The organism is Ornithinibacillus halotolerans (assembly GCF_014637405.1).
In the GTDB taxonomy this organism is placed as follows: Bacteria; Bacillota; Bacilli; order Bacillales; family Amphibacillaceae; genus Ornithinibacillus; species Ornithinibacillus halotolerans.
Map to the genome: position 1 here is coordinate 1 of NZ_BMEY01000010.1, position 115343 is coordinate 115343.

Genomic DNA, 115343 nt, shown 5'->3' on the forward strand with positions numbered 1-115343 from the left:
AGCTTATATCCAAGAGGTCCTTCCAGATATTCAGTCACAACTTCTTCCCTAAATTCCTCACTATACGTTGCCATAAAAAATCACCCCAAAAGTTATTTTTTACTCTAACTTTTGGGGTGCAGGTCCAATTTCCGGGGCTAGTGTGGTGATTGTTCGTAATTTGCCGCCTATAATCAAGTTATGTCCCAGTCTCTTTCCATTAATTATTACTTAAGATTGTATTAACACAAATAGAACTTAACCGAAACGTAATCACAACACAATCTAGAGGATTAAATTCACCATTAAAATATATTTAATACTAATCTAGAAATCGTTCTTTCAGCTCAGGTGTAGGAATCATACATGAGTCACGTTTCCCAAACCACTTATAACGATTTCGAGCAATAAAATTATAAATAGGATTTCTTAACTGACTTGGAATAATAATAAAGACATATAACAATTTAATGAATCCTGACAAATTTCGACATACTTTAAGTGCAGCAGTTGATTTTGTATATACCTTTTCTCCTTCTATTAAAATGAAACTATCCCAATCATTGGGAATCTTTTTTTCTTTTAATAACCCCTCACCCACTCTACTTTGAAGTGCAGTGAATTTAAAGATTCCTTTTGGATCCCTCTTAATGACAAATTGAACGGTATTATTACATAGATTACATTCCCCATCAAACAGAATAATTCGTTCCATTTCTTCTCCCCCTCGGAAATCAAAAAAGTTAATACAACTTCATCAAACAAATTTTTTCCTTGTCAAATAGCTCACTAAAATATAAGCGAAAAAAGATACGATTACTGGCATAACAACTGCATGCATACCAAATGGTTTAAAAAAATTATTAAATATTTCAAGGTAGTTTGGCAATATTGATACTAGGTATTCTGATTTGGAATATACCATTGGTAGTAGATCTGATAATGTATATAAGCCAACTCCAGTTATAATAGATGCAATTGCACCATACTTATTTCCTGTTCTCCAATATAAACCTAATACAATCGGCCAAATAAATGCAGCTTCTAATCCACCAAACGCAAATAAGTTCAGCCATATAATTAAATCAGGTGGATCAAGCGCCATTATAAATACAATTATACCAAGTATCCCAGTAACGCCAAGGCTCATTCTTTTAATTACTTGATGGGAGGCATCTGGACGAATGTAGTTGATATATACATCCTTAATTATAGTTGAACTTACTAAGATAAGAAGCGAATCAACTGTAGACATAATTGCTGCCATTGGAGCTGCTAAAACAATTCCAGCTAGCCAAGCAGGCATTGTTTCTAAAGCAATTAATGGCATTACTTTATCTCCAATTTCAATTCCTGGTAAAATTGGTCGAGCAAATACGCCTATTAAGTGCATGTTTAACATAATAAATCCTACGACGATTGTTCCAATAATTAATGCTCGGTGCATAGATTTAGCATTTTTATAGGACATGGCACGAACGGCAATTTGGGGTAGCGCAACTACTCCAACACCAACTAATATCCAAAAAGAGGAGACATATGCTGGTGTAAGTGTTCCTTCCGCACCAAATGGGGTAATTAAATTTGGATTCTCAGCATGCAAATCAGCAATGATATTGGGAATGCCCCCTCCTGCAATGATTACTGCTATGAGTAATACAAGTGTGCCTACAAACATTATTATCCCTTGTACTGCATCTGTTAATGCAACCGCCCGAAATCCCCCAATAGTAACATAAACTAAGACGGAGATTGCAAAAATAAATAAAGCCGATGTATAGGATATACCTGTTAGTGATTCTATCAACCTTGCCCCACCGATCCACTGGGCTGCCATGGCAGAAAATAAAAAGATAATAATACTTAATGCGGAAAGAATGACAACTACAGAAGAATTGTAACGACTTTTTAAATAGTCAACAATTGTTATCGCTTTATACTTCCTCGTAACAATCGCAAACTTTTTTCCTAAGATCATTAATACAAAATAACCTGTTGCTACTTGTGACATAGCAAGTAAAACCCAACCTAAACCCATCGTATAAGCTGTACCTGGTCCACCAATAAAACTACTAGCACTACCATATGTAGCTGTCATCGTCATCGCTAGTACAAATCCGCCTAAACTACGCTCTCCAAGAAAATACTCTTGCATAAATGATGTCGATGATTGCACATATTTACTCGCGTATAAGCCGATAAGAAAAATAATTACTAGAAATATTATTAGTGGAATGATTGCAAACCAATTCATTACTTTTCCTCGCCCTCTTCATCCTCTTCAAAAGGAATCTCAACAAAAAAGAATTTCACAACAACAATAACTAAGATAACCATAACGATAAATCCTAACACACAGCTATAGAAAAACCAGTCTGGTAATCCAAGTATATATGTATATTCTTCAGGTTCCCTACTACCTAAGCCATAAGCAAAAACATACCACCAAACAAAATTAATGAGAACTAATGCAATTCCAATGATTGCTTCTCGGTTAGCAATTTTGTTCCAGTCCTTTTTATCCCGCATAGTGTACCCTCCGTATTTTGTATACAACTCCTAATACTTCTATAGTAGTATTTAGATAATTACATTTTCATATTAAGCCTTTCCATCATTATAACAATGGAATAAATATTAATAAAATAGATATTTTTTCAGAAAAAATGCAATTACATAATTATTATTACGTCTAATTTTATGACTACCAGGGGGTGATGTATTATGTCACATAATGAGATTGTAGCTGATTGGTTTGAACGCTATGGAAATGATATTTACCATTTTCTTATATATAGAGTTGGACCAAATGAAGCAGAAGACTTACTGCAGGAAGTCTTCATTAAAGCTTTAAAAGGGTTTCATGGATTTAAGAAAGATTCCTCTCCAAAAACATGGCTATTTACAATTGCGCGCAACTTAGCCATTGATGAATCCAGAAAGCGGATGTCTAAAAAAAGAGCAGATACCGTACCACTTGATATAACTAATGAACCTAAAACAGATACATCCCCTGAAACTATCCTGGATTTTAATGAAGATACTAAACAAATTTACGAATGTATTCAATTATTAAAACCTAAATATCAAGAAGTCATTATTTTAAGGGGAATCAAAGAACTTTCTGTTCAAGAAACTGCAAGTATTTTGAAGTGGAGTGAAAGCAAAGTGAAATCAACCCATCACCGCGCTAAAAAAGCTCTACAGGAAGAATTAAGGAGGTGTTTCCCTTATGAAGAGAAGAGAGCATCAAGATCCGCTAGATAATCATTTGCGTAATATGCCAAAGCCAACATTAAGTAAAAATAAGGAATTACAAATAAAGCAAACCATTATGAACACTAGGGCGAGTAAACAGAAACCGAAAAGAAAAATGAATATTAAAGGGATTACAGCAACATTTGGAGCACTTGCAGCCGCATTTTTATTTGTTGTATTGATATATGGAAATCTTGATCAACCATTTCAACCTACCACTTTAGCTTTTTCTGACTTTGTAGAGGATGAGGTGACTAAGATTTCGGGAGTAACAATGGATACCACGCATCCACAAGAGGACATGGAGATAATGAAGGATGCATATCTATCAGAAGATAAAGAGATAATTGAATTGTTTTATGAAACAATAGGTACAATGGAAATTAGAGAGAGTGAGGAAGAATTGGAAGAGGATTCCTCATTTACAGAAGTGCTCAATATCTACAATAAAGATGGTGATGTGATTGGGGTTCTTGAATTTAGTCAGACCGACCTTGTTCGGATAAATGGTGAGCAATATGAAATGGAAACAGTTAAATGGGAACAGTTTAAGGATGGCTTCTTCACAGAAAGATATTTAGTTACCGAGGAAGAGGATGAAGAAGAAAAGCCTGAGGATCAACCTGAAGAAACTGAGGATGTTCAAGAACTAATGGAGAAGGAACTTGCCAAAGCGCCAAGCCAAAGAGATTGGGAAAAGATTGTTAATCATGTCCGTGAAGGAGCAAATCCAGATAAAGCTCTTTTACTTGCTGCAAAAGAAAACAATGAATCCGTTGTTGCACAATTACTAAATTTAGAGGCAAATCCGAATACAGTCGATAATAACAATGATACTCCACTTACTTTAACGACAAGTACTCAAGTAGCTGCATTACTTCTAGATAGTGGAGCAACAATTGAACATCGTAATGGTCGAAACTATACTGCCTTAGTTAAAGCTGTATATGGACACCAAACTGAAATGGTTAAGCTACTTTTAGAACATGGGGCAGATCCGAATACTCTGGTAACACCTTCCAGTGATAAAACGGTACTATGGATGGCTGCAAAGTATAATTTCATGCCGATTGATGACTTACTCCTGGAACATGGAGCAACACCAGTTCAAGGTTATGAGTTTTCAGACTGGATGGCTTCTGAAGTAATGTTCTTAGAAGAGAGATTGGATCAAGATTTCTTATCCTATGCCGCTATCGGAAAACTACCTGATATCATGACAGTTCAGTTACCAGCTGACCCATCCGTATTCGAAAATCAGTATGGTTTACCATTTGAGTCCTATGAAGTAGATGGTGGAACAGCTGATGTTTATGGCGATCATATTTTCATACAACTTGACGGGCAAGATATGTATTCCATTTATCGCTATGAACTTAATCCTGGGGATAATGTGACAGCAGCTGATATTGAAAGTATTCTAGGTTCTCCAAGTGATATATTTAGTAATTACGACATGGATAGAGAGATTATGTTATATAGGTTGGACCATTATGAATTACGCTTTATCTATGATGGAACTGTCAATTATCCAAAAGAAGAAACAGCTATTCTAGCACTGGAACTTCATTTTAATCAACCTGGCGTCATGGAACCTGCTAGAAAGGTAAGGGATTTATTAGCTGAAAGGGATATGACTGAACTTGCAAATTTTGTGCACCCTGAAAAAGGCGTATTGTTCGCACCTTTCTTGCAATTATACACATCACCAGTAACCGGTGACGAACATGAACCAATCATATTTTCTGCAAATGAGATTCCAAAATTACTAGACGATCAAACTGTATATCACTGGGGTGACCATGGTGCAAGTGGGTTGCCAATTGAAATGACACCATTAGAATTCCTTGATGAATATATTTACACAGCAAAAGAACCAGATGCCTTTTATGTAAACCAGCAAAACCTAATGGGACCAGAGTTTTTCACTAACCATGTTAGAGAGCTTTATCCAGAAGCCCATATGGTACAATATAGCTTCGATGAGACTGTTGAAGGATATGATTTAAGTTGGATGCAATTAACATTAATATTCGAGGAATATAATGAGGAATGGAAGCTTATAGGAATCTTGCATAACGAGTGGACTCCTTAACATTTCAAGTTGGATAGGAAAGCTAGTTGGCTTTCCTATCTTTTTTTGTGATGACCGATAGAATTAATTGCTATTGATTTTGTTAGAGTTCTTTTGTATATCGGAGCGTCATCAAAATCATTTTGGCTAAAACCTCTGATAAAATAAACTTGAGTGTTGTTCTCAGCATCATCCCAGCTTTAATTCTGGCCAAAATAAACTCGAGAACCTATCTCAACATCATTTCGGCTTAGATTTTAACTAAAATGAACTCGAGAATCATCCTCAACATCATTTCAGCTTAAATTCCCGTTAAAATGAACTCGAGACTCACCCTCAACGTCATTTCAGCATAAATTCCCGTTAAAATGAACTCGAGAATGAATCTGTGAGATTTTAAAATACAATAAGGGTACCTCTTCATAAGAGATACCCTTGATTCTAACTCTAATTTTCTAAACTAACTTTCAATACCTTATCTTTCACGTGAACCATTTCAAATGTCTTCGATGTTGTACCATTCGTGACAATAAGTGTAACTTCTTTCTCTTTCAATATATCCACTTGCTTTTTATTCAATAATAGCTTGCGAGGTTTCTTTTCATTGTAAATATTAATTAAAACATGAGCATCTTTTTCTATTCCTTCTAAATCTTTCGTATGAACTGTTGCTGTTCCATTGTTTTTCTTCACTGGGACTTCCACAAATTGTGGTTCATCCGAATCTTCACCTGGAACCTTATCAGTAGTCGCAATTCTGCCCTCTGAACCATAAACAATTGGATTTTCTTCCGAGCTATTTAAATGCTTAACATATGCTACCATTCCATCGACATCAACAGGACCCATTTCTGCATTTTGACCTAAATCCTTAATTGGCCCATCAGATGTGCCCATGTAATTGTTAACAGTTAAAGTATACACAGCATCCATATCAATTGGTGACCCATCAGGAAGGGTTATATCCACAACCTGTTGCAGTTCAGGATTAAATGTGTAATGGAATCCTGCAATACTATAGTCAGCTCCATAACCTGATAGTTGCTTATTTAGAATTGGGTATAGGTCGGCACCTTTAATTTCGACTGTCATTAGTGTATTTCCAAATGGCAAGATATTGTATAACTCACCCCAAGTAACCGGTCCAGCTAATAATACATCCCGGATGCCACCACCATTTTGCATTGCAAAATCACTATCCATTGTCCATTTCATTCCATCTGCAATGAGGTTGCCAAGACCATGGTCACTATCATTGGCATAGCTTCCCGTTAAATCTTGTGCATTATAGCCTACTTCTTCATTGATAATTGGAGCAATCGCATCTGCATAGAATGCTAAAGTTTCTGCTACAACTGGGTCAGGAGTATATTCACTTTGCTTAACAAATACAATCTCCGCCTCTTTAGAAATAATATCTCCTGTTGTGCGATTGATTTGTACATCAACATCCGCAAAAGCTTTTCCGTATTCATTCGCTTGAACGATAAGCTTGTTATCTACTACAGCATTGTTTACTACGTGGTTATGTGCTGCAAAAATAATATCTACTTCATCATCCACAGTATTCGCTAAATCAGCAGCAGCCCCCGTTGCACTTGCTCCAGATTGATAAGCTGGCATATGTGCCAAGACAACAATTGCTCGAATATCTTGTTCTTTCAATTCAGCTACTGCTTCATTAACTGCATCAGTCTCATCAGTAAATGCTACACCTTCTAAAGATGAGGGCATTACCATGTTAACTGTTTCTACTGTATTAACACCGATAAATCCGATTTCAACGCCATCTACTTCCGCTATATAATACGGATCTAAGAATCTTTCACCTGTATCTTCATATACACAGTTAGCACATAGTATCGGGAAGTTCATACCGTCATAGCCCTCTGTACCTTTACCTTCTGGATGGTCACCACCATTTACCATACGAAGAAGCTCATCAAGACCTTCATCAAATTCGTGGTTTCCAACGGTACCAACATCAAAGCCGATTTCTTCCATAATCTCAACAGTTGGCTCATCTTGAAGTAAACCAGAAACAGGGGAACTTCCACCAATCATGTCACCAGCATGGACGATTAATGTATTTGGATTCTCTGCCTCTCGTTCCTTGATTGCCGCAGCAGTATAATCCAAACGACCATACATATCACTAACACCGTCCCCATCTGGGTCAACGAAATATTCTTGGTCAATTTTCCCATGAAGATCATTCATACTTAAGAATTGAACCTCTACTATGTTTGAATCTTCACTACCAACCGGCCTATAACCATAAGATTCTGCTTCTTCTGGGCTACTAAAGAAAACACGCTTATCGACCGGTACATCTGCCCAGTCCTCAGGATCAACATACTCCATTGTATCTGAGTTACCTACATAACGTAATAACCCCTTTTGATCATCAAAAGCACGGAAGACAAAAGGAAGTTCTAATAAAGGATTTTCTGGATTCCAGATTCCAAGACCTGCAGCCTTCGCTTCTTTTACAGCTTCTTGATATTCAGGGTAGGCTTCCTCATCAATTGGCGCGATAAAGTATGTCGATGCATAGCCTTGTGCTACCATTTCAAGGTTAACGTTTAATCCATCTTCTTTACGAATGACTTCCGCTAAAATACGACCATAGTCATCTGTTGGTTGATCACCAATCTTAAGATAAATTTCGTCGCCTGGTTGAATTAATTCACTGATGTAAGATGTAGCTAAATCACCATAGTATTTTTGATTTTGATTAATTTCCGCACGCTCTGGGTCATTATTTTTTGCGCTATATGTTTCAGCAGTATCCATATTTACAAAACGCACTCTAGTTTCACCAAACACTGGTGTACCAATGCGAATTGTATCCCCGTCAGTAATTCTTTCTACAGTAGTTTCATAGTATCCCGCTGCAGAAGGAGGATCGGGTTGTTCAGCAGCTAATTGAATATCTGCTTGCTCGGTAGGAATGAGTTGATAGTCATTGTATTGACTAACAATAGCTGTAATGTCATACCATTTATTGGATTCTACTAAAGAAATATCTAAAGAACTTTGCATAACACGTAGAGTTGTACCATTAAAATCATTATCAATTAACGATACATTATATCCGTTTCCTGCGGGGCTACCTGGAATATTATTGATAAAGCCATGAACTTGAACAAGCTCACCTTCATAACTTTCAGCAACTGCAGGATTATTTAAATCTTCTAAAGTAATTGTCTGTACTTCTGGTAAATCTTGTTCTTGAGCTAACACTTCAATTGATGTTGGTATTATTTCTTTTAATCCATTATAAGAATCTAATTCTCCAACTACTTTAACTTTGTCACCTTTTTCTAGAGACGGTAACTCGCCTTGTTGATAAGCATATAAATTAATACCAGCCGTATCATCTTGAATATACGTTGTAAACTGTCCCGGATTACTGATTGCAGCACTATCGGCTAACACAATCCCCTCTACAGAAACAACTGTACCGTCTTTCAAATTACGAACATCATTGATTGAAGAGACTTCTGTATCAGGATCTCCTGGTTCACCAGGCTCTCCTGGATCTACAGGATCTACACCATCCATCTCATGATACCCAAGATAAGTAAAATTATCTTTTCCTTGATTTGTCCATTCATTAGAATCATAGCTTGAATTTGGAGCTATAATGGAGGAATTTCTGACTAATGTTTTGTCTGCACCATAATTATCACGTACACCGATCGTACCAAGAACATCTAGTATACTATCTTTATGTTTTAATACGACAGCATCGTCACCGTTAAAATTAATAACCGCATTATTTGTCACATCAGCTAATGCTAAGATGTCTTCATGAGCACTAGCATGAGCTAAAACAAAAACATCACCATGAGGCAGTACGCCTGATAGAGTTAAAGACTGACTTGGAGAAGAGGCACCATTGCTATATAATTCTAGTGTATAATCTGCTAGATTAATAGCTTCACCTGTTCCATTAAAAATTTCAATCGCTTTGTTAAATGAACTACCTTCTACATACTCTGATATAAACAGGTCATCAGCGAATGTTTCTTCCTCATTTGTCGTATTCGCAAATACATAGGGCGTATTTGTAAATACTAGTGTAAAAATAAGAAATAGATTAAAAGACTTCCAAATCAATGCTCTTTTCATGTGTACCCTCCATTTTCCTAAATGATAGTGTTATAAAAAACTCACACTCCATTCATACCACATAAAATTCAGTGATTCTATGCACTTTTTGTAAAGATGATAATATTCCGTACTTTTTTCCTACATTTTTTCCAAAAAAGGTTATTATTACCTATGTTAGATTAGACGGACTTAAGACTTAATTTTCCATAAAATAAAAAATAGTAGGACTACAATGAGCCCTACTAAAACAGCGTATTTATTTGCTCGTTAATATACTGAAGGTCGTGATATTCTACTTCTTCATTATTCAAATTATACTTTTCCTTTAGTCTAAGAATTCTCTCCACACTTTCGTCTATACGTTGTTCACTTAGTTCCCCTTGCTGAACAGCCATTTTGATTTTTTCAATTGTGTGAACGATATCTTCATAATGTTCACTTATTAAAATAATATCCGTACCTGACTTAATCGATAGTACGGCTGCATCACCAATATCGTAATGGTTCTCTATCGCATCCATCATCATATCATCTGTCACCACAACCCCATCAAAACCTAGTTCCTCTCTCAATAATTCAGTAATGACCGCTTTCGACATGGATGAAGGATGTACGCTGTCTAGTTGTGGAAAAAGAATATGTGCAATCATGACGACATCTGCACCTTGACCAATTGCCTCTATGAAAGGAATTAATTCTAAATCATAGAGCTGTTGTAAGCTTTTATCAATAAGTGGCAATTCGTAGTGGGAATCTACTGTTGTATCTCCATGCCCTGGGAAGTGCTTTATAACTGGAATAATATTCTCTTCACTCATGCCTTTCATCGTTTGTATTCCAAGTTTTGTAACAAGGTCTGGACTATCCCCAAAGGCTCGGTCTCCAATTACAGGATTGTCTGGATTATTATTTACATCTAGTACTGGTGCATAATTCATATTCATCCCATATGCATGTAATTGCTGCGCCAATATATTACCAACTTGATAAGAAAGCTCTGGATTATTGTTAATTCCTATATCCCAACTAGTTGGTAATCCTTCTAAATCAGGAAGTCTAAACACTCGCCCTCCCTCTTGATCAACAGAGAGAAATAAAGGAATGTTATTGCTATTGGCATTCATTCGTTTTATACCATTCACGAGATTTCTAGCTTGACTATAGCTAGTTAAGTTATCCCGGAAGAAAATGATTCCACCAACTTTATAATCCTCGATTAAATTAATTGTTTCCGGTGTTGGAGTCGTCCCTTCAATTCCGGCAATAATCATTTGCCCTATTTTTTCATCTAAAGTCAATGTTTCAAGTAAACTTGAATCCTCCACTAAATTAGCTGGTTCTGTGAAGACTACAATATGGTGTAGCTTTGGATTCGGTTCTTCTTCCGTTGGTCTAGGAAGAACCCATTTTAGTTGATAGTTTTTATTTAATTGGTAAACCAAAATAATTTGATCGAGTTGTTCATCTTTATAGTATCTTTCCTCATCAGGTTGACCACTAAAATGAAGAATTTCCTTATAAGATATATTGGATAACTCTTCATCAAGTGAACGAACATCAAATATCGTTTCTCCTTTATATCCAAATGACAAATTTTCACTCTCATAATCGATATAGATTCCATCTCCAAAAGCAGTAGAATTATTTGGTTCACCGAATTCGGTAATCACATCATCATACTTCGTTTCTCCCACAATAACAGAAACATTTGGAACAGTTCCCTTTTTTGCATGTTCAATGACTTCTCTTAGGAGCAGTTTATTCATAATAAAATCTTTCTCAGGAATAGTGCGATTGATATCTTTGACCTCACGATTCGAGAGCTTGTCTTTCGATTTCAACAAAAACCCACCATATACCGCCCCAACTACAAGGAGAAGGATTATTAGTATAATTATTAATTTTTTCAACTTCTTCACCCCTTCTCTCCATTTACTACTATATCTATTAATCGGCTCTATTATATATGACGAAGACTATTAATATTATGTGTCAAATCTAATAACTAATAGTCAATTTAATTGAAAATAACTTATTAGAAACGTATAATATAACTAACATACGGGGCATTAGCTCAGCTGGGAGAGCGCTACACTGGCAGTGTAGAGGTCAGCGGTTCGAGCCCGCTATGCTCCATATTCCTTTTAACTCTTGCAGCTGCAGGAGTTTTTTATTTGCTCAAATTTCTATGAAAAACAAGTTTATAATTAACTTTATTTATGTTATAATATTCTGAAAATAAACTATAATAAAAAAGGAGTTTTTCTATGCGTTAATTTAAGAAATAGCATTCTATCCGTGGCCCACCTATATTTTATCTTGAAACCTAATAATAACTAATATAGGGGGATCTACAATGATAGAATTTCAGCCCATCACTTGGAATAACTTTGAAGAATGTATTCAGTTACAATTAACCAAAAGTCAGAGAAGCTATTTAGCTTCCAATGTTTACAGCCTTGCACAATCATATGTAGCATTACTGAACGATAAGCTACCAGCGTTGACTTTTGTTATTTATCATCATGAAACGATGGTCGGATTTATTATGATGGCTTATGATACCGCTGAGGAAAATGAATATGGCGATGAACCATGCTATCACATCCTTCGATTTATGATTGATGAGCGTTATCAAAAAAAAGGTTATGGGACAAAAGCTATGAAAAAAGCAGTAGCATATTTAAAGACTTTTCCACAGGGGGTAGCTTCTTCGATTTATATTTCATATGCCCCTGAAAATATCGTAGCAAGACATCTCTATCTAAATCTTGGTTTTGTGGAAACAGGTATCATTTCTGAGGGCGAGATAGTTGCCAAAATTACGATTTAAATAAAAAAAGTTCAAGCATAACGGTTGCTTGAACTTTTTTCTGTTACTAATTTAAAAACCGGATAACTAATGGAATTTTCCACGCTTCTCCTTGATATGCTTTCACTGCTGCAACGATAGTTATTATAAAACCAGCTAATGCTACAAGAGGTGCTAAAATCAATCCAACTAAGACTATTACTAATATCCCACTCACTACTCCATAAATAGCAAAAGAAATAATAAAGTTAAAATATTCTTTCCCATGAAAATCAACAAAATAAGAACTATCCCGCTTTAATAACCAAATCAATAATGGTCCAAGAACAGGGGCAGGAAAGCTTAATACATATAATAACATTGCAAATAAACGATCATCTTCTGTTGTTGCCATCTAATCGCCTCCGATATTTAGAAATTCTCTTTGATGCTTATAACTATTTTACGTCCAAAGGGAGCAATAGGTTTCATTAAAAAAAGGGCAGATCTTTAGTCATAAAATATTCTTAGAAAAAAGGATATAGAACTTGTATCTAGAATACTTAATATAAGTGACTATTAAGGGGGTACTAATTAATTGATGACTGTAAGAAAAGATAATATCATAGACAACTATCATGGAACAAAAGTATCTGATCCATTTCGTTGGTTAGAAGATCCGCATTCTAAGGATTCACTTGAATGGAGTAATTGGATGGGAGAAAAGTGCAAAGATTACTTTTCTAGTATTCATACGAAAGAGGAAGATCGTAAACGATTAAATGAATTATGGAATTATCCAAAGTATTTTGTTCCTAAAAAGATACAAAGGAAACTTTATTACTTGAAAAATAATGGGTTACAAAATCAAGCTGTTCTTTTCTGTAAAGATGAAGAAAACGATCATGTTGTACTTGACCCGAACAACTTAAGTGATGATGGTACCGTTGCGTTAACAAACTATTCCTTTAGTAAGGATGGGAAATATTTAGCTTATGCAACGTCTACTCATGGAAGTGATTGGCAGGAGATTCATGTTCTTGATTTAAATACTAACAAAAACCTAACGGATCATATACAACATGTTAAATTTACTAATATTACTTGGTCACCAGATAGTTCGGGGTTTTTCTACAGCAAATTTCCTGAACCTGGGACGGTTTCTCCAGAAGATGAAAGTAATTTTAATAAAGTATATTTCCATACATTAGGTAATAACCAAGAGGATGACGTGCTTGTACATGAACAACCTGAAAATAAAGAGTTAATGTTTTCTTCCTTTCTAAGCGATGATGAGAGATTTATTGGTCTTTATGTTTTTCTTGGTACGGCAACAGAAAACCGTATATATATTAGACCAATTGACTCCGATGAGCCATTTACAAAACTACTAGACCAAGCAGATGCCGAATACTCTTATGTTACAAATAAGGGTGATATATTTTATTTTAAAACAGATTTACAAACTCCAAACGGAAAAATTATCTCTGTTGATATAAACAACCCAGACTCAACGAAATGGAAGGAAATTATTCCCGAACAAGAAGACGTAATGGATTTTGTAATAGCCCTTAATGATAAATTAGTAGTAGGCCTCTTACATGATGCCCACCACCAACTAAAGATATATGAACTAGATGGAACATTTTCTCATGATATCGACCTACCGATTCTAGGATCACTAACAGATATTACTAAAAGTAAAGAAGACAATGAAATATTCTTTGGTGTTACATCATTTTTGAGTCCAACAGTAGTTTATAACTATAATGTAGTGACTAAAAAACTAAACATCTTTGCTGAATCTGAATTACCAATTGATACATCACAATTTGAAACAAATCAAATATTTTATACTTCAAAAGATGGCACAAAGGTTCCAATGTTTATCACTCATAGAAAAAACGTACAACTAGATGGCGAAAATCCGGTAATCCTCTACGGATATGGTGGGTTTAATGTTAATATGACCCCATCTTTCAACCCTGCAATTCTACGTTGGTTGGAAAAAGGTGGGATATATGCAGTTGCTGTCCTCCGTGGAGGTACAGAATACGGTGAAGAATGGCATCGAGCAGGAATGCTAGAAAACAAGCAAAATGTATTTGATGATTTCATAGCAGCAGGAGAATGGTTAATTGAAAACAAGTACACACGAAAAGAAAAACTCTCTATCATGGGAGGTTCCAATGGTGGGTTATTAGTAGCCGCATGTATGGTACAAAGACCAGACTTATATGGAGCAGTTATCTGCCGTGTGCCAGTAATTGATATGCTACGTTATCACAAGTTCACAATAGGCAGGTACTGGATACCAGAGTACGGTAGTGCGGATAATCCGGAGCATTTTCCATTTCTGTATGCTTACTCCCCTCTGCATAATATTAAAGATGGGGTGAAATATCCTCCAGTGTTAATTGCAACTGCTGAGAGTGATGACCGTGTCGTTCCAGCACATGCCAAAAAATTTGCAGCTACTTTATTGGAAAAAGCAGATAAACAGTCAACAATTGTCCTAAGGCTTGAAGCAAAAGCCGGTCACGGATTAGGTAAACCTACTTCTAAAGTAATTGAAGAATGGGTTGACTTTTATGCATTTCTTGATAAAGAGTTAGGTTAATTTTAAGAATAAAAGTCCTTCATACTTGATGAGGGACTTTTTTCTATGAACAGAGATTCTCTATGATTTCTTACTGCATTTCCCTTTCATCACCTCTGTGAACGGGATTTAACTTTGGTTCCCTGCTGCATTTCCCTTTCATCACCCTTATGAACGGGATTTGACTTTGATTTCTTGCTGCATCTCCCTTTCATCACCTCTATGAAAGGGATTTAACTTTGATTTCCTGCTGCATTTCCCTTTCACCACCCATATGAACGGGATTTGACTTTGATTTCTTGCTGCATCTCCCTTTCATCACCTCTATGAACGGGATTTGACTTTGATTTCTTGCTATATCTCCCTTTCATCAACCCTATGAACGGGATTCCCAGCTGATTTCTTACTCATTTTCCCTTTCACCAACCCTATGAGCGGGATTTCTCCTTTCATCTATGCTCAATTTCCCCTTCACGCTACTAATCCCCTCCCTTAAAACTTCCCCACAACAAAAATAGCAGAAGAAAACCAATAAAGATTTTCCTCTGCTACTTATTTAATTATTACTTATCTATCTCACGTTTTTTATAAACAAATGCTGCAAACAAGCTTGCAACTAGTGCCCATACCAATAAGACTACAAAATGGTCCCACATATCCACAAAACCTAAACCTAGTTCCACTTCGTAAGCTAGTTCAATGATTTGAATATTAGGCAAGTATTCAACGAAAGAAATTGCTGGATATTTTTCGGCTAAAACCATTAATAATGATCCAAACCCAAATAAAAAGATAACTGGTAAAATAATAACTGATGCTTCAACAACTGTTCTAGATAACAATCCTAGAATCGTACCTAGGGCAATATAAAATATAATAGAAATGAAGATTGCTATTGCGATTAATGCAAAGTTACGGGGTTCATAACCCGTAATCATAGCACATAAAATTAACGTTACAACCGTTAGAACAATCGAAACTAAGCTTTTTCCAGTAAGGATTTCAGTTAATGATGCTGGGGATAGCATTAGTCCTCGTAATGTATGTTTTTCTTTTTCTTCAGCAATAACAGCACATTGGATAAAAGCTGTAACAGAGGCTAGCGTTAAATTAATAATCATATAGTGAAGTTCAAGCCCCATTTCGTACATCCCACCATATAAAAATGCCATTAAGATAGGTAACACAATAATAGAACTTACAAAATAGTTTTTCGATAGATCTTTCATATCCTTATTAAAAATGGCGTAAATTCTTTTCCATGAAAACGTCATACTAATTCCCTCCCAGTAATTTCTACGAAGATGTCTCCTAATGTTGGTTCATTAGAATGGATAGATACTATTTCATTATTAGACATATAGCGATAAACTTCATCTGCACTTTCTGTTCCACCTGGAAGATGAACAACTTGCCCATCTTTAAGTTCTACAGTCAAGCTACCATCCGCAAATTGTCTGCGCAGTTTTTTCGGCTCATCCAGTAATTGAATTTTCCCTTTATGTAAAAATGCCACTCGTTCACATAGTGTCTCTGCTTCACTCATATCATGCGTTGTTAAGAATATTGTTGTGCCTCTTTCATTAAGGCGGCGAAGTCCATCATGAATTTGTTTGGAGTTTGCAGGGTCTAGTGCAGAAGTTGGTTCATCTAAGAATAATAAATCTGGTTCATGCAGTAATGTTCTCGCTAACAGTACTCGCTGCGTCATCCCTTTTGACAGTTTAGAAACAATCTTTTTCTTTTCATCCCCCAAATTAACTAACTCTAATACTTCATCCATTCTTTTTACTGGTACATCATATAGATCACAATATAACTTTAGGTTATCTTGAATAGAGAGGCGTTGGTATAACCCACTATTATCAGAAAGAACCCCAATCCTTCTTCGGTATTTTCCGTTATTTAATGCTGTGTTTTTTACACCAAATACATTCGCTTCTCCGGCTGTTTGCATTAATTGTCCGGTTAATATTTTTATTGTAGTTGTTTTACCAGATCCACTTGGGCCTAAAAATCCAAATGTCTCTCCTTTTTTCACTTGAAAATTTACATCTTCTAGGGCAGTTTGGTTACCAAATACTTTGGCTAAATTTTTAACTTCAATAATATTTTCCATTTTGCTCCTCCATGTTGATTATTTTATTTGTACTCTTAGATTAGTTGAAAATAAAGGTTTTGACAGCATTTTTCCTGCGAAAAGAGTAATTTTTAGGTTTAATGGAGCTTATTTCAGGCCCAACATTTCCTTCAGTTGAGCCATTTTTGTTTTGGATAATGGAATCGTAGACTTTTTTGCATCATCTAAAACTAAACTAAAACTATTTCTCGTCCAAGTAATTACTTCACGGACTTTTTGTAGATTAACAATATACGAACGGTGACACCTGAAAAATCCAAAAGGCATTAACCGCTCCTCTAACTCATTCATCGTAAACGTACTTGGAAAAGCTTCCCCTTTTATAAATACATTTGATTGACCATCATTACTTTCAATATAGTCAATTTCTGGTGGATCAAATAAAATAATTTTATCATTAACTTTCGTAGGGATTTTATTAATATTCACTGTCATCGTAGTTTTCTCATCTTCTGGAACCGTTTCTTCCTCTTCGACCGTTGAAGCTGATTCATCTTTTATTTCAACGAGATGAATCCCCTCATCATTTAATCGATACACCGATTTAGACATCGTAATAGCACTTTCCATATTTCCTGTTAGAATAAGAACAGCCTTCCCTTGTTCGGCTAAATACTCCAGAACATTCAAAAACACTCTTTTCGTTTCTAAATCAACATTTAAATCCGGTTCTTCAAAAATGTAAAGTATCGGGTTTTCAATTAATATTTTTGCAAAATGCACCCGTCTTTTTTCGGAAAAAGAGAGTTTTTGAACAGGACTATTTTTATATGGATTTAACTGTGTTAGGTTTAGTACTTCCTCTATCGATTGGGAGGAACTGTAAACTTGGGAAAAGAACTTAAGATTGTCCTTTACTGATAATCGATGGTAAACTGCTTGTTCAAAAAAACTTATCCCTATATGAAAACTGCTAAAATGACTATTTTTATCTAGTTTCTCACCCTTAACTAAAATTTCCCCTTTACCTAGTGGCGCTTTCCCTAAAAACATTTGAAGTAAAGCCATTCTAATATTTAAGTTTGAATGAATCGCTATTATTTCACCTGAATATACTTTTAAATCAAACGCTGGAAATAATAATGCATCTTTTTCTTGTCTTTCTAGATTCTGTATTGATAGTACTTCCACTTGAATCACATTCCCCTATTAAACTTAAGTCTATTAATTATGTATTTTTTTATCTTATCTAAAATTGCAACTATTTACTAGTATTCCTTTGTAAAAGTTTATTCACATAAAAAAAGATAGGAATAAACTCCTATCTTTTTGCAACCCCATTAGATAACACTTCAATTAACCGTTCAATTTCTTCTTCTTCGTTCCATTCATTTTCTGGAAAAATAACATAACTTGTGAAAATATAGGACAAAACGGATGAGGCGACGACACGAATAATAGTATCTGGGTGCATTTCAATGATTTGCCCCTTCGCTTGAAAGTATTGTACAATTGCTCTTAACTTTTCAAAGACGTCTTTTCCAATATGCTCAATTGCTTGTTTTTTTAATTCATCGTGAAATGGTAGTTCCTGAATAACGATCCGTATTAATGGAATGTTGTTCTTAACAAAGTCAATTCGATTTGCAATCATCGCACGTATAAAGTCTTGAAACGTACTATATTCTTTATCTAGCACTTTATTAATGTCTTTCTTCACTGTTGGCCCAATTACTTTTATCATTGTTGGCGAAACAATCGTCAATAACAAGTCTTTTTTTGACTTATAATGACGGAAAATGGTTCCTTCAGCAACGCCTGCCTTCCTGGCAATCTCACTAGTAGATGTAGCTGCATATCCTTTTTCAGCAAATAACTCCGTAGCCGCAGCTAATATCCCTTTTTGTTTTTCCGTTAAATTCTGATCTTCAGTAAACAATATTATCTCCTCTTATCTCCTAAAAAATTGATAAGTAATCTATTGTAATCATAATGTACAACGGCTCATTGATGCAATTAGAAGGAGATTTATATTTTTCGATACTTTCTTAATGCTACGATATTTAAAATTATAAATAGGAATGAAAAGCCAAATAGCACAATTACTTCTATATAAATTTCATTAAACCCATGTCCCCTGACCATTACATCTCGTAATGCTTCAGCTGCATAATAAAGTGGAGTAAGTGGTCCAATCCAACTTAACCAATCAGAAATGGTCTCTAAATTAAATAGCCCAGAAAAGAAAACTTGCGGAACAACAATAACAGGAATAAATTGAATCATTTGTAGTTCATTATTGGCAAAAGAAGAAATTAAAATCCCTAAAGTCAGTGCAGTAAATGCGAGAGCCAATATAATAACTAGTAAGTAAATAAATGATCCTTCCATCATCATGTTTAAAACATATATGGTATACGCTGCAATTATAATAGATTGGATCATCGTAATAATTCCAAATCCTAAAACATATCCGATGACAATTTCCCATTTACGTATCGGGGTTGATAGCAAGCGTTCTAATGTTCCAGTCGTTCTTTCTCGGATAAATGATACACCTGCAATGATAAATACAAAGAAAAAGACAAAGAATCCTAATAATACTGGTCCAAAATAATCGAATTGTCCAATATCATCTGATCCATGAAAATATTCTATATTTATCTCCTGACCAGGCATTTTCTCTAGCGATCTGAACGTTGACTGGATCCATCGAATTGTCTCTCCATTTATTGTTGGATCACTTCCTTCTAAATAAACCTGAGGCTGATTTCCTGTCAGTGTAACGTATCCGTCTATCACCTGTTCCATAACATCCTGTTTTGCATCACGATTATTATCATATATTTTTATCTCTGCTTCAGATAAATCTAAGTTATCAGTGATAGTATTAGGAATATTAACAAGTCCGACTTTAGGTACATAACTATCACCATTAAAAATCAAATGAAGCATTGTTAACACTAATATCGGGGCAAAGACAAGCATTCCTACTGTACGTTTATCTCGGATAATTTGGCGTAATATCCGAATCGTTAATGCTCTAATCCTCATGTTTATCACCCCCATATACTAAAAATGCTTCTTCAATTGTTGTTGAATTTGTATCCGCCTTTAATGCGGTTGGTGTTCCTATTGCAGTGAGACTACCATCTCGCATAAGCCCTAACCGATCACACTTTTCCGCTTCATCCATTACATGTGTTGTCACAATAATAGTCGTTCCTTGTTTATTTAATTGATAAAAGGCATTCCAAATTTGCTTTCTTAATACAGGGTCTATTCCAACAGTTGGTTCATCAAGGATTAATAATTCTGGTTCGTGTAGGAGGGCAATTGCTAATGACAAACGTCTTTTCATACCACCAGAATAGTTTTTCACCAATTTTGGAATGTGTTCTGTTAGTTCAACTATTTGCATAACCTCTTGAATTCTCTTTTGCTGCTTCTTTCCCTTTAAACCATACAAACTTGAGAAAAACAGCAGATTTTCTTTTGCAGACAGATCTTCATAAAGTGCATCAGACTGTGCCATATATCCAATTCGTTTAATTGCCTGGAAGTTAGGCATCTTCAACCCCAAAACGACATTCTCCCCTGAAGAAGGTAATTCAAGCCCTGCTAACTGTTTAACTAAAGTAGTTTTACCTGCTCCAGACGGGCCCAACAAGCCAAAAATTTCACCTTCACTTATTTCTAAGCTAATATTCTTTAATACGTGATGCTTACCATACTGCTTTGAAACATCTTTTATTACAATACAGCTTTTATTCACTAAAAAACCCCCTCAACAATATAGTGAGTGATTACTCACTTTTAGAATATAACATCTCTAAAGAATTATAAAGTGAGTAATCACTCATATGTTATTCAAACTAGTAATTAGCCCATTCTTCTCTAATAGACTCCCATCCTGGTCAATTTCCCCATATATTAAATGGAATACTATTTAAGGAGGAATACGAGTGAATTATTACGGACCACCACATGATGATGATCAAAGGCAGTTTAATTTACCTGGATATTTGTTAGGGCAATTTTTTGGCAGCCAATTTCCTGGAGGAGGCCAAACAGGAGGAACATTCCCTGGAGGCGGACCTGGATTTCCTGGAGGAGGTTTTCCTGGGCAGCCTGGCGGGGGAGGTCAACAAGGTGCACCAACATCCCCACCTCCTAGCTTTACACCACAACAACCACAATTCCAGCTTTTTGCTGTAGATCCAGGTGCAATTAGAGGATGTCTATTTCGATTTACCTATATATGGCTAGAAAATGGTAACTCCTTCTGGTTCTATCCAACTTTTGTTGGTAGAAATTCCGTCGCAGGTTTTAGATGGAGAGGATTTAGATGGGTTTATTTTGGCATTGACTTAAATCGAGTTCGTTCATTCCAATGCTTCTGATTTTTTTCGTCTAATGTTACCTTAATATAAATGTTAATAACGCTGGTCCCTCTTTTCGCATAGACTATAGTGAAAGGAGGGATATTTTTATGTGGGATAAACTAGTTGGCTTATATGTGGCAGCTATTTTAGCTGGGTTCGCCTTAGCCTTTGTTCCGACATCATCTTTAATCACCCCCGCAGTAAAGCCCATTTTAGCTCTAATTGGTGGCGTTATTATCATTATATTTGCTATTGCGATTATTCATCTTGCCTTTAAAGCACTTTTTCACAAGCATTCAAAGTAATTACTGTATTTACCTGAGAACTAATTTATATTTTTTATCATGGCATGAAAAAAACACGGGTAGCCGTGTTTTTTTGTTTAATCATTTAAGATTTCATCAACCGTTGCTTCTACTTCTTGACGAGTCATTTTTTCTTTTCCATCTTGCATCGCCTTTAATGTACGATGTGCTAAAGCAAGAGGTATTTTACAAAATAGAGTAATATTCTTTGTTTTTATGGATTTCATATATTCGTCTGCTTTTGCTAAATTTTCTTCTGCATATTGATACATATCTTCTCTTGTCCAATTATCAGGGAAAAATTTAACTCCTCTTTCAGCATCCTCTTCTTGATTACGAAGTACGTTTACTGCCTGCAAACCTCTTCCATATCCAATAGCTAGCTCAGGATCTGTATCTGTATTATCATACCATCTCCAAATATCTGAAAGCATAACACCAACGAGTCCTGCTACATAATATGTGTAATCATCTAGATCTTCTTTTGTTTTTATATCCCAATCTTTTTCTACCCAGTCGGCCATCCCTCTTGCCATAATACTACTAGATTCCATGACCTTTTCAACAATATCGCTTGGACAGAAATCCAACCAATCGCTTAGTCTTCTAGTCACTTCAGGTAATTCCGATTCATAAGGCTTAATTAACTCTACATAAGCTGCTTTATTAAATGGATACTTTAGTAGTTCACTAGCTGAACGTAATAGATGTTGTTTTGTTTCAGATTCTAACTGTTCATGATCTTCTATTTCATCTATCGCACGCATACATAAATACGCAGAAGCTACTGTTTTGCGTAATGGTGACTTTAATAATTTAATTGGTATATAAAAAGTTCTACTTGTCAGTTTGAGCATGTGCATTGCTTCTTTTTCTAATCTTGCCACGTCATTCAAGCCTGTATATCCTCCTTAACTTCACCCTATTTGAAAGGGATTCTCCTGAAAGTTTAGTGCTTTCTTAGAATCCCTTTAAATTCAATAAGTATGACCATCCTAAGGTTATTCTACTCTAAATATATTTAAAGTATAACAAACTTTTGAGGATAATGCTTGAATTAACTGGCTACTCTACTGTGATCGTTAGACGTTGTTCTACTTTCTTACCTTGTTCTGTATCGACAATTATGTCTCCTTCTAACTTCTCACCATATTCCCCATATGCTTCAATCACATTTATTGCGTGACTATCTACGCTTGGTTCTAATGTAATAACAATTTCATATTCAGTCATATCTTTAATTCTATCGTCTTTTTCAGGATCTTTAATATATATGACAGCTGTTCCGTCTGGGTTTATGTCTGCTATTCCTTGAAAACCAGTAGTAATGTAATTTGGTATACTAGCCCGTGCTCGAATTCTAGCTTCTTCTACAAGATTACTTTTTATGTTTAACACAACATAATCTTGTTCTTTTTTAATAGTTGGCTCAATCCAAATATTAGGCTCCCCTTGATCTTCTGGGATATCCCATGTTGGACTTTCAATCGGTAAGGATTGTTCACTTCCATCAATTAAAACTGTTGTATTAAATGAAGCCTTCTGACTCATTACTTCTTCAAAATCGTCATAATATAATTGCGCGAAATCTCCAGTAATCCCTTCCTCATAATGTTCTTTAATCTCTTCTGAATATTGATCACCGACATTAAAACTAAGCTCAATCGTTGTAATTCCTTCATAATCATCTGGTAAATTTCCAACTAATTCAAAAGCACCAGAAGGTTCTACACTAGTTTGGTCACCACTACCGAATAACACACCGTCTACGGAATCAACTAAAAGTTGTACTCTTGATTCAGGTAATAGGTTGGTAGTACCTTTGACAGTGATTTTCTTACCAACAATTTCAACGTCACCTTCATACCACACATTTAAATCACCTTGATCTTCAGGACCTTTTGTATCATTGACCTCAAATGACACATCGTTTGAGCCATTTTCTTCTTCCTCTGCGTTTTCTTCATTCGTCTCATTTTGTTCTTCGTTTTGTTCTGGTTCTTTGTCTGTATTAGTAGATTCATTGTCCGCACTACTACAAGCTACTAGAAAAAAGAATAAAAACGAAAGTAAAAATAAACCTTTCATGCCAAATTTCATTACACTAACTCCCCTTCATTATTTACAATAACCTTATGATATCCATAAGTACGACTTATCAGCAACAGGACTTTATCCTTAATTTAGATAATTAATCATGACTAAACTACTATTGGTTAGACAATTCTAAAATCTAAAATGGAATATTTTAGATTATTCATCTATAATTAAAAGAAAAAGGAGTCCTACATAAATGAATTCGGATAACCAGTTTATTAAGTTTCTTGGAGGAAAAAATCTAGTATTTATACTTACCATCCTAATTTTAATAGGTATTATGATATTTATTTACGATAAGATTAGTTTTATTTTCTATCCTATAATTGTTATCTTATCAACCATTACGCCTCCAATTATCCTAGCTTTTATTGCTTATTATCTATTAAATCCGATTGTAAATTTGCTAGAAAAAGGGAAAATAAAGCGGATTTGGGGAATTATCATTATTATTATTGGTATTAGTGGATTGATTACTGGGCTCGTACTAATGATAGCACCTGCTATCGAGAAGCAGATTACAGAGTTAATCTCAACATTTCCAGGTTATGTACAACAACTATGGTATGACGTAAATGAATGGATTGAGAATTCTTTCCTCGCCCCATATTATGATAATGCATACAATTGGGTTGTAGATAACTTTAGTAATATACCAAGTATCATAGGTACATATATTCTTAATGCATTTGCAGGTGTGCAAAGCTTTGCAAGTACTGTAACAAATTTCGTTGTTGCACTTGTTACATTCCCAATTATCCTTTTCTTCTTATTAAAGGATGGGGAACGATTTAAAGAATACTCGTTAAAATTATTACCACCTAAATATCGTGGGGACATAAATCACATTCTTAAAAATATGGATGCCCAAGTTGGTTCTTATATTCAAGGTCAGATTATAGTCGCTTCTTGTATTGGAATCCTTTTATATATCGGATACTTAATAATTGGATTAGAATATGCGATTACATTAGCTATATTAGCTGGTATTTTAAGTGTTGTTCCATACCTAGGACCTACACTTTCTATTATTCCAGCAGTAATTATTGCAATTGTGAATTCTCCTTTAATGTTGTTGAAACTTGCGGTTGTATGGATTGTTGTTCAATTTTTAGAGGGGAACTTTATATCGCCAAACATCATGGGAAAAACAATGAAAATTCATCCATTAACCATTATCATTGTTTTACTAGTAGCTGGAAATTTATTTGGATTAATTGGAGTTGTTCTAGGTATCCCTGGTTATGCCATATTAAAGGTGCTCGTAACTTATATTTATAATAAGTTTAAAGAACGTTATAATCGCTTTTACGGGGAAACATACGGCGAATATTCTGCTGATGAAAAATAAAAGTTTGGATTTCATGGTAACATTTCCATGGAGTCCAAACTTTTTTATTGGAGGTTCTTGAATTATTTTTTGTCTTTTCTCATGATGAGTATCGACAACATTCCTAATCCGAATCCGACCGCGCCCCCAGCTTCTATATTATTCATAAATAAGCCTACACCAAAACCAGTAAATAAAAATCCTAAAAAAGCTATGCCACTTTTCACATTGTTCATGATGAAAACCCCCAATGTTCCGTATCATAAACAGTATATTCGTGAAATGGGTGTTTGGTTAATTTTTTACAAAGTCTACTAGTAAATAGTCAGAATAACTAACATGTAGTTCTTGTGGTACTCGTATATAGAAAAAATGGGAACCCGAATAACTGTATCCCTCTCCAACCTTATTATCTAGAAATTGGCTTATTGTAAACTCCGGTTCAGTTAAAGCCAATCTTACTTCTCGCTCATTCGCTGGTCCTTGTAATAATAAAACATCAGTATTTAAATCGGCAGTCATATCAGGTTGATATTCACTTATATCGATCATTACTGCCCCAACTTCCATTACTGCATAATCCTTAATAAAATTTACTTCTATTTTATCTTGAAGATCTTTTGTTCTTTCTATTAATACAATCCCATCAAAATTAACAGCATCAAGGAATAAGGAGTCTCTTGAATAAGTAAAACTCCATGTCTCATCTACATTATCTTGATATATATCAGTAAACCCTCCATCTAATAATTCTGTATACTGACTTTGAGATAAAATATAGAAGTCATCAAATTCACTATTGTTAGGTTGCTTTGCATTTGTTGTTGGTAGTAATGGAGCAAAAGCAATCCCAATAATAAGAATTAAAATATATCCAATAAAAATCCATCTCGACTTTTGATAAGTTAAAGGTTTCTTCGTCGTACGATTGTTGAATACTACTAATCCAACGATGATTATAATCATTAACAATAATGGGAGAACTATAGGTGTCATCTTCTAACCTCCATTCGATTGGTTAGTAATGCAGCTAGACCAAATCCAAGTAAGATCGTCATAATAGTTTTTACAACAAATATAGTAAAAACTTGTTCCGTAAAGTAAAATTCAAAGATACGTTGTAAAGTAGATTCATTACTAGTTCTAATAAAATCTAATCCAAACACGAAAACTGGGAGTATGAATATGAGCAACTTATTCAATTGAAACAGCATTCCAACTACATACCCTGCTGCACCTGCTAGTAAGACGATTAAAATAGTCGCAAGAACACCAATTAGATAATCTGCCATATTAACTTCCTGGTTTACCGTTAGAAATGTCTCTAGATCATTAACAAAAAAAACTAGAATATAAATAACTCCTCTTGATAGAAAAGCAGTTATTGCACCAATAACACAAGCAGTTATTAAGAAAAGGATATTTGATAGATTATAAGATAACCGATTCGATATAAAGGTAAAGTCATCTTCACGATACGATTTTGTAGTTACAATGATCGCATTCGTAAAAGCCCAAATCATGGTAAATGCGATGACAACATTAGCTGTATAAGAGGTAACATTTATAAAAAAGAAGCCATTACTAAACCCACTAGAACTTGCACCTAACATAGAAATTAATATTCCAAATACTTGGATAACCATTAATGCCAAGAAGACACCAATAAATGATTTCATCTTGTATCGATATTGTTTAATCACAATATTAGACAGATTCACGTTTGCTAAAGACATCATCGATTCCCCCTTTCGATTGGCTCGTCAAATAGACACATAAATCACTCGGTTTTACCGAAGAAACAGTAATTCCTAACCGCTTCACACTCTCGTGAGGAAAATTGTTACGAACTATGACAGAACATGTTTCACTATTAATTTCTTCTTTATAAATAACTTCTTTGTTATCCAGATACTGCATGACTAGCGCAGTCCTTCCACTTATCTTTACGGCATATTCTTTAAGCTCTTCAATTGATAAATGCAGTAACGTTTTCCCATCGTGTATTAATAACACATCTTCTAGCAAATCCTCTACCTCATCTAAATGATGGCTTGAAATGATTATTGTTCGTGGACTTTGAATATAGTCCTTAAGCAATGCACGATAAAAGTCTTTCCGAACAGCCGCATCCATTCCTGTTGTTGGTTCATCAAAAATAGTCAGAGCACATTTTGAAGCAAGCCCAATAATCATGTTGTACGTACTCTTTTTTCCTTTAGAGAGGCTTTGGTGAGACTGATTTGGATTAAATTCAAAGTAATTTAATAATCCTTCCGCAAGATCATGGTCCCAATTAGGATAAAATGTTTTTGCCTCATCTAATAGTTCTTTTATTGTTAGGGCACTAGTAAAATCCATCATGTCATCTACAAAAATAGAATTTGCAGATACAATAAGGTTATTAAATGGTTGGCGATTAAACACCTTTACTTCACCGGACGTTGCTTTCCAAAAACCTGCAATAATTTTAAGTAGTGTGGTCTTTCCTGCCCCATTTCGACCAATTAATCCAGTTATTGTATTTTCTTTAATAAATACAGAGAGATGATCAAGAGCATTTGCTCCACCATAATTTTTTACAAGGTCCTTACACTCAATTACGTTCACCACTATTCCCCCTTGTTCGTTTTAATTAATTGCAGAAGCATTTCTACAAGTTCTTCATCATTGACCTGCAAACGAGCTGCCTCTAGAACTGCTTCTTCTAAAAGTCCCTTCAATTTTTGGTTTTTCCTTTTTTCTAAAATAATTGCCATTGCATCTTGTGAAACAAACTTTCCAAGTCCTCTTTTGTTATACAAAACATTTTCTTCATAAAGTAAGTTCAAACCTTTAGCAGCTGTTGCTGGATTAATTGTGAACATATCAGCAAGTTTATACTGAGAATATACTTTATCGTCTACTTTCAGTTGACCTTCTAAAATCTCATTTTCGATCCATTCAGCAATTTGTATATAGATTGGAACCGTACTGTTTGTATCTAGAACCATATAGGGTCCTCCTAACCAACATAGTGCATTAGTGTTGTAATGTAGTATATATAATATTATTAATGATTGCAAGCGTTTATTCCAAATTAATACCGTCGTATTACTTTTTACTAACAAAAAAAAGAGAGATTTCATATCTCCCTTTTTTCAACCCATATTGATTTAGTATAAGCAAGCTTTAAACCCATTCTCTCCATATTATTTGAACTTGTACTTGCAAACTTTGCTTGTCCAACAATTAAATTAGCCCCTTTATCTTTTGCATCCTTCACTCTTTCTTGTAATAGTGCTTGATGCACCCCATTATTCCTATGTTCAGGTAATGTAGCTGATGCAGCCAAAGTTGCGACACCATTAGCAACGAACAAAACCCCAATTCCTACTGGTTTTTCATTCATTAATGCTATATAAAAGTCCCAAGCATCAAGTGAATGTAGAATTTTATTATTTTGTGCAATACCTGCTTTAATTATATTTGGAAGTCCAAATCCTCTTGCATATATTTCTGCAAATAAATCAAATTCATCTTCCGCTAATTTCCTGATGATAATAGAGGAATTCTTGTCGTAATGGATATCTTTATCTATGCCATATAAAACACTATGAAATTTATGTTGATAGAGTCCTTTCGTTGCTAATAATTCCATTAGTTTTGAATTAGTAGATGCAGGTGTTAGTTCAAACTGAATTGGAATGCCTCTTTCTTTATAGTAAGTTAAAATATCATCTACTTCTGCCATATCATTAGAAGTAATCCCTCTAACGGTATTAAAAGAAGGTCCGGGTATTCCTTTAATAGTAAATGCAGTAGCATTACCAAATTGTACGATTTCAGCATCTAATGGATTTCCTGGTATTTCCTTTATCGCAGTTAATCTTGATTGAAGTGCCTCAATTTCAGATTCTTCTATTTTTCTAGCTAATTCACTTGTTAAAACATGAATCATTTAGGCATTTCTCCTCTCTAATCAACGCCAACAATTTTACTTCTGCGTTCTAATAATACAACATCTCTCCAAGTACCATTTAATTTTCCAATCCGTTTTCTACTTCCGATTACTTCAAAGTCAAACCTTTTATGTAATTTAATACTTGCCACATTTTCCGGAAATATCAATGCCTCCAATGTCCAGAATCCATGTACTTCACTCGCTTCAATAAGTTTATTTAATAAGATAGATCCTACTCCCATTCCTGCTGCCTTTTTTGAAACATAAATACTAACCTCAGCAACCCCACGATAGGCATCTTTACGAGGTGATTGACTAAGAGCCACCCATCCTACTATTCTGTCACCTCGTCTAGCAATAAATCTGCAATTAGTTAAGTGCCCCTTGTCCCACTCACTCCATGCCGGAGGAACAGTATCAAAAGTTGCGTTACCAGTCTGTATGCCCTCCAAGTAAATTTCTCTGACAGACTGCCAGTCTTCTTTTTTCATTCTCTCTATCAAAATTTGTTGTTTATCCATATGTTCTTCTCCCTGTTGTTTAAAGATATATCCAAAATCTTCTTTTAACTGTACCATCAGAATCCGTCTCTGAATGTGCTTCTACACCTCCATTATTAATAATTACTTTCGCTGATCCAATGTTATCTTGATCACAAGTAATTAATACTTCTTTCATTCCCAAATCTCTGCACTTTTCTAAACCAAGTTTTAAAGCTAATGTAGCATAGCCCTTCTTTCGTTCAGTAGGGCGTACACTGTAACCTATATTGCCACCAATACGATATAAAAAATCATTTAACTCATGTCTAATATCTATCATTCCAAGTATTCTGTTATCATCATTTACTAGAAAATAACTAGAGAACGGCAACCATTTTCCATCACCTTTTTTACGTTTATCTAATTCTGCAATAAATTCACTATATGATTGATAACCTTCTAGATTAAGACTACTAGGTATAAGTCGGTTTTGTCCCCACTCATCGATATATGTACAGTGCTCTTGCTCCCATTCAATTGATGGTTCGACGAGACGCATTTTTATTCCCCCTTTATAAAAAAACGAATTGATTATTCTTATCATAATCAATTCGTCGGCTAATTAAAATATGAAAATTTATTTTTTTCTCGCTCTTATGAACCCTTCTACCGAATCCCAAATCAATCCTACTATTAAAAGGATAACAATGATTCGAGTCGAGTTTTCCCAAATGGTTTCTACTGTGTTGTATCCTTTAGTACCTTCTTCCACTACCCCCGCTTGAACAAGCCCACTCATAAAGGTAGGATTCCAGAAGTTATCTCCAGTAATCAAGTAGGAAACCACTACTATTCCTATTAGATTAATAAGAACAGTATATCCCATTAGTTTCATCGTCCATTTCCCAGTGATGAGCTTCAAGCATTCTTTTACTATAAATATAGCAAACAATAACAAGACAAAAGGCATATATTGTGAAAAAGTATCCTCATTTAAGAATGGTACAACTTCCTTAAACTCCCCATCAAAAACATACACACCAAGGAAATCACTCGAAAATGCAAACCATACCATGACAATTACATAGAAAATGATGGCAACGATCGGCTCCGAACGTTTTATTCTCCTTTTCGGATCTGGAACTACAGATAACATGGATGGGTGCCATGTTTTTTCTAATCCTAAATCCTTAGTCTTTACTCCACCATAATACTCCGTAATTGCAAATACTAATGTAACCCATCCAACTGCCTGTGGTATTGAAGTAACAAGGGCAACTATGAACCCAACAAAATGATCTAATATTTCAACTGGATTAACGATTGACTGAATAACAAACACAATCCCTAATCCTGCACCCATCGATATTAACACGATTTTTAACACAATCAAAAACGTATCGTATAGCTCAGGTCCAATAAGGTATTTTTTTGTGCCTCGATATTTTTGGGCCATTTCTTTCGGACTTCCTAATTCTAACAGGACTTCCTCCACATCATTCTGTTTAATTTCGCCATTTCCCACCCGTTCTTCCAGCATATCCTCAATTAAACCACGGAGTTCAATTGCAATATCTTCCCGCTGAGATTGAGGTAGCTTTTGTGTCACTGCGTAAATATACCGATCAACCATCTCCAATATTCTCATCTCCTCTTGTATTAATTAAATCATCCATGCTTTTCACGATACTTTCCCATTCTCTGCATAATTGATCGTAAACTCTTTTCCCCATTTCACTTAACACGTAATATTTTCTGGGCCTTGTTTCATTTGTATCCCAACTACTATCTAGAAGTCCTTGCTTTTCTAACCTTCTAAGTAATGGATACAATGTTCCTGGCTCAACAGGTACCCCTTTCTCATCTAACATCGTTACAAGGGAATACCCATATTGAGGGCTAAAAAGCTGGCTTAATACACCAATTGTGATTGTTCCTCTTCGTAATTCTAGCATTAACTTATCAATATGCTCTTGTTCGTTCATTGATATCAGCTCCTATGGATATTATAGTGTATGCCACACACTATTGTAAAGTGCATATTAATATATTTTTATAAATAATATTGATTGTTAGGAGAGGGGATTCTTTAGTCATGTGGACTTTATTATTGCTATGAAGGGGATTTATTACTTTTGTCTTTTCTATTTTTCTCTTCATGACTCGAATGAAAGGGGATTCTTACTTTATTCTCTTCCTTTTCTCCCTTCATGACACCATTGAAGAGGAGTTCTAACCTACGTCTCATTCGTTTTCCCCTTCATACCCCCAATGAAGAGGACTTCTAACCTACGCCTTTTTCGTTTTCCCCTTCATAACACCAATGAAGAGGACTTCTACCCTATTACAATTCCGTTTTCTCCTTCATCACTTAAATGAAAGGGATTCTCACCCTAATTCTCTACCTTTTTCCTCTTCATTACGCAAATGAACAGCATCTCTCTCCATTCTCCAACTTGTTTTCCTCTTCATAAACTCCTCTCACCCATTGACAAATTAATTAGAATTCGATTACATAGAAGTACGACATAAGAAACGGAGAATTTTCATGAAGATATATGTGGATGCAGATGCTAGTCCCGTTAAAGAAGTTGTAATAGCAGTTGCCAAAAAGTATGATATTCCTGTTGTTTTAGTGAAAAGTATTAGTCACTTCTCTCACGATAAAGAAGTAAGTGGGGTTGAAACGATATATGTAGATACTGGGGCAGATGCAGCGGATTACCGAATCATGCAACTTGCTAGAAGAAGTGATTTAATTATTACCCAAGATTATGGTCTTGCCTCACTTGGCTTAGGAAAAGGATGCCTCGTCTTGCACCATAAAGGGTTTGCTTATACAAATAAAAATATCGATCAGCTATTACAAACCCGTCACCTTAGTGCCAAGGCAAGAAGAAGTGGTCAAAAAACGAAGGGACCGAAGCCTTATACAGATGAAGATAGAAATAAATTTAAACTACTATTAGAAAAAACAATTCTAGAGCACATGTAAAAAGGGAGCTATCATGTAGACTGCTCCCTTGCATCATTATTCCTTCCTAATATTAAAGTTAACTTGTAAAATCGGCCAGTTTTGTGGAAATGGATTACCTAATACCCAGTAACTGACTCCCCTTAAGCCGTATTCTTTTACCGTATCGTATTTTACTTGAACACTTCTTGCATCCTCAAACCAAACTTCATGCTCCTGCCCACTATTATCTATATACCGGTAATAAGGAGATTGATATGTTTCATCATAAGAAATATTGACATTGTTCTGAGCTGCTAAGGTCACGGCTTCTTTCGGACTCACCGTTTTTGCAAATGTCCCCTGTACCCAAGGTATTTTCCAATCACGTCCATAAAGTGGCATCCCCATCATGATCTTATTTCTAGGAATTGCTGTAATTGCGTAATCTAAAATATCTCTTACTTTATTTATTGGAGCAATTGCCCAAGGCTCTCCACCAGCCCATCCCCACTCATAAGTCATTAAAATAACAAAATCACATAACTCGCCATGCACTTCATAATCATGTGCTTCATATAATAAACCTGTTTGATCCTCCGATTCTTTTGGAGCCAAGGCCGTTGATACGGTTAGCCCTTGAGGTTTTAAACGATTAACTACTTTTCTAAGAAAATTATTATAGTTTTCCCGGTCTTCAGGATAGAGATACTCAAAGTCTATGTTTAATCCAGAATACCCTTTAGAATATATCTTTTTAAGTACATTTTCTATTAGTCTATTTTGCATACTTTCATTTCTTAATAGTGCAGCACCTAAATCTGAATCAAATCTATTTCCCGAGTAGTTAGTTAAAACAAGTAGCGAGGATACTTCGTTTAAGTTCGCTACTTCCAGAAGAACATTCTCATTTAGTTCGGTTAAACTACCATCCGCACGGTAGCTATACATAAAAGGGGAAAGATATGTAAAGTATCTACCTAAAGCAAGAACTTCTTGCCTACCTTCTTCAGTTGTTTGGGTAGTATAAGCATTCACATCGATTGTTGTACTTGGAGTTCTTGGGATTCTGAGTGGCTGTCCAGGATAGATAAGAGAGGGACTTTCCAATTGATTTGCTTGCAAAATCTCATTGATGGTTACATTATAACGTTGAGCAATCATCCATAAGTACTCACCCATTTGAATGGTATGAATCCGATATGGTAATGCAATTAGCTCTCCTGTGAAAATCAAATTTGGATTAGAGAGATTATTAAATTGTTGTAATTCCTGTATACTAACATTCAATTTAGAAGCGACTTTCCATAAATTATCGCCAGGCTGAACAACATATTCAACATTAGGATCAGGGATAACAAGTGACTGACCAACAACTAGAACATTTGGGTTATCCAATTGATTCAAATAAACGATTTGATTTACATTAGATTGATACAATTCTGCGACTTGCCATAATGTTTCCCCTTGACTGACAACATGAATTTGCATATAAACTCCCCCAATACGAATGATATCTATTCTCAAACATATTCTAGCTATGGCTGTCCTAGTATCGAAATGGGGGAATTTGTATATTTTTATTCTTCATATCTTATACACTACTCTTCATAAATTCCTTCTTGAATCTCATGATCGCTATTCCTTATATACTCTTTAACATTTCCATCTTCCAACCTTGAATACAGTGCATACTTAGTAACTTGATCATCCTCAAAAGTAAAATACAACTGATATAAAACAGATTGATTGCGTATAGCATCTGCTGCCACCGACACCAAGCTTGGAGTATAATCGCTACCAGAGGAAACTTCATCAAATAACCAAACTTCCTCTCCCTTTACGCTTCCCTTAAGTGTAGGTTCCCCAAAAAGTTCTATCGCTAATTCTTTCGTTAAACCTATTTGTGCATTCCATCTAATTGTTCGCCAAAATGCATCATCATCATTATATGTGTCATGACTCTCCCAAATTGTCATATATTGGTCATGTTCTGGATTCTGCAAATCCAAATGATACAATCGTGATTCTGTCACTCCACTAGATGTGTAGACAATCTGAATACTTACTACTGGTTCTCCCAAGCTTGGTGAAATATGCATAACTTCGACATCATAATCTTTTACTTCACTATAGAAAGGAAGATTTTTTTCAAACCATAATTGTTCCTCATAATCACTTGAAAACATTGGGCTCAAGTACTTTTTAATAAGACCTTCATTTTTTGTTGATACAGCATGCAGATAAAAGATGATAACTTCTGCATATGCTTGTTTTGAATCACGGTAGTGTGCTAGTTTATTAAATCCATCTATTAATTCTTGATATAGGGCTTCATATTTCGGATTCTCCAAGAATATCTCCTCTAATGTTGGTTCCTCTACTACTGTTGTTTCCTCTGGTTGAACATCTTCTTCTTCAGTCGGTATAATAACAGGATCTGGATCAACTGCTGGAATAGGATCAACCGCTGGATTTAGTTCAGTTTCTGTATTCCCCATTATCAATACCAATCCGGTTATTCCAACACCAACTATTAATAACAAAGTTAACAGTGCAGGAAAAACATGAATCCTTTTTCTCTTCTCGGGCTCTCTTACCCAATTTAGAAAACGACAACTATCGGCGTGTTTTAACAATGTTTTTGTTCCAATACATTCGTCAAAAGCATGTTTTAAACTAGTCGATTTCATATTCTTCAAGGTATTCACCTCCAAGCTTTTCCCGAAGTTTTTTCTTTCCTCGCATAATACGCATCTTAACCGTGGACTCTGAAAGTCCTAACACATTACTAATCTGTTTAATACTCATCTCTTGATAAAAACGTAGAACAAATATCTCCCTATATTTAACTGATAAGGTTAAGATTGATTGAACGATTGCCTGTTGTTTCTCTTTTTCCATCATTTCACTTTTAATTGATTTTACTGCCTCTCTATCAGCCATCCAATCTTGAAAGACTGTTAAGCGATGGATAGGCGATCTTAGATAATCTTTACATTTATTAATTGCAACACGAAAAAGCCATGTCTTTAGCGAAGCCTTCCCAGAATAGAGTTCAAGGTTATGATATACCTTAATTAAAAACTCTTGGAATATATCATCTGTTGTTGCATAGTTTTTGACATAGGTAAAAATTAGACGCTTTATTTGCTCGCCATAGTTTTCAGTAATATATAAAACCGCATTCTCTCGAGACATACGATGAATATCTATATCGTGTTCTAGATTTTCTAACATTTCCCTCACCCACTTTTGTGGTGTTTTTAATTAGACGATGGTTCCCTTTAAATAGTCACATATAAAACATATTCGACAAAAGTTTTTAATTTCCTATTCTTTCTTAAGGAAACTGTATCTATCATAATAAAAACCCAATGGAGAAGTTTCCTAAATTTAGAAACTTCTCCATTGGGCTTTGTTGTCTCTATTTACTTTATAACCTTTATATCACTTATCACAAACCTACTCTTTGGTAAACTTGGAAATCGAATCATACTATATGTTAAATTTTGTTTAGGAACTTGATAGTCAATTGTATGGATAAGACATTGAGTTGCTACCTTCATTAACTCAATCGTCATCCACTCCCCTGGACAGCGGTGTCCTCGGTAATAATCTCCCCCACCTTGAGGAATGAAGTCATAGAAGTTCTCCTCGCGTTTCTTAAATCTCTCCGGTATAAATCGGTATGGTTCCTCCCATAAGTCAGGATGGTGATTTGTTCCGTATATATCAAGTAAAACTAAATTACCTTTTCGAAAGTCATGCCCATTCCAAAGAAAATCCTCACTAACTTTTGCCATCAACATCGGAAAGAAAGGGTAAAATCTTCGTACCTCTTGCACAAAATAGTCGGTATACTCTTCTCCTCCCATTTGTAATTTTTCCTTTTCTTGAGGATGTTCATGCAATGCCAAAGCAATAAAAGTAATATAGACAGAAATGGCAACAATTGGTCTTAATATATTCAGTAGTTCAACAGCAACTATCTGTTCATTTAGCAACTTTCCGTCTTTATCCTGGTACCATGCCATTATGTATAGGGGTGTGTCCTTTGGAGCAATAATTTCTCCATTCCTCACTTCCCTAATAAGTCTTCGCAACCAATTCTCTACAATGTTTCTAGCTGTTCGTCCTTTCCAATGTCTAACACCAATCGCACCTGCACTATCAAATATCCCCTCTAATTCATTTGCTCGTTTAGGTACATCCTCATCTGCTAGTTGTATCCCTGTCCACTCACAAGCAACCTTCGTTAATATGTGTACTATTTCTTCATATAAAATAACATTACGTTTCTTGGACCATTCTGCCATTTCTTGCTCTAATTGTTGACCAAATAACTCTGTAATGTCTTGCAGTCTTTCCTTAGTCATTAACGACATAAATAATTCTTTTCGATGTCTATGTGGCTCTCCATCTACTGTTTGAATCGCTTGCTCTCCAAATAATGTTTGCCGTATCCGCTTCGGCGCAGCACCTTTACGCGTTATTTTCTTAGTATCATAAAAAGTCTTTACCGCTTCTTCTCCTGCAATACATATTGCCTTTTGTCCGCCCAGCACTCTTGTTTCAAAGATATCACGACCAAACTTTTCTCTTCTGTTTGATATGTATTGATAACCTTCTAATAATAGCTTTATTGAATTATCAATGCCCCTATCTTTCGGAATTTCTTCACGATATGGCATGTCTATCACCCGCTTCTATTTTATATTCGTCCAAGTATAGTCTGTTGTATAGCTGCAACCTTTATACGCTTCCTTTTTACTCTTTACGAGTCAACCTTTATAATAAAGAACGAGGTGAATAACATGGCACGAGAGCGAAAGTTTTCAAATGAAGAGCTTTATCAAACAACAAAGCAATTACTATTACAATACGGGTACGAGGGTTACACTATAACACTTCTAGCTAATCAGTTAGATGTTTCTAGAGCAGCTATTTATAAATATTATGATAATAAAGAAGAACTGCTTAGTGAATATATGGTATATGAATTTGAATCATTCTTATCCAAACTGGAAAAGATTAGTGAAGAGAAGACATTCTCTGATCAGTTTAATGCATTATTTGCCTTTATTTTCAATGATATGAGTCTTTACCAATTACGAGAAATGGGGATGCAAATCCCAACAGTAAACAAAACAATCGCAAAAAACAAACAAAAATTAAGTGAAATTCACAAAATATTATATACTTCTTTAGAGGAGTTCATACAATTAGGAAAGCAGGAAAAAGTGATACGTGAAGATATTCCAAGTAATATCGTATTAGGATTAATTTTTCAAACTGTTAATATCCCTAATACAGAAGGGATGCCTCACCAATTATGGGTAGAGAAAATTAAAGAAGTTGTTTGTCACGGATTGTTCGCAATTTAATAATTGACACCATCGTAACCTTCAAGCAATAATAAAATGACGGATTAATCCGTTACTTTTTTTAGTATAGTTACACATTCGTCACTTTAAGAAAGGAAAATGTTAATGAAAAATATAATACATCAAATTACAGACCGTGTATCCACAAAAAAAGGGATGTGGATTACGTTAAGTATATGGCTACTAGCAATGATCACCTTAACTATGGCCGTTCCAAGTGTTCGGGATTACCAAGTAACATCGATCGATTCTTTACCGGAAGATATGCAGTCTGTTGTCGCTAACGAAAAATTGGCAGAGTACTTCGGTGATAGCGAACTACTACCAGCAATACTAGTGCTCCAATCTAAAGATGAAGTTCTATTAGATGATTTAGTAACCATTACAGATAATATTGTCAAAGAAGATATTGCTGGTTTAAAAGAAATTGTTCCTATGGGAAAACTTCCAGAACCTGCTACGAATGCCTTTTTCTCTGAAGATCGTTCCACAGCTATTATCCCAGCAAACTTAGACGCCAATCTGGATACGAAAGAAGTTAAAAAAGTTCTAGCAAATATTAATGAAGTAATAAATGAGCATACAGATCTGTCTGTATCTATTACTGGTCCTGCTGGGATTGCAGTAGATACAACCGATTTATTTTTACGAGCTGATATTGTCTTACTTCTTTCGACCGTTGGAATTATTCTTGTACTTTTAATTGTGATTTATCGTTCACCATTGATTGCTCTAATCCCACTATTAGCAGCTGTTTTCGTCTACCAAATCGTCACACAATTACTTGGTTTATTTGGTAAGGCTGGACTGCTAATGAGTTCTCAGTCTGTCTCTATTATGTCTGTACTATTATTTGCGGCTGTAATTGACTATTCTTTATTTGTTTTCTCAAGATTTAAAGAGGAACTGAAACAGCATGATGATAAACATACAGCAATGAAATTAGCGATGAGAGGGGTTGGCCTACCGGTCTTTTATGCTGGTGGTACGATTTTCTTGGCGATGATTATTTTATTCTTCGCTGAACTAGGTGATTATAAAAACTTCGCACCTATATTTGGAACAGCTTTAATCGTTATCATGTTGGCATCCATTACTCTTGTACCTGCTTTATTTACGATTTTTGGAAGAAAATCATTTTGGCCAGTTATTCCAAAAGTTGGCGATACGGTAGTAAAGCCAAGTTCAATTTGGAGTAAAGTAGGAAAATTTGTTACGAGAAAACCGATTTTATCACTAGCTATTGTTGGGATTTTTATCCTAGCGAGTGCTGCTTATAATGTAAACTTAAAATATGAATTTGATTTAATTAAATCGTTCCCTGATGATATGCCATCTAGAGTTGGTTATGAAATATTAGAGGATAAATTTGCACCTGGAGAACTTGCACCAACAACTGTTTTAGTTGAATCTAAAAAAGTGTTATCCGAAGAAAATCAGAATGCAATGTTAGATGAACTTCTTAAACAAGAACACGTTAGCACTGTAAGAATAGAGAACTTAACTGAAGACCAAAAAGTGGTATCTTATAGTCTTACATTTGATAATAGTCCATATCACTTGGACTCCATTAATGCTTTGGAATATATGCAAGAGAAGTCACAAGATATACTAAATACGAGTAATATTAATGGCGAGATCTACTTTGCCGGCGAAACAGCCTCTTCGCTTGATGACCGTAATACAAACAATCGTGACTTAGTTGTTATTGTATTATTGGAAGTACTATTAATATTTATTATGCTCATCTTCCTAACAAAGTCCTTTAAAATGCCGGTGTATATGATGGGTACAATCATTGTCTCCTTCTTTGCCGCATTAGGATTAGGGATGTTCTTAACGAATCTATTCTTTGATATAGACACAATTAGTAACCGAGTACCAGTCTATGCCTTTATATTCTTAGTAGCACTAGGAATAGATTACAACATTATTCTAGTGTCACGATATATCGAGGAAAGAAAACACCACTCTGTCAAAAAAGCAACGGAGATTGCTGTAGCTAATACTGGTGGGGTTATCTCTTCTGCGGGGATCATTTTAGCAGCTACCTTTGCTGTATTGATGACACAACCAATTCAACTACTATTTGTATTTGGGTTTATAGTAGCAATTGGAATATTAATTGATACGTTCTTAATTAGGGGCGTACTATTACCAAGTTTAATTGTGTTGTTGGAAAAAGATAAACAAAAAGATCAAGCTTAAAGAAAATAACCTGAAGGGATTCTTTCCTTCAGGTTATTTCATTTGTTGAGCATCCCGCAGTACATTTACGGCAAAATGGTAGTAAGCACTATGAGGATATTCCTTTAATCCAGAAACTCCTTCTTTTGCTAATTGAATTGCCTTTTCCTTTTCACCCAACTGCATACTGCAAAGAGCCTGGTAAGATTTACTAACAACACGTAACCCAACATCCAGTGGATGTATTTCTCCATTATACGTTTCCATTAAATCTTTAAATAATGGTAAAGCCTTATGGGGTTCGTTTATTTTTGTATAACATCTCGCTTTTAAATCAGATAACGTGTCCACTATCCTTTTATTCAGCACTTCACTATATGGCTTAAATGACGGAATTTCTTTTTCAAAGTTTTCAATCATTTCTAATGCCTTTATAGGTTTATCCTCAAAAAACTCCATATAATGAATCATTGTCATTTCTTTGTCTATTAACATATTGTCATTTTTTATTATCTCGAAAAACTTATTAATTTTATCTACATACTTTCTTGCTTCTTCATAATCGTTTTCCTGGTAATATAACATTGCACCAACATTATGAATCATATAAAACTCATTTAACATCATATGCTTATTCGAAAAGGCAATCACTTCATCTAGTAATTTATAAATCTCATCAACTTTTCCGAGAGCAGCAAGACTGTATATCCTTAACATTTTTAAGTTAATCATACTATTTATCGTATCAAAGCTATCCACTGACTTAACAGTCTGCAAGCTCTCTTCCACCATTTCTATAGTTCTATGGTAATTTCCTTTTCCATGTTCAATAATAGCTAAAGAAACTTTGATTCCTAAAGCTTTACTTTCCATCTGCAGATCTTCATAAATATCTAAAGCCTTGTTATAATGCAATATTCTGTCATTGTCTTGAATTTTGTCGAATTCTTCCTTATAAAGAAGAAATAAAGTGTGCAAGCAATAGGCATACATACTATAAATTCGCGCCGATTCGACATTATGGCTTAAATTTGGGAAAAGTGTTTGGATTTGTTGAATAACATCAAGTAAAGAATCTAAATCTAAACGGGTACTTATGATTTCTTTTATTCTAGTAATTTCACTACGTAGTTCTTCTCTGCTAACGCCACCTAATAAATCTGTAATTTCCACATCTAAAACTTTTGCAATATGCTCTAAATTCTCAGCAGACGGTTTAGATTTCCCATTTTCTATTAAGCTGACCATAGCAGCAGACATCTTATCCTGAGCAACTTGGGCTAAAGTTAACTTCTTTTCTTTCCTCAACTTCTTAATTCTCTCTCCAACTGAACTCATAACGATCCCTCTTTGTTATTTATTAACTTTAGTATACCTCATCTTAAATATATTTAAAATAATTTCAATAAAATTTAAATAACTGTTGACATCTGAATAATTTTTAAATATATTTAAATTAATAATTAAATAAATTTAAAAAGGAGTTTTGTTATGAAACCAATTATAGAAGTTTCAAATCTTCACAAGACCTATAAGAAAAGAAAATCAACGGAGTCGGTTACTGCAGTAAATAACGTATCTTTTACGGTTCACCAAGGAGAGATTCTAGGTCTACTTGGCCCAAACGGAGCAGGAAAATCAACAACGATTAAAATGATCTGTGGACTAATCAAACCAGATGAAGGAAACATCACGATAAAGGGTATCGATAACCAAAATAAACGACTAAAAGCATTAAATCATATTAGTGCTGTTCTAGAAGGTAATCGCAATATCTATTGGCGATTAACCGTACGGGAGAACTTAGAGTACTTTGCAGGGAATAGAGGAAAATCCCGAAGAGAAGTAGCTTCAAAAATTGATGACTTATTGGAGAAGTTCAAATTAAAAGAAAAGGAAAACGAACTTGTTAATCGTTTATCTAGAGGGATGCAGCAGAAACTGGCCATTGCAGTAGCGATGTTAGCCGAAACAGAAGTTATCTTACTAGATGAACCAACATTAGGTATTGATGTGGAGACCGGTTACGAAGTGCGTGAGTTATTACGCAATATTGCTAAAGAATATAATCGAACCATTATTATTAGTTCACATGATATGGACGTTATCCAAGATTTATGTGACCGGACTATAATCATTAATAATGGAAAGGTTGTCACAAATGACCGGGTAGAAAATTTACTTCGATTGTTTGAAGTTAGGTCCTATACGATTACATTCGAAAACCAACTAAGTAATAAACAACTCTTTCAATTACAGCAGAAATTTCCTCAACTTGATTACACACCAGACACTTTACAACCAAAACTAGAAGTAAACCTCTCTAATAGCAACGAAATTTATGAGCTATTCGATATTCTTCATCAAGAACAAACACCTATTGAAACCATCGATCGAAAAACGATCAATTTTGAAGAAGTCTTTTTAAAAATTGTTAAGGGGGAATCTAGTCATGAATTGGTTCAATCTAATTAATGCAAATATAAGGAAAGAATACATTAGTTTAAAACGGTACCTTCCTAATACAATAGCTACACTTGTATCATTTTTTATCATCTTTCTGGCTTTGTTTGCAGGTATCCAATTTATTGGTGACCCGGGCACAAAAGATGTAAATACTCAATACGTCATCGTCAATTATGTGTTCTGGTATTTAGCATTAATAGTCGTTCAAGATATTGGCTATCAATTAGCAAATGAAACCATTCAAGGTACTTTAGAGCAGGTTAATATGTCACCTTTAGGGCTATGGAAAATAATGCTAGCGAGATTAGTCTCCACTATTATTGCAAATTCACTGATTGTTATCGTTCTCTTAATTGCAACGATGGGAATTACTGGTCAATGGCTTAATATCGATCTTCTTTCGATATTACCAATTCTTGCACTTACACTTATCAGTATGATTGGCCTTGGATTCATTATTGCTGGAATGACATTAGTAATGAAACAAATTAGTGCATTTTTACAAATTCTACAGTTTATACTTGCAGGATTAGTGTTTATTCCATTAACTGTTGCACCTTTTCTTGCATTCTTCCCACTTGTTAAAGGAGTGGACCTAGTAAGAGCTGTGATGATTGATGGAGTTACATTAACATCCTTCTCGGCATTTGATATTTTTGTATTAGTATTTAATGCTGTGTTTTACTTTTGCATCGGGTTAGTTTTCTTCCTATACTGTGAACGAATCGCTATGAGAAAAGGGCTTCTAGCTCACTACTAGGAACAGAATCATTGGCCTCTCCTCTCCCCCTTTGTTAAAATTATCATTAGTAATATCCATACAAAGGGGGAGTCATTTATGAAAATAGTTTCGATTGAACCAACACCGAGCCCATATTCTATGAAAATTAATGTGGATGAAATGCTGCCAGATGGCAAAACAGAAAATTACAAACTAGATGATAACTTATCGAATGCACCTACTTATATACAAGAACTATTCGGTATAAAAGGTGTTAAAGGAATTTATCGTGTCATCGATTTTATTGCCTTAGAGCGTGATGCACGAACACCTTGGGAAAAAATTTTACCAGAGGTAGAGCGTATACTTGGTTCTGTTGAAGAAAATGAAAGTAAGGCAAACGACAAGGTAGTACCAGTGGAAGAACATTATGGAGAAGTAAACGTATTTGTCCAAATGTTTCGCTATATCCCAACCCAGATTAAGTTGGAAGAAGGAGAAAATGAGTATCGCTTCGGTTTGCCTGGACGTTTCATGAATGCTGCGATTGAGGCATCCACCGCTTCCGACAATATGTTAGCTGAGCGCAAATGGGTCGAACAAAGCCCACGATACGGAGATGTAGAAGAAATTGGTAAAGAGGTTGTAGAAGAAATCTCCGCATCTTATGATGATGAACGCCTAAAAGAATTAGTAAGGTATGCATTAGATAACAAAACCGCCCCCTCTAGGTGGATAAAAGTTACCTTAGAAATGTTAGATAACCCTGACTGGAGAGAACGTTACGCTGTTCTAGATAGAATGGATCCTACCTTAGATGATTTACCAGTATTAGATAGAGCACTTGATGATGAAAAGGCGTCCATTCGCAGACTAGCAACAGCATACCTTGGGATGTTAGATGACAAAAAAGTACTTCCATATCTATATAAAGCATTAAAAGACAAGGCTGTTAATGTTAGACGAACTGCAGGAGATTGTTTATCCGATTTAAGTTTTACTGAGGCAACCCCTGAAATGATTGAGACATTAAAAGATAAGAGTCGGCTAGTTCGTTGGCGAGCAGCTATGTTTTTATATGAAATTGGTGATGAATCGGCAATTCCTGCACTAGAAGAAGCACTTGAGGATCCAGAATTTGAAGTACGTATGCAAGCTAAAATGGCCCTAGCGAGAATTAGAGGCGGAGAAGAAGCTAAAGGCTCTATTTGGCATCAAATGGCACAATTAATCGAGAAAAAGAATTAAAATTGGGGGAAGTTAAGATGTTCATTCGTGAGGCAGTTCCTAGTGATGCAGAGGGGTTAGTTGAACTGATGCAACATGTTGAAAATACTTCTCCGTATATGATGTGGGAAAAAGGTGAGAGAGCTATTCAGCCAGAGAACCTACAAAAAAGAATTATAAGCCTCAATCAGACACACAACTCAACTATTCTTGTTGCTGTAGATGAAGAAGAGTTGGTTGGCTATTTATTCGCGATCGGGGGAAGTGCTAGAAGAAATAAACATACAGCATATCTTGTCGTTGGAGTGCGCGAAAATGTTAGAGGCAAAGGAATAGGCACGATACTATTTAAGGAATTGGATAGTTGGGCAAAAAATAAAAATATACACCGACTAGAATTAACTGTTGTAACAAAAAACTCTTCTGGTTTAAACCTTTATAAAAAAGCTGGTTTTGAGATAGAAGGAACTAAAAAAGATTCTCTCTTCATTGATGGAGAGTATGTTGATGAATATTATATGGGGAAAATATTATAGAAAAGTAAAGATGCTGGGACAAAATTAAAAGTTAGACTTAAAATACGAACAATAAGCAATACTAGCTTCGGGAATATACGTAGACTCCTGCGGGAAGCAAGGCATCGGTGAGACCCCACAGTGCGTTAGCACGAGGAGGCTCACCAGCCGCCCGCGGAAAGCGAAGTATATTCCCAGAGCGGGTTAGACGCACAAACTAAACTCATTGTTCGTATTTATCTTTAGTCTAAAATCTTTTGTCCCAATCTCTTTCTTCTTTGTTAGTTTAATTCACTAATTCTTCTTGCCTCTTCGACTTTATCTAAATACTCGAATAAGCCGATACGATTTCCCCATGGGTCATTAAACGTGCACCACTTTACAGGTACTTCTGGTCTGGAGTGAATCTCGACACCATCTAAGCCTAGTTCTTTAATAAGTTTTTCTTTCACTTTTTCTAAGTTTGTAACCCCTAATCGTAATGGTCCACTTCCATCAGCAGGTTCGCCTTGTGCTAATTGAAACCAACTGCCTGGAACGATTTCCCACTCTGCAAAACCTTCATGCGGTATAAAGTCTGGATCCTTATCAAATAATAAATTATACCAATGAAGCCCCTCTTTGAAATTTGTAACCCGGAATTGTATTGTCATTTCAAATATCATCATTTCCACCCCAAAATTTTATTTAAAGTGAGGTTATCTCAAGATGCGGAAAATACTAGTTACGTTATTAGCCTTCTCTTTATTATATTTTAGTACAATAGCAATACATCAACCAAGTGATATTATTATACACGGTCAAGAAAGTCCTCCCTATGCAAAATGGGGAAAGATTGCTATGCAAAATGTAAAGCAAAAATATCCTAATGCAGATATTGTTGATTATCTCCATGTTGGTCGAAAAACAGGCGTTCAGAATTCGACGGAAACCTTTAAATTATGGTTAAGAGCACCTGATAAAGAATTCGGCGTTTTTGTTAATATTACATTCGATAATGAAAGTGAAGAGATTGTGGATATAACGTATAAGGAAGTTGATAGGTAGAAGAAGGTTACAGGGAATCTCCTTTTGTAGAAGTCAATAATAAATCTTTCCCATAAAAAAGGCTCGTTACTTATAGTAACCGAGCCTCTATTTTTAGCCTACGTACGCATTCCAGTTTATTTCTTCACTGCCACTCGTAACTCCAATTGCCTTTGCAAATAATTCCTTTGTAAAATCCGGGAATAGTTCATTCACGAAACAGAGCTCTGCCTCCGAAGACTGCCACATTAAAAAGTTACTAATTCTTTTTTCTCCACCTGTTCGAATAACAATATCTGGATCAGGTAACCCTCTTGTATATAGATACTTCTCAAATGTGGATTCATCTAGGGTCTCAATTGATAGGCCGTTTTCTTTTGCATCTTTAATAACATGATATATAGCTTGAATAATTTCGCTTCTGCTACTATAATTCAAAGCAAAATTTACGATTAATCCTGTATTATTCTTTGTTTTTTCCATTGCCTTTTCTACTGCATTTCTCGTTTGTCTTGGAAGACCTTTAATATCACCAGAAATAAGAATTTTAATATTCCGCTTCATAAATTCAGGAAGTTTTTTATTAAAAAACTTTATTGGTAAACTCATCAAATAATTCACTTCATCCTTTGGTCTTTTCCAATTCTCTGTTGAAAATGCATAAAGTGTTAATATTTTAACTCCTAGTCTAGCGCTCTCATCAATTATTTCTTCCATCGCTTTTGTGCCAGCATAATGACCTTCACTACGAGAAAGACCATTCCTTTTTCCCCAACGGCCATTACCATCCATTATTAACGCTACATGTGTCGGAATCGTACTCATATTACTCCTCCTTTTAGAATTCCAATTCTTCGAGTCTTTTAATTACTTGTTGCTTTTTGAAATTAAAGGATTGCCACGTGTTTAAACTTAAATACCCAATACTTTCTTTACGCCCCTCAAGGATTATTCGCAAATCAGGGTATTCTGGATCCTTTTTATACAGCGTAATAAGTCCATCAATTCCTGAATAAGACAAAGAATTCATATAGTAAACATCAATTTTTCCAGTTTGTTCATATCGCTCTATATTATTTTCCACAATAATTTCCTCTAAATTGATAGCATTTAATCCTGTGTAGAAAATCACCCCTGCTATCACATAGAAATGAATAAGTGAAATCCCTTCAATCCATACACGAATTAACGTATATGCAAAAATTACAATTAAAAATAACATAAATGCATGTGCGAGAATTCGGTCCATCGTAAATCCGTACGCTTCTTCATATGCACTTAAGCGAAGGTAAGCAGAAGATAGCATGATACCACTTGTAATAATTAATAATGAATACATACCCTTCATGAAATAACTTGATGACTTTTTCTTCGTTTTTACTAATTTTAAACAAGCAAGAAGGATAGACCAATTAATAACTGTTACTAATACAAGTTCAAAGAATCCTCGTCGCGCATATTCAGCATACGTATAACTTTCTTGTATAGCATCCCCAAAAAAGTACGTAAATTGAATGAACACAAATAATAAATATATGCTATTAAGTAAAACCAAAATAGTCCCAACAATAACAGTGTCCCAGTTTTTATCATAAGTTTGGTAATTTGACTTAATTATCGGAGTATATCTTTTTCGTAACACTTGAAATACCCCAAAGAATAATATGGCGATGACTACTGCTATTCCAGCTCGGATAATAACTTCTAGAAAATTAAACTTAGCAATAAAGTTAGGTACTTCCATCATTACTTCGCCAAATTTTGCATCTGCTGATATTAGTAGTCCGGTAATGACTAGAAGTATTGGACTGCCCATCAAAAGTCCAATAACAATTCGTTTTATAGTTTGTGTCGTTTCATTATTAACACGTCTAAACAATGTACGTCTAAAGAAAAGTTTAACTAATCGTTTCGAATAATTAATGGTCTGTGTAAGTTTTTGAATTAAACGATGTAAGAAAGAAGTTGATAACCAATCTACATAATTAGGCGTTGTAATTAATACGACATGCACAAAGACTAATAACGGTATTACAATTAAATTCATTAGATAAAAAAACGAATTATCAAAAAATAGATAGGTTAATGACAATATCCAAATGGAAACCATTAATAACAAGCCTATTCGGCGATGGTTTAAATGAAAGCCAAGCCTAGTGTATAACACCGTATAGAAAACTGCTATAAAAATTGGAAAGGAGATCCCAATCGTTCCATGAAAGAAGCTTAGTTCCGCTAATATCCCCATTCCAAAACATAATCCTAAGAAAACAATATTTTTTCTTCTATCACTCATATTTTTCACCACCTTAGTAATTCTATGTATATAGATATTCTATGTAGATAACCGAAAAAGTTGTTGCATTTTATGATACCGTGGGCAAGGGTTTTTAAATAGACGCTTTCCTTCCCCAACGATATCCAATCCAACTTATCGGATACAATAATATTGTTAAGACAATACAGGCTAAAATAAACGGCCCATTTAATAAGGGTTGGAACCACTCATGCGGAATGAGTCTAAACACAATTAAATACATTAATACAAGATTAGGGATAACCGCTAAAATAAAAGTTCTTCGAAGTATTTTTAATCCAGCGCTTCCAAACTCTTTACCTATTTCATAACCAATTAATCCCCAAAACGCCATATAAACAATTATAATAATCGATGGCACCGCAGTTAGTCTTTTCCACATGATTTCAATTAACTCAAACTGAAAAAAATTATATATAATGGTAAGTGATAAACCGCCTAAGAAAATGACAATGTTTAACACTACAAATAATACTTGCATTTTCTTTGGAGTTACACTTGCCTCTTCTTTCCATATTTCTGCTATTTCACTCGGTGATCCTAAACGTTTTACAACTTCATTATATAAATCCTCACCCTCGAAATTACCTTCTAGACTAATTTCGTATACATGGGATTGATATTCGGCAATAATTTGCTCTTTGTCAGGATGTTTTCCAAGAACTTCATCTAGTTCTTGGAAAAACCGTTCTTCCCCAGCACTCACGATTCACTTCTCCCGATTAAATTGTTCATTACTTGAACATAACGGTGCCACTCACTCGTTTTGGCCTGGAGCATTTCTTTACCTTCATCCGTAATACGGTAATACTTTCTTGCAGGTCCTTTTTCTTGATGTTGCCAATAACATTCAATGTATTCTTGTTTTTCTAGCTTATGAAGTGCTGGATATAGCGTCCCTTCTTTTAATTGAAAATTATGGTCACTACGTCGGTCCATTTCTTTCACAAGTTCATAGCCATACATATCGCGTTCATTTAATAATTGCAGCACTAGGAGTGAAGTGCTTCCCTTTACAAGCTCACGATCAAACATATTCTCACCTACCTAGAATTATTAGGTAACTATACTATATAGAATTTCGATGTATATGTAAAGTCCTTTTTGCCATTTTTTTATGATTCCTTTACTAGAGCATAAAGACAAGTGTCCCGAAGTTCCTTACCATATACATCATAACTATCTTTTCTCAGAATACCTTCTAGATCATATCCTACTCGTTCGGCAACGGCACGACTTTTCAAATTATTAGCATCACAGCGGATTTCTACACGATTAGCTTGAAGCTCATGGAAAGCAAAGTTAGTTATTCCTTGAACCGCTTCCGTTATGTAGCCTTTTCCACTGTGCCGACTATCCACCCAATAGCCTATTTCAAATTTACGGGACTTCCAATCAATACGGTGTAAACCTGAATTCGCTACAAGTACTCCTGTTTCTTTATCAAACACAAGTAATCTTAAATCCTGTCTTGTTAAAAAATTTATATGTGCTTCCCGAATATTAATCTCCTCTTCTTCTAGTGTCCCATCTCTATGCGCCCATGCCATCCAAGGTAGTAGCTCCTTCTTAGACACTTGCTTTGATTCATAAACTACCTCTCCATCACCAGGCATTGGCATCCTAATTACTAATCGTTCTGTTTCAAATTCACTTGGAAAATCAATTAATATTGGATTCATCGTTGTTCCCCCTATGTATTGTTATGTATTGTAGTATGGTTGATTGATAGATTGTAGTACGTTTTTAAGATGTTCTCTTAGTTTTGCGTGTTTATCAATTACCTCAAGATGAAGTAATAAACTTCTCAAAAATTGTTTAAAGTTGGTCCGTTGCATATATTGAACAGATGTTCCGCTAATAAAGTTTTGTTTCAATTCTGCCGTTATGTCCGTTATTCTATTAATGATATGTTGTTGGTCTATTTCACGATTTAGAATCGAAATTAGTGCTGTAACCATTCGTTCATCCTCTTCAAATAAGAAGTACCCCTTATCAAAATACATTTTCTCTAGTATAGTCATAGCAACTTCTTCTAATTTCGAAATCGTTATCCCTTTATTTTTAACTAATTCATCTAATGCATCAGCAATATGCGCAATACTATGTGCCCAACCTTTTCCTTCCACAAAACCACGGACATCTTCCTCTTTATGGATATAATTAATCAACTGTTCTGCAATCATGTCTAATTCACTTTCAGCTAAAAAGGAATTTTGCCTATTCACATGCAATAGCACCGCAATAATTAGTGAAGAAAATGCCCTAGTAAATACGGCATCCTCATCATTGTCTTCTAATTTTAATAATAAATGCTGTTCATCTAGACAAACATAAAGTAATTCTTTAAGCTCCGGCTTTGTATAATAATTATTAACAATAAGGTTAATAAAGCTAGGATAAATTAAATGGTCTCGTAACTCTGGATCTGTACTACCAATATGATGAAGCATAGCTTTCGTTAAACTATTTATTTCTAAAGTTCCTACATTCAGGAAATTGCTCTCCTTAAAATCTAAGAGAATCAATTTCAACTCTTTCTCACTCAACATCAATCTTCCCTCTCCCTACTTAAATCTATCTATATCTATTCTATTTCACCACTGTAAAAACCTTCTTTTCTATTATTTTGCTCATGTATAAAGAAAGAGAGTCGACTTTTGTCAACTCTCTAACTCCTTATTGGCCTGCTATATTTTCTAGCCCACCAGGCTTTTTAAACTCAGCAAGCTTATCTACTAATTTATGGCTCTCGTCATTTAAACCGACAATATCTACTTTAATTCCATTCTGATGATATTTTTGGACAATCTTGTCGATTGCACCAACACCAGAATCATCCCAAATATGCGCATTAGATAAATCTAATTTAATTAACTCTACATCTTCTTTATAGTTAAAGCTATCTACAAATTCTGTAACAGAGGCAAAAAACAGTTGTCCAGAAACGCGATACACTTTCACTTTGCTATTATCACTTGCTAAAGAAGTTACTTTTACTTTTGATATTTTAGCAGCAAAGAAAATTGCGCTTAAGATAATACCGACTAAAACCCCTTTTGATAAGTCACTAGTAAATAAAACCGTTACAACGGTAGCGAACATAACAATTGTATCGGTAACAGGTGTTTTACGGATGTTTTTAAGCGATGACCAATCAAACGTGCTAATCGACACCATAAACATTATACCAACTAATACAGCCATTGGAATTTGTACTAACAAACCATTAAATAAAATAATTAAAGTCATTAAGAATGCACCAGCAACAAAAGCAGAAAGTCTACCACGACCACCTGATTTTACGTTAATTACTGATTGTCCAATCATCGCACAACCTGCCATCCCACCAAATAGACCAGAAACAATATTGGCAATACCTTGTCCTCTTGCTTCCTTATTTTTATCACTTTTTGTATCTGTCATATCATCTACAATTGATGCTGTTAGTAATGATTCAACTAATCCAACAATTGCAATCGATAAAGCATAAGGGAAAATTATTTGTAATGTTTCAAAGTTAAGAGGAATGTCTGGGAATAAGAAAATCGGTAGAGATTGTGTTAACTCACCCATATCTCCTACTGTTTTCACACCACTTCCCGTAAAAATCGCAATCGCAGTAATCACTACAATCGCTACTAGTGGAGCTGGAATCACTTTTACAAATCTAGGTAAAATATAGATGATTGCTAAAGCACCTGCAAGCATCGCATACATTTCCCAATTTGCACCTGTGAAGTGTTCTAATTGCGCCATAAAAATCATAATGGCAAGTGCATTTACAAAGCCAATCATTACCGAGCGGGGAACAAATTTCATCAATCGGCCAAGTTTTAATACACCCATAATTATTTGTAGTATACCTGTCAGAATAGTTGCAGCTAATAAATACTGCAGGCCATGTTCTGCAACTAATGTAACCATTAATAGTGCTGTTGCACCAGTTGCTGCCGAGATCATACCTGGACGACCACCGACAAAAGCAATAGTAACTGCAATCGCAAAGGATGCATATAATCCGATCATTGGATCTACACCAGCTATTACCGAAAATGCAATCGCTTCTGGTATTAAAGCAATAGCTACAACAATACCCGCTAAAATATCTCCACGAACATTTCCAAACCATTCATTTCTATAGTTTGCTAAATTCATGATGCACCTCTTCCTAATTTTTATTTTTTGACTTTCGACTCTCACGAAAGTCGTGACCGTAGCGAACAATCTGTATTATAACGAGAATCGACATTTTTGTGAAACACGCAAGAAAACGACAACATTTGTCGTTTTCTTTATTTATCTTAAAAATCCTCTATTTTTCAACCACATATGCTATAATGTTAAATAATTTCTCGCACATATTAATTTTACATTTACATAACCTTAATCGATATTAGGAGGGATCCCATGTATAAAAAGATTCTTTATGCTGCAGATGGCTCTGAACACTCCATGAGAGCAGGGGATAATGTATTTGAACTTGCTAGATTAAGCCCAAATTCGAAAGTAGATATTATATACGTTGTTGATCCAAAACACTCTAAAGATGAAGTACTATCCAACTGGGGAAAAGATGCGGTAGAAGTACGAAAGGAAAAGCTTGCCTTAATCGTTCAAAAAGCTAAAAAGTCTGGAGTTAATTTTGAAGTTGTCTTTCTTAATGGTGATCCTGGCCCAACTATTGTTGATTACGCAAATAAACATAATTATGACTTAATCGTTCTTGGCAGTCGTGGATTAAATAAGTTTCAAGAAATGCTATTAGGCAGTGTGAGTCATAAAGTTGCCAAACGAGCTAATAGCCCAGTATTAATAGTTAAATAATTTTCAACTCCCAAATTTGGGAGTTTTTTTATTATAATTGCATATATATATTTTAATCCCGAGTTATTTGGTATGATTAAAACAACACAAAAGTGAAGGTGTGATAACATGTCAGAAAAAATATATATCATTCACGAAAATAGCGAATGGACGGAACATCTTACAAAACGATTAGATGAACTGCAATTGCCATATGAAGAATGGTTTTTAGATAAAGGAATGGTAGATTTATCTTCTGTCCCACCTGTTGGAGTCTTTTATAATCGAATAAGCGCTTCTTCACATACTAGGGACCATCGTTTTGCTCCTGAGTTAACCGAGACTGTTCTTGCATGGTTGGAATTACACGGAAGAAAAGTTTATAACGGAAGTCGTGCGTTGAGAATAGAGGTAAGTAAAGTAAATCAATACACAGCTCTTAATGCCATAAAAATACAGACGCCAAAAACAATCGCTGCCGTGGGAAAGGAACAAATAATTCAAGCAGCATCAGAGTTAAATGTTCCTTCCTTTATAACAAAGCACAACCGTGCTGGGAAAGGATTAGGAGTTCAACTTTTCCATTCAATTGAAGCATTAGAGGAATATGTTTATGGGCCAACATTTGAACCATCTATAGACGGTATTACATTAATTCAAGAATACATTCAAGCACCGGAGCCCTATATAACACGATGTGAATTTGTAGGTGGAAAATTTGTCTATGCGGTACAAGTGGATACTTCTGAAGGGTTTGAACTATGTCCTGCTGACGCATGTACAATAGATGATATGTTTTGTCCAGTAGGTGAGGAAGAAGAAGAGAAGCCAAAGTTTAGAATTATTAACGGATTTGACCATCCAATTATTCAAAAGTATGAGCACTTCTTGCGAGTTAACAATATAGATATAGCTGGTATTGAATTTATTCAAAATAAAGATGGAGAAATCTTCACATATGATGTAAATACAAATACGAATTACAATTCCGACGCAGAAGCAAAAGCAGGAAAATACGTCATGCTAGAATTAGCTAAATTTCTCGGTAGTCAGCTGTAAAGAGTCTGTCAATTTCACAAGCCTGATTGAACATTCAAGATGCAATCAGGCTTGTTATTATTGTTATTATTACTAGCTAATCCACCTTACTAGTCTTCACCTTTTGTCTAGCTATTAAGAAGAATGCAACCGTTAGTAAAAGTATGATTGGAATTCCTTGCCACCACTCTTGCCCGTTCTGAATTAAGATAGCTTTTGTAGGTAGTAAATACTGGAAAGGATTAACCCAAGCGAAAGGCGGCCAAGTAATCATCGTAGTGATCACATACCCAATCAATAACGTACCTAATACACTAAAAAGGGTAGCTAACGTATGCTTAAACATTAAACTGAACAGTAAGCAAAGTGAAATGATCATAAATATACTAATGGAAACGAGAATAATCCCATTCTGCATATACTCCAAGATTGTTATAGTTTCTATTTGTTGCCCTACTTCTATTACAACCGGATAGTTAAAAAATCCCTGATATCCAAATACGTAGCCTATTATTAACGTAATTGCTAAGAGAAAAATAGTTGTTATGAAATAAAGAATAATGGAACTAAAGAATTTACTTGTTATAATATGTGCTCTTTTCAACGGTTGGGTAAATAATAAATTAATCGACCTGTTCTCAAATTCTGAAGACATAATTTCCCCAATTAATAAGAGCATCAAAATAATTGCACCTAAATTAACGAACAAGTCAACAACTTGTTTTATAAAGTTAGGGAAGGCTCTACTATACGTCTCATGTTCAGGTGGAATATCTTCCTCCAGAAGTTTTTCATTTAATGCTAAGGAATAGGAGATTTCTTGAAAAGATAGTGCGTGATCTCCACCCTTTTGCTTGTACTCCTCCGCAAGGGAATAATACTCCATCTCTAGCTTCAGCTTTTCACGAAATTTAGTTGGTGCTAATAAATTCCTAGTTTCATAGAGATTATTTACCATCGCGCTGTTTAGACGACTAAGCTCTTGTTCCAATTCATTCTCTGGATCATCCTCTAGGATAGCGTTATGAATCTTTGAATTAGAAAAATTAATTTCTAATAACTCATCAACCTTATCTCTCGCTTCTTTTTCAATATTGGATTCAAATATTATATTTCGACCCATTAAAATTCCGACACCAACAGCTATGCCGATTAAGATATATAAAAACTTTTTACTAAATAGGATCTTTTTCAACTCAAAAGATAACAACCTCATGAGGATAACTCCTCTTCAAAAAGTTCACGGTATCGTTTTTCTGCACCAACTTTTTGGACTTCTATATCTAGTATCGTAGCACCACTGGCACTTATGGAATCAATAAAGCTTTGTAGGTCAATATCAGTCTCTTCAAACCCTAGTTGGTATTGACCTGTTTCAGAAAAAGGAATACTTTTATCCGTTAATCCTTGTTTTGCCTTCTCCACATCACTTACCGTTAGAAAGTATTTTTTAGATGCTATATCTGTTAAAGATTCTTTTAAAAGAGCTCCATCTTTCATGAAATAGATCGTATTTGTTAATCGATCAATTTCATCTAAATTATGGGAAGAAACAATGATGGTTGTTCCTTCTTTATATAATTCTAGTAAGATTTTACGCATATTAATTGCGCTTGTTGGGTCTAGACCATTTAAAGGTTCATCCATAAGTAAAAGCTTCGGTTCATTAATAATAACCATTGCAAGTAATAAATGTTGCTTCATACCAAGTGAGTAGTTACGAACTCGTTGTTTCATATATTTTTCCATTCCAACCCGCTCTGCTACTTCTTTGATTTTTGAGTATGGTATCTTTTGAACACTACATATAAACTTTAAATGATCATATCCTGTTAAGTTTCCATAAAGAATACGATTATCTTGTAAATAAGAAACATCATGGAAAAGCGATGCATCCGTATGTTTTTTTCCTAAAAGCCTTACTTCCCCTTCTTGGAAGGAAAGTAGATTCGTCATACAGTTTAACATCGTTGTTTTCCCAGACCCGTTAGGACCTACTAATGCGATAATTTGTGGTGTTTCTACTGTAATATCAATTCCTTTTAATACCATTTGCTTTTTATATCGTTTCTTTAAATTTCTCACTTCGACAATCATGTATTCACTCTCCTCCCTAATTACTCAATTTAGTTTGTACAATGGAGAAAACATACGTAACGGTAAATATAATGAAACTAGCAATACTTAGTGAAACAATTCCATTTGCATAGGAGAAATTAAAATTCTCATATGTTAGTGCTAATTCATTGGTTAGCACATCATAAACAGAGAAATATGGAAATGGAATAAAATGTGCAACATTGGTAGCAATAATTTCTCCGCTTATCGCACTTCCAATAAATAAGGTTACTAAGGTTAATCCTATTGCAATTAAGACACGTTTCGCCAAAATGGAGAAAAGAAACAGAATAGAGTAGCAGAATATTAGAATTAATGTAAACATACTAAAGGCTTTCATTAAAAACATACCCATTCCCATAAGGGTAAATGTTCTGTCTTCACCATAAATAAGAACCGGGTACTCCCAGTCACCAAAACGATCAAAAATGCTTCCAATTATAATAGAGAAAACAACAGCACCTAGTAGGATGAACAGGCTAGTTAAAATTGTTGTTAGGAATTTACTAATTATTATTTTATAGCGCCCAATTGGTTGTGTTTGTAATAAATAGATTGGCCCATTTCTACCGAGACCTTCTTTTGTGACCATATCTCCAAAGAGGAATAAGAAGAAAACAGCTCCAACAAAACTAAACAACAAACCAAAAAGTCGAAACAGATAATGAACCGTGGTGGAAGAATATTTATTACTGTAATCCTTAAACAACTCCATAATCATTTCAGCTTCTGCTCTACTAGTACTATTTACCTCTTTATCGTATATAGTCATGTGAGAAAAATAACGATCCCATGGCAGTAACGGTTGGATATTCTTCTCCTGCATCCATTTACTCATTTCCACATACGTTTCTAATGTAAATAATGTTGGATGGGTATATGTATGTGTTTGGTTTTCAAATTTCATCTGACCGATATCTGGCTCTGTTTGGTCTATCTCTATTTGGAGTAACGCATGCCAATTCTCATTTTCTAATAAGGCTACTTTTGATCGCCTTTCCTCTAGCCAGTTCTCATGAAACTCTAAAGAGTCCTCTAGTTCCTGTACTTCAGATTCTTCAGCAGACTCTAAGGCAATTTTTGTTTCATCAATAGCCAGTTGCGTACGCTCGATGTCATCTTTTAGTGGTTTTATTTCGTCTTCAACACGCGTTGTATTCATATAAACAAATACATAATAAGCGATTAGAAATAAGAGCAAGGCTAACAATAGCACCCGAAAAAAGGCCGTATTCCATGCCTTTTTTAATTCAAATAATATTAGCTTAATCAAAAAATCACCTCCATCTTTGAAAATTACCGTACAAGGATGCTAAACACATAATATGCTTGCCCTACAACTTCACCGTCCCACTGTAGTTTTAAAGAGTAATAATATTTCCCTTTTTCCATTGGGGCAGTAATATCCCTACCGTTCACTTCTACTTCCTGCTTTTCACCTAATCTTATTTGAGTTAACTCGATAATATCCGGACTATATATATGATCCGTTTCTGGGATTTCATCTGTAGTTGTCATAAAGTTAAAGATTTCACCTGGCTCTACTGGCAGTGGTTTCCATCCATATAATTGCTCTTCAGGAGGATTGGGTTCCAATGAACAAAGGCTCTCTTCTTTCCAGCACCAAATATCAAGCGCAACATGGGTTGATTCATCATTAGCCTTATTTGCTACTTGAACAGTTGGTGGACTATCTACCACTTTTCTTTCATTAGCAGTTTCAGTGTCAGCACTATTATCATTACTTTCTGATGCCTCTGGTGCCTCCCCTATCAATGCTGGGTTTTCCGCACATCCAACGAGAAGCATTCCAGTCATTATCAATATATAAAGATAGATTTTTTTCAAACTAACCCCCCTCTCATTTTCCTTGTAATAGTCTACATTCTGAATCTTGTAAAAATTGTAACATATAATTAATGTATTTGAAATATAACATTAAATATTCAATTTCTTAATAGATATTTTATTTTATTGCATGTTAGAAGGTAGAAGTATGATATTTTAGGGAAAAGGAACATTATAAACAGGTATATACATAAGGAAGTGATGGAATGAACCAAGCAGCAATTATATTACAAAACGTTCATTACTCTGCAGATGGGATACATATTCTTAAAAACATTACCGGTTCCTTTCCAGAAGGTAAGATTACAACATTAGTTGGCCCATCGGGGGCGGGGAAATCTACGTTATTTAAACTTTGTAATGGATTACGTTCCCCTGATTCCGGCGAGATTTTAATTAAAGGAAAATCCATTTATGAATATGACCCATTAGACTTGCGTAGAAAAGTAGGCATTGCTTTACAAAGTGCGACGATGATTAAAGGATCTGTATTAGATAATCTACAACTTCCACTAACATTACAAGGCCAGAAAATTGAAAGGGAATACGCTGAAGAATTACTACATGATGTTGGTTTAGGGGAGGAGTTTATCGAACGAAACGCTAAAGATTTATCTGGGGGACAACGACAAAAGCTTTCCATCGCTCGTACTCTGGTAAATAAACCCAAAGTATTATTACTAGATGAAATTACTTCTTCTCTTGATCGAGTATCTCAACATGATATTGAAGAATTAATTGAGAAAATTAACAGGAAGTACGGAACAACGATTATTTGGATTACTCATAATCTCGACCAAGCATTAAGAATCGGTCATTATACATGGGTGATGATGAATGGAGAACTTATTGAATCTGGCGAAAGTTCTCTATTACAAAATCCACAAGATAAGCGTGTTCAAGAATTTGTAAAGGGGGAATTAGAATGAGCTATCTGACATTATCTTTAACATTGATTTTCGTTCTAATCCCACTTTTATTATCTCGAACATTAAAGCTTGGTTTAGAAAAAGATACATTGATTGCAACTGTTCGCTCAATAATTCAATTACTTGTGGTGGGATATGTTCTACAATATGTATTTCAAGCGGACAGCTTTATTTTCATTCTTCTAATGATTTTACTCATGATTGGAGCAGCAACCCAAAATGCTCGCAAAAAAGGGGCATCTATACAAGGGATAACATGGAAGCTTTTTATAACATTTGTATTCATAGAGATACTAACTCAAAGCATTTTACTCGGCTTAAATATCGTACCAGCTACTCCACAGTATATTATTCCAATTAGTGGGATGGTTATAGGGAATTCAATGGTATTAGGAATACTTTTCTTGAATCGGTTCACAGCAGAGGTGGAAAACCAAAAAGAGGAAACCGAACTAATTCTGTCTTTAGGTGGAACACCAAAACAAGCAATCCATACTCAATTAATTACTTCTATAAAAGCAAGTACCATCCCTACAATTGAAAGCCAAAAGACAATTGGACTTGTACAATTACCAGGAATGATGAGTGGACAAATTATAGCAGGAGCAGATCCTGTACAGGCTGTTCAATTTCAATTATTAATCTTATTTTTACTTTTAACAACTGCAGTAGTGACAAGTATTATGTTAGGGTTTCTTTCTTATCCAGCCTTATTTAATAAGCGGATGCAATTTTTAAAGTTAAAGAGTTAATAAACATCAGGGAGTCCTTTTATTAGTGTGACTCCCTTTTCTTGTATAGCTATCACTCATTATTTACAATAAATTATAAGAAGGATAAGGAGGTATTGCTGTGAAAGAAAAAGTGCGAATTGGGAAAACAGACTTAGTAGTAATTCCAATTGGACTTGGAGCTAACGCAATTGGTGGACATAACTTATATCCCGGTCTAGATGAAAAAGAGAATAAAAATCTCGTTAAAGTAGCTATAAAAGAAGGTCTAGATTTCATTGACACTGCATTCAGTTATGGCATGGGGCGGTCTGAAGAGTTAATCGGTGAAGTAATTAAGGAATTGAAAAATCGCCAAGAAGTTATTATTGCAACTAAAGGCGCCCAAAGAATAGTTGGAGACGAACGCATTATCGATAACTCTCCAGAATTTTTGCGGGATACGGTAGAAGCTAGTTTAAAAAGACTACAGACCGACTATATCGATTTATTCTATATTCATTCTCCAGATGCAAAAACACCAAAGTATGAAGCGGTTGGAGCATTAAAAGAATTGAAAGACGAAGGAAAAATTCGAGCTATTGGCGTTTCCAACTTTTCACTTGCACAACTTAAAGAAGCGAATCAAGATGGTTATGTAGATGTATTACAAGGTCATTATAATCTACTAAACAGAAACGCTGAACAGGAATACTTCCCTTATACAATCGAAAATCAAATCTCATTTATCCCATACTTCCCCTTTGCATCTGGCTTACTTGCTGGAAAATATACAAAGGATACCCAGTTCTCTGATTTCCGTTCTAAAATGCCGCATTTGCAAGGGGAAGAATTTGAACAAAATCTTGCCAAAGTAGAGAAACTACGTACAATCGCAATTGCAAAACAAACGGAAATATCCAATCTTGTTTTAGCTTGGTATTTATCCAATGACGCAATTGACACAGTTATCCCCGGTGCAAAGACACCAGAACAAGTTATCCACAACTTACAAACATTAGAAGTCGAACTAAGTAAAGAAGAGGTTGAACAAATAAGCAAAATATTTTCTTAAGAGGGACTTTCCCTCTTTTTTTGTGCCTAAATATGTCATATTCGCAAATGCTAAAGAGGAAATTTGACAAACAATATAATTTTTATTAAAATATACTTAATTAAAGATATTTAAATTCATAATAAATAAATTAAGGATAAGAAGGTGTAGTTATGAGTGACAATCTTTCACTAAAAGCATTCGTCGTTCTGATGAAAGCCTCAAAATCAATTCAGGAGGCAATTAAACATGATATTAGTAACCAAGGAATGCGCACCTCCGACTTTTCAATATTAGAAGCACTTTATCATAAAGGGAGACTGACTGTAAGAGAGGTTTCCGAAGCTGTTTTAATTAACACAGGTTCTATCACTTACGTTATTGATAAGTTAGAGAAAAAAGGTTTACTAGAACGAAGTAATTGTAAGGAAGATCGACGTGTTGTCTATATACAAATCACAGAAGAAGGAAAACAATTAATGGATACGATTTTCCCTCAACATCAGCAAGTAATCGAAGAATTATTTGATGGTATTGCTGAGGAAGATATAGAAACAACAATTAATGTTCTTAAACAAGTTGGAATAAAAGCATCCCAAGAAAAGGCAGATGATAATTAATGAAAAAGACAGCAGGAATTCATCATATTACCGCTATTGTCGGGCATCCACAAGAAAATGTGGATTTCTATGCAAGTGTACTAGGACTTCGTTTAGTTAAAAAGACAATTAATTTTGATGATCCGGGAACATATCATTTATATTTCGGAAATGATGGAGGGCGCCCTGGTTCAATTATTACCTTTTTCCCATGGGTCGGAGCGTACAGAGGAAAAACAGGAGATGGACAAGTCGGTGTTACTTCCTACGCAATTCCAAAAGGTTCGCTTGGATTTTGGGAAGAACGTCTCAAAAAATTTAAGATTGACGTAACAAAGTCTGAACGTTTTGGTGAAACCTATTTATCCTTTGATGATGTTCATGGATTGAAACTTGAACTAGTGGAGCGAGAAGAAGGAGAAGTAAACAATTGGACAATTGGTGATGTGAAACCAGAAGTTGCTATTAAAGGATTTGCTGGAGCTACGCTTTATTCAAGTAGCCCAGAAGAAACAGAACGCCTATTAATTAATGTGATGGGACTAGAAAAAATCGGAGAAGAAGGCAACTTAATTCGCTTTAAATCTCATGGAAATATCGGGAATGTCATTGACTTAAAAAAATCATCAAGCGGAAGAGGACAAATGGGCGTCGGTGTTGTTCATCATATCGCTTGGCGTGCAATTGATGATGAAGATCAAATGGACTGGAAACATCATGTAGAAAACAATGGATTCATAGTTACACCGGTACGCGACAGAAACTACTTTAATGCAATCTACTTTAGAGAACATGGTGAAATTCTATTTGAGATTGCGACCGACCCACCAGGATTCGCCCATGATGAATCGTATGAAACGATGGGGTCTGAATTAAAATTACCACACCAACACGAAATTTATCGAGATAAATTAAACGATCATCTAATTCCACTCGAAGTGAAGAATTTAGATTAATGGTGGGGGAATATGGAATGCTTTCTTTTGATCCTGAAAGTAATACAGAACGCGAAAATTATAAATTATTAATTGGATCCATTGTTCCAAGACCCATCGCATTCGTAACAACGATGACGGACGAGGGAGTAATAAACGGGGCACCATTTAGTTATTTTAATATCGTATCTTCTAATCCACCGTTAATTTCAATATCCATCCAGCGAAAAGAAGGACAAATGAAAGATACAGCTAGAAACATTAACAGCAAAGGCGAATTTGTTGTTCACATAGTTGATGAGGATAATGTGGATAAAATTAATAAAACTGCTGCAACTCTAGCACCAGATAAAAGTGAAATTGAAATTTCTAGTTTAACGTTATTACCAAGTGAAGTAATTACGGTTCCAGGAGTCAAAGAAGCAAAAGTTCGGATGGAATGTGTGTTAGAAATTAATATAACCTTAGAAGGATCTGATGAGGCACCGGGAACCGATTTAATTATAGGTAAAGTAGTACGATACCATATCAATGAGAATGTCTATGAAAATGGCAAAATCGATCACGAGAAACTAGCAGCTGTTAGTCGTTTAGCTGGTTCAAATTATGCAAAAATAGGTGATGTTTTTGCCATAGAAAGACCAAAATAGAAGGGACTAATAAAATGAAACATATTTTCCAAAAAGGAACAAATCCAAATAAGCCAACTCTATTATTACTACATGGTACAGGAGGAACCGAACAAGATTTACTTCCATTGGCCGAGATTATCGACAAGGAAGCGAATATCCTTAGTGTCCGTGGAAATGTATTAGAAAATGGCATGCCACGATTCTTTAGACGATTAGCAGAAGGAGTATTTGATGAAGAGGATTTAGTTTTCCGCACTAAAGAATTAAATGAATTCCTTGATGAAGCTGCGGAGAAGTATGAGTTTGATCGAGATAATCTTGTAGCTGTAGGTTACTCTAATGGAGCTAATATTGCAGCAAGCTTAATGTTCCACTATAAAGATGCACTACGTGGCGCAAGTCTTCACCATCCGATGGTACCAAGAAGAGGAATTAACTTACCTGATTTATCTGGTAAACGCGCATTTATTTCCGCTGGGACGAATGATCCAATTTGTCCTGCACAAGAATCTGAGGATTTAAAAGCATTACTTGAAAATGCAGGTGCAGATGTAGAAATCCATTGGGAAAATAGAGGCCACCAGTTAACATTGTCCGAAGTAAAAGCAGCTGCAGCATGGTTTGAAGGATTTTAATATTGATTATATAACAGAGGAGAACAATTTAGTTCTACCTCTGTTTTTTCTTTTGGTCCTTGTTTTATAACATGAGGAGTGGAGGACTCTCATGGCTTGTTCTTGTTGCGTTTTTTGTGTTTTCTACCGTGACAGCCTCTCTCTCGGCTAGTTCTTGCCGTCTCTTCTGAGTTTTCTACCGTGACAGCCTCTCTCTCGGCTAATTCTTGACATCTCTTCTGGGTTTTCTACCGTGACAGCCTCTCTCTCGGCTAGTTCTTACCATCTCTTCTGCGGATTTACCGTGAGAGCCCCTCTCTCGGCTAGTTCTTGCCGTCTCTCTGGGTTTTCTACCGTGACAACCTCTCTCTCGGCTAGTTCTTACCGTCTCTTCTGCGGCTTCTACCGTGAGAGCCCCTCTCTCGGCTAGTTCTTACCGTCTCTTCTGCGGTTTCTACCGTGACAACCTCTCTCTCGGCTAATTCTTGCCGTCTCTTCTGCAGTTTCTACCGTGAGAGCCTCTCTCTCGGCTAGTTCTTGCCGTCTCTTCCGCAGTTTCTACCATGACAACCTCTCTCTCGGCTAGTTCTTGCCGTCTCTTCCGCAGTTTCTACCGTGACAGCCTCTCTCTCGGCTAATTCTTGCCGTCTCTTCTGCGTTTTCTACCGTGAAACCCTCTCTCTCGGCTAGTTCTTGACATCTCTTCTGGGTTTTCTACCGTGAGAGCCTCTCTCTCGGCTAGTTCTTGACATCTCTTCTGGGTTTTCTACCGTGACAGCCTCTCTCTCGGCTAGTTCTTGCCGTCTCTTCTGAGTTTTCTACCGTGACAGCCTCTCTCTCGGCTAATTCTTGACATCTCTTCTGGGTTTTCTACCGTGACAGCCTCTCTCTCGGCTAATTCTTCTGCGTTTTCTACCCTGATAACCACTTTCGGCACTTTCATCAGTATAATTTTCTACCTTAATACCGCCATCCTCAGTCCATCTCACAAAACATAAAAAAACAGCAGAGTCATAAGCTACTCTGCTGTAGTAAAGATTTTATTCAGTAGATACTCTACAAAAAGTCATTTACACTCGTTATTTACTAATTTCTCTTCTCAGAACAGGTGCAACCTCTGTTGCAAGCAACTCAATGGTTTTGGCAATTTTCTTAAAGGGTACTCCACCTATATCTGTTTGTAGCATAAATCTAGAATGACCATATAGTTCATGTTGATAAAGTACTTTTTCAATAATTTCTTGTGGACTACCAATAAACATAACACTTTCAAGTCCTGTCATTTGTTCAAAAACATTTCGTGGCAACAATCCAGACCTCATCCCGCGTTGTTCATTGATTGCTTTCAAGTAATGTGAATAATGTGGATAAAATTCATTCTTGGCTTGATCCATAGTGTTAGCAATATACCCATGGCCAGAAACACTTATCTTTAAGTCCCGATTTGTAAATCCTTCTGAAATCCCAGCATCACGATATGCATTTATTAAAGGAAGAAAGCGTTCATGTGTGCCACCAATCATAGCTATTGTTAAACCAGTTCCTAATCTCCCCGCTCTTGTAGCACTCGCTAGAGTTCCTCCAACACCAATCCAGATTGGTAGTTGTTCTTGATATGGTCTAGGAGCTATTTCAGCATCACGTAATGCAGGACGAAACTTGCCATTCCATGTTATTCTTTCTCGTTTATTGATTTCCATCAATAGATGTAAGTGTTCTTCAAACAAAGCATCATAATCGTGGAAATCATAGCCAAATAGTGGGAATGACTCCACAAAGGCTCCTCGGCCAGCAGTTATTTCTGCTCTTCCATTAGAAATTAAATCAAGTGTAGCAAAATCTTCAAATAATCGAACAGGATCCACAGTGTTTAATACTGTCGTTGTACTTGTTAATTTAATATTTTTAGTTGCTTGAGCAATAGCCGATAGCACCATTTGTGGAGAAGAAACAGCATAATCCAATCGATGATGCTCCCCCACTCCAAAGACATCCAAGCCTGCTTCATCGGCAAGCTTAGCCGCCTCAATAATCTCATGAATCCGTTGTTTTGCGTTAACTGTCTCACCAGTAACAGGGTTATTCATAATATCTGCTAGTGTAAATATACCGACCTCAAAAGGTCTATCTACTTTCTCCATATCCATCATAAATCCCCTAACATTATTATTCACTTACACGTAATTGAATCGTGTTGCCAGCTGGATCTTTCACTACATAATAATTACTTTCAGAGTTAACTTCTGCACCGACACGTTGAAGACTAGCAATTTTTTCCTGTCTAGTTTCTTCATCAGCTAATACTAATGTATAGTAATTTAATCCTACCGTATCCTTAGCTGGAGCAGGGGCGCCAACACCATTCCACACGTTTAATCCTAGATGATGATGATATCCACCAGTAGAAGCAAATAATGCCCCAGGATATCTAGTTACAATATCAAATCCTAATCCATTCACATAGAAATTTTCTGTTTCCTCCAAATCTGCCACATGTAAATGGATGTGACCCATTACTGTATCTTTTGGTAAACCATCCCATGCCTTGTCTCTTTCCGCCATTAACCCATTCGCATCTAGAGCTACTGTAGCCATATCAACGGTTCCGTTATCCCAAGACCAACTTGAAGATGGTTTATCAGCAGCAACTTCGATTCCATTTCCATCTGGATCATCAAAATAAAGTGCTTCACTAACATAATGGTCTGATGCACCTAAGCGAAGTGTTTGACCTTCTGTTTCCACTAAATGTTGTAGAAAATTAGCTAAATCTGCTCTTCTTGGTAATAAAATAGCAAAGTGATAAAGTCCTGTCGTTCTTCCTCTTTTAGGTTGAATATTTTCAGGTTGTTCTAATACTAGAATTGGATGAATCCCATCTGCAGACAAAGCAATTCTACGATCTGTTTGCTCAACAATTTGGAAACCAAATATACGTTGATAAAAATCTAATGAATTCTTTAAATTCGTAACATTTATACTAACTTCCCCAACATACGTTGTTGGTTTTTGAAAGAATTTCTTTTCCATGCTATTATCTCCTCTTTTATCGTTACATTTTTAAACTAACTTACTTATTGTAAGTATAAGTTTAGAATAATATCTTGTCAAGAATACTTCCCTTTCTATTATGTACTACACCAGTTCTAATATTAATAAACAACCTTCAATAAAGCAAAAAAGTCTTTCTATTTTAAAGCACTTGTACTATAATAGAAAAGTTGCTTTCAAGACGTGGTTCGCGACCATCCCACGTAAAAAAACTAAGGGAGAGATTTAAATGAAGGCAAAGACATTAGTTGTTAATGCACTTGTAGCTGCATTGTATATTGCTGTAACGGCATTAGTTGCTCCATTCGGATTTACAAATATTCAATTCCGTATTTCAGAAATTTTTAACCACCTTGTTGTCTTCAACAAGAAGTACTTTTTTGGTATTGTAGTCGGGGTATTTTTATCCAATTTATTGCTTTCTCCATTTAAGTTGGACCTTATTTTTGGAGTTGCGCATTCTGCAATATCACTTGGGATTGTTATATTAGCAGGGAGATATATTAAAGATATCTGGGCATTACTAGTCATTAACACACTTGTATTTACATTTAATATGTTTATCATTGCATGGGAAATCAAAATTATTGAACCTGATACCCCATTTTTCCTAGTATGGTTAACTACAGCAGTTGGGGAATTCGGAGTATTAGCAATCGGAATTCCAATTATGTATGCATTGAATAAACGTATAAATTTTAATAAATTGATATAAGTAAAAACCTTCGCAGTCCCATGAACTGCGAAGGTTTTTATTTGATTCTATCTTGTAATGCCTTCATTTCTTTATCTAATTGTTCCAGTAAGACATCCATACCTTCTTTTTTAGACATTCCTTCTGGAAGATGAATTGGTTCACCATAGATTAATCTTGGTTTAATTCGTTTAAATAGATCTTTAAAGTTATTTGGTCCTACATATGCCGCTGGAACTATCGGAACATTACCATGGACAGCGATTGTTACTGCTCCACGTTTCAGTGGAACCCCTTCACTTGAGCGAGTACCACTTGGAAAAATCCCAACTACTTTTCCTTCTTTCAATAGTTTCCTTGGTGTCTTAATCGCACTAGGTCCAGGATTTTCACGATCAACAGGAAAAGCATGTAAATTCTCCATTAACCATTTGGTAAACTTTGTCTGAAATAATTCCTTTTTTGCCATGTAATGAATCTGAGTCGGCATTGTTGCAATCCCCAGCCATAAAATATCAACAAAACCAGTATGGGTACATGCAATAACATAACTACCTGATTTTGGTAAATTATCTTTTTGATATACTTTTATTCTTCCAAATATACTTAGAAAAGCTTTTACAACTTTAGCTGCAATATTATATAACATTTCCTTCTCCTCAATTCTGTTTTTCTAACATAATTTTAACACAAACTAGTATTACCTGATACTAATTATTTTTTGTTAATCTAAATCTTTTATAAAGGTGATTATTCTTCCTGCTTCTCGAAATCCTAAACTTATATGAAATGGATAACTATCCTGATTGTCGATTTCCATATCAGACCCTATTTGCTTACAACCGTTTTCAATCAGCCATTCTTTCCCACTATTAAAAAGCTTTGTCGATATCCCTTTTCTCCTATGTTCTGGTTCAACATATACTCCTTCAATATACCCTGTAGGACTATATTGTGCTCCTTCCACATAATCCTCTCGTATGGAGAGATGTATGAATCCGACAGCTTTTTTATCTATTATGTACAATAGAAATTTCACTTTCGGTGAGGACAAACTGTTTTGAAATTCACTTTTCAACTCAAGAGAGCTACTGTTTTTATATAATTTCATTGCAAGATGAACTAATTCATTTAAATGATTTTGATCTACTTCTATAACTTTCCCCATTCTCTCACCTCTATATTATAACTAATAAGAATAGAATATCTTTTTACATGTTATCCTTCAACTACTTTCATACATTGAATCCTTTTGCTTATAAAAGGGTTAAATATGTAAAAAATGGCAAACATAATTACTGTGATTCTAAATACATAAAAGCGAGGCGATAAATTATGGTAAAAAAACCTGATGAGACCCCTGAAACAAATATAGAAAATGATGATACATTAACGACTAGACAAGGGCACCCAGTGACTAATAACCAAAATATTCGAACGGTTGGAAACCGTGGACCAGCAACTTTAGAAAACTATGACTTTATTGAGAAGATTAGTCACTTTGATCGCGAAAAGGTTCCAGAGCGAATAGTACATGCTCGTGGAGCAGGAGCTCATGGATATTTTGAAACATACGGTACAGTAGGGGATGAGCCAGCATCTAAATATACAAGGGCGAAAGTATTTAACGGGAAAGGAAAACGCACACCTGTATTTGTCCGTTTTTCTACTGTAGTAGGTGGAAACGATTCACCAGAAACAGCTCGCGATCCTAGAGGATTTGCTGTTAAGTTTTATACCGAGGATGGAAATTGGGATTTAGTAGGTAACAATATTAAAATCTTCTTTATTCGAGATGCTATGAAATTTCCAGATATGATCCATGCATTTCGTGCTGATCCTGTGACTAATATGCAAGATCCTGAACGATTCTTTGATTTTTGCTCTAATTCTCCAGAATCATTTCATATGGTCACGTTTATCTATTCACCTTGGGGTATTCCCGCTAACTACCGTATGATGCAAGGTTCGGGAGTTAACACTTATAAATGGGTAAATAGCGAAGGAAAAGCAGTACTTGTTAAGTATCATTGGGAACCAAAACAAGGTATTAAAAATCTAACTGTTAAAGAGGCAGCAGAGATACAAGCTAAAAGTGTCAATCATGCTACCCAAGACTTATATGAAGCCATTGAACGTGGTGAATACCCAGAGTGGGAATTATTTGTACAGATTATGGAAGATGGTCCACATCCTGAACTTGATTTCGACCCACTTGATGATACTAAATTATGGCCAGACGACCAATTTCCATGGTTGCCGGTTGGTAAAATGGTATTAAATAAAAATCCTGAGAACTATTTTATGGAAGTGGAACAAGCAGCTTTTGGAACAGGTGTGTTAGTCGATGGATTAGACTTCTCCGATGACAAAATGTTACAAGGAAGAACATTCTCATATTCTGATACACAGCGTTATCGAGTTGGTGCTAACTATTTACAGTTGCCAATAAATGCTGCTAAAAAACGAGTTGCGACTAACCAAGAAGGAGGACAATTACGACACTACAATGATAAAGCACCTGGACAAAATCCACATGTTAATTACGAACCCTCCATCCTAGGTGGTTTAAAAGAAGCCGAACAAGTTGGTGAAGAACACAGACCAAAAGTAGAAGGAAATCTTGTCCGTGAATCAATCGATCGTAACGACAATACTAAGCAGGCTGGAGAAACATATCGTCGTTTTGAACAATGGGAAAAAGATGAGCTCATTAATAACTTGGTGAATGATTTAGCTATTTGTGATAAGAGAATTCAAGATAAAATGATCGCTCTTGCTGAAGAAGCTGATGAAGAATACGGTCGACGTCTACGCGAAGGCATTGCTGAAAAGGTAAAAGAATTAGGTAATATGAACATGGAGGCTGGAGAGGAATTTCATCCTCTAGGTAGACCAGATGCTGCTGAAGCTGTCGATGATGCAGTAGAGAAAGGCAGAGATGCAGAACCATATTAAGGTTTGCTGTAATGGGGGCTAGTTATAGCTCCCTTTCATTTTGGCCGCCGAATATGATATTTAGTAGGATTTCATTATTCATTTTGACTTTGGAGTTGGAGTGAAATGACGTTTGGTGTGATCCCATTCGTCATTTTCACCTTGCGAGTGGAGCGAAATGAAGTTTGGCGTGATCCCATTCGTCGTTACAACACCTATCCCACTATACAAGCAACAAAAAAAGGCAAGGACAACTGCCCTTGCCTTTTCAAACTCTTTAATGATGATGACCAAATTTAGGATTAGTAATGAACATTTCTTCCTGAGGTACGTAGAAGTATTGAATCCATACCCCATCTAGGTATTCATTACCTTTTTCTAAAATAATATCAATATCTTTATCCGTCTTAACTACTTCATCATTCTCGGTTGGAGTATCTAACTCAATATCATAGTGTGCATGATCTCCATGTATATGTGTTACAACAACGCGAATCATCTTTCCTTTTGCTTCTTCTGTTTCCAACCTCTTTTTTAACACTTTAGCCGCATTGCGATTTATTTTACATTTCATTGTGTAGGACTCCTTTTCAGTTAATCTTCTATATTGTTTCAGTTTTTACTGAAAAACACAATTTAAACAACCTGGCTAAAAAAAGCCGTATTCACAGGAACTAGTTTTCATGTATACTATAAATAGGTAGTTTGGGAGGGGGGAATAACTATGCCAGTACCTGTCAATCACTCTAAGCCAATTCGGACTACAGCAAAAGAAAGCGCATACAAACAGATACTGCATTGGATTATTGATGGAACTTTATATCCTGGGGAGAAGTTAAATGATACCGAACTCGCTAAAGCATTAGGTGTCAGTAGAACGCCGGTACGAGAGTCATTGCAACTTTTGGAATCACAAGGGCTTGTTAAAATGTATCCAGGAAAAGCAACTCAAGTTACTGAAGTAGAAAAAGAATCGATTAAAGATCTATTACCACCACTAGCTGTATTACAAGCCTTATCGACGGAGATTGCAATTGACTATTTAACAAAAAATGAAATTTCTACTCTAAAAAGTATTAACCAACAGTTTGCAGAAGCTCTTTACAGAAAAGACTTTCCAGCCGCTCTTAATATTGACGAGGAATTTCACCAATTAATAGTCGAAGCAGCTAACAATTCCTATATATCCGGGATAGTCGAGAAATTACAGGCTCATGTTAGACGTTTATTTTTCCATAATTCTATTATACTTTCTGAAAGCTCAATAGACGTTCACGATCAGATTATTTACTACATAGAAAATGGTAATAAAGAAAAAGCATCTGAACTAATGAAGCAAAATTGGATTAGTATTCTTAAAGACTTTAATGTATAAAAAAGATCGGACTCCTAGTCTATCTTAGGATCCGATCTTTTTTTATTATACTTTTACTGGCTTCGATACATTTTGCAAACGAACAACTGCCCCAGTAATAACGATTACGATTGCAGCTGGTAATAACCAACCAAGGCCTTCATTATATAATGGCAGTACTTCCTCATAGAATGTAACTACAGGTTGGAAGAATCCATACCCCTCAATTTCGAGTGAGGCATATAAAGTTTTTAACCCATCGAAGATACTAATAAGAAATGTTACCCCAATTGTTGAAACATAGACAATTCTTGAATGGTTAAATAATGGCGATGCAAATGTTAATAGCATAAGTACTACCGCTAATGGATAAAGGAACATTAATACCGGGATAGAATAAGTGATTATGTTATTTAATCCAAAGTTAGCAATTACAAAAGTTAATGTTGTAAAGAATACTACTAATTGCTTATAACTAAATCTTGGAAGTAAGCGATGAAAATACTCAGCACATGCAGTCATTAATCCAATATTAGTCGTTAAACAAGCGAGAATGATGACTACTCCTAATAATATCGCTCCAAACGTACCAAAGTAATAATCCGCGGCACCACTTAATACTTTACCACCAGAATCAAATACTCCAAATGCTTCTACACTTACTTGACCTAAATATGCAATTCCTACATAGATCACTCCTAATAAGGAAATAGCAATAATTCCAGTCCTTGCAGTAGCTTTCAATACTCCCCCATTAGAATTTACGCCCATGGAACGAATAGCTTTAATAACAATAATTCCAAAAACTAATGATGCAAGTGCATCCATTGTATTATAACCTTCTAGAAAACCAGTCACAAACGCATTTCCTTGATATGCCTCTAGCGGCCCTTGCGCAGTTCCCATAGGTTTAAATACAACCAAAACAAGGAGTATCCCTAGTAATAATACGATCCCTGGAGCTAAGAGTTTCCCTACATTTTGAACAATCTTTGCCGGATTCAATGAGAACCAAAGTGATACTGCAAAGAAAACTACCGTAAAAATTAATAATGCGATTTGTTGATTCCCATCACCTAAATGAGGTGAAAATGCTATATCAAAAGCAACAGCCCCTGTTCTCGGTGCAGCAAAGAATGGTCCAATTGTAAGATAAAGAAGCGATGTGAAAAATACAGCATAAACCGGGTGCACTCTGCTGGAAAGATCTTGTAAATCTTTACTTCCAGAGAAGCCGATAGCAAATACCCCTAAAAATGGTAACCCAACACCTGTAATTAAAAACCCAATAACGGCAGGCCATAGGTTTGTTCCCGCTGCTTGTCCAAGTTGCGCTGGGAAGATTAGATTACCAGCCCCAAAGAATAGTGCAAAAAGCATTACTCCGATTACAAAATATGATGATAGAGACAGTTTTTCCTTCATTATTTCCTCTCCTTGATGATTGTGTCGAAATTATCAGATAATTTATGCAATATATTGCTTAATATGATTAACATCATACTATGATTTTTTGCGAAATGCAATATACTAATACTAAATTTTTTGAAATTTTTAATGATATTATCTATTTGGTAATTTCTGTCTAAACGAAAAACTAATACATCTACTTGAACGTTGATGTATTAGTCACTAATTACACTACTGACTTCATAGGCTTTGTATATTTAGCTAATAATCCATGTTTTGGAGAACTAACAAAGCTTAACATAAATATAATGCCCGTTGCAAATGCCATTGAACCTGATATTGAAGTATCAACCCATGCCGCTATATAATAACCAATTATTGCCGATATAACTCCAAAAATAGCACTTATTACAAGCATCGTTATTAATTTATCTGTCCATAAATATGCTGACGCAGCCGGGGTTATTAACATTGCAACAACCATAATAGCCCCTACAGCATCAAAAGAAGCAACGGTAGTAACTGACACTAGACTCATAAACAGATAATGCATAAATACTACTGGTATCCCAAGACTAGCAGCGAGGGCAGGATCAAATGTTGTTATCTTCCATTCCTTATAAAAGGCAATAATGCAAATCAAGACAATTAGTAAAACAACTCCAAGTAAGAGGGTGGCTTCAGGTATTTTACCAAGTACTGGTATAGTTACTGTCTCCCACGGAATAAACGTTATTTCCCCCATTAAGGCATGTTGGACATCAAGATGAGCGTTACCAACAGAAGTTGCAATCAAGATAACGCCTATTGCAAACAATGTCGTAAACACAATACCCAAAGATGCATGTTGTTCTATACTTAGATTATTAAGCCATTGTACTAATATCGCAGTTAACAATCCCGCAATGATAGCACCAATTAGCATATGAGGTCCTGAAAGTTCCTTTGTTATTAAGTAAGCAACAACAATACCGAGCAAAACTGTATGACTTATTGCATCTGCCATCATAGCCATTTTCCTTAAAATAAGAAAGACACCGATTAAACTACAAGAAAGTCCAACCAAAGATGCCGTAACAATAATCCAAGCTGTATAAGACAAATTAATGCACCCCTTTTGAATCTAATGTATTCGCATTAGCATTAGTTTGAGAGTTTAATAGTTTTCGCTGTGCATTAAATTCTAAACGGCTTACAAGTATACCCTTTTCTTTACCAAAAACTAATGAAAGAACGAAGAAACTAGCTGCAACAATAACGATAAATGGACCTGTTGGCCAGCCCTTACCAATTGCGCTCAAATAAGTTCCGATTATTCCCGATAAACCACCAAATAGTGCGGAAAGTAATAACATACAGAAAAATGAGTTGGTCCAGTACCTTGCACTCACTGACGGGATAATCAATAAGGCAGCAATTAAAATTACCCCTACTGCTTGAATACCTACAACAATTGTGGTCACTAGTACAACAGTATAGATTACGCTCATGCCTTTACTGGATAGTCCTAACCCTCTTGCAAATTGTGGGTCAAACAAGTAGATCTTCCATTCTTTAAAACCAAGAAAAACAATGAGAATTACAACTAAAGTAAGGATTAACATCGTGAATACATCTGACTTTACCATGGATGCTGCCTGCCCAAAGATAAAACTATCTAATCCACTTTGGTTACCACCAGCTGAACGATTGACAATGGTTAATAACATAATCCCTAGCCCAAAAAATATAGACAAGATCATTCCCATTGCTGTATCTTCCGTTATCCTTGTCGCGGATTGAATCCACTGAATTAAGAAGGCACCGATTAATGAACTTATTGCAGCTCCAATGATTAGAATAAAGAGGTTCTTCTCTCCTAATAAAAGAAAAGCAATAATAACCCCTGGCAACGCTGCATGTGCAAGTGCATCACTCATTAAACTTTGTTTCTTCCAATAAGCAAGTAATCCTACCATTCCAGCTGCAACTCCTAAGATCATGGTGCTTGCTAATACCCACTGAAAATTACTACTAGCGAGTATCGACCACATGAGACCCCTCCTCCATAGCCCACTTCATTTTCCCACCATAGGTCCGAGAAATATTTTCTGTCGTAAACACAGATGAAGTTTTTCCATGTTCGATGACCGTTTTATTTAGGAATAAAACATGATCAAAATAATCCTCTACGGTTTGTAAATCATGATGAACAACCATGACTGTTTTTCCATTTGTCTTTAATTCCTTCAATATCTCCATAATTGCTTTTTCAGTTGCTGCATCCACGCCAACTAGTGGTTCATCCATAAAGTAAAACTCAGCATCTTGAACGAGAGCACGAGCAAGAAAAACACGTTGCTTTTGCCCACCGGACAGCTGGCTTATTTGTCTATCCGCATATTTAACCATATCCATCTTCTCTAATACTTCATATGCTAATCTCTTATGGGCACGGGAAGGTAATTTTAACCACCCTATCTTTCCATATAACCCCATCACCACAACATCTAATGCGTTCGTTGGAAAGTCCCAGTCTACAGACCCCCTCTGGGGCACATAACCAATTGATTGTTTGGATTTATTAAAGGGGCGATTAAAGAATTCTACTTTTCCTGTTAACGATGGATGGAGTTGTAATAGTGTCTGAATTAAAGTTGACTTACCTGCACCGTTTGGCCCAACAATACCTGTTAATGATCCTTGCTTCACTCGAAAATTCACATCTTCTAGTACTATATTTTTGCGATAAGAAGCAGATAAATTCTCGACCTCTAATACAAACTTAGACATACTATTCCACTCCTCCCATCAATGCGTTATAAATCGTTTCCACATTATGCCGATACATTCCTAAATAGGTGCCTTCCTCTGTTCCTGCCTCACCCATTGCATCAGAATAGAGTTCTCCACCAAGGGATACATCTACTCCTTCATCTTTTGCACCTTCAATTACGGCATTAATGGAACTATCATTGATACTACTTTCAATAAATACAGCGGGAACATTGTACTCTTTAATAATACTAATCGTATCTTGAATATCAGATACACCTATCTCCCCATCCGTACTCAATCCTTGCAGTCCAATTACTTCAAGTTCGTGCATATTTCCAAAGTATCCAAATGCATCATGGGCAGTAACTAAGTATCTGTTATTTGCAGGAATTTCTGTTAATTTCTTGGCTTCCTCTTTTAAATCATCAATTTTAGAAAAATAGTCTTCCATATTCTCTTCAAAATAATCTTTATGCTCAGGAGCATAATCCTGTAATTCTCTAACTGCTGATTCCAACGCAAGTTTCCATAGATCTAAATCAAACCAAATATGTGGATCGATCGCACCTGTCTCATCTTCCAATAGCAAATCCCCTGATAACGTTTCGCCAATTGCTAATACAGGTTTTGAAGCGCTCATTTCATTAAAAATATCAACCATATTAGCCTCTAAGTTTAATCCGTTATAAAACACAATCTCTGACTGATCAATTTTAGTAATGTCACCATGAGTCGCATTATATAAATGTGGATCAACTGATGGTCCCATTAAACTAGTAACTTCAACATAATCTCCTCCAATTACAGATAGCGGTTCTGCTATTTGGGCAATTGTGGTAATAATTTTTATTTTTTCATTGGTAGATTCAGTTGATGATTCTTTTTCCGAACATGCTGCAAGAAGTAATAATCCTAGACTAATCAAGACAACAACCCAGTATTTTATACTCTTTCTCATTTGCACTCTCCTTTTTATTTTTCCCTAAGGAAACTTTATTAGTTATTACCAATATAAATAGAGTGGTTTGTATATGTCAAGTATTTTTTGTCAAGACTTTAAATTTTGCATTAGGGAAACATTTAGCATGAGATAATACTATGCATATAGGTAATGTTTGGTTAATTAATTTTTTTTAAAACTAATAAAAAAAACAAAGGAACTCATCCTTTGTTTCTAATTTAATAATCATTAGGTATAGAAGTAAGTATTCTATTTCTATAAGCATTCATTGCTGTTTCACCTAATTGATCTAATAAATTATAGTTTGCATATGCACCAATGATTGCACCAAATCCTGGAATTAGTTGTAACATCTTTACAAGATCAATATGATCTCTGTATTCTTGCTGGAAAACTCTCCAATCCATATCGGTCAACTTATTCTTCTGCTCCTCCCAATTATCAATAATATAAAAAGTTTCCCGTCGTTTATTATCACTTGAGAAGGCTAACTGGAAAATATGAAGAATAAACAGTCTTTCCTCATAATTTTTTGTATCAAATCCGTAAACAGCTCCTGCTTCAAACAGAAACTTCATCTTTATAGATAATAATAGTGGGAAATCAGCAAGGCCAAGGAAGATACCTCCTGCACCAGTACCAGCACCTTCCACTGTTGCAGTTTTACGATATACAGATAGCTTTTCTCTTAAAAGCTCATCTCTTTCCATTAATGTCATACCAATGTTTGGCTTTCTAGTAGTAAGGTCTGACCCTACTAAGGTAGCTTTAACCATGTTTTTTATTGCATCTGTAATCATCTGATGTGCTTTCTCTGGGATGACATGGTTAATACGATTTTGAGCCTTTTTAGATAACCGATTAAATATACTGGATGGTTTTAATATTTTTTGACGCCACTCCTGAACTTCTCCATACACCTTTAACTCGTATTCCTTCATTTTATCACCTTCCATTAATCGATCATGTAAGTTGTTGTTCAGCAAACTCTCGATATAAATCATGGGTTTCTATTAACTCATGATGCGTACCTGCACCTGTTTCTTTTCCATTTTCAATGAAAATAATTTTATCTGCATCAACAATTGTGGATAATCTGTGTGCAATGACAAATGTTGTACGTCCTTCCATTAATCGAGTAAGTGCCTCTTGTACTATTCCTTCTGATTTACTATCAAGACTTGCAGTTGCCTCATCCATCATAAGGATTTTCGGATCTCGTAAGAATGCACGCGCGATATTAATGCGCTGTCTTTGTCCTCCAGATAACTTGACACCACGTTCCCCAACTTCTGTATCCAACCCTTTATCAAACCCTTTAATGAACTCGTCTGCATATGCCATTTTTGCAACTTCCCATAGTTTTTCATCAGGAATTTCATCAAAATTCTCTTCTAATTAAAGAATAACCTATTTAAGGGGTAATAACTAAAATCAAAAAACCCAATTCCATAAAAATAAGAATTAGAGGCCTTCTGTTCAAAATATAACCCTACTGTTTATAAGCTAATATTTGCCTTTCTCTTTTGGAAATCAACATCCGTATAATATACATTTTTTACTAATAAATTTGGTCCTAAACATTGAACAGCAGGACAATGACAATTAAGACTTTTAGCTGTCTTTGACTTCATCCAATTATGATATGCTTCTGGAAGTGTAATATCCTGGATATTTCCTAAGGATGGCTCTTCATCACCAAAGTCTGTTACAATTACATCTCCGGTAAAAATGTTTACATTTAATCGGGATCTTCCGTCTGGATCATTTCGTACGGTTACATTTTTCTCTCGATATAGTCTCTTTAGTAAAGCTAAATCCTCCTCTGAAGAATTACAAGCATAAAATGGTAATGTACCAAACAGCATCCACATATCTTGATTACGATGCTCTAATAACCTCGTAATACCTGTACGTATTTCATTTAATTTTAGGGTTTCTAGTTGACTAGCAAAATCGACCGGATACATAGGATGAATTTCATGTCGGCTACAGCCCATTTCAATTACTTGATCATGGATTTTCTCAAGGTATGGATACGTTCTTTTGTTTAACATCGTTTCTGCAGATACCATTACCCCTTGTTCTGACAGTTTTTGCGAATTTTCTATCATTCTAGCGAAATACTTTTTACGGTTATCTTCAGTTGGCTTACGTTCCATATGGGCAAACCCAGTCTCCGCAAATTCCTCTTCTGTCCCCCAGTTATGTGATATATGTAAGACATCTAGATATGGAATTATTTCTTCATAGCGGTCATACGGCAATGTTAAATTGGAATTAATCTGTGTCCGAATTCCGTTCTCATGAGCATACTTCAATAGAGGTACTACATAGTTTCGAACTGATTTTTTGTTCATCATCGGTTCTCCGCCAGTAATACTCAATGTTCTTAAATGGGGAATTTCCTCTAATCGCTTGATTAATAGTTCAATAGGTAATGCATCTGGATCTATAGCTTCTAGCATATATCCAACTGCACAGTGAGCACAGCGCATATTACACATATAGGTTGTTGTAAATTCAATATTAGATAACACCATTTTCCCATGTTCTTTCATATCTAAATATGCTTCCCAAGGATCAAACTCCGGGGTCATCGGTTTTTGCTCAGATATTCTCATGTAAATCTCCTTTCAGATACATCTTGTTGTTTATATCTTCAATATACAAATGGAATCCGGCTCTTATTCTACCATTTTACTACTAGCGAAAAAACTAAAATCCTATAGCATAATATATATTACTAAGTTGCTTTATTGGACTGACCAAACTTTTTCCAAAAATAATAAGAGATAGAGACATTTGCCCCTATCCCTCCTATAAACTATTTATTTAGAAACAGTCACACTTCCATTTACAGTCTTCAACTGAATTTTATGTTCTCCATTACCGTAAACCATTGATCGTGTATCATTTTCAAATACACTTACTTTTCCATTCACAACATCCACTTCTATTGTCGCATTTGTTGGTTCTTCGGTTGTTTGTACGGTAATTTTTCCATTTACTGATTCTAAATCGATGGAACGGTTTAGATTATCTGTAATAAAGGTTGTGCTTCCATTGACAAGGTCACTTGTGATGTCACCATTTACATGTTTTAAGATTACACTTCCATTTTCTGAAGAAACAGTAGTTGAATTAGTATTCGTTTCTTCAATCTCAATCCGCCCATTTACCGTCTTCGCATTAATATTATCAACATTAATACTATCAACATTAATCTTGCCATTAATGTTATCAACAATTAATTCTTCATATTGTTTTTCTGGCAAGTACACAGTAATCTTTGGACCTGAAAAATCAAAATCTAAATGAAAGTTGATAAATCGAATCGTCTTTTCTTTTAGTTCTATAGAAAGAGTATCTCCTTCTTCATTAATATCAAATTTATATTTATCATACTTTGACTCTTTCGCTTCAAAAGTTACTGATATTAGATCATCTGATGTCGGTAATACCAGTATTGTTGCGTTCTCTGATTCAACTGATACTTCCGTGATATTAGGATTTTGAATAACTTTTGTATCATTAATTTCCTCACCTGCACCAGCTGACTTAAATGTAAACAATACCCCTACTATTCCAACAACAACAAGAGTAGATGCAATCATCATCAACATTTTAAGTTTAGGCATTTCCCATTCCTCCCTTCACCATTCTTACATTGAAGTTCAAATATTTCACAAATCCTTTCATTAACCAGCGGGTTACATAGTACATTCCAATTGCTATAAAAATGCCTACACCAGATAACATGATTGCAAAGAATAAATCATAGAACGTAAATATTTCCGGGTAAATTACCACATTAATTACATACAAGATTGGTGTTAATATAAATCCAAGTCCACCAACCCATCCGGAAAACACAATTGCTGCTAGGGCAATAAATGGTCCTAAGACAATGACAAGATTAAAGAATCCTAATCCAATAACAGCCCATACTGCTCGAAGTACATTTCCAGTTGTAGCCGTTTCTTCTACTTGTTCAAGACGATAGTTAGCAACCATTTCTTTTCCTATTTGCTGCGGATTACCAAGTGCTTTTGCAATCTCTTGTTCAGACTTCCCTTCACTCATACCCACTTCAAAGTGCTCATAAAAATCTTGTATAATGTCTTCTCTTTCCGAAGAAGGTAGACGCTTTAACGAATTATCTAGTTTCTCCAAAAACTGCGCTTTATTCATCCCTTACACCTTCCTTTATTAATTGATTCACACCATTTGTAAACTTCTCCCAATCTGCTAAGAGATCTCCAAGATATGTTCTTCCTTCTTCAGTTAATGCGTAATATTTTCGACTTGGTCCCTCCGAAGACTCCTTTAAATAAGTGGTAAAATACCCTTCTTTCGTTAATCTTCTTAATAATGGATATACGGACCCTTCTGATATTGCAATTTGGTCTGATATTTTTTGCACTAATTCATAGCCATATCGATCTTGTTTATCTAGAAGAACAAGAACACAAAGTTCTAACACACCTTTTTTGAACTGTACATTCAAATCTTTCACCTCTCTATAAGTAGTTCAACTACTATTCAATGCAAGGTACTAAAATAAAAAAATACTGGAACTTAAAAAGCTCAGGAAACCTCCTGAACCACATTAAATATTGTCTTTTTCTTATGTAGATGGAACAGTTCTAGTAAACTGTTCCATCTCACTGCAGTTACAATTTTCTATAAAAATTAATCCGTTTGTTAAACACATAGAACAAGTGTAAATAAATAACAATAACCGCAACATCGACACCAATAACAATATATCTCGGCCATCCACTCCATGATGTGAGTGCTCCTATTTGGGAAACAAGAAATAGGATGAATATTAACAAATAAAAACCACGCATGCGAATATAAGAATCCTGAATTGATTGATTATCAGAGTATATTTTTTTCACTTCTGAATTAGTAGATTCTGTACGGAAATAGTGAAAAACCCCAATTACTTCAGTTATATGATCCCAACCTGCATCTTTGTATAATTGAAAGTAATCGTACTTAGCTCCTTGTCTAAAATCGATTTGATACGTATATGATTTTGTTGGATCTTCCTCGAAATGATACGTAAAGAATCGATATTTTGTTAGATGTAATCCTTTTTGAGACATTTCGGTTAACCACTCTTCCTCTTTCGAAATATTAGGAGCTAACCATAATTTAAACTTCTTTACTGTCATTTACTTCTCCTCCATTTCTTTAATTAGTTCACCTGAATTCTCAACTACAGACTTTAATCGGTTGTACTCTAGTTGTAGTACTTTTTTTCCTAATTTAGTAAGTTCATAATACTTCCTTCTCTCATCCTCTTGCACATAAATCTTCTGGATAACTGCTTGCTTCTCTAATTTACTTAATGCACCATACAACGTACCTGGTCCCAGATTTACTTCGCCTTTACTTACCTCTTCTACATCCTGCATAATTCCATAACCATGACGAACTTCCCTTAAAGATAAGAGAATGTAATAGGTTGCTTGGGACAAAGGCAGAAAAGCTTCTGGTTGTTTAGCCATTTTATCACCGCCTCTTATATCACGACTCGATGTATCTACTAGCGATATATCGTCTATCGATATAGTAACATGAAATTAATTTGTTTGCAATTGGTTCTTTAATTTATTTTTCAGAATACAAACCATCTTCACGAAAACGCATATTTTATACATAATAGATTAATTATCCTTAATTACGAGAAAGATAAATTGAAGCATGACCAATTTTTCTTTATACTAATGGCAGTGAAAGGGGTAAGTATATGGAACAAACTAAATTAGAATCAAACGTACTATCCGTCTTAAAAGATAAAATACAGTCAATAAAAACTTCAGAAGGTGCCATTTATTTAGTCGGTCCAATCCGTCTTCCAGTAAATCTATATGGAGAAACTGTCGAATTTAAATGGTACTGTTGGTTAAACTGTACAGATGCAACAAATGACTATCAGAAAATAATCGATAATTTATCATCGCAAAACTTAGCTGAATACCAGCAATCTAGCGTATTAGTTTATGGTGATTTTGAAAACGATGATGATGCATTAATTCGAATGCACTCTATTTGCCATACAGGGGATATTTTTGGAAGTAAACGATGTGATTGCGGATTTCAGTTGCGTGAATCCATGCATAAGATTAAGGAACATGGTACTGGTGCGATCTTCTACCTTGCTAACCATGAAGGTAGAGGCATTGGTTTATTTTCTAAGGCAATGGCATACATTTTACAAGAAAATGGCTATGATACCGTGGAAGCGAATGAAGCTCTTGGCTTTGTAAATGATTCTAGAAATTATTCAGATGCCATTCAAGTACTAAAGCAATTACGCTCTAAATCGGTAACATTAATCACGAACAATCCGTTAAAACTCGAAGCATTGAAAAATTCTGGTTTAGATGTCACTGGCCGTATTCCACTTTGGGGAGATGTGTCTGAATATAATGAGCGCTACCTTCAGACAAAGGTAGAAAAGTCTGGACATATGAAAGAGGAAAGGAACTGCTCCAATGACTAGCCATGAATTTTATATGGATTTAGCTTTACAAAATGCTCAAGCAATGAAAGGACAAACCGATCCTAATCCACTTGTAGGATCGGTTATCGTAAATGAAAACCGTATTGTTGGAGTAGGAACTCACCTTAAAGCAGGAGAGCCACACGCAGAAATTCATGCGTTGCGAATGGCTGGTGAAAAGGCAAAAGGCGGCACCATTTATGTAACGCTCGAGCCTTGCTCTCACCACGGTCGGACTGGCCCATGTGCAGAAGCAATTGTTCAAGCTGGTATAAAAAGAGTAGTTATTGCAACACTTGATCCAAATCCTATCGTAGCTGGAAATGGTGTTAGAATATTAAAAGATGCTGGAATAGAAGTGATTACTGGAGTTCGCGAGAAAGAATCTATTCAAATGAATGAAGTTTTTAACAAATTTATACTCGCAAAAAAACCATTCGTCACTTTGAAAGCTGGAACGACACTAGATGGGAAAGTCGCAACTCACACATATAGCAGTAAATGGATTACTTCTGAAGAAGCTCGACTTGATGTTCACCAGCTGCGAAATCAAAATATGGCTATCTTAGTGGGAATTAACACCGTTTTGGAAGATAACCCTGCATTAACAACAAGAATTCCTAATGGCCGTAATCCACTTCGAGTGATTATGGATTCTTCTTTGAGGATTCCATTAGATGCAACTGTAGTTACCGATCAACAAGCGGAAACTTGGGTTTTTACAAGTAAGAACTATGATCAAACGAAAGTACCACTCCTGGAGGAAAAAGGTGTTCGAGTCTTTGTGACCTCTAGCGAAAATGTCGTAGATCCAAAAGAGGTTGTAAAAATATTAGGGGAACATCAAGTTTCATCTTTGTTTATCGAAGGCGGCGGTACCATTCATGCAGCCTTCTTAGAAAATCAATTAATAGATAAAGTTATCTTATACTTTGCGCCAAAATTAGTAGGTGGAAAACACGCACCTACATTTTTAGAGGGAACTGGAATAGCTGAAATGAAGGATGCTATTGAACTAATTGATACAAATATTATTAAGATTGGAAAAGACTTTAAATTTGTCGGATATCCAGTTTATAAACATAGAGGGATAGAATGAGATTTGGATTTGATATTGATGATACGTTAATTAATCTGCGAGAACATGCTTTCCATATTTACAAGAATAATTTAAATAAAAATGTACCTCTCTCTGAATATCATGCTCTCCAAAGAGTAGAAATCCATGAACCGTTTGGATTAACAGATGAAGAAGGTAGTCAACTATGGAAGAGTTCACTTGAGGAAATTTACTACACCAACTGCCCTCCTTTTGAAGGTGCAGTCGAAGTATTAAATAAATTAATTGAAGATGGTCATGAGGTTTTTTATATTACAGCTAGACCAAAGGATCATGGAGAACGAACAAAAGAGTGGCTAAAACAACGTGGATTTCCTGTTGTCGATGGACATTTTTTCTATGGAATGAAGGATCATGAAAAGATTCATATCATCAAAAAGTTGGATCTTGATTATTATGTTGATGATAAACCGACAATTTTGGATACATTATCAAATGAACCAATCCGATTATTTTTAAAAGACCAGTCTTATAATCGAACATCAAATTATGAACGAATTACAAATTGGTCTGAATTTTTCAATAAACTATAAAAGGTGTTGCCGCTATGGGCAATACCTTTTATATTATTCTCCTTTTATTCCTACTGCGAATAGGCCTAGTTTTTTTAAATGGTGGATTGCTTCCTGCTTTTCTTCTGTTGAAAGTCCACCCATTATCTCACTCATCGCCTTAGCATGTTTAGGAAAAATTTCATCCATTAATTTAGTACCCGCTTCTGTGATAACAGCATAGGTCACTCTTCTATCTGAAGCACATGCCTCACGAGCTAAATAGCTTTTCTTTTCTAATTTATCCACAACATATGTAATACTACTACTAGCTAGGAGAACCTTTTCACCAATTTTTTGGATTGGTTGTCCACCTTTATGGTACAACAATTCCAGAACACCAAATTCAGTCAAATTAAGACCATAACTTTTAATGTTTTGTGTGACTTGATTTTCTATAGCTTGAAGCGCTCTTGTTAAAACAATAAATAACTTTAGAGATAATTCCTCATCCTTGTTAAACTGGTTTGAATTATTCATTAGTATCAATCCTTTTACCCATTGTATTAAGTTTTAGTATAGTATAACTTAAACTGTTATGATTTTCTATGATGCATATAGTGATTAACTATATTTCTCATTAATGACTAGTTCTGTTATAGAAACGGTTCAACATTATTTTTGTAAAAAATAACGAATTCTATAAAAAGGAAGTACTACAAGGGATACCCTATAGTACTTCCTTTTTTATTAATCGCATCGAATTCAGGACAACTAACAAGGTTGCTCCCATATCAGCGAAAATAGCAATCCATAACGTAAGCCAACCTGGAATTACAAGTAATAACGCAATTATTTTCAAAGCAAGTGCAAATGATATATTTTGTTTAATAATAGATAATGTTTTCCTACTCAATGAAATCGTATATGGTAATTTCTCTAAATCATCTGCCATTAAAGCAATATCTGCAGTTTCTAGTGCAGTATCTGTTCCAGCACCACCCATTGCAATGCCGACATTGGCAGTTGCTAAAGCAGGTGCATCATTTACCCCGTCTCCAACCATCGCAACATTCCCATATTGCTTTTTTAATCGCTTTATTTCAGTTAGTTTCTCTTCAGGTAATAGTTCTGTTTTTGTTTCCAGTATTCCTAGCCTTTTACTAATAGCATTACCTGCTAACTCGTTATCTCCAGTAAGCATCACTGTTTGTTTAATCCCCAATTCATGAAGTTTTTGAAGGATCGTTTTACTTGTTTTGCGTATTTGGTCTGCAACCGCAATTATTGCTTCTAGTTTTTTATCCGTACCAAGTAACATTACAGTTTTACCTTCTGACTGCAGTGTCCTAATTTTGAAAAGTGTCGGTGTATCTATTGTCATCATTTCTTCAAATAATGTGGGTTTACCAATAAAATACTCTCTTCCATTTACTGTTGCCATGGCGCCTTTACCTGTTATAGAGGCAAAACTGTCCGCTGAATACTTTCGGGCTTGCATTTGTTCAGCCTTCTGAGTAATAGCTGAAGCTAGTGGATGCTGAGAGAATTGTTCAATCGCTTGAGCGACACTTAAAATTTCTTTTTCATTTTTATCAGCTAACATAACAATATCGGTTACATCTGGTTTTCCTTCTGTTAGTGTGCCTGTTTTATCAAAAGCAATTGCATTTAGTCGACCTGTCTCTTCCAGATGAATTCCACCTTTAATTAAGACCCCATTTCGGGCAGCATTACCTATCGCTGTTACGATAGCAACTGGTGTTGAGACTACTAGTGCACAAGGACAGCCAACAACTAATACCGCTAATCCGCTATATACCCACTCGGACCAATTACCACCGAATAGAAGAGGTGGAATCGTAGCAACTAAAAGCGCGATAACCATAATTGCCGGTGTATAATATTTTGCAAATCGATCAACAAATTGTTGAGAAGGTGCTTTCTCAGCCTGAGCTTCTTCAACTAGATGAATGATTTTTGCAATAGTAGTATCTTTCACTCCTTTAGTCACACGAACTTCTAATGAGCCCTCTTCATTCAATGTTCCTGCAAACACTTCATCACCTGTCATTTTATGAACTGGAATTGATTCCCCAGTAATAGCTGCTTGATTGACTGCGGATTGACCACTAACTACTTCTCCGTCCATCGCAATTTTTTGGCCTGGCTTAATTAGTAAAATATCTCCTATTTGTACATCTTCTACATCTATTTCTAACGTATTGCTGCCTCGTTTAATTAACGCTCTTTTTGGAGCTAAATCCATAAGCGATTTTATCGATTGACGTGCTTTATCCATCGAATAGCTTTCGAGTGCTTCACTTAAGGCAAAGAGAAAGACAACAACTGCTCCTTCTGCCCATTCACCAATAATTGCTGCACCTATAATGGCTACCGTCATTAAAGTTTTCATATCGAACTGTAGTTTCGTTAAGTTTTTCAATCCGACTTTAAACAGTGTAAAACCACCTATGATAATTGCGATTAGAAATGACCCTATCGTTAATTGATGAGATTCTCCCAATGTGAAGAAAAGCATGTAACCAATGATCGTGAATAATAATGAACTTATCGTTGTTACATTCTCACGCTTTGTCCAAAAAGACTGTTTTTCCTCTGTTTCTCTTTGTTTTTCAGGGAGCACTTTTATTCCATCAAACGCACCAGCTTCTTCCAATTGCTCTACAGTAGCTTCTCCTTGAATCGTAAGCTTTGCTGCTCCAAAGTTTAATTGCACATCCTCAACTGTTCCAATATCGCGGATATTTTTCTCAAACTTTGCTGCACAGTTAGTACAGGATAACCCTTGTAATCGGTATACTTGTTTTGCATCTTCCAACTTATTCACCTTCTTTCGCATGTACTAGCGCAATGGAAACTAATTGGTTAATATGTCGATCCTTCAACGAATAGAAAACTAATTTTCCTTTTTTACGATATTTTGCTAAGCCCATATTCCGTAACAATCTTAAATGATGGGATGCAGTCGCTGTAGTCGATCCTATAATATTTGCTACATCACACACACATAACTCCTCTTCAAGTGTTAATGCATAAGCAATTTTTAAACGGGTACCATCTGATAATGCTTTAAATATTAGCTCCACTCCGTTCACTTCATCCACTTGTGATTTTATTCGGTTTACTTTTTGTTCATCATAACAAAATGTATCACAAGTTTCTTTTTGTACGTGTTTCGTAGTTGTATCTACCATATAAGCACCTCATTCAAATAGTCATTTGATTATATTAATAGTATATGTAATAAAGGTTAATATTGCTATTCAAATACTCAAATAGTTGTTTGGATGTATAAAATAAAAAGGGGGACTGTTCCTCCTCCTAAGAACAGTCCCCTATTTAAAGACTTTTAAGGCTTCATATTGAAATCCACATAAGGTATAACCTTGTTTTTGATACATATCCCGCGGTGTATCTTCCCCATCTGCAACTAGAATTACCGTTTTATCATGAACCATTTTCATGACAAATTTTTGAAGTTGGCTACCAATACCTTTACGTTGTAAGTTGTCTATTACAAATAGATTATCAATCTCAGCAGTATCTTCTGTTAAAATTACATCTACCGCTCCTGCAGGCGTATCTTGATAATAAGCAATAATTTGAACAATACTTTCATCTTCAAAACAATTTCGAAGTGAATTTTGTTTCTCTTTTGCAAAGTTTTCACCGAATTGTAAGTCCTGATGAAATTGTAAATTTAAATAATCATGCAATGTAAAAGAATTCACTACCTCAATAGAGATTCCCTCATTTCCTATTACATCTGTAAAATTCTCTGGCTGAATTTTATAAAGTTCTAGAAATCCTATCGAGTAGTCTTTATTGTTTAAATGTTGATTGACATCACTTGAAATTTCTATGTCTTGGGGAAAGATAAACTTAAGATGCTCTTGCCCATTTTTAAGATGGAAATCCCGAAGATAGTTTTCTATTTGCACAAACTCCTCTAGCGTTGGCATCTGTTTAAATTCAATAAAATTACTATCATATCGGGATAACATCTCGGGATAATGGAAATGCTTATAAAGATTGTTTTCGTTTATAATATGACCAATTGTTTGTATGTTTTCAAATGCAATATTCATTGCTGTCTCCTCCCTGTTACCCTGTGCAAATCATGATGATATTACCATCTGGATCTTTTAAATTAAAGTAAGAAAAGTCTTCGAATCTAACAATCTCTGACTCAACATCATAATCTAACTGTTTGATAAAATTATATGCTTCATCAATATTATCTGTATGAAAGTTAAACAGTGGATAGGATTGATTTCCAAGCTTTTTAACTTCACCCTCTGGCCCTGCATCTAGCGTAATACCGACTTGTTGATCCACCTTCAAATTATAGACTGGACGTTGAACAGTGTTTAAGTCATAATCTTGCCCCAGTAAATCTGAGTACCATTTTACAGATTGGGCTAAATCAGTCACATGGATAAAAATCGTATTCATCTTGTTTTGAATTGGATTATTCATGTTCTCACTCCATCTCATAATCTATTAGTATTACTATTCATCAAATAATTCCCATTCCCTTTATTTTAATCGATAAATTAAAAAACGCTCATTAGCATTTCTGTTAGAAAGAATAGGAACTACCACTTCTTGTAAAAGCTCGAAGTTTGTTGCATTCTCTAGGTAAAAAATGTATTCCTCAGAAGGATAGTACAAAATAAGATTAATTTCCCGTGGATGATCTTCTACAGAGTTAAGAATTCGATTTACAACATGTTGAAAGATATGAATAGAAAATGGATTAAAGAAATAGAAATGATTGTCTTTTGAGGAAATTGGATATTCTTCTGCCTTACAACATATAAACTGTAATTTATTATCGATAGATCGCTTCAATTTCTTTGCATATTGTTTTTTATTTTTTATTGCTTTTCTATAAAAAATCTCATTCATCTCTACTCCAATAACGGAGGCATGATAAAAATAGTGAATATAGAAATTTAGTCTACCAAGCCCACAACCAAAATCAACATAATGGTCAGTTCTATATACTTCATATTGTTCAAACAATGCCTCTAATGCTTCGTATGGTGTCGGTTCATAAGGGTGATAATGAATTAAACTATTTGGAACACCTATTCCACTTGTTCGAATGTTTAATAATTTTTCGTAGGAATACTCCTTCATATAAATTTCTCCCTAAATTGGTGGTTTATTGTCATCTTACGCTTGTTTGGAGGCAATAACAAGGTGACTTTTGCCTAAAATTAGGTGGTTGACATAATCTTTAGCTAGTTTGATGGAAACTTTAGCCACTTTACTATAAACTTTAGCTACTTTTGCAACATCTTTAGCTACTTCAACCATATCTTTAGCTTCTATCAAAACCACCAACGTGTTACCCGAATATACCACGTCCCACTTGTTTTCAACCAACAACCAGTTTATTATTAATTAGGTAAACAGAAAGGACGGACTTCATGGATAAACGCGTATACTTTTTAATGATTGTTTCGTTTATTGTTGGAATGGTTGAATTAATCATTAGTGGGTTAGTAGATTTAATTGCTGAAGATTTAAACGTCTCCTTAGCAGCTGCTGGGTTTCTAGTAACTATCTTTTCATTAATCTTTGCGATTGCAGCACCCATTCTATTATTATTGACAGCAAAAATTGAACGAAAAAAATTAACATTGAACTTCTTATTTTTATTCTTAATTGGAAATATAATTTCCGTTCTTAGTCCAACATATACGATTCTCTTTATCGGTAGGACAATTACTGCCTTTAGCTGTGCACTTCTAATTATTCTTTGTTTAGTTATGGCTCCTAAAATTGTAGAGCCAAAATATCGTGGACGAGCAATTGGGATTGTATCAATGGGTGTTAGTGGATCACTCGTACTCGGTGTTCCAATTGGTTTAATGTTAGGAGAAACATTTAGTTGGCGGGCACCATTTGTACTCATTACCATCTTAACGGCTCTCTCTATTATTGGTGTGTATTTCTGGATGGATCGGGTAGAACCTAGCCCTCCTGTGCCACTTAAGGTTCAGTTGGCAACTTTGAGAAGCCGTAAAATACTTTTTGCACATCTTACGACCTTTTTATATATGACAGGGCATTCTGTACTTTATACTTATTTTAAACCTTTTTTACAGGAAACGATGGGCGGCAGTGCAACATGGATAAGCGTACTCTTCCTTGTTTTTGGAGTAGCTGCTGTTAGTGGTGGGGGTATTGGTGGTACATTAGCTGATACACTTGGAACAAAGAGAACGATTGTAGTAGCTATTATAATTTTTGGTGCTGTTATGATGGTAATTCCTTATACTACAAATATTTTACCTGTATTTCTATTCATGCTAGTCGTTTGGGGAGTCATGAGCTGGGCTATTTCGCCAGCGATGCAAAGTTATTTAATTGAGTCATCACCTAGCACATCAGAAATTCAACAAAGTTTAAGTAATTCTGCCCTCCACTTTGGAATTGCAAGTGGTGCATTTCTAGGTGGAATTATTATTGGACAAGCTACTACCCATGCAAATGCATTTATCGGTGGACTATTAATTATTGCCTCTCTAGGAACAATGTATATATCGCTAAAGAGTAAACAAACAGAAATAGCAGTAAATTAAAAAATACCGTTGGGATATCCCGACGGTATTTTTTATTATGCTACATCATAGCCTTGGTCTTCAACTGCTTCTTGTAGTTGTGCTACTGTAACTTTTGCTTCATCATAAGTTACATTTACTTTTCCTGTTGCTAATTCGACTTCTACAGTAGTTACACCTTCTAATTCATTTAGTGCACCTTCTACTGACATTTTGCAATGACCACAAGTCATCCCTCTTACATCTAAAGTTGTTGTTTGCATTGTTTATATCTCCTTTCCAAAAGTTTAAGTATAGTATTGGGGAAAGGACTATCTACCTTCCCCAAAATTCTTATATTTTCACTCGCTTTAGTCGAAGTGAGTTAGTTACCACGCTAACAGAACTAAATGCCATAGCTGCACCAGCAATCCAAGGTGCAAGAAGTCCTAATGCAGCAATAGGAATACCAGCCGTGTTATAACCAAAAGCCCAGAATAAGTTTTGACGGATGTTGCGAATAGTAGCTTTACTAATCTTAATTGCCTGTGGAATTAATAATAGTTCCCCTCCAAGAATGGTAACATCAGCCGCTTCTATCGCTACTTCAGTACCAGTTCCAATCGCAATTCCAATATCAGCTACAGCTAAAGCAGGTGCATCGTTCACTCCATCACCTACCATGGCAACTTTCTTCCCTTGTAACTGGATTTCCTTTACTTTATTTGCTTTTTCTTCTGGCAAAACTTGCGCAATTACTTGGTCAATTCCTACTTGCTTAGCAATAGCTTGTGCAGTACGTTCATTATCACCGGTCAGCATAAACACTTCGAGTCCCAGTTCTTTCATTTCTTTTATAGCTTGTTTCGCAGTCTCTTTTACCGTATCCGCCACTGCAACAATTCCCCTATACTCACCATCGACCGCAATTAACATAGCTGTATTACCATTTACTTCGTATTCAACTAGTTCCTGTTCAACATGTGCCACTGAAATATTGTGTTCCGTCATTAATTTTCTTGTCCCAACTAAGACAGTTTTATCATCTATGACCGCCTCAATACCATGACCAGGTATCGCACGGAAATTAGTTGCTTCTAAGAAAGGAACATTTTTTTCTGTAGCAAAGGAAACAATTGCTTCTGCTAAGGGATGTTCTGAACCTTTTTCTGCACTTGCAAGCAATGATAAAGTTTCATCATCGGCTGTATAGTGCGTTACTTCTGGTTTACCTTTTGTAATTGTACCTGTTTTATCAAGTACAATTGCATTTAATTGGTGAGTACGTTCTAGATGTTCTCCACCTTTGAATAGAATACCGCTTTCTGCTGCCCGACCTGAACCTACCATAATTGAAGTTGGTGTTGCAAGCCCAAGCGCACAAGGGCAGGCAATAACGAGTACCGCTATCGAAGCTACTAATGATGGTTCAAATTCACCTGGTGTTACAAAAATAATCCAAATCAAGAACGTCACAAAGGCGATACCAACAACAATCGGTACAAAATATCCTGAAATAACATCAGCTAATCGTTGAATTGGTGCTTTCGATCCTTGAGCATCCTCTACGACTTTGATAATCGAGGCAAGAGCAGTATCTTTTCCAACTTTTGTTGCTTCCATTTCAATTGTTCCATTTTTATTTATGGTAGAACCAATGACCATTGCACCAGTGTCTTTTTCAATAGGTATAGATTCACCAGTAATCATTGATTCATCGATGGAAGTTCTCCCCTTAATCACGATACCATCCACCGGTATTTTCTCACCAGGCTTCACAATAAGGCGGTCACTTACTGCAACATCTTCTATTGGCACCATCGTTTCTTCACCGTTACGGATCACTCTAGCTTGTTTTGCTTGTAGGTTTAATAATTTTGATATAGCTACAGTTGTTCGGCTTTTTGCACTAGTTTCTAGATATTTACCAAACAGAATTAAAGTAATTAAAACAGCACTAGTTTCAAAGTATAAATGAGGCATGTATGCTGGATTTCCAATCGTTTTAAATGCCTCATATAAACTGTAAAAATAGGCGGCACTAGTACCTAAAGCAACAAGTACATCCATGTTTGCTCCACCATTACGTAGGTTTTTATAAGCACCGACGTAAAATTGCCAGCCAATAATAAATTGTACAGGTGTAGCAAGCGCAAACTGGAACCATGGATTCATGAATATGTCCGGAATATTCATACCACCTAGATGTACAAGCATCGTTACTAATAAAGGTGCAGACAAGAATACAGAAATAATTAGTTTTGTCTTCATCTTTTGAAGTTGTTTTTCCTTTTGTGATTGTTTGTCTTCTTTTTCTGCTTTACGCTTTGCATCATATCCAAGTTTTTGAATTCTTCCTATTAAATCTGGCTCCTCAATAAGCCCAGGGTTATATTCAATGGAAGCACTTTCTGTAGCCAAGTTAACCGTTGCTTGTTTAACCCCATTTTGTTTGTTGAGTACCTTTTCAATACGGGTTGAGCAAGCAGCACAAGTCATTCCATATACATCAAACTCAATTTTTTCAGTCTGCACACCATAGCCAAGCTTTTCTATCTTGGACGTAATATCCTCAACAGTTACCGTTTTCGGATCAAAATCGACCGTTGCCTTTTCTGTTGTTAAGTTAACTTGAGCTTCAACCCCTTCGATTTTATTTAATACTTTCTCAATACGATTGGAACATGCGGCACAAGTCATTCCTGTAACACCAACCGTAATATGTTGGGATTCACTCATTGCAATACCCCCCTACTGTATCTATTTAGAAAAGTGTTTCATAATTTCCATTAGCTCATCAATTGCCTCTTCACCTTGCCCAGACTGGACAGCATCTGTAACACAGTGCTTCATATGTCTTTCTGTAACTTGATAACCAACTTTCTTTAAAGCTGCATTAATCGCACTAATTTGCACAAGTATATCTGCACAATAACGGTCATCCTCAACCATCTTCTGAATACCTCTTACTTGCCCTTCAATCCGCTTTAATCGATTAATTACAGCTTGTTTCTCTGCATCAGTTCGTGGTGTAACTGGGTGATCATGTAAAAAATGATCCATGTGAACACCTTCTTTCCCTCTCTTCATTTATACTATACCCCCCTATCGTATTTATGTCAATAAAAAAACCTACTGTGTATATTGTCTATGAAAATCTGTCCGATGTCTGTGAAAAATGTCACACCAACCTATTATTTTTATTCTTACTATGCAATATGTTCATCAAAACTAATCTTTATTCTTTCATACATAAAAGGTATTTTCTCCCAAAATTAGTTAATGCTATTAAATAATATCGCTAGAAAGGAGTTATTACATGATAGAATTAGAAACAGAGTTACAAGGAAAAAGAGCTTTCTTCGGTGAGGCGCGTAAATTAGCTAAGAAGTTTGGACTAAGCAAATGTGCTAGTTGGGAATATGATGGAGCATTTTTTGATGCAACGATGCATCGTGAAGGTGGGGAAACGATATATCTACGTATCCCTTTTCATGTGTTGGAGGGTATGTTAGATCGCAATGATGCGTTTATTGAATTTGGGAAACCATTTGTAATTAAACATGTTGTCCATCTCGGTTTAGACAAAGATGAAAACTCACTCCTTGCAGCAACAGGCATTAATCAATTTCAGGAGCCACTTGATAAGGATGGATATATTAGGGAAAAGTCAAAGTGGGAAGAAATTGGTGAAGATGTATCCAATGAATTTGCAAGAGAGATTGCAGCAATTCGGGACAGATCCATCTCCTAACATAAAACAACCAATCTGCCATTAGATTGGTTGTTTTATTTATAACATTATTCCCGGTTCATTAAGGATTTCCATATTTACAAACGGAGAAGTTGAGTCTAGTTTCCCTTTTATTTTCTTTATTCGTATCGGCTCTCCTTTTAGCCATTTACCAAAGTCTAGTATAACTGGTCTTTGGTCTCCTCCTATTGAAAACCAAGCTTTTAATTCTTTCGGAAAATACCCGGCTGTATGTATCGTTCCAGCCCAAGCTCCGTACTTCTTAGAAAATACCCCTTCATCGGTATTATTCATCATTTGAAATGCTTGGTAAGCATCCAACAAATCTTGACTACTGTTACTAATAGTCTCCTGTCTCTTCATCGACTCGTCCATTCGATAACGATTCTCTTCAGTAAGTTTCTCAAAGTGATTTGTACAAGCGTTACCATTATGTACGTCAATACGCCTTGGTGAAGCCTCAACTACGAATGTTTGTCCTTCTTTATCAAGTAATACATAATTAAATGAATGTCTATGCGGAATTTCTCTTAAGAGATCTACCGCTTCAGAAACAGTTGCACAAATCTCCAATATCAAGCGACCAACCATATTGCAAACAAATCCATTTCCAGACTTTTTCCGATTTACAAAGTTATATCCCATTGCTAAACCTTTTTCATTTATTCCATCAATCCGTCCTGTAATTTGCATGGAAGGTCCTACTGTAGCATACCCCCCACTGGTAGGCTGAAAGAATATGTACCTACCTTCATATGATGCAGGGTGGTTATCATAATTACGTATCATATAATCTTTCCCAGTAAATATCGAGCAACCACTTTTACCGTACTCCAAATAATAACCACCGAACTCAACAATTGCATCATGTATACTCATCTGAAGTGCATCTGCAAGCCCTTCGATTTCCTCCCACATCCCTGGAGAGAATGTCATGAACATCCGCTTTATCTCTTGTTCATCTATAATAAAATGGTATTTTCGCTTTGATCCCCACTGCAGTTCACGATTAGGGAGAATTGGAGACTCTTTTAATTGTTCACCTTGCATATAACCAAAATCATAATGACTTCCACGAAATTGAATGATTTCGCTAAATACTTGTCTCATCAATTCTCCCCCTCCTGTTTATCACTAGTCTAGTTTATTTTCATTAGAATATGAAAAATTATGCTTGATTGTATAAAAGTATTATCCATAGCCAGCCTATATCTTAAATACGTCCAAAAATAACAAGGCATATCATTGGAGATGTGCCTTGTTATTTTTGTAACGGATAGCATAAATACCACTTATATATAATAGTAACGGCGATCCTATACTAATTATTATATAACTTATCATTGCTGGGGTAGGTATAACTAAGTTAATAAAAATACAATTAAAAACATCGTTTCCAACACATAAATTATTGATGTAATCGGGCTAGCCATCATTACGTCACCAGTTGTTCTATTAAAGGTACTAAGTATCATGGAAACAAAACAAATCATAACATGAATTAATATAGGTTTACAGGATTGCTTTAAAGTTGATTTATAAACCTTCTTCATCTCATTTCCTACCATAATCAGATTTCCCCCTCTATCTATATGACGATACAAGGAGCATTTTAGTTTGAAAAATAATAATAAATACTTCTTTACGTCATTAATGTATCATGCTACTATTTACAATTATATCTTACCAAGTCATATTTCCTTTCCATTCTTTCCAATTGAAATTACTTGGCAAAATACCCTTGGGGCGGCTTTATTAATTGGATCAATTTTATTGTTAACAATTAAACCAAATGTAAGAAAAGAAAAAGATGGAGCTAATCGTTCTTAGCACCATCTTTCATTCATTATATCAACTAAGGACTTCTAGCAAATCCCTTTTAAACGCCTCTCTATCTACCATCTCACAAACTTTCACATTAGGATCTTTTCCACTACGATTATTAATATCAACCATACTATACCCTCGGGTAATTTCTCCCTTTGTTTCCACATCAACGTAATACATATTCGATTTGGTCATTATCTCCTCATTGGCAGCAATAGAAACTAATAATGTGTCTGGATGAGTTGTCCCATTAATTTTATGTACTTCTCGGTTGAATTTTAGTACAACCCTGTTAATATCCATGAAAAACTTTGAGCGGTCAGTTTCTAAACTTTCAATGTCTAAATGATCTATATCCGCCATAACGGAGTACTCTGTACACATATCCCATCCAACCATCGTAATTGGGATTCCGGAATGAAGGACAATCTTTGCAGCCTCTGGGTCAACATAGAAATTGTATTCAGCAGATGCAGTAATATTTCCTAATGAGTTATTCGTTCCACCCATAATATAAACATGTGGGATTGCTTCTACAATTGTAGGGTCTTTTTTGATGGCCATTGCTATGTTAGTCAGTGGAGCAATAGCTAATAATTCTATTTCACCAGGATTTGCTTTTACAGTTTCAATTATAAAATCAACAGCATGATTTTCTTCTGGACGTTGTACGGCTTTATCAAAGAATGAGTCCCCCATACCATCGCTTCCATGAACATCTTCCACTGTTACATGCCCTTTTTCGTTACCTAGAATTGGCCCTTCATACCCTTTATATACCGGCACATAATAATCTGGATTAAATACTTGAATCGTATATAGTGCATTTTCAACCTCTTGGTCAAAATCCACGTTCCCTCCAGTAATTGTGACACCTTCCACTTTAAAATGGTGTAGTGCAGTTAATATTGCAATCGTATCATCACCAGCTGTGTCTGTATCAATAATAACTCTTCTCATTCTGCCTTCCCCCTATGTCTATTTTTCTAGATTCGTAAATTAATTTACTTGCATCATACCACATTTTTATCGGACATGAGCAGAAATTACAATCATTATAAAAAGCACAATTCCTAAGAAATGTGCTTTTACACCTTAATACTCTTCAGACATAGCCTCTTCTTTTGTACGGTGAACAGTTCCTCGTGGATGGTGTGGTGGTGCATAGATTGAATAGAGCTTTATTGGTTCATTACCAGTATTAATTAAGTTATGCCATGTACCAGCTGGAACCATAATAGCGGAATCTTCTTTTACTTTTCTTTCGATACTTAAATTATTTTGGTTTCGGCCCATTCGAACAATTCCTTTTCCTTCTTCAATACGTAAAAATTGATCTGTATCAGGATGAACTTCAAGACCAATATCTCCACCTACTGGAATACTCATCACAGTCACTTGAAGATGTTCTCCAGTCCATAAAGCTGTACGATAATTATTATTTTGCTCACTTGCTGCTTCAATATCTACAACAAACGGATTTGGACCATAATCTCTTAATGGAACTCTTGCCTTCATCTTTTCAATTTGTTGAATCCCCCATCTTTCATCTGATGGATTCATATAACCAGGATTTGGGTATTGTGGAACATAATATGGAACTGGATGCGGATAGACATATGGAATATAATACATAATTTTACATCCTTTCATAGAATTTCTAAATTATTCTATGCAAATGAATGGGTAAGTGTACTTATGAATGGATTTAACGGCATCAATTCATAGTTGAGTCAGTACCTATAAGCAATAATTAGAAGAAAAGGTAAAATAACGACGAGAAAATCATTCACACTAGGCATAAGTTTAAAAATACTACATAGGAATATAAAAGATTACAAATCTTTATATATTAGGATGGGTGATTACATGGATAAAAAATCAGAAAGAAATCAACAACTGCCTGTTAACCAGGATGCAAAACAGGAACAACTCGATCAGTATCGAATTCAAAATACTGGTAACCCAATGACAACTAATCAAAAGCGGAAAATAGCTAATGATTCAGAAACATTAAAAGCAGGAGAACGTGGTCCTTCCCTACACGAGGACTGGCATTATTTTGAGAAAATGTCACACTTCGTACAGGAAGAGGAACCAGAAAGAGTCGTACATGCAAGGGGTTATAGTGCTCACGGTGAGTTTGAATGTTATCAATCTATGAGACATGTAACGAAAGCAGGCTTTTTACAAGAACCAGGTATAAAGACTCCTATAACTTGTCGTTTTTCTACTGTTCAAGGACCAAGAGGATCATATGATACTGCTAGAGATTTACGTTGTAAAGGGGTTAAATTTTATACAGAGGAAGGAAATTACGACCTAACAACCATCGCTATGCCGGTACTCATTAACCAAGATCCGATGAAGTTCCCTGATGTTATTCATGCTTACCAAGCAAAAGATGATGATGATATCCCGACTGCAACAGGGGCTCATGACTACTTTTGGGATTATGTAGCTAATAATCCAGAGTCACTTCATATGGTAACTTGGATTATGTCTGACCGGGGTATTCTAAGAAGTTATCGCATGATGGAATCATGGTCCATTAACACGTATTTATTTGTCAACGAAGAAGGAGTAGCTACCTTTGTTCGATTTGTTTGGAAACCAGTTCTTGGCGTTCATTCCCTCCTGCAAGATGAAGCTATTAAACTAGGAGGAATTGACCCTGATTTCCATAGAAAGGATTTACGAGAAGCAATCGACAAAGGATTTTATCCTGAATATGAATTAGGTGTTCAATTAATTCCACTTGAGGATGAATTTAAATTTGATTTCGATATTCTTGATCCTGCGAAGTTTTGGCCAGAAGAGCTTGTCCCCGTTCAAATCATTGGGAAGTTAACGTTAAATAGAAATATCGATAATTATCATACTGAATCCGAACAAGTAGCATTTAACCCAGCCAATGTCGTGCCAGGTATTGATTTTTCTAATGACCCGGTGTTGCAAGGTAGACTAATTGCATATCATATGGCCCAAACACACCGGATTGGACCAAACTTCCAGGAACTTCCAATCAATAAACCAATCTGCCCATTCCACAACAACCAAAGACGTGGGCCAATGAGATATCGTATTGATGTTGACCAGGTATCTTATCATAAGAACTCTCTAGCAAATAACACACCGCACACAACACCACCTGAGGAAGGTGGATATGAGCATTATCCGAAAAAAGTAGAAGGACACGTAGTACGAGGGCGAAGTGAATCCTTCAATGATTTCTTCTCTCAAGTTAGAATATTTTGGAATAGTTTAACACCAGTTGAGAAACAGCATACTATCGAAGGATTTAGCTACCAACTAGGTAAAGTTAAAAGCGAATCTGTTCGCCAGCAAAATGTTGATCTATTAGTAAATGTAGATAAGGAATTAGCAACAATCGTTGCCGAAAATATTGGCGTTAACCCTCCAAGCGGTACAAATGTACCAGTTGAAACGAGATATCCATCTCTCAGCCAAGCTAATACACCTAAATATGCAGCAACACAGAGAGTAGGCGTACTAATTGGAGATGGTTTTAACTCCCAAGAGGTTAGTGGGGTTCTAAATCAACTAAAACAAAATGGGGTATTTATAAGAATTATTAGTAATAAACTAGGTATGGTAACAGGATCAGACGGTTCACAACTTAAAGTAGACCAAACCTTTATTACTTCAAGTCCATATCTTGTGGATGCTATTTACGTTGTTGGAGGAACTGCGAGAAATCAAGCGATGTTTAATAAAGATGTTACTCGTTTCCTTCATAAAGCATATGAGCAATATAAACCTATTGGTATTGCTTCAACTGGACAGTCTTATTTACAACCGGCAGAACAGAATAATTTAGCTGGGGTTATATTTGCAGCTAATAATCCGAACTTTGGAGAAGACTTTGTTTCAGCTATCTGTAAGCAACGTTTTTGGGATAGAAGATAAAGATAGAAGAATTGTATTGTGGGTAAAATAACAAAGAGTCCTTTACGATACCGTTAAAGGACTTTTTGTTGGTATTTCATCTTTTGTTTCTTATGAAATCATTTATTCGAAAACCATAATATCTTAGTAATTCAGCATCAAATTGATGTAAGAAATCATCTACAGCATCTTCAATCATCTCTAATGTTAGTAACTCATCTGACTTATACAATTGCCAAATAGAAAATAAAGACCATTGGTTTTTCGTGTTCTTCATGAAAGCTAATAAAGGACCTTCTCTTTCATCATGCTCCATGGTGTAGTAATAATAATTCTCTCCACGGTTCCATTTATGTAAGGAGATTGCAAATTCCAGTAAAGCCAGTGATGGCTCTAAGAAATAAATTCTATTATTTATTATAACTTCTAATCTACCTTGTATATCAATTAAAAGTTTACCATTTCGCTGTTTTATTAGTTTTTGCTCAATCTTATTATGATGATCAAAAGCAAATTGAAAATTTAACAAAGTTATTCCTCTCCATATAGACATCCATTAATTTTCTGGTTTTTCATTTAAAACCCATGGAACAGTCGTCTCAAAAGCCAATTGTAATACAGGTTTTGGAAAATTTTGTTGTACAAGAGTGATATCCTTTTCAAAACCTAATGTAAAATTTCCAACTTTAATTGAATTAGAGTCATTCCATTCCGAATCTGTGCAATACTCTCCGCTCACTAGCTTACCGACTAGATGGTAATGTCCGATATAAAGACGAGCACCCTCTTCACTTTCGCCAAACTCAGAAAGATGGATTGGTTTATGTAAGTTAATCCCTAATCTAGTCAATTTCTCTATAATGTTTGGATTGAGTAATTTTACTGCTTCCATATAATTAAGGCAATATATACAGTTACAGTAGTCATTATAATAATGATAAAATTCTTTTGTTTTATGTAAATCAATCTCTAAACGCCATTTCATAAATTCAATTTGCTGCAAATTGCTCACCCTTGCTGATAATGATTCAACATAAAAGAACTAATCTATCCAATAAAAAATTGCATCCAAAATTAAATACTGTCTAGGTTCACGATAAATTGTTGGTATCTGAGCCGGAAAAGGTAAACGTTCATTCAACACTTCTGGTTTAAGCAATTCATAATTATACTCTTCTAATGCTTGTCGTAGCTTCCTAGCAATTTCTCTATATTTATCAGGTAAATGCTCTAATCGATAACCACCAAGAAGTGAACCATATGCACCACCAATTTCTTCTTTTGTTTCTACTCGAATCGTCTTATATCGATCATCCTCTCCCATTATTGCGACTGGAGCAAGACGACTAATATCAATAATTATTCCTTCTATTTCTAACTCTTGAATACCTTTTATCTCTTTTGTAACTTCGACATCTTCTTTTTGGTAACAAAAGAATTCCACAAATGAAGCATATCCACTCCCAAAATGATTCCATTCCGCTTCACACACAATATTAGGTATTCTGTTTATACGATAAAATAACCGTCTTATATGAGCTTCTATTTCTTGGTCATTATTTGTATCATAAGGAAATTCTGTTCCAACTACCTTTCCTTCGATCATTGCTTTCAGTTGTTCATTAGAAAACATGATAGACACCTCACTAACAATACTCAGCCTTTATCAAATACTCTTCTCTTCTTCATTAGTTCTGCTACTTGTTGAGAACTCGGATTATGTTCCTGTTTTAGTTTTTCAATAATACTATTATAATCTGTCTTATTCCGATTCTGACTTAGCTTATATGCAGCCTGTATTTCTTCTACTTTAATCTTAAATCCAACAATCCCTTTTATTTGCCTTTTCGATTGAGAAGATAGGTTTTCCCATAATGCGGCATTTTCTCGATGGTTTTCGTACTTTTTTAATAAAAGTTTAAGATCTTCTTCTAGCTCTTGTTCATTCATTAAGCTAGCTTTTCCATATATATGGACAGATTGATAATTCCAAGTTGGTACATTTTCATGGCTATACCAGGTCGATGAAACATAAGCGTGTGGTCCCTGGTATATAACAAGAACATTTTCATTCAATGTCTTCCATTGTGGGTTGGCATAAGCGAAATGTCCTGTTATATAATAGTCATCTCCTTGTTTATGTAACTCCAAAGGCAGATGAGTAGCAATAGGTTTCCCTTGTTCAGTTGTAACAATAGTACCAAAAGAATTCATTTCAATAAATTCTATTACTTCATCAACATCTGTAACTTTAAAGTGTTTCGGAATATACATGAAACCTCTCCTTTATAATAAACAAAGATTAGTATATTAGGATTTATTTAATTGTTGAATAATTAACGGTATCTCATTTAAATCCTCAATTATATAATCTGTATCAACTTTTTTCCATTGAATATCTCTTCTCCAAATCGTCCACATTCCAGCATCCTTTGCACCTTTCATATCATTGATAGGGTGGTCTCCTACGAACATAACCTCATTAGGTAAAACTTGTAATTGAAGTAGTGCTCTATGGAAGATATCAGGATTAGGTTTCTTAATGCCTTCCCATTCTGAAATTAGAATCGTATGAAAATATCCTTGTATTCCTAATGCACGTATATTGTCCATTTGAAACTGCCCAAAACCATTTGTAATCATTCCTAATTGAATAGAATGATTTTTTAAACACTCCAAAGTCCTTCTAAGATTAGAAAACGGAATACAGCTATGGTGAAATTCGGTAATGTAATCTTGTAACAAAGTTTCCCAAGATAAATCAGTAACATTAAATTCTTCCAATAATTGCTGATACACCTTATCCTTCCACACATAACCACGACAATCTAATTCTATAAATCTGGCAATATATTTTTCCCTCGGTATTTCCGTTAACCAATTAGAAAACCGATCATATTGACCTTCTACAAATTTTAATAATGATGCATCTCTATTTAATAACGTACCATCCAAATCGAAGAGAACTGCTTTTATCATTTTTATACACATCCATCTTTAATTCAATTCTTCTACTAATGCTTCAATCGCCTGCATTACTTCTTTTCTATTCTCCTCGGAATTCATCTCATTCCTTGCATGGAGCAGTACAGGCCGAACGGATTCTACCGACCTACCAAACTCGTACATCCACTCATATCTTGGAACCATCCAAGTATGAAAATGATGGGTAGTATCCTCATTATAAAAATAATAGACATAATCAATTCCTAAGACTTTTCGTTGCACTTTTCTAATCTTGGTCAAGATTCGGATGTAATCCAACTGTTCTTCTTCGGTTAACTCATCAAAGCATGTTATATGACGCTTGGATGCTAGAATCACAAGTCCTTTTATTGGATAGGCAACATCTTGGTGAGCATGAAAGTATTCTGTTTCTACTATCACACCACCATCAGGCTCAATCACACCACTTGTTAACGCACAGCTTAAACACTCAATCTCTACTGTTCTTCCATTTGAAAGTGTTATTGTCCTCATTAAATTTCCTCTCCTCTACCGTGCAGAATGTATCCCTTCTTTTATTGCCCAAATATGATGTTCATGAGTGAAAAGCTCCTCTACCTTTTCTATCCTTACCCATTCTTTTATTTGGCCTTCTTCCAATGGATTCTGTGTTTTTTCCAACAATTCAACCCTATAGAAATAACCATTACTTAATAAGGGATCTCCTTTTAGAGACAGAAAATAACAACTTGCATTTCCGATAAATGATTTTATATCAATTGAGTATCCTGTTTCTTCAAGCATCTCCCTTCTTAGACAAATTTCATTACTTTCATCATGTTCCACACCACCACCTGGCAAAAAATAACCACCATTAGGGGTACGTACTGCTAATACTTTTTCTTTCCCATTATTAAATGTAACTCCATAAATTCCTTTCCTCATCGTGTAATCAACATTTTTCTCTTTCGTTCCAAAAACAGCAGTCATTTTTTCACTTTCCAGTCTTTGTAATAAATTATATCAATTCCTAGTTCGTTATTTTTCATCCAGTCAAATGCCTTTAGCACTAATGGCGAGGCATTATCTAATGACACATCTTGCTCAGTCACCCAAACAGCCCCGAGGGAATCTTGTCCTTCAAACTGTTCTGGAGCACTTATCTTTCCACCTATTCGATTCACTAGATAATAGACTGCAATATGGTGAACATCCGTGAATTCCTTCCACTCCCAAGGTAGCTGAAAATCAATTACACCAATATTTTCTACAATTTCAATATCAATCCCCGTTTCTTCCTTAAACTCCCTTTGCATAGCTTTAGTCAAACTCTCTCCCTCTTCTAGACTTCCACCAGGGAGGTCATAACGCTTCTTATAAGGACCACCATTTTTATTAATAACGAGCAGTTTATTATTTTCTATGTAAATTCCATATACGCCAAAGGCTCTGTGATATTTCCTAGTTTTTTGCATACTTATCTCCTTTACATCCATTTAGTTATTTACCATTATAAATTATTTAAAATTTAAAAGTAGACTTATATTTCCGAAAAATATAGAATGAGAATTAACGTATGCAAAAAAACACCTTACACTATAGCAAGGTGTTTTTTATAAGTTTTAAGATAATTAGGAAACAAGTTTTAAGCCTACAGCTGAACATAAAACAATTGCGATAAAAACCATCCGCTTCCAATCTTTTGATTCCCCATAAAATATCATTCCGACAAGTGCACCACCAACAACACCAATCCCAGTCCAGATAGCATAAGCTGTGCCCATTGGAATAAATTCCATAGAATAACTCAACAATGCAAGACTTAAGCCAAACCCTAGAATCAAATAAACTACCGTTTGCCAGTTTCTTTTAACAGACAACTGATTAATCATGGCTACTCCAAATGTCTCTAATAAACCTGCTAATATTAACGTAACCCAAGCCATCAGGATTCAGCCCCTTTCTTATTACCTTCATCTGTCACCAACTTTAAACCAATTACCCCAACTAACAGCGTAAAAATGAGTATTATTTTAATCCAACGAAATGGCTCATCAAAAAATAGTATTTCAGAAATTACTGTTCCTGCAGTACCTAACCCAACAAAGACAGCATAAGCTGTTCCAGCTGGTAGCACTTGTGCTGCTGTAATCATTAAATAATTACTTATAATTATTAAAACCGCCGTAGCAGTCCAAGTCCAAGCATTATAGGAATGAGCCAAACCAATTACCCAAAACACTTCTAGTACAGCTGCAATAAATAATTGAATCCAATATCGATTCATAAAAACACCTCCACTTTTAATAACAAAAAACTAAAAAGCCCTGAGAGAAAACGAATAACGTTTCTCCCGGGCTTTTATCCCTCCGTGGCACAGTAAATCACTGCGAGCTTTCTCTCGGTCCAGTCCAATAATTATTGCGGAACCCTAGAAAACTTATGAATAATCTAATTGTTTATTATTATATCAGTAATGATTTAAATCACAAGCAACTTCTTGTGTTAGATTCACTTTAATGAACTGAGATTAATTTAACAACCTCACTTCTCCCACTCACATCTTATAGCAAGCTGTCCATTTACTAGTTCACTCGCAATCGTTCCATTCATTTTATCCATAAAACTTTTCACAATCGACAGTCCTAATCCTGTGCTATTGTCTGAACGTGATTGATCTACCATATAAAATCGATCGAATATTCGTTCAACATCTTGTTTAGTTAGTGTATAGGCATCATTTTTAATACTCAACATAATTGTCGATTCTTTTTCTTCAAGACTAATTATTATATTACCATCTGAATGTTTAATTGCATTAGAAATCAAGTTTTCTACTACTCTTGATACAGCTGACTCATCCGCAATAATAAATAAATTACCTTTAGGAATATTTATTATTGGTTCCAGATTTTTCTCGTTAAAACGATCATAAAAACTCATAATAGTATCAACGACTAACCTGTTTATATTAATTCGTTCGGACTTAAGTTTATGTTCTGCGGATTCAATTACACTTAATTCGAAAAAATCATTCAACAATGCCTCTAATCGCTTGGCTCGCTGTTTAGCAATGGATAAAAATTCTTCTTTTTCTTCCAGCTCTACATTCTCCGCTTCCGCCATTTGTATATACCCTAAAATAGACGTTAATGGAGTCCTTAAGTCATGGGATATATTTGCAACAGCTTGTTTCTGTTCCATCTCAAAACGTATCTTCTCTCTATGTTCGGTAACATACATATCCATCAGTTTATTGATTTGTATGCCAAGCTTTTCGATATCTTTATCCATTAAAGCAATATCTATCTTTTTATTTGTTTTTCGGTTCGTATATTTCTGTAATTGTTGAGAAATATTATGTACTTCTTTTTTAATAGAAAAAAGGCGAGTGAATAAAAAGACCGCTATAATAGAAATGGTTATTACTATATAAACCAATACATTCACTCACCTTTTCTTCTTACTTAATTTCTTTTTTGTTAAAAACAAGAATTCCACATAAAACAAGAATAATTAAACTTACTGCCCCAATAATAATTGACTTAATCATGTCAACGCTTGTCATATTAGCGTTAAATACCTCATTAAATTGGCGAAAAATAGAATTCTCATAAATTAAATTTATTATAGGTAAACTCTGGAATTTTTCTATTGCAAACATCAATATAGTAAATAGTATTGAAAAGATAATTGTTTTCCCGCTGTCCTCTGTAATAATAGCTAGTACTAATAAAATGGCTATATAACCTAATAATTGTAATATAAATAATCCATATGATTTACCTAAATATATCAAATTAGAATCACTTAAAGTATCTCCGTTACCAGTAAGAACGATTAATATTAAGCCAGTCATCACTGGAATAAGCACTGCCAAAACAATAGAACCTAGTGAAAGAACAATAAACTTTGTTAAATAGATTTTGAATCTCTTATGGCCACTAATTAACTGATTTTTAATGACACCACTTTGTGAAAACTCTATGGATATAAAGAAGGCTGCTAAAGGGCTAATGATAAGATTAAAAAACATTGGAACAGAAAACATCGTTAATGCATTTAACTCACCAATCCCAGCGCTGTCGTAAGTGGTTCCAGTTATTTGCCACCAATCAATAAGGATGAGGTAATGTAACAATACGCTTAAGCCCGTTACACTCACTAAGGTTACCCAAAATGTCCTGTTACGTTGTAACTTAAAGATTTCTGACCTCATGAGATTATTCATTGTCAGCGCCCCCTACAATCCTTGAAAAGTAGCTTTCCAGACTGTCTCCATTTTGTGAGAGATGTTCAATAATAAGTCCATTATCGGTGAGAGATTTTGACACATTACGTACATCATCAAGGTAACTATAAAGTCTAATCGTACCATCCGGCATTACTTCAAAATTAGTAGTGGCTAACTTTTCTTCCAAAATAGTTGCGCCCCTTGTTGTGTTATCAACCTTAATTTGCAAATGTTGTTTGCATTTTTCATCTAATTCTTTTGCAGTTAGTTCTTCCAATAAAATCCCTTGATGAATAATACCAAATTTAGTAGCTAACTGATGGAGTTCACTTAATATATGACTCGATATCAATACAGTTAACCCCTTTTCACGATTCAAACGCTTAATTAATTCCCTTAATTCAACAATTCCCATTGGATCTAATCCATTTGTCGGCTCATCAAGTATTAAGAATTCAGGGTCACTTAATAGAGCAACCGCAAGACCTAGCCTTTGTTTCATGCCTAGGGAGAAGTTCCTCACTTTTTTCTTTCCTGTACCCTCGAGTCCTACAAGATCTAACGTTTTCTCAATACACTCTCTACCCGGTATCCCTTTTTGTAATCGATGAACTTCTAAGTTTTCATAGGCAGTCATATTTTGGAATAGTGCTGGTTGTTCAATAATGGCAGCTATGCGTTTCTGTGCCTCTGTTAATTCACTTGAGGCAGCATTATGAAATAACTCTATTGACCCACTTGTTGGGAAGGCCAGTCCAGTTACTAAACGCAACATCGTTGATTTGCCAACTCCATTTTGTCCGATAAACCCGTAAATTTCACCCTTCTGTATAGAAATATTTATATCCTTAAGAGCAACATGCTGTTTGTATTGTTTGGAAAGATTATTTGTTTTCAATATATATTCACTCATCATTGATAGCCTCCCTCTCGTACTGTCTTTATTATCCGTTCTAAACTATAAGAAAGGCTTAAGATAATTCTTAAGAAAACCTTAAGATTTTAATCGATAACCCATTCCCCAGATTGTTTCGATATACTCACCATTTGGGTTGGCCGTTGCTAGTTTATTTCTTAGATTACTCATATGAACATTCACTGTATTATCATCCCCGTGGTATGGCTCGTTCCATACACTTTCGAAGAGGTTTGACTTAGAGAAGACTTTATGAGGAGATGACAAAAGCAAGTATAATATGGCATATTCTCGTTTAGTTAATGAAAGTTTCGTGTTATTAATATAAACTGTTTTTGCATCAATATCTAACCTGATATCTTTATGAGTTAATGCAGGTTGCTTTGTGGGAATCTGACTTTGTTTGTACCTTCTTAATACAGAGTCAATACGTGCAGATACTTCTTCTACATCAAAAGGTTTGGAAATAAAATCATCTGCTCCTGATCGTAAACTATCAATCTTTATATACTGATCATTCTTTGCCGAAATAATAATAACGGGAACTGTACCACTTGACCTAATTTTCGTAAGAATGTCCTCGCCTCTCATACCAGGAAGCATTAAATCAAGCAACACTAAATCCCACTCTTGTTGTTCTAAATAAATCATCGCTTCTGTTCCGGAATAAGCAGATTGAGCAAAGTAGTTACTTTTTCGGATTATTCTACATAATAATTGGTTAATATCATTGTCATCTTCAACAACTAGAATATTTATTTTTCGTTCCAAATGTATCATCCTTTCCAAACTATTATTGTTTTATCCTTCCACATCATGCAGGGATAAAAGGATAAGAAAATGATACATTCTCTGGCTCACCCTTCATCAGATAATCATTTACACTACCTTCATATTCCAAACGAAGATCAGGTAATTCCTGCAAATCATGTGGTGCTACAAGCGATACTGAATTTTCAAATTGAATAACATTAGATCCCTCTAATACTGATGCAACAAATTCCGAACAAAAATAAGAGTTCTTTCTAGTTAATGGCCTGTTAAAAACAAATCCAAATAACCCTAAAAAATTATAGTGATACGCATCTTTTTCTGCACTAATTTCCTCAATATAGTTTTTGATAGTTTGCAATTGGTTATCCGTGACAGTTAATGAATAGATTGCACATCTTGCATGGTTTAATAGTTTGGAATTTACATCTTCTTGTACAAATCCCCCGTTTAATGGATTATGGATATTCTTTCTGCCAAAACTATAAACCTCTTCTAAATTTGAATCCAAGGCAATAGAAGCGTGATTATATGGTTTATTGGTATATAGTTTTATTAACTTTGTTAAGAACGACCCGGTATCTGTTAAAAGAATGTATATCTTACTTTCTTTCATATTCATTCTCCTTTTTCTTTAATTGATAAGTCTACTATACAAATCAATTAGTAAGAAAAACTTAAAAACTTTCTTAAGAAATCCTTAAGTTTTTAGAAAGAGAAACAGACTAGGACAAAACTATTCCTAATAAAGGTAAACATTCCGAGTGGGATCATGGAGGTGGAGATCATCCCCATTACTCAAAAACTCTCCCTAAGTAAACTTCCTCTACTATTTCTTGTAAAAAAACAAAAAAGAGGGAATACATACCCCCTCTTTTAATTTAACCGTACTATATTGGTTTTCTTTTAAATTAGACAGATCAATTCCATTTATCTGAACATAGGCTGAGCCTATGAGTATTTAATTATCAGTTTAAACGTAATCTGATTAATGCTGTCACAAAGAAAACCTCCATTTCATTTTAGATGTAATTATCATAGCAAAGTTACACTCGTTTTTTTATGTTATTCATTTTCAAATTAATATCCGTATAAAACATCTTTTTTGATTTTTTGCTTAGAAACTTTATTTTCTTGTAAATAGGCTGAAACAGAATCCACCATAGACTTCGGTCCGGCAATAAAGTATTTTTCATTATCCTTATATAGCTGCATATACTTATCTATTTCATTATATAAACGATCCCTTGAGTCAAAATAAGTAACACTGATAGAAGTACTATTAGCTATGTCATTAAGTTCATCTTTGAAAATATATGATTTATCGCTGTCCATATAGAGTAGATGGATTGGTTTTTGATTAGAATTTCCCTCTAAGTCAAGTTGTTTCAATATGGACCTGAATGGTGTAATCCCGATTCCTCCAGCAATTAAGATGGTAGGACTATCAGCTTTTAAGTGAAATGCCCCTACTGGTCCCGACATAGTAATTGTCATTCCAGGTTTTAATTCCAACAGAGCTTTTTTATACTCACTTGGGGTGTCATTAATTTTTGTTGTAATACGAATTGTATCTTCCTTAGGAGCAGATGCCACACTGAATGGTTTCGTACCACTTTTTATTTTCTTATGTGTAATCGTAAATAAACCGTGTTGACCTGCTTCCCAGGTTAAATCTTGTCCTTTTTTAAATTGAAAACTGTACACATTATCCGATTCTTTTTTACTCCCTAGAAACTCTAATTCTTTCTTCTTAAAAACTGCAATCATATCTTGAAAAAACCCATATCATTAACTCCTTTTTGACGGACTTCGACTTCCCTTATACTCCCCAATAAGGGATATTAACCCACGTAATTAAAGTATCTTTTTAAGTTCTTCCACTTTATATGCCCAACCACTTTTTGCACCATGGAATGCATAATCTTCTTGTGCGAATCCAGTGTGTTCAAGATGTACATGAGTTGTTTCGCCTTCTTGTTTTAATGTCCATGTCACTACTGTATCAATCGGCCCACCGACCCATGTATACGATAGTTTGTTAGGCTCATCAACAACTAAGACTTCACTATCTACAACTAAATCAATTTCTTTATTCCAAAACTGACACTTAGATCCTACAATAGGTTGAAAATTATTCTCCATCACCCATTTTGCAAGTGTGTCTGATTGTGTTAAAGCGTCCCAAACTTTATGAATAGGGCTTTTAAATTGAAAATCTAATGATATATCTGCCATTTTTATTCCTCCAATATATTTTTAAGTAGTAATGCTCTTTCATTCCAAAACTTCTCATAAAAGGATAACCAATCTTTTACTTCCTGCAAGGGAGCTGGATTTAGTTTATACCTTGTTTCTCGACCTGCTTTTCGGTTCGTCACTAAATCTGCCTCCTTTAGGATAGTCAGATGTTTCGATACAGCAGTACGTCCCATTTTAAATTGTGCAGTTAATTCATGTAGAGGTAACTCATCTCCATCTGCCAATATGCGTATTAATTTACGTCTAGTTGGATCTGCAATAGCTACAAAAACATCACGTTTATGTTCTGTTTGGTTCAAAGCCTTTCCCCCTCTTCTTCATAAGACACTAAATAGTGTCCCTATTATATGACACCATTTAGTGTCCAGTCAAGTAGTTTGTAAAATGCTTTATTAATTTTATTTTCACTCATTTTCAATATATAACTTTTGCCATTTTCGAGATGAATTAAAAAAAGGACTGAATCAATACCTGATTCAGCCCTACTTTATTATATAGATAATTCTTTAATGACCCTTGCTGGGTTACCACCGACTACAACATTGTCTGGAACATCCTTCGTCAAAACTGCACCTGATGCGATAACTACATTATCTCCCACAGTAATTCCTGGATTAATAATTGCATTTCCACCAATCCAAACATTATGTCCAATAGTAATAGGTTTTGCATACTCTGTTCCCGAATTGCGCTCAATTGGATTTAAAGGGTGTGTTGCAGTATAAAGTTGTACTCCAGGTCCTAGCATACAATTATCTCCAAAACGCACCTCAGAAACGTCTAATATTATACAATCAAAGTTCGCATAAAAGTTTTCACCAACATATGTATTATAGCCATAATCAAAACGTATATTTGGTTCCATAAATATGTTTTCGCCTGTTGAACCGAGTAGATCCTTTAATAGTTCGGTCCGCTTCTCTGTTTCATTTTCCAATGTTTGATTATATATTCTAACTTTGCGTCTAGCTTCCAAGCGATCCTTGATTAACTCTGGATCTGCAGGATCATACATTTCTCCTGCTATCATCTTTTCCTTTTCAGTTTTCATGTTATACTCCTCCTCATGATTGAAATAACCTATTTATTTCCTCACGATTAAACTCGTTAATCCAATCATTGTAATTTTCATAAATAGGCTGAATCCTAGCTTGCTCTGACGCTATTACTTCACACCCTCTATCATCATAAACATAAAAAATAATATGTTTTGTAACATTGATGAAAAATACATCTGGCTTGTACAACCCATAAGGATTATGCAATCTTGGTTTGAGAGAAGGGAAATCTTGATTACATATTGCTTTTAATAACAAAGTATAGTTGATATCTTGCTTTCTACATAGTAATGAAAATTGGGATGTGAGAGATTCTTCTGCTTCTTCTTCATCTTCAAACATAAAAGGTAGTAATTGCTGTTTTAACTGATAACGAACGGTTTTATTTTTAATGAAATGACGATAGACTTTCATTTTCTTGTTACTCTGTCTCTGGAATATCTTTTTTTTGTATAGATTGGTTACTAACAAGATTTTATCGTTTTCTGCAAACAATTCATGAAAAAGTGTAAGAGTTTGTTTATATACCATATTGAAGTATTCAAGGTTAAGTTCATCGGAGTCACTTTTCAGTTGATAAAGACCTTTTGCCAAGTCAAAGTGTAGTCCAACACTCCATTGATCATATAAACTGGGCTTTAGTATAAGTTTTGGAAAATTATCGTTTAAGTAGTCTTTTAAATCCATCTACTAACTCCAATCTAATTACGCAATACTTCCTCCATGCATCGAAAATAAATAAAAATCTTCACCATCAGTAATCGTCCAACCATCATAGTAAGTGCTCGAATGAAAAATGTCTAAAAAAACATCTCCAATTTGGATAATTAGTAACGGATTTTGTTCAAACAATTGAATATCTACAATGATTTTTCCAACTAATAGATCTCTAGCTGTTTTCCATTCACTGGAATTAACCTTGACATCCATGTCACCTAGAACTATTACATCCCTATCTCTAATACGCCACGGACACTCTATTATAATTACACCTTTATCAAGTTCGACAATAAAGTTAACATCTGAATCAATTGCAGTCACTTGCTTTCCGATTATGTCGTCAAATCTAATATTACTTCTTTTCGTATGCCAAAGTTTTCGTGCATGTGTAACAATCCAGTCATTAATCTTTTCCTCTGTATATTGATACAAATTATCTCCATATTGTAAGTCATCCATGGCATCACTAATTTCCTGCCATTCCATCTGTACTTCTATTAGTTCATAATTCAGTGCACATTGATAAAGTTCCTTAACTATATCCATCGCATGCTTATTAGATAACAGTAAGTGGGAGTGGAGTTGTTTTATATGATTATGTACACAGACCTCTATAGTAGGGGCTTCTCTTTGTATTGCCTTCATCGCTTTTTCAAACATGTCCTCTATTTCAAATAGATTGTAAGGTTCTTTCATACTAGCCAACTTTTTAATTTCAAGAACATCCATATGTAAAGATGAAATCGCCCATTCTACATAATCGGTAGGCTTTACTGTATCTGTGTATTTTTTGTAGTATAACTCTAATATATTGATGTTCACCCCTCCATTTCATATATTTAGATAAACTAATCATTAATTACATCAATTAGGTCACGATGGATAGTTACAAAATACGCCTCTAATACGCCTTCTAATTGATCAGATAGATCATAATACTTTCCATCCGCTTCTGCAATTAGGCTATAAAACTCCTCATCATCCACTTCTTCTTTTTCTAAGGCAACATATAATTTCCACAACTCTAGCCCATATTGTTTTTCAATTCTAGCATATTCAGGGGCACCAATTCTTTCTAGTATTCTTGTTAGATTATCTAAATACTGTTCAATTCCAATTTTTTCAATTACATCAGATTGCCACCTCAAAAAACTTTCATGACCGCCACTTTCCATTTCTGAGTAATATTGAAGAACAAGGTAGGCTTCATTTGCTACTTGATTTTCTACCGGATAATCATATTCTGTTAGGGCTGAAATAACAGCGTTCCATATATCCCATGAGTGCAATAATTGACTTTGACTCTTCTTAGGCTTCATAGTTACCTCTTTTCAGTTACCTTTATTTTATTTCCTCAATTAATTCTCTTAATTGTTTCGTCACTTTCTCAGATGACACATAAGTCTCACCATCTTCTACCATATACATAAAGACACTTTGTTCCCCTTCCTCTCCTAACCATAAATGAATCGCATGCTTAGGAAGGTCTTCTCCGTAACTGACTACTATGTCATAATCAGGATTTGCATTACGCAAATCCCTCTTCTGC

The 115343-nt window shown here is 35.2% G+C and carries 130 protein-coding genes, 1 tRNA gene, 1 pseudogene and 2 riboswitches (1 of these 134 running past the window's edge); of the genes and pseudogenes, 35 read left to right on the top strand and 97 right to left on the bottom strand.

The genetic code is table 11. The features are described from left to right. Positions 1 to 301 precede the first annotated feature (301 nt). The 3 genes from IEV35_RS10725 to IEV35_RS10735 are packed head-to-tail and all read right to left on the bottom strand — an operon-like array spanning position 302 to position 2508. Positions 302 to 694: a thiol-disulfide oxidoreductase DCC family protein gene (locus IEV35_RS10725; RefSeq protein ID WP_188384656.1), complete on the bottom strand. Its 393-nt coding sequence runs from the start codon at positions 692 to 694 to the stop codon at positions 302 to 304. Between the two features lie 42 nt (positions 695 to 736). After that, positions 737 to 2233, bottom strand: coding sequence for a sodium/pantothenate symporter (gene panF / locus IEV35_RS10730; RefSeq protein ID WP_188384657.1), 1497 nt, complete (start codon positions 2231 to 2233; stop codon positions 737 to 739). Beyond that, entirely contained in the window at positions 2233 to 2508 is a 276-nt protein-coding gene (locus IEV35_RS10735) for a YhdT family protein (protein WP_188384658.1), read from the bottom strand. The genes panF and IEV35_RS10735 overlap by 1 nt, the downstream gene beginning before the upstream one ends. A 195-nt stretch (positions 2509 to 2703) precedes the next feature. On the opposite strand from IEV35_RS10735, the gene IEV35_RS10740 reads away from it, so the two are divergent. Both IEV35_RS10740 and IEV35_RS10745 read left to right on the top strand, forming a co-directional pair. Further along, a complete protein-coding gene (locus IEV35_RS10740) occupies positions 2704 to 3246 on the top strand; it encodes an RNA polymerase sigma factor (RefSeq protein ID WP_188384659.1) in 543 nt (180 codons plus the stop codon). Continuing rightward, on the top strand, positions 3212 to 5332 hold the full coding sequence (locus IEV35_RS10745) for an ankyrin repeat domain-containing protein (RefSeq protein WP_188384660.1): 2121 nt from the start codon (positions 3212 to 3214) through the stop codon (positions 5330 to 5332). Before IEV35_RS10740 ends, IEV35_RS10745 begins: the two co-directional genes overlap by 35 nt. Positions 5333 to 5758: 426 nt before the next feature. Here IEV35_RS10745 and IEV35_RS10750 read toward each other — a convergent pair whose 3' ends face one another. Beyond that, positions 5759 to 9448, bottom strand: a complete 3690-nt coding sequence (locus IEV35_RS10750) for a 5'-nucleotidase C-terminal domain-containing protein (RefSeq protein WP_188384661.1) — start codon at positions 9446 to 9448, stop codon at positions 5759 to 5761. A gap of 224 nt (positions 9449 to 9672) precedes the next feature. Further along, positions 9673 to 11349 carry a beta-N-acetylhexosaminidase gene (gene nagZ, locus IEV35_RS10755; RefSeq protein WP_188384662.1) on the bottom strand — a complete coding sequence of 559 codons (1677 nt, stop codon included), beginning with the start codon at positions 11347 to 11349 and terminating at the stop codon, positions 9673 to 9675. A 144-nt stretch (positions 11350 to 11493) separates the two neighbouring features. Here nagZ and IEV35_RS10760 point away from each other — a divergent pair. After that, positions 11494 to 11566, top strand: a tRNA-Ala gene (locus IEV35_RS10760). Positions 11567 to 11786: 220 nt separating this feature from the next. Continuing rightward, the gene (locus IEV35_RS10765) at positions 11787 to 12263 is read left to right on the top strand and encodes a GNAT family N-acetyltransferase (RefSeq protein WP_188384663.1); all 477 of its coding nucleotides are present in this window, start codon (positions 11787 to 11789) and stop codon (positions 12261 to 12263) included. Positions 12264 to 12309: 46 nt separating this feature from the next. Here the strand turns inward: IEV35_RS10765 and IEV35_RS10770 are convergent, their stop codons facing one another. Beyond that, positions 12310 to 12636 carry a DUF4870 domain-containing protein gene (locus tag IEV35_RS10770; RefSeq protein WP_188384664.1) on the bottom strand — a complete coding sequence of 109 codons (327 nt, stop codon included), beginning with the start codon at positions 12634 to 12636 and terminating at the stop codon, positions 12310 to 12312. Positions 12637 to 12822: 186 nt separating this feature from the next. Between IEV35_RS10770 and IEV35_RS10775 the strand changes: the two genes are divergently transcribed. Continuing rightward, positions 12823 to 14841, top strand: a complete 2019-nt coding sequence (locus tag IEV35_RS10775) for a prolyl oligopeptidase family serine peptidase (protein ID WP_229740724.1) — start codon at positions 12823 to 12825, stop codon at positions 14839 to 14841. Between the two features lie 542 nt (positions 14842 to 15383). Here IEV35_RS10775 and IEV35_RS10780 read toward each other — a convergent pair. The 6 genes from IEV35_RS10780 to IEV35_RS10805 all read right to left on the bottom strand — a co-directional run bounded on the left by IEV35_RS10780 (position 15384) and on the right by IEV35_RS10805 (position 20675). Further along, positions 15384 to 16094 (bottom strand): ABC transporter permease, encoded by a 711-nt coding sequence (locus IEV35_RS10780; RefSeq protein WP_188384666.1) that lies wholly within the window; start codon positions 16092 to 16094, stop codon positions 15384 to 15386. Beyond that, the gene (locus tag IEV35_RS10785) at positions 16091 to 16939 is read right to left on the bottom strand and encodes an ABC transporter ATP-binding protein (protein ID WP_188384667.1); all 849 of its coding nucleotides are present in this window, start codon (positions 16937 to 16939) and stop codon (positions 16091 to 16093) included. Before IEV35_RS10785 ends, IEV35_RS10780 begins: the two co-directional genes overlap by 4 nt. Before the next feature lie 108 nt (positions 16940 to 17047). Continuing rightward, entirely contained in the window at positions 17048 to 18091 is a 1044-nt protein-coding gene (locus IEV35_RS10790; protein WP_188384668.1) for a LytTR family transcriptional regulator DNA-binding domain-containing protein, read from the bottom strand. A 130-nt stretch (positions 18092 to 18221) separates the two neighbouring features. After that, the gene (locus IEV35_RS10795; RefSeq protein ID WP_308419784.1) at positions 18222 to 18839 is read right to left on the bottom strand and encodes a TetR/AcrR family transcriptional regulator; all 618 of its coding nucleotides are present in this window, start codon (positions 18837 to 18839) and stop codon (positions 18222 to 18224) included. 89 nt (positions 18840 to 18928) lie between these two features. Then, on the bottom strand, positions 18929 to 19954 hold the full coding sequence (locus tag IEV35_RS10800; protein WP_188384669.1) for an ABC transporter permease: 1026 nt from the start codon (positions 19952 to 19954) through the stop codon (positions 18929 to 18931). Beyond that, positions 19944 to 20675 (bottom strand): ABC transporter ATP-binding protein, encoded by a 732-nt coding sequence (locus tag IEV35_RS10805; protein WP_188384670.1) that lies wholly within the window; start codon positions 20673 to 20675, stop codon positions 19944 to 19946. Before IEV35_RS10805 ends, IEV35_RS10800 begins: the two co-directional genes overlap by 11 nt. A gap of 190 nt (positions 20676 to 20865) precedes the next feature. On the opposite strand from IEV35_RS10805, the gene IEV35_RS10810 reads away from it, so the two are divergent. After that, entirely contained in the window at positions 20866 to 21303 is a 438-nt protein-coding gene (locus IEV35_RS10810; RefSeq protein WP_188384671.1) for a hypothetical protein, read from the top strand. Between the two features lie 89 nt (positions 21304 to 21392). After that, positions 21393 to 21590, top strand: a complete 198-nt coding sequence (locus tag IEV35_RS10815) for a hypothetical protein (protein WP_188384672.1) — start codon at positions 21393 to 21395, stop codon at positions 21588 to 21590. Between the two features lie 77 nt (positions 21591 to 21667). On the opposite strand, the gene IEV35_RS10820 is transcribed toward IEV35_RS10815, so the two are convergent. Together IEV35_RS10820 and IEV35_RS10825 are read right to left on the bottom strand one after the other, a co-directional pair. Next, positions 21668 to 22486 carry a squalene/phytoene synthase family protein gene (locus tag IEV35_RS10820; RefSeq protein ID WP_188384673.1) on the bottom strand — a complete coding sequence of 273 codons (819 nt, stop codon included), beginning with the start codon at positions 22484 to 22486 and terminating at the stop codon, positions 21668 to 21670. Positions 22487 to 22655: 169 nt separating this feature from the next. After that, on the bottom strand, positions 22656 to 23690 hold the full coding sequence (locus tag IEV35_RS10825) for a hypothetical protein (protein WP_188384674.1): 1035 nt from the start codon (positions 23688 to 23690) through the stop codon (positions 22656 to 22658). Positions 23691 to 23883: 193 nt separating this feature from the next. Here IEV35_RS10825 and IEV35_RS10830 point away from each other — a divergent pair, with 193 nt between their 5' ends. After that, positions 23884 to 25038, top strand: a complete 1155-nt coding sequence (locus tag IEV35_RS10830; protein WP_188384675.1) for an AI-2E family transporter — start codon at positions 23884 to 23886, stop codon at positions 25036 to 25038. 62 nt (positions 25039 to 25100) lie between these two features. On the opposite strand, the gene IEV35_RS10835 is transcribed toward IEV35_RS10830, so the two are convergent. The 11 genes from IEV35_RS10835 to IEV35_RS20325 form a co-directional block, all read right to left on the bottom strand. Next, positions 25101 to 25253 (bottom strand): hypothetical protein, encoded by a 153-nt coding sequence (locus IEV35_RS10835; RefSeq protein ID WP_188384676.1) that lies wholly within the window; start codon positions 25251 to 25253, stop codon positions 25101 to 25103. Positions 25254 to 25311: 58 nt separating this feature from the next. Further along, a complete protein-coding gene (locus IEV35_RS10840; RefSeq protein ID WP_188384677.1) occupies positions 25312 to 26013 on the bottom strand; it encodes a hypothetical protein in 702 nt (233 codons plus the stop codon). Continuing rightward, positions 26010 to 26753, bottom strand: a complete 744-nt coding sequence (locus IEV35_RS10845) for a hypothetical protein (RefSeq protein ID WP_188384678.1) — start codon at positions 26751 to 26753, stop codon at positions 26010 to 26012. The genes IEV35_RS10840 and IEV35_RS10845 overlap by 4 nt, the downstream gene beginning before the upstream one ends. Then, positions 26725 to 27627, bottom strand: coding sequence for an ATP-binding cassette domain-containing protein (locus IEV35_RS10850; RefSeq protein ID WP_188384679.1), 903 nt, complete (start codon positions 27625 to 27627; stop codon positions 26725 to 26727). The genes IEV35_RS10845 and IEV35_RS10850 overlap by 29 nt, the downstream gene beginning before the upstream one ends. Positions 27628 to 27629: 2 nt before the next feature. Beyond that, positions 27630 to 28010: a GntR family transcriptional regulator gene (locus tag IEV35_RS10855; protein WP_188384680.1), complete on the bottom strand. Its 381-nt coding sequence runs from the start codon at positions 28008 to 28010 to the stop codon at positions 27630 to 27632. Positions 28011 to 28141: 131 nt separating this feature from the next. Then, entirely contained in the window at positions 28142 to 28957 is an 816-nt protein-coding gene (locus tag IEV35_RS10860; protein WP_188384681.1) for a GNAT family N-acetyltransferase, read from the bottom strand. 17 nt (positions 28958 to 28974) lie between these two features. Beyond that, positions 28975 to 29538, bottom strand: coding sequence for a GNAT family N-acetyltransferase (locus IEV35_RS10865; RefSeq protein WP_268237921.1), 564 nt, complete (start codon positions 29536 to 29538; stop codon positions 28975 to 28977). Then, positions 29501 to 30001, bottom strand: coding sequence for a GNAT family N-acetyltransferase (locus IEV35_RS10870; protein ID WP_188384682.1), 501 nt, complete (start codon positions 29999 to 30001; stop codon positions 29501 to 29503). Before IEV35_RS10870 ends, IEV35_RS10865 begins: the two co-directional genes overlap by 38 nt. A 78-nt stretch (positions 30002 to 30079) precedes the next feature. Beyond that, complete coding sequence (locus tag IEV35_RS10875) at positions 30080 to 31075, bottom strand: HAAS signaling domain-containing protein (RefSeq protein ID WP_229740728.1); 996 nt, start codon at positions 31073 to 31075, stop codon at positions 30080 to 30082. Then, positions 31068 to 31427, bottom strand: coding sequence for a PadR family transcriptional regulator (locus IEV35_RS10880; protein ID WP_188384684.1), 360 nt, complete (start codon positions 31425 to 31427; stop codon positions 31068 to 31070). Before IEV35_RS10880 ends, IEV35_RS10875 begins: the two co-directional genes overlap by 8 nt. Positions 31428 to 31555: 128 nt before the next feature. Further along, entirely contained in the window at positions 31556 to 31690 is a 135-nt protein-coding gene (locus IEV35_RS20325) for a hypothetical protein (RefSeq protein WP_268237922.1), read from the bottom strand. A 300-nt stretch (positions 31691 to 31990) separates the two neighbouring features. Here IEV35_RS20325 and IEV35_RS10885 point away from each other — a divergent pair, with 300 nt between their 5' ends. Further along, positions 31991 to 32437 carry a YaiI/YqxD family protein gene (locus tag IEV35_RS10885; RefSeq protein ID WP_188384685.1) on the top strand — a complete coding sequence of 149 codons (447 nt, stop codon included), beginning with the start codon at positions 31991 to 31993 and terminating at the stop codon, positions 32435 to 32437. A gap of 36 nt (positions 32438 to 32473) precedes the next feature. Here the strand turns inward: IEV35_RS10885 and IEV35_RS10890 are convergent, their stop codons facing one another. From IEV35_RS10890 to cypC, 4 genes are all read right to left on the bottom strand, one after another. After that, the gene (locus tag IEV35_RS10890) at positions 32474 to 33886 is read right to left on the bottom strand and encodes a glycoside hydrolase family 18 protein (RefSeq protein ID WP_188384686.1); all 1413 of its coding nucleotides are present in this window, start codon (positions 33884 to 33886) and stop codon (positions 32474 to 32476) included. Between the two features lie 110 nt (positions 33887 to 33996). Further along, positions 33997 to 35097 carry a hypothetical protein gene (locus IEV35_RS10895; protein WP_188384687.1) on the bottom strand — a complete coding sequence of 367 codons (1101 nt, stop codon included), beginning with the start codon at positions 35095 to 35097 and terminating at the stop codon, positions 33997 to 33999. Beyond that, complete coding sequence (locus tag IEV35_RS10900) at positions 35075 to 35635, bottom strand: RNA polymerase sigma factor (protein ID WP_188384688.1); 561 nt, start codon at positions 35633 to 35635, stop codon at positions 35075 to 35077. The genes IEV35_RS10895 and IEV35_RS10900 overlap by 23 nt, the downstream gene beginning before the upstream one ends. 191 nt (positions 35636 to 35826) lie before the next feature. Next, positions 35827 to 37089, bottom strand: coding sequence for a CYP152 family fatty-acid peroxygenase CypC (cypC, locus tag IEV35_RS10905; RefSeq protein WP_188384689.1), 1263 nt, complete (start codon positions 37087 to 37089; stop codon positions 35827 to 35829). A gap of 123 nt (positions 37090 to 37212) precedes the next feature. Here cypC and IEV35_RS10910 point away from each other — a divergent pair, with 123 nt between their 5' ends. Together IEV35_RS10910 and IEV35_RS10915 are read left to right on the top strand one after the other, a co-directional pair. Then, entirely contained in the window at positions 37213 to 37782 is a 570-nt protein-coding gene (locus tag IEV35_RS10910) for a TetR/AcrR family transcriptional regulator (RefSeq protein ID WP_188384690.1), read from the top strand. A gap of 105 nt (positions 37783 to 37887) precedes the next feature. Next, on the top strand, positions 37888 to 39990 hold the full coding sequence (locus IEV35_RS10915; protein ID WP_188384691.1) for an MMPL family transporter: 2103 nt from the start codon (positions 37888 to 37890) through the stop codon (positions 39988 to 39990). A gap of 33 nt (positions 39991 to 40023) precedes the next feature. Here the strand turns inward: IEV35_RS10915 and IEV35_RS10920 are convergent, their stop codons facing one another. Continuing rightward, complete coding sequence (locus IEV35_RS10920) at positions 40024 to 41307, bottom strand: helix-turn-helix transcriptional regulator (RefSeq protein WP_188384692.1); 1284 nt, start codon at positions 41305 to 41307, stop codon at positions 40024 to 40026. A 153-nt stretch (positions 41308 to 41460) separates the two neighbouring features. Between IEV35_RS10920 and IEV35_RS10925 the strand changes: the two genes are divergently transcribed. The 4 genes from IEV35_RS10925 to IEV35_RS10940 all read left to right on the top strand — a co-directional run bounded on the left by IEV35_RS10925 (position 41461) and on the right by IEV35_RS10940 (position 44919). Continuing rightward, positions 41461 to 42444, top strand: coding sequence for an ABC transporter ATP-binding protein (locus IEV35_RS10925; RefSeq protein WP_188384693.1), 984 nt, complete (start codon positions 41461 to 41463; stop codon positions 42442 to 42444). Next, a complete protein-coding gene (locus tag IEV35_RS10930) occupies positions 42422 to 43195 on the top strand; it encodes an ABC transporter permease (RefSeq protein WP_188384694.1) in 774 nt (257 codons plus the stop codon). Before IEV35_RS10925 ends, IEV35_RS10930 begins: the two co-directional genes overlap by 23 nt. A gap of 78 nt (positions 43196 to 43273) precedes the next feature. Further along, positions 43274 to 44404 (top strand): conserved virulence factor C family protein, encoded by a 1131-nt coding sequence (locus IEV35_RS10935; protein WP_188384695.1) that lies wholly within the window; start codon positions 43274 to 43276, stop codon positions 44402 to 44404. 17 nt (positions 44405 to 44421) lie between these two features. Next, positions 44422 to 44919: a GNAT family N-acetyltransferase gene (locus IEV35_RS10940; protein WP_188384696.1), complete on the top strand. Its 498-nt coding sequence runs from the start codon at positions 44422 to 44424 to the stop codon at positions 44917 to 44919. Positions 44920 to 45179: 260 nt separating this feature from the next. Here the strand turns inward: IEV35_RS10940 and IEV35_RS10945 are convergent, their stop codons facing one another. Next, positions 45180 to 45563: a VOC family protein gene (locus IEV35_RS10945; RefSeq protein ID WP_188384697.1), complete on the bottom strand. Its 384-nt coding sequence runs from the start codon at positions 45561 to 45563 to the stop codon at positions 45180 to 45182. A gap of 43 nt (positions 45564 to 45606) precedes the next feature. Here IEV35_RS10945 and IEV35_RS10950 point away from each other — a divergent pair, with 43 nt between their 5' ends. Further along, positions 45607 to 45945, top strand: coding sequence for a YqzG/YhdC family protein (locus IEV35_RS10950; RefSeq protein ID WP_188384698.1), 339 nt, complete (start codon positions 45607 to 45609; stop codon positions 45943 to 45945). Positions 45946 to 46038: 93 nt separating this feature from the next. Here IEV35_RS10950 and uppS read toward each other — a convergent pair whose 3' ends face one another. The 7 genes from uppS to IEV35_RS10985 form a co-directional block, all read right to left on the bottom strand. Then, positions 46039 to 46749, bottom strand: coding sequence for an undecaprenyl pyrophosphate synthase (gene uppS / locus IEV35_RS10955; protein WP_188384699.1), 711 nt, complete (start codon positions 46747 to 46749; stop codon positions 46039 to 46041). Positions 46750 to 46762: 13 nt separating this feature from the next. After that, entirely contained in the window at positions 46763 to 48220 is a 1458-nt protein-coding gene (locus tag IEV35_RS10960) for a DUF4153 domain-containing protein (protein ID WP_188384700.1), read from the bottom strand. 94 nt (positions 48221 to 48314) lie between these two features. Further along, positions 48315 to 48947: an HAAS signaling domain-containing protein gene (locus tag IEV35_RS10965; RefSeq protein ID WP_188384701.1), complete on the bottom strand. Its 633-nt coding sequence runs from the start codon at positions 48945 to 48947 to the stop codon at positions 48315 to 48317. Next, entirely contained in the window at positions 48944 to 49276 is a 333-nt protein-coding gene (locus IEV35_RS10970) for a PadR family transcriptional regulator (protein WP_188384702.1), read from the bottom strand. Before IEV35_RS10970 ends, IEV35_RS10965 begins: the two co-directional genes overlap by 4 nt. A gap of 80 nt (positions 49277 to 49356) precedes the next feature. Beyond that, positions 49357 to 49923, bottom strand: coding sequence for a GNAT family N-acetyltransferase (locus IEV35_RS10975; protein ID WP_188384703.1), 567 nt, complete (start codon positions 49921 to 49923; stop codon positions 49357 to 49359). A 21-nt stretch (positions 49924 to 49944) separates the two neighbouring features. Further along, positions 49945 to 50790, bottom strand: a complete 846-nt coding sequence (locus IEV35_RS10980) for a DUF2785 domain-containing protein (protein WP_188384704.1) — start codon at positions 50788 to 50790, stop codon at positions 49945 to 49947. Positions 50791 to 50920: 130 nt separating this feature from the next. Next, positions 50921 to 52399, bottom strand: a complete 1479-nt coding sequence (locus IEV35_RS10985; RefSeq protein ID WP_188384705.1) for a SulP family inorganic anion transporter — start codon at positions 52397 to 52399, stop codon at positions 50921 to 50923. Between the two features lie 252 nt (positions 52400 to 52651). Between IEV35_RS10985 and IEV35_RS10990 the strand changes: the two genes are divergently transcribed. Both IEV35_RS10990 and IEV35_RS10995 read left to right on the top strand, forming a co-directional pair. Then, positions 52652 to 53068, top strand: a complete 417-nt coding sequence (locus IEV35_RS10990) for a universal stress protein (protein WP_188384706.1) — start codon at positions 52652 to 52654, stop codon at positions 53066 to 53068. Between the two features lie 108 nt (positions 53069 to 53176). Next, positions 53177 to 54106: an ATP-grasp domain-containing protein gene (locus IEV35_RS10995; protein WP_188384707.1), complete on the top strand. Its 930-nt coding sequence runs from the start codon at positions 53177 to 53179 to the stop codon at positions 54104 to 54106. 76 nt (positions 54107 to 54182) lie between these two features. On the opposite strand, the gene IEV35_RS11000 is transcribed toward IEV35_RS10995, so the two are convergent. From IEV35_RS11000 to IEV35_RS11015, 4 genes are read right to left on the bottom strand one after another with little or no spacing between them, the layout of a single operon-like run. Next, positions 54183 to 55301: a DUF2705 family protein gene (locus tag IEV35_RS11000; RefSeq protein WP_188384708.1), complete on the bottom strand. Its 1119-nt coding sequence runs from the start codon at positions 55299 to 55301 to the stop codon at positions 54183 to 54185. After that, complete coding sequence (locus tag IEV35_RS11005; protein ID WP_188384709.1) at positions 55298 to 56182, bottom strand: ABC transporter ATP-binding protein; 885 nt, start codon at positions 56180 to 56182, stop codon at positions 55298 to 55300. The genes IEV35_RS11000 and IEV35_RS11005 overlap by 4 nt, the downstream gene beginning before the upstream one ends. A 16-nt stretch (positions 56183 to 56198) precedes the next feature. Further along, on the bottom strand, positions 56199 to 57476 hold the full coding sequence (locus IEV35_RS11010) for an ABC transporter permease (protein ID WP_188384710.1): 1278 nt from the start codon (positions 57474 to 57476) through the stop codon (positions 56199 to 56201). 23 nt (positions 57477 to 57499) lie between these two features. Further along, a complete protein-coding gene (locus tag IEV35_RS11015; RefSeq protein ID WP_188384711.1) occupies positions 57500 to 58051 on the bottom strand; it encodes a hypothetical protein in 552 nt (183 codons plus the stop codon). A gap of 206 nt (positions 58052 to 58257) precedes the next feature. Here IEV35_RS11015 and IEV35_RS11020 point away from each other — a divergent pair, with 206 nt between their 5' ends. The 7 genes from IEV35_RS11020 to IEV35_RS11050 all read left to right on the top strand — a co-directional run bounded on the left by IEV35_RS11020 (position 58258) and on the right by IEV35_RS11050 (position 63545). Beyond that, complete coding sequence (locus IEV35_RS11020; protein WP_188384712.1) at positions 58258 to 58980, top strand: ABC transporter ATP-binding protein; 723 nt, start codon at positions 58258 to 58260, stop codon at positions 58978 to 58980. Next, complete coding sequence (locus tag IEV35_RS11025; RefSeq protein WP_188384713.1) at positions 58977 to 59732, top strand: ABC transporter permease; 756 nt, start codon at positions 58977 to 58979, stop codon at positions 59730 to 59732. Before IEV35_RS11020 ends, IEV35_RS11025 begins: the two co-directional genes overlap by 4 nt. 100 nt (positions 59733 to 59832) lie before the next feature. Beyond that, positions 59833 to 60765, top strand: coding sequence for an aldo/keto reductase (locus IEV35_RS11030; protein WP_188384714.1), 933 nt, complete (start codon positions 59833 to 59835; stop codon positions 60763 to 60765). A gap of 152 nt (positions 60766 to 60917) precedes the next feature. Next, positions 60918 to 61364 (top strand): MarR family winged helix-turn-helix transcriptional regulator, encoded by a 447-nt coding sequence (locus IEV35_RS11035; RefSeq protein WP_188384715.1) that lies wholly within the window; start codon positions 60918 to 60920, stop codon positions 61362 to 61364. Further along, a complete protein-coding gene (locus tag IEV35_RS11040) occupies positions 61364 to 62299 on the top strand; it encodes a ring-cleaving dioxygenase (protein WP_188384716.1) in 936 nt (311 codons plus the stop codon). The genes IEV35_RS11035 and IEV35_RS11040 overlap by 1 nt, the downstream gene beginning before the upstream one ends. Before the next feature lie 17 nt (positions 62300 to 62316). Continuing rightward, positions 62317 to 62928 carry a flavin reductase family protein gene (locus IEV35_RS11045; RefSeq protein WP_188384717.1) on the top strand — a complete coding sequence of 204 codons (612 nt, stop codon included), beginning with the start codon at positions 62317 to 62319 and terminating at the stop codon, positions 62926 to 62928. A gap of 14 nt (positions 62929 to 62942) precedes the next feature. Then, positions 62943 to 63545 (top strand): alpha/beta hydrolase, encoded by a 603-nt coding sequence (locus IEV35_RS11050; protein WP_188384718.1) that lies wholly within the window; start codon positions 62943 to 62945, stop codon positions 63543 to 63545. Positions 63546 to 64603: 1058 nt separating this feature from the next. On the opposite strand, the gene IEV35_RS11055 is transcribed toward IEV35_RS11050, so the two are convergent. Beyond that, the gene (locus IEV35_RS11055) at positions 64604 to 65671 is read right to left on the bottom strand and encodes an LLM class flavin-dependent oxidoreductase (protein WP_373284738.1); all 1068 of its coding nucleotides are present in this window, start codon (positions 65669 to 65671) and stop codon (positions 64604 to 64606) included. A 19-nt stretch (positions 65672 to 65690) separates the two neighbouring features. Then, positions 65691 to 66554: a VOC family protein gene (locus IEV35_RS11060; RefSeq protein ID WP_188384719.1), complete on the bottom strand. Its 864-nt coding sequence runs from the start codon at positions 66552 to 66554 to the stop codon at positions 65691 to 65693. Between the two features lie 198 nt (positions 66555 to 66752). Further along, positions 66753 to 66797, top strand: a riboswitch (PreQ1 riboswitch). Between the two features lie 7 nt (positions 66798 to 66804). On the opposite strand from IEV35_RS11060, the gene IEV35_RS11065 reads away from it, so the two are divergent. Further along, positions 66805 to 67290: a QueT transporter family protein gene (locus IEV35_RS11065; protein WP_188384720.1), complete on the top strand. Its 486-nt coding sequence runs from the start codon at positions 66805 to 66807 to the stop codon at positions 67288 to 67290. A 37-nt stretch (positions 67291 to 67327) separates the two neighbouring features. Here the strand turns inward: IEV35_RS11065 and IEV35_RS11070 are convergent, their stop codons facing one another. Both IEV35_RS11070 and aac(6') read right to left on the bottom strand, forming a co-directional pair. Continuing rightward, positions 67328 to 67918: a lysophospholipid acyltransferase family protein gene (locus IEV35_RS11070; protein WP_188384721.1), complete on the bottom strand. Its 591-nt coding sequence runs from the start codon at positions 67916 to 67918 to the stop codon at positions 67328 to 67330. Between the two features lie 75 nt (positions 67919 to 67993). Beyond that, positions 67994 to 68437, bottom strand: coding sequence for an aminoglycoside 6'-N-acetyltransferase (gene aac(6'), locus IEV35_RS11075; protein ID WP_188384722.1), 444 nt, complete (start codon positions 68435 to 68437; stop codon positions 67994 to 67996). A 167-nt stretch (positions 68438 to 68604) separates the two neighbouring features. Between aac(6') and IEV35_RS11080 the strand changes: the two genes are divergently transcribed. Further along, complete coding sequence (locus IEV35_RS11080) at positions 68605 to 70227, top strand: catalase (protein ID WP_188384723.1); 1623 nt, start codon at positions 68605 to 68607, stop codon at positions 70225 to 70227. Between the two features lie 256 nt (positions 70228 to 70483). Here the strand turns inward: IEV35_RS11080 and IEV35_RS11085 are convergent, their stop codons facing one another. Beyond that, a complete protein-coding gene (locus IEV35_RS11085) occupies positions 70484 to 70780 on the bottom strand; it encodes an iron-sulfur cluster assembly accessory protein (protein WP_188384724.1) in 297 nt (98 codons plus the stop codon). 150 nt (positions 70781 to 70930) lie between these two features. Here IEV35_RS11085 and IEV35_RS11090 point away from each other — a divergent pair, with 150 nt between their 5' ends. Then, complete coding sequence (locus IEV35_RS11090) at positions 70931 to 71581, top strand: GntR family transcriptional regulator (RefSeq protein ID WP_188384725.1); 651 nt, start codon at positions 70931 to 70933, stop codon at positions 71579 to 71581. 45 nt (positions 71582 to 71626) lie between these two features. Here the strand turns inward: IEV35_RS11090 and brnQ are convergent, their stop codons facing one another. From brnQ to IEV35_RS11155, 13 genes and pseudogenes are all read right to left on the bottom strand, one after another. Further along, positions 71627 to 72985 carry a branched-chain amino acid transport system II carrier protein gene (gene brnQ, locus IEV35_RS11095; protein ID WP_188384726.1) on the bottom strand — a complete coding sequence of 453 codons (1359 nt, stop codon included), beginning with the start codon at positions 72983 to 72985 and terminating at the stop codon, positions 71627 to 71629. Positions 72986 to 73196: 211 nt separating this feature from the next. Further along, positions 73197 to 74072 (bottom strand): metal ABC transporter permease, encoded by an 876-nt coding sequence (locus tag IEV35_RS11100; RefSeq protein WP_188384727.1) that lies wholly within the window; start codon positions 74070 to 74072, stop codon positions 73197 to 73199. A gap of 1 nt (position 74073) precedes the next feature. Further along, positions 74074 to 75003 carry a metal ABC transporter permease gene (locus tag IEV35_RS11105; protein ID WP_188384728.1) on the bottom strand — a complete coding sequence of 310 codons (930 nt, stop codon included), beginning with the start codon at positions 75001 to 75003 and terminating at the stop codon, positions 74074 to 74076. After that, positions 74984 to 75742 (bottom strand): metal ABC transporter ATP-binding protein, encoded by a 759-nt coding sequence (locus tag IEV35_RS11110; protein ID WP_188384729.1) that lies wholly within the window; start codon positions 75740 to 75742, stop codon positions 74984 to 74986. The genes IEV35_RS11105 and IEV35_RS11110 overlap by 20 nt, the downstream gene beginning before the upstream one ends. A gap of 1 nt (position 75743) precedes the next feature. Further along, on the bottom strand, positions 75744 to 76685 hold the full coding sequence (locus tag IEV35_RS11115; RefSeq protein ID WP_188384730.1) for a metal ABC transporter solute-binding protein, Zn/Mn family: 942 nt from the start codon (positions 76683 to 76685) through the stop codon (positions 75744 to 75746). A 221-nt stretch (positions 76686 to 76906) separates the two neighbouring features. Beyond that, positions 76907 to 77629 carry an EcsC family protein gene (locus tag IEV35_RS11120; protein WP_188384802.1) on the bottom strand — a complete coding sequence of 241 codons (723 nt, stop codon included), beginning with the start codon at positions 77627 to 77629 and terminating at the stop codon, positions 76907 to 76909. 22 nt (positions 77630 to 77651) lie between these two features. Continuing rightward, positions 77652 to 78065: pseudogene (locus IEV35_RS11125) on the bottom strand (ATP-binding cassette domain-containing protein); the annotation flags it as partial. Between the two features lie 122 nt (positions 78066 to 78187). Continuing rightward, entirely contained in the window at positions 78188 to 79312 is a 1125-nt protein-coding gene (yfkAB, locus tag IEV35_RS11130) for a radical SAM/CxCxxxxC motif protein YfkAB (protein WP_188384731.1), read from the bottom strand. Between the two features lie 207 nt (positions 79313 to 79519). Then, positions 79520 to 80329, bottom strand: a complete 810-nt coding sequence (locus tag IEV35_RS11135) for a DUF4097 family beta strand repeat-containing protein (RefSeq protein WP_188384732.1) — start codon at positions 80327 to 80329, stop codon at positions 79520 to 79522. Beyond that, a complete protein-coding gene (locus tag IEV35_RS11140; protein ID WP_188384733.1) occupies positions 80322 to 80882 on the bottom strand; it encodes an HAAS signaling domain-containing protein in 561 nt (186 codons plus the stop codon). Before IEV35_RS11140 ends, IEV35_RS11135 begins: the two co-directional genes overlap by 8 nt. Next, positions 80875 to 81198 (bottom strand): PadR family transcriptional regulator, encoded by a 324-nt coding sequence (locus IEV35_RS11145; protein WP_188384734.1) that lies wholly within the window; start codon positions 81196 to 81198, stop codon positions 80875 to 80877. The genes IEV35_RS11140 and IEV35_RS11145 overlap by 8 nt, the downstream gene beginning before the upstream one ends. Before the next feature lie 166 nt (positions 81199 to 81364). Further along, positions 81365 to 81874, bottom strand: a complete 510-nt coding sequence (locus tag IEV35_RS11150) for a DUF2812 domain-containing protein (protein WP_188384735.1) — start codon at positions 81872 to 81874, stop codon at positions 81365 to 81367. Further along, on the bottom strand, positions 81875 to 82210 hold the full coding sequence (locus tag IEV35_RS11155; protein ID WP_188384736.1) for a PadR family transcriptional regulator: 336 nt from the start codon (positions 82208 to 82210) through the stop codon (positions 81875 to 81877). A 242-nt stretch (positions 82211 to 82452) separates the two neighbouring features. Between IEV35_RS11155 and IEV35_RS11160 the strand changes: the two genes are divergently transcribed. The 3 genes from IEV35_RS11160 to IEV35_RS11170 are packed head-to-tail and all read left to right on the top strand — an operon-like array spanning position 82453 to position 84861. After that, positions 82453 to 83208, top strand: a complete 756-nt coding sequence (locus IEV35_RS11160; protein WP_188384737.1) for a GTP cyclohydrolase II — start codon at positions 82453 to 82455, stop codon at positions 83206 to 83208. Then, a complete protein-coding gene (ribD, locus tag IEV35_RS11165; protein WP_188384738.1) occupies positions 83201 to 84307 on the top strand; it encodes a bifunctional diaminohydroxyphosphoribosylaminopyrimidine deaminase/5-amino-6-(5-phosphoribosylamino)uracil reductase RibD in 1107 nt (368 codons plus the stop codon). The genes IEV35_RS11160 and ribD overlap by 8 nt, the downstream gene beginning before the upstream one ends. Further along, the gene (locus IEV35_RS11170; RefSeq protein ID WP_188384739.1) at positions 84304 to 84861 is read left to right on the top strand and encodes a 5' nucleotidase, NT5C type; all 558 of its coding nucleotides are present in this window, start codon (positions 84304 to 84306) and stop codon (positions 84859 to 84861) included. Before ribD ends, IEV35_RS11170 begins: the two co-directional genes overlap by 4 nt. Before the next feature lie 33 nt (positions 84862 to 84894). Here the strand turns inward: IEV35_RS11170 and IEV35_RS11175 are convergent, their stop codons facing one another. The 7 genes from IEV35_RS11175 to IEV35_RS11205 all read right to left on the bottom strand — a co-directional run bounded on the left by IEV35_RS11175 (position 84895) and on the right by IEV35_RS11205 (position 90195). Continuing rightward, a complete protein-coding gene (locus IEV35_RS11175; protein ID WP_188384740.1) occupies positions 84895 to 85359 on the bottom strand; it encodes a MarR family winged helix-turn-helix transcriptional regulator in 465 nt (154 codons plus the stop codon). A gap of 190 nt (positions 85360 to 85549) precedes the next feature. Further along, positions 85550 to 87682, bottom strand: coding sequence for a heavy metal translocating P-type ATPase (locus IEV35_RS11180; RefSeq protein WP_188384741.1), 2133 nt, complete (start codon positions 87680 to 87682; stop codon positions 85550 to 85552). Beyond that, on the bottom strand, positions 87663 to 88037 hold the full coding sequence (locus tag IEV35_RS11185) for an ArsR/SmtB family transcription factor (RefSeq protein ID WP_188384742.1): 375 nt from the start codon (positions 88035 to 88037) through the stop codon (positions 87663 to 87665). Before IEV35_RS11185 ends, IEV35_RS11180 begins: the two co-directional genes overlap by 20 nt. Before the next feature lie 141 nt (positions 88038 to 88178). Continuing rightward, on the bottom strand, positions 88179 to 88931 hold the full coding sequence (locus tag IEV35_RS11190; RefSeq protein ID WP_188384743.1) for a GNAT family N-acetyltransferase: 753 nt from the start codon (positions 88929 to 88931) through the stop codon (positions 88179 to 88181). 16 nt (positions 88932 to 88947) lie between these two features. Then, positions 88948 to 89322, bottom strand: coding sequence for a VOC family protein (locus IEV35_RS11195; RefSeq protein WP_188384744.1), 375 nt, complete (start codon positions 89320 to 89322; stop codon positions 88948 to 88950). 60 nt (positions 89323 to 89382) lie between these two features. Further along, positions 89383 to 89988, bottom strand: a complete 606-nt coding sequence (locus tag IEV35_RS11200) for a class I SAM-dependent methyltransferase (RefSeq protein WP_188384745.1) — start codon at positions 89986 to 89988, stop codon at positions 89383 to 89385. A 36-nt stretch (positions 89989 to 90024) separates the two neighbouring features. After that, positions 90025 to 90195 carry a hypothetical protein gene (locus tag IEV35_RS11205; protein WP_229740725.1) on the bottom strand — a complete coding sequence of 57 codons (171 nt, stop codon included), beginning with the start codon at positions 90193 to 90195 and terminating at the stop codon, positions 90025 to 90027. Positions 90196 to 90281: 86 nt separating this feature from the next. Between IEV35_RS11205 and IEV35_RS11210 the strand changes: the two genes are divergently transcribed. Continuing rightward, positions 90282 to 91439 carry an MFS transporter gene (locus IEV35_RS11210; RefSeq protein WP_188384747.1) on the top strand — a complete coding sequence of 386 codons (1158 nt, stop codon included), beginning with the start codon at positions 90282 to 90284 and terminating at the stop codon, positions 91437 to 91439. Positions 91440 to 91474: 35 nt separating this feature from the next. On the opposite strand, the gene copZ is transcribed toward IEV35_RS11210, so the two are convergent. The 3 genes from copZ to IEV35_RS11225 all read right to left on the bottom strand — a co-directional run bounded on the left by copZ (position 91475) and on the right by IEV35_RS11225 (position 94460). Then, on the bottom strand, positions 91475 to 91681 hold the full coding sequence (gene copZ, locus IEV35_RS11215; RefSeq protein WP_188384748.1) for a copper chaperone CopZ: 207 nt from the start codon (positions 91679 to 91681) through the stop codon (positions 91475 to 91477). Positions 91682 to 91751: 70 nt separating this feature from the next. Continuing rightward, positions 91752 to 94136 (bottom strand): heavy metal translocating P-type ATPase, encoded by a 2385-nt coding sequence (locus tag IEV35_RS11220; protein WP_188384749.1) that lies wholly within the window; start codon positions 94134 to 94136, stop codon positions 91752 to 91754. A gap of 21 nt (positions 94137 to 94157) precedes the next feature. Beyond that, entirely contained in the window at positions 94158 to 94460 is a 303-nt protein-coding gene (locus IEV35_RS11225; RefSeq protein WP_188384803.1) for a metal-sensing transcriptional repressor, read from the bottom strand. 256 nt (positions 94461 to 94716) lie between these two features. Between IEV35_RS11225 and IEV35_RS11230 the strand changes: the two genes are divergently transcribed. Beyond that, positions 94717 to 95151: a YugN family protein gene (locus IEV35_RS11230; protein WP_188384750.1), complete on the top strand. Its 435-nt coding sequence runs from the start codon at positions 94717 to 94719 to the stop codon at positions 95149 to 95151. Positions 95152 to 95190: 39 nt separating this feature from the next. Here IEV35_RS11230 and IEV35_RS11235 read toward each other — a convergent pair whose 3' ends face one another. Together IEV35_RS11235 and IEV35_RS11240 are read right to left on the bottom strand one after the other, a co-directional pair. Beyond that, positions 95191 to 96261 carry a C45 family autoproteolytic acyltransferase/hydrolase gene (locus IEV35_RS11235; protein WP_188384751.1) on the bottom strand — a complete coding sequence of 357 codons (1071 nt, stop codon included), beginning with the start codon at positions 96259 to 96261 and terminating at the stop codon, positions 95191 to 95193. Positions 96262 to 96512: 251 nt separating this feature from the next. After that, positions 96513 to 96719 carry a hypothetical protein gene (locus IEV35_RS11240; protein WP_188384752.1) on the bottom strand — a complete coding sequence of 69 codons (207 nt, stop codon included), beginning with the start codon at positions 96717 to 96719 and terminating at the stop codon, positions 96513 to 96515. Positions 96720 to 96768: 49 nt separating this feature from the next. On the opposite strand from IEV35_RS11240, the gene IEV35_RS11245 reads away from it, so the two are divergent. Continuing rightward, positions 96769 to 96981, top strand: a complete 213-nt coding sequence (locus tag IEV35_RS11245) for a hypothetical protein (protein WP_188384753.1) — start codon at positions 96769 to 96771, stop codon at positions 96979 to 96981. Positions 96982 to 97002: 21 nt separating this feature from the next. Here IEV35_RS11245 and IEV35_RS11250 read toward each other — a convergent pair whose 3' ends face one another. Together IEV35_RS11250 and IEV35_RS11255 are read right to left on the bottom strand one after the other, a co-directional pair. Beyond that, on the bottom strand, positions 97003 to 97938 hold the full coding sequence (locus tag IEV35_RS11250) for a nucleoside hydrolase (RefSeq protein ID WP_188384754.1): 936 nt from the start codon (positions 97936 to 97938) through the stop codon (positions 97003 to 97005). 135 nt (positions 97939 to 98073) lie between these two features. Continuing rightward, the gene (locus IEV35_RS11255; RefSeq protein ID WP_188384755.1) at positions 98074 to 98613 is read right to left on the bottom strand and encodes a cupin domain-containing protein; all 540 of its coding nucleotides are present in this window, start codon (positions 98611 to 98613) and stop codon (positions 98074 to 98076) included. Between the two features lie 234 nt (positions 98614 to 98847). Between IEV35_RS11255 and IEV35_RS11260 the strand changes: the two genes are divergently transcribed. Continuing rightward, positions 98848 to 100908: a catalase gene (locus IEV35_RS11260; protein WP_188384756.1), complete on the top strand. Its 2061-nt coding sequence runs from the start codon at positions 98848 to 98850 to the stop codon at positions 100906 to 100908. Between the two features lie 76 nt (positions 100909 to 100984). Here IEV35_RS11260 and IEV35_RS11265 read toward each other — a convergent pair whose 3' ends face one another. From IEV35_RS11265 to IEV35_RS11375, 23 genes are all read right to left on the bottom strand, one after another. Next, entirely contained in the window at positions 100985 to 101416 is a 432-nt protein-coding gene (locus IEV35_RS11265) for a DUF7878 domain-containing protein (RefSeq protein WP_188384757.1), read from the bottom strand. A gap of 27 nt (positions 101417 to 101443) precedes the next feature. Next, positions 101444 to 101890 carry a hypothetical protein gene (locus IEV35_RS11270; RefSeq protein WP_188384758.1) on the bottom strand — a complete coding sequence of 149 codons (447 nt, stop codon included), beginning with the start codon at positions 101888 to 101890 and terminating at the stop codon, positions 101444 to 101446. 39 nt (positions 101891 to 101929) lie between these two features. After that, positions 101930 to 102520, bottom strand: coding sequence for a hypothetical protein (locus IEV35_RS11275; RefSeq protein WP_188384759.1), 591 nt, complete (start codon positions 102518 to 102520; stop codon positions 101930 to 101932). 23 nt (positions 102521 to 102543) lie between these two features. Continuing rightward, positions 102544 to 103161 carry an FMN-binding negative transcriptional regulator gene (locus tag IEV35_RS11280; RefSeq protein WP_188384760.1) on the bottom strand — a complete coding sequence of 206 codons (618 nt, stop codon included), beginning with the start codon at positions 103159 to 103161 and terminating at the stop codon, positions 102544 to 102546. A 36-nt stretch (positions 103162 to 103197) separates the two neighbouring features. Beyond that, entirely contained in the window at positions 103198 to 103866 is a 669-nt protein-coding gene (locus IEV35_RS11285) for an HAD family hydrolase (protein WP_188384761.1), read from the bottom strand. A gap of 18 nt (positions 103867 to 103884) precedes the next feature. Further along, complete coding sequence (locus tag IEV35_RS11290; RefSeq protein ID WP_188384762.1) at positions 103885 to 104367, bottom strand: HIT family protein; 483 nt, start codon at positions 104365 to 104367, stop codon at positions 103885 to 103887. Positions 104368 to 104382: 15 nt separating this feature from the next. Next, positions 104383 to 104823, bottom strand: coding sequence for an NUDIX hydrolase (locus IEV35_RS11295; protein ID WP_188384763.1), 441 nt, complete (start codon positions 104821 to 104823; stop codon positions 104383 to 104385). Next, positions 104820 to 105308, bottom strand: coding sequence for an NUDIX hydrolase (locus IEV35_RS11300; RefSeq protein WP_188384764.1), 489 nt, complete (start codon positions 105306 to 105308; stop codon positions 104820 to 104822). The genes IEV35_RS11295 and IEV35_RS11300 overlap by 4 nt, the downstream gene beginning before the upstream one ends. A gap of 156 nt (positions 105309 to 105464) precedes the next feature. Further along, positions 105465 to 105779 (bottom strand): DMT family transporter, encoded by a 315-nt coding sequence (locus IEV35_RS11305; RefSeq protein WP_188384765.1) that lies wholly within the window; start codon positions 105777 to 105779, stop codon positions 105465 to 105467. Further along, entirely contained in the window at positions 105779 to 106120 is a 342-nt protein-coding gene (locus tag IEV35_RS11310; RefSeq protein ID WP_188384766.1) for a DMT family transporter, read from the bottom strand. The genes IEV35_RS11305 and IEV35_RS11310 overlap by 1 nt, the downstream gene beginning before the upstream one ends. Positions 106121 to 106181: 61 nt before the next feature. Continuing rightward, a riboswitch (guanidine-I (ykkC/yxkD leader) is annotated at positions 106182 to 106279 on the bottom strand. A gap of 98 nt (positions 106280 to 106377) precedes the next feature. Beyond that, complete coding sequence (locus IEV35_RS11315) at positions 106378 to 107283, bottom strand: sensor histidine kinase (protein WP_373284740.1); 906 nt, start codon at positions 107281 to 107283, stop codon at positions 106378 to 106380. 13 nt (positions 107284 to 107296) lie between these two features. Continuing rightward, positions 107297 to 108064: a DUF2705 family protein gene (locus IEV35_RS11320; protein WP_188384768.1), complete on the bottom strand. Its 768-nt coding sequence runs from the start codon at positions 108062 to 108064 to the stop codon at positions 107297 to 107299. After that, entirely contained in the window at positions 108057 to 108980 is a 924-nt protein-coding gene (locus tag IEV35_RS11325; protein WP_188384769.1) for an ATP-binding cassette domain-containing protein, read from the bottom strand. Before IEV35_RS11325 ends, IEV35_RS11320 begins: the two co-directional genes overlap by 8 nt. Positions 108981 to 109061: 81 nt before the next feature. Beyond that, the gene (locus IEV35_RS11330) at positions 109062 to 109754 is read right to left on the bottom strand and encodes a response regulator transcription factor (RefSeq protein ID WP_188384770.1); all 693 of its coding nucleotides are present in this window, start codon (positions 109752 to 109754) and stop codon (positions 109062 to 109064) included. Between the two features lie 43 nt (positions 109755 to 109797). Continuing rightward, positions 109798 to 110370, bottom strand: coding sequence for a hypothetical protein (locus IEV35_RS11335; protein WP_188384771.1), 573 nt, complete (start codon positions 110368 to 110370; stop codon positions 109798 to 109800). Positions 110371 to 110834: 464 nt separating this feature from the next. Next, on the bottom strand, positions 110835 to 111524 hold the full coding sequence (locus IEV35_RS11340) for an FAD-dependent oxidoreductase (protein WP_188384772.1): 690 nt from the start codon (positions 111522 to 111524) through the stop codon (positions 110835 to 110837). An 87-nt stretch (positions 111525 to 111611) separates the two neighbouring features. Beyond that, on the bottom strand, positions 111612 to 111992 hold the full coding sequence (locus tag IEV35_RS11345) for an SRPBCC family protein (RefSeq protein ID WP_188384773.1): 381 nt from the start codon (positions 111990 to 111992) through the stop codon (positions 111612 to 111614). Positions 111993 to 111994: 2 nt separating this feature from the next. Further along, positions 111995 to 112315 carry an ArsR/SmtB family transcription factor gene (locus tag IEV35_RS11350; RefSeq protein ID WP_188384774.1) on the bottom strand — a complete coding sequence of 107 codons (321 nt, stop codon included), beginning with the start codon at positions 112313 to 112315 and terminating at the stop codon, positions 111995 to 111997. Between the two features lie 191 nt (positions 112316 to 112506). Further along, a complete protein-coding gene (locus tag IEV35_RS11355) occupies positions 112507 to 113067 on the bottom strand; it encodes a sugar O-acetyltransferase (RefSeq protein ID WP_188384775.1) in 561 nt (186 codons plus the stop codon). A gap of 13 nt (positions 113068 to 113080) precedes the next feature. Then, positions 113081 to 113761, bottom strand: coding sequence for a DUF3885 domain-containing protein (locus IEV35_RS11360; RefSeq protein WP_188384776.1), 681 nt, complete (start codon positions 113759 to 113761; stop codon positions 113081 to 113083). An 18-nt stretch (positions 113762 to 113779) separates the two neighbouring features. After that, positions 113780 to 114616 (bottom strand): hypothetical protein, encoded by an 837-nt coding sequence (locus tag IEV35_RS11365; protein ID WP_229740726.1) that lies wholly within the window; start codon positions 114614 to 114616, stop codon positions 113780 to 113782. Between the two features lie 26 nt (positions 114617 to 114642). Beyond that, on the bottom strand, positions 114643 to 115113 hold the full coding sequence (locus IEV35_RS11370) for a DMP19 family protein (RefSeq protein WP_188384777.1): 471 nt from the start codon (positions 115111 to 115113) through the stop codon (positions 114643 to 114645). A 22-nt stretch (positions 115114 to 115135) separates the two neighbouring features. Further along, positions 115136 to 115343, bottom strand: partial view of a YhfM domain-containing protein gene (locus IEV35_RS11375; RefSeq protein WP_229740727.1) — the final stretch only. Its footprint extends 221 nt past the window's final position; the window shows 208 of its 429 coding nt (coding positions 222-429); its start codon lies off the right edge, out of view; it ends in the stop codon at positions 115136 to 115138.

Coding starts and splice junctions, on each gene's coding strand:
- IEV35_RS10725 (WP_188384656.1), bottom strand. CDS start 694: ATGGAACGAATTATTCTGTTTGATGGGGAATGTAATCTATGTAATAAT.
- panF (WP_188384657.1), bottom strand. CDS start 2,233: ATGAATTGGTTTGCAATCATTCCACTAATAATATTTCTAGTAATTATT.
- IEV35_RS10735 (WP_188384658.1), bottom strand. CDS start 2,508: ATGCGGGATAAAAAGGACTGGAACAAAATTGCTAACCGAGAAGCAATC.
- IEV35_RS10740 (WP_188384659.1), top strand. CDS start 2,704: ATGTCACATAATGAGATTGTAGCTGATTGGTTTGAACGCTATGGAAAT.
- IEV35_RS10745 (WP_188384660.1), top strand. CDS start 3,212: ATGAAGAGAAGAGAGCATCAAGATCCGCTAGATAATCATTTGCGTAAT.
- IEV35_RS10750 (WP_188384661.1), bottom strand. CDS start 9,448: ATGAAAAGAGCATTGATTTGGAAGTCTTTTAATCTATTTCTTATTTTT.
- IEV35_RS10765 (WP_188384663.1), top strand. CDS start 11,787: ATGATAGAATTTCAGCCCATCACTTGGAATAACTTTGAAGAATGTATT.
- IEV35_RS10770 (WP_188384664.1), bottom strand. CDS start 12,636: ATGGCAACAACAGAAGATGATCGTTTATTTGCAATGTTATTATATGTA.
- IEV35_RS10775 (WP_229740724.1), top strand. CDS start 12,823: ATGACTGTAAGAAAAGATAATATCATAGACAACTATCATGGAACAAAA.
- IEV35_RS10780 (WP_188384666.1), bottom strand. CDS start 16,094: ATGACGTTTTCATGGAAAAGAATTTACGCCATTTTTAATAAGGATATG.
- IEV35_RS10785 (WP_188384667.1), bottom strand. CDS start 16,939: ATGGAAAATATTATTGAAGTTAAAAATTTAGCCAAAGTATTTGGTAAC.
- IEV35_RS10800 (WP_188384669.1), bottom strand. CDS start 19,954: ATGAGGATTAGAGCATTAACGATTCGGATATTACGCCAAATTATCCGA.
- IEV35_RS10815 (WP_188384672.1), top strand. CDS start 21,393: ATGTGGGATAAACTAGTTGGCTTATATGTGGCAGCTATTTTAGCTGGG.
- IEV35_RS10825 (WP_188384674.1), bottom strand. CDS start 23,690: ATGAAATTTGGCATGAAAGGTTTATTTTTACTTTCGTTTTTATTCTTT.
- IEV35_RS10830 (WP_188384675.1), top strand. CDS start 23,884: ATGAATTCGGATAACCAGTTTATTAAGTTTCTTGGAGGAAAAAATCTA.
- IEV35_RS10835 (WP_188384676.1), bottom strand. CDS start 25,253: ATGAACAATGTGAAAAGTGGCATAGCTTTTTTAGGATTTTTATTTACT.
- IEV35_RS10840 (WP_188384677.1), bottom strand. CDS start 26,013: ATGACACCTATAGTTCTCCCATTATTGTTAATGATTATAATCATCGTT.
- IEV35_RS10845 (WP_188384678.1), bottom strand. CDS start 26,753: ATGTCTTTAGCAAACGTGAATCTGTCTAATATTGTGATTAAACAATAT.
- IEV35_RS10855 (WP_188384680.1), bottom strand. CDS start 28,010: ATGGTTCTAGATACAAACAGTACGGTTCCAATCTATATACAAATTGCT.
- IEV35_RS10860 (WP_188384681.1), bottom strand. CDS start 28,957: ATGATTCATGTTTTAACAAGTGAATTAGCTAGAAAAATAGAAGAATCT.
- IEV35_RS10865 (WP_268237921.1), bottom strand. CDS start 29,538: ATGGTACAGTTAAAAGAAGATTTTGGATATATCTTTAAACAACAGGGA.
- IEV35_RS10870 (WP_188384682.1), bottom strand. CDS start 30,001: ATGCGTCTCGTCGAACCATCAATTGAATGGGAGCAAGAGCACTGTACA.
- IEV35_RS10875 (WP_229740728.1), bottom strand. CDS start 31,075: ATGGTTGATCGGTATATTTACGCAGTGACACAAAAGCTACCTCAATCT.
- IEV35_RS10880 (WP_188384684.1), bottom strand. CDS start 31,427: ATGAACGAACAAGAGCATATTGATAAGTTAATGCTAGAATTACGAAGA.
- IEV35_RS20325 (WP_268237922.1), bottom strand. CDS start 31,690: ATGAGACGTAGGTTAGAACTCCTCTTCAATGGTGTCATGAAGGGAGAA.
- IEV35_RS10885 (WP_188384685.1), top strand. CDS start 31,991: ATGAAGATATATGTGGATGCAGATGCTAGTCCCGTTAAAGAAGTTGTA.
- IEV35_RS10890 (WP_188384686.1), bottom strand. CDS start 33,886: ATGCAAATTCATGTTGTCAGTCAAGGGGAAACATTATGGCAAGTCGCA.
- IEV35_RS10900 (WP_188384688.1), bottom strand. CDS start 35,635: ATGTTAGAAAATCTAGAACACGATATAGATATTCATCGTATGTCTCGA.
- cypC (WP_188384689.1), bottom strand. CDS start 37,089: ATGCCATATCGTGAAGAAATTCCGAAAGATAGGGGCATTGATAATTCA.
- IEV35_RS10910 (WP_188384690.1), top strand. CDS start 37,213: ATGGCACGAGAGCGAAAGTTTTCAAATGAAGAGCTTTATCAAACAACA.
- IEV35_RS10915 (WP_188384691.1), top strand. CDS start 37,888: ATGAAAAATATAATACATCAAATTACAGACCGTGTATCCACAAAAAAA.
- IEV35_RS10920 (WP_188384692.1), bottom strand. CDS start 41,307: ATGAGTTCAGTTGGAGAGAGAATTAAGAAGTTGAGGAAAGAAAAGAAG.
- IEV35_RS10925 (WP_188384693.1), top strand. CDS start 41,461: ATGAAACCAATTATAGAAGTTTCAAATCTTCACAAGACCTATAAGAAA.
- IEV35_RS10930 (WP_188384694.1), top strand. CDS start 42,422: ATGAATTGGTTCAATCTAATTAATGCAAATATAAGGAAAGAATACATT.
- IEV35_RS10935 (WP_188384695.1), top strand. CDS start 43,274: ATGAAAATAGTTTCGATTGAACCAACACCGAGCCCATATTCTATGAAA.
- IEV35_RS10940 (WP_188384696.1), top strand. CDS start 44,422: ATGTTCATTCGTGAGGCAGTTCCTAGTGATGCAGAGGGGTTAGTTGAA.
- IEV35_RS10945 (WP_188384697.1), bottom strand. CDS start 45,563: ATGATATTTGAAATGACAATACAATTCCGGGTTACAAATTTCAAAGAG.
- IEV35_RS10950 (WP_188384698.1), top strand. CDS start 45,607: ATGCGGAAAATACTAGTTACGTTATTAGCCTTCTCTTTATTATATTTT.
- uppS (WP_188384699.1), bottom strand. CDS start 46,749: ATGAGTACGATTCCGACACATGTAGCGTTAATAATGGATGGTAATGGC.
- IEV35_RS10960 (WP_188384700.1), bottom strand. CDS start 48,220: ATGAGTGATAGAAGAAAAAATATTGTTTTCTTAGGATTATGTTTTGGA.
- IEV35_RS10970 (WP_188384702.1), bottom strand. CDS start 49,276: ATGTTTGATCGTGAGCTTGTAAAGGGAAGCACTTCACTCCTAGTGCTG.
- IEV35_RS10975 (WP_188384703.1), bottom strand. CDS start 49,923: ATGAATCCAATATTAATTGATTTTCCAAGTGAATTTGAAACAGAACGA.
- IEV35_RS10985 (WP_188384705.1), bottom strand. CDS start 52,399: ATGAATTTAGCAAACTATAGAAATGAATGGTTTGGAAATGTTCGTGGA.
- IEV35_RS10990 (WP_188384706.1), top strand. CDS start 52,652: ATGTATAAAAAGATTCTTTATGCTGCAGATGGCTCTGAACACTCCATG.
- IEV35_RS10995 (WP_188384707.1), top strand. CDS start 53,177: ATGTCAGAAAAAATATATATCATTCACGAAAATAGCGAATGGACGGAA.
- IEV35_RS11000 (WP_188384708.1), bottom strand. CDS start 55,301: ATGAGGTTGTTATCTTTTGAGTTGAAAAAGATCCTATTTAGTAAAAAG.
- IEV35_RS11005 (WP_188384709.1), bottom strand. CDS start 56,182: ATGATTGTCGAAGTGAGAAATTTAAAGAAACGATATAAAAAGCAAATG.
- IEV35_RS11020 (WP_188384712.1), top strand. CDS start 58,258: ATGAACCAAGCAGCAATTATATTACAAAACGTTCATTACTCTGCAGAT.
- IEV35_RS11025 (WP_188384713.1), top strand. CDS start 58,977: ATGAGCTATCTGACATTATCTTTAACATTGATTTTCGTTCTAATCCCA.
- IEV35_RS11035 (WP_188384715.1), top strand. CDS start 60,918: ATGAGTGACAATCTTTCACTAAAAGCATTCGTCGTTCTGATGAAAGCC.
- IEV35_RS11040 (WP_188384716.1), top strand. CDS start 61,364: ATGAAAAAGACAGCAGGAATTCATCATATTACCGCTATTGTCGGGCAT.
- IEV35_RS11045 (WP_188384717.1), top strand. CDS start 62,317: ATGCTTTCTTTTGATCCTGAAAGTAATACAGAACGCGAAAATTATAAA.
- IEV35_RS11050 (WP_188384718.1), top strand. CDS start 62,943: ATGAAACATATTTTCCAAAAAGGAACAAATCCAAATAAGCCAACTCTA.
- IEV35_RS11055 (WP_373284738.1), bottom strand. CDS start 65,671: ATGGATATGGAGAAAGTAGATAGACCTTTTGAGGTCGGTATATTTACA.
- IEV35_RS11060 (WP_188384719.1), bottom strand. CDS start 66,554: ATGGAAAAGAAATTCTTTCAAAAACCAACAACGTATGTTGGGGAAGTT.
- IEV35_RS11065 (WP_188384720.1), top strand. CDS start 66,805: ATGAAGGCAAAGACATTAGTTGTTAATGCACTTGTAGCTGCATTGTAT.
- IEV35_RS11070 (WP_188384721.1), bottom strand. CDS start 67,918: ATGTTATATAATATTGCAGCTAAAGTTGTAAAAGCTTTTCTAAGTATA.
- IEV35_RS11080 (WP_188384723.1), top strand. CDS start 68,605: ATGGTAAAAAAACCTGATGAGACCCCTGAAACAAATATAGAAAATGAT.
- IEV35_RS11085 (WP_188384724.1), bottom strand. CDS start 70,780: ATGAAATGTAAAATAAATCGCAATGCGGCTAAAGTGTTAAAAAAGAGG.
- IEV35_RS11090 (WP_188384725.1), top strand. CDS start 70,931: ATGCCAGTACCTGTCAATCACTCTAAGCCAATTCGGACTACAGCAAAA.
- brnQ (WP_188384726.1), bottom strand. CDS start 72,985: ATGAAGGAAAAACTGTCTCTATCATCATATTTTGTAATCGGAGTAATG.
- IEV35_RS11105 (WP_188384728.1), bottom strand. CDS start 75,003: ATGTGGTCGATACTCGCTAGTAGTAATTTTCAGTGGGTATTAGCAAGC.
- IEV35_RS11110 (WP_188384729.1), bottom strand. CDS start 75,742: ATGTCTAAGTTTGTATTAGAGGTCGAGAATTTATCTGCTTCTTATCGC.
- IEV35_RS11115 (WP_188384730.1), bottom strand. CDS start 76,685: ATGAGAAAGAGTATAAAATACTGGGTTGTTGTCTTGATTAGTCTAGGA.
- IEV35_RS11120 (WP_188384802.1), bottom strand. CDS start 77,629: ATGAAGGAATACGAGTTAAAGGTGTATGGAGAAGTTCAGGAGTGGCGT.
- yfkAB (WP_188384731.1), bottom strand. CDS start 79,312: ATGAGAATATCTGAGCAAAAACCGATGACCCCGGAGTTTGATCCTTGG.
- IEV35_RS11135 (WP_188384732.1), bottom strand. CDS start 80,329: ATGCCTAAACTTAAAATGTTGATGATGATTGCATCTACTCTTGTTGTT.
- IEV35_RS11140 (WP_188384733.1), bottom strand. CDS start 80,882: ATGAATAAAGCGCAGTTTTTGGAGAAACTAGATAATTCGTTAAAGCGT.
- IEV35_RS11150 (WP_188384735.1), bottom strand. CDS start 81,874: ATGACAGTAAAGAAGTTTAAATTATGGTTAGCTCCTAATATTTCGAAA.
- IEV35_RS11155 (WP_188384736.1), bottom strand. CDS start 82,210: ATGGCTAAACAACCAGAAGCTTTTCTGCCTTTGTCCCAAGCAACCTAT.
- IEV35_RS11160 (WP_188384737.1), top strand. CDS start 82,453: ATGGAACAAACTAAATTAGAATCAAACGTACTATCCGTCTTAAAAGAT.
- ribD (WP_188384738.1), top strand. CDS start 83,201: ATGACTAGCCATGAATTTTATATGGATTTAGCTTTACAAAATGCTCAA.
- IEV35_RS11170 (WP_188384739.1), top strand. CDS start 84,304: ATGAGATTTGGATTTGATATTGATGATACGTTAATTAATCTGCGAGAA.
- IEV35_RS11175 (WP_188384740.1), bottom strand. CDS start 85,359: ATGAATAATTCAAACCAGTTTAACAAGGATGAGGAATTATCTCTAAAG.
- IEV35_RS11180 (WP_188384741.1), bottom strand. CDS start 87,682: ATGCGAAAGAAGGTGAATAAGTTGGAAGATGCAAAACAAGTATACCGA.
- IEV35_RS11185 (WP_188384742.1), bottom strand. CDS start 88,037: ATGGTAGATACAACTACGAAACACGTACAAAAAGAAACTTGTGATACA.
- IEV35_RS11190 (WP_188384743.1), bottom strand. CDS start 88,931: ATGAATATTGCATTTGAAAACATACAAACAATTGGTCATATTATAAAC.
- IEV35_RS11195 (WP_188384744.1), bottom strand. CDS start 89,322: ATGAATAATCCAATTCAAAACAAGATGAATACGATTTTTATCCATGTG.
- IEV35_RS11200 (WP_188384745.1), bottom strand. CDS start 89,988: ATGAAGGAGTATTCCTACGAAAAATTATTAAACATTCGAACAAGTGGA.
- IEV35_RS11210 (WP_188384747.1), top strand. CDS start 90,282: ATGGATAAACGCGTATACTTTTTAATGATTGTTTCGTTTATTGTTGGA.
- copZ (WP_188384748.1), bottom strand. CDS start 91,681: ATGCAAACAACAACTTTAGATGTAAGAGGGATGACTTGTGGTCATTGC.
- IEV35_RS11220 (WP_188384749.1), bottom strand. CDS start 94,136: ATGAGTGAATCCCAACATATTACGGTTGGTGTTACAGGAATGACTTGT.
- IEV35_RS11225 (WP_188384803.1), bottom strand. CDS start 94,460: ATGGATCATTTTTTACATGATCACCCAGTTACACCACGAACTGATGCA.
- IEV35_RS11230 (WP_188384750.1), top strand. CDS start 94,717: ATGATAGAATTAGAAACAGAGTTACAAGGAAAAAGAGCTTTCTTCGGT.
- IEV35_RS11235 (WP_188384751.1), bottom strand. CDS start 96,261: ATGAGACAAGTATTTAGCGAAATCATTCAATTTCGTGGAAGTCATTAT.
- IEV35_RS11240 (WP_188384752.1), bottom strand. CDS start 96,719: ATGGTAGGAAATGAGATGAAGAAGGTTTATAAATCAACTTTAAAGCAA.
- IEV35_RS11250 (WP_188384754.1), bottom strand. CDS start 97,938: ATGAGAAGAGTTATTATTGATACAGACACAGCTGGTGATGATACGATT.
- IEV35_RS11255 (WP_188384755.1), bottom strand. CDS start 98,613: ATGTATTATATTCCATATGTCTATCCGCATCCAGTTCCATATTATGTT.
- IEV35_RS11260 (WP_188384756.1), top strand. CDS start 98,848: ATGGATAAAAAATCAGAAAGAAATCAACAACTGCCTGTTAACCAGGAT.
- IEV35_RS11275 (WP_188384759.1), bottom strand. CDS start 102,520: ATGTTTTCTAATGAACAACTGAAAGCAATGATCGAAGGAAAGGTAGTT.
- IEV35_RS11280 (WP_188384760.1), bottom strand. CDS start 103,161: ATGTATATTCCGAAACACTTTAAAGTTACAGATGTTGATGAAGTAATA.
- IEV35_RS11285 (WP_188384761.1), bottom strand. CDS start 103,866: ATGATAAAAGCAGTTCTCTTCGATTTGGATGGTACGTTATTAAATAGA.
- IEV35_RS11290 (WP_188384762.1), bottom strand. CDS start 104,367: ATGAGGACAATAACACTTTCAAATGGAAGAACAGTAGAGATTGAGTGT.
- IEV35_RS11295 (WP_188384763.1), bottom strand. CDS start 104,823: ATGACTGCTGTTTTTGGAACGAAAGAGAAAAATGTTGATTACACGATG.
- IEV35_RS11300 (WP_188384764.1), bottom strand. CDS start 105,308: ATGCAAAAAACTAGGAAATATCACAGAGCCTTTGGCGTATATGGAATT.
- IEV35_RS11305 (WP_188384765.1), bottom strand. CDS start 105,779: ATGGCTTGGGTTACGTTAATATTAGCAGGTTTATTAGAGACATTTGGA.
- IEV35_RS11310 (WP_188384766.1), bottom strand. CDS start 106,120: ATGAATCGATATTGGATTCAATTATTTATTGCAGCTGTACTAGAAGTG.
- IEV35_RS11320 (WP_188384768.1), bottom strand. CDS start 108,064: ATGAATAATCTCATGAGGTCAGAAATCTTTAAGTTACAACGTAACAGG.
- IEV35_RS11325 (WP_188384769.1), bottom strand. CDS start 108,980: ATGAGTGAATATATATTGAAAACAAATAATCTTTCCAAACAATACAAA.
- IEV35_RS11335 (WP_188384771.1), bottom strand. CDS start 110,370: ATGAAAGAAAGTAAGATATACATTCTTTTAACAGATACCGGGTCGTTC.
- IEV35_RS11340 (WP_188384772.1), bottom strand. CDS start 111,524: ATGATTGCAGTTTTTAAGAAGAAAGAATTAGAGTTTCTAGGGAGTAAA.
- IEV35_RS11345 (WP_188384773.1), bottom strand. CDS start 111,992: ATGGCAGATATATCATTAGATTTTCAATTTAAAAGCCCTATTCATAAA.
- IEV35_RS11355 (WP_188384775.1), bottom strand. CDS start 113,067: ATGAAAACTGAAAAGGAAAAGATGATAGCAGGAGAAATGTATGATCCT.
- IEV35_RS11360 (WP_188384776.1), bottom strand. CDS start 113,761: ATGGATTTAAAAGACTACTTAAACGATAATTTTCCAAAACTTATACTA.
- IEV35_RS11370 (WP_188384777.1), bottom strand. CDS start 115,113: ATGAAGCCTAAGAAGAGTCAAAGTCAATTATTGCACTCATGGGATATA.